Consider the following 112981-nt stretch of genomic DNA (forward strand, 5'->3'; position numbering starts at 1 on the left):
CCCGCCTGCGGCCGACCGCCGTTTTAACCCCACCCCCGCCGGCATCCCGGTCGAGCTGGTCTTCGACGCCGCCACCGTCACCGAGGTCGAGGGGCCCGCGACGGTGTCGCGCGACGGCGACCGGCTCGTGGTCACCGATCTCACGCCGGGCACCGGCTGCCTGCTGCGGATCCGCGACGCCTCCGGCGGCCGCGCGGCCGTCCTGGTGCTGGACGCCGCAAGCGCCTTGAGCGCGGCGGCGGGCCGGCTCTGGGGTGCGCGGCGGCTGGTGCTCAGCGAGCGGCCGGTGGTGATCGAGGACGACCGGCTGGTGGTGTACGGCGAGGGCTCCTCGGACGTGCGGGTCTTCCCCGCACCGGCCGGTGCTCCGCGGACCGACGGCGTGTTCGGGCTGCTGCCCGCTGCCGCCGCCGTCGAGGTGCCCGAGGTGAAGGTGGAGGAGGTCCGGCAGGCCGGTCCGGCCAGGGAGCCGGTGATCGACCCCGCGTCGGGGCGGGCCTCCGCGCCTGCCGACGCCGACTTCGAGCAGGCCGCCGTCTACCGTGTCACCGTCCCGGCCGAGGCGTTCGCGGGCGGGGACGAGGTGCTGCTGCGGCTCGACTGGACCGGCGACGTGGGGCGCGCCTACGTCGGCGGCCGTCTGGTGGCCGACCAGTTCTGGTACGGGCCCGCGTGGGAGATCGGGCTGCGCCGCTTCCGCGACGAGGTGCTGGAGCACGGCCTCGAGGTACGGCTGCTGCCGCTGCGCGCGGACGCCCCCGTGTTCGTCTCGCCGCAGGTGCGGCCTGCCGCGTATCCGGGCGGCTCCGTGCTGGAGCTGCGCTCGGTCACCCTCGTCCCCGTGCCCCGTACGGTGCTCTGCCAGGAGGAATCATGACGACGCTGGACGATGCGCTGGCCGCGCTGCCCGTCATCGCCATCATCAGGGCCGCCGAGGCGCGCCACCTCGACGCCGCGCTGGAGACGCTGGCCGGCGCCGGGGTGCGGGCGATGGAGGTCACCATGCCGACGCCCGGCGCGGAGGCGGCGATCCGGCGGGCGGCCGGGCTGCCGGGAGTGGCGGTCGGGGCGGGCACCGTCCTCGACGCGGACTCGGCGCGCCGCGCCGTGGACGCGGGCGCCGGCTACCTGATCACGCCCGCCGTGCTCCCCGAGGTGATCGCCGAAGGGCGGCGGCTCGGCGTGCCGGTCCTGCCGGGGGCGTTCACGCCGACGGAGATCGTCCAGGCGTGGTCGCAGGGCGCCGCCCTGGTCAAGGTCTTCCCGGCGGGTGCGGCGGGCGGCCCCGCCTACATCAAGGACGTCCGCGCCCCGCTCCCGCACATCCCCCTGGTCCCCACGGGCGGCATCGGCATCGACGACGTCCCCGCCTACCTGCGGGCCGGCGCCCGAGCCGTCGGCATGGGCTCCCCCCTGCTCGGTGACGCCTGCGCCGACGGCGACATGGCGGCCCTGACCTCCCGCGCCGAGCGCCTGATCGACGTGATCACACGCAACGGCTCGGACGGCTGAGCCGGTCACCTTGAACCGTGGACCTTCTTGGCGAGGTCGACGTCGGCGATCGAGCGCTCGATGAGGGCGCGCATCGCGGTCTCGGCCGCCTTGGCGCGCTGCTTGCGGACGGCGAGCAGGACCTCGGCGTGCTTGTCGGCGGACTCGCTGGTGAGCGTGGCGTGCACGAACTGGTCGCGCAGCCGCAGGCCCGCCTCGATGGCGGTGGCCATCTGGGCCATCAGCTCGTTGTGCGCGGCCCGCAGGAGGGCGTGGTGAAAGGCCAGGTCGGCCTCGACGTGATCGGCGGCCGGCCGGCCCGCCGCCGCTCGCATGGCCGCCAGCGCGTCCTCCAGGTCGGCGAGATCGCGGTCGGTGCGGCGCAGCGCCGCCATGCGGGCCACGGCGGGCTCGACGGTCAGCCGCACCTCGCCCAGCTCGTCGAGGAACGTCTCGTCCACGCGGTCGGCGAAGCGCCAGCGCAGCACGTCGGCGTCGAGCAGCGCCCACCGCTCGCGGGGCGCGACGAAGGTGCCGCGCCGTGGCCGGGCCCCCACCAGGCCCTTGGCGGCCAGGACGCGCAGCGCCTCGCGCACCGCCGTCCTGCTCACCGAGAACCGCTCCTGCAGCGCCACCACGTCGAGATCGTCGTCGGGGACGAGCTCGCCGTTGACGATGGCCGTGCCGAGACTGCTGACCACCCGGTCGTGCGCGCCGGACCTCCCGATCTCCGTCATGGCGGAATCATGCCACGCCCGCACTCCAGGCCACCGCCCCCCAAGATCGCCGATATCGCCTCTAAGCATACTAGTGTAAAAAGTAATCTTACTATTTATTGATTTCAGGGAAGTCTGAGTGCATCCTGCGAGACGAAGTTCCGCATCCGGGCGCCTACACCCCCAACGAAAGAGCCGACGATGAGTGAGTTGTCCACTTTGACCATCACGCTCTGGGACTTCTCCTGGTACGCCAGGACCGGCCAGGGCGAGCCGTTCGAGGACCTCGACCGCGCCTTCGACGAGGCGGTGGCGCGCGGGTACGACACCGTGCGGATCTGCGCGATGCCGTACCTGCTGTTCGGGTCGGGGCTGGACACCTCGGCGCTGACGTTCGCCCCGTTCGGCCGCGGCTACGGCCTCGGCACCCGCTGGTACGACGTGCGCGAGCCGTCCACCCTGGACGGCCGCGCCCACCTCCTGAGGTTGTTCGAGGCGGCCAGGCGGCACGGCTGCCGGGTGATCGTCTCCTCCTGGGAGTACCAGCAGAGCTCCAGTTTCCTGGCGGACCCCGCCTGGTACGAGGCGCTGCGCGCGGTGCCGGCCGAGCGGCGGGCGACCGCGCTGGCCGAGGCGCTCGCCGGCCTGGTGGACTTCGTGGCCGGGCACGGGCTGGCCGAGCAGATCGCGTTCGTCGAGCTGCACAACGAGATCCAGGCCACCTGGCTCACCGAGGTGCTCGCGCCGGGCGAGTCCCCGGTGCTCGGGCTGCGGCCGTACCTGGAGAAGGCCCTTGGCGTGTTCAAGTCCCGGCACCCCGACGTGCCGGCGACCGTGAACTACGCGCGCGTGCCGCACGGCGAGATGCGCGGCATACCCGCCAACGTGGACGTCGCCGTCTTCCACCCCTACGTCCACGGCGTGCTGGACGAGCTGATCGAGACGTTCGCGCTGCGCGACCCGAGCGTGCCGTTCCCGCAGGAGCGCGCCCGCCGCGAGCTGCTCCGCCCCGGCGCGCCCGACCTCGCGGACTGGCATCCGGAGGAGGAGTGGCGCGGCGCGGCCACGGTGGTGCCGCCGCGCGAGGTGTACCTGCACGACTGGTGCGACCCGGCCCTGTTCGACCGCTGGCTGTACGACCGGTACGCCACCTACCGTCACGGCATGGCCGAGAAGCTGCGCCTGTGGATGGAGGTGGCCGCCGACTGGGCCGCCGCCCGCGAGCTGCCGCTGGTCTTCGGCGAGGGCTGGATCGGCTACACCCCGCTGCGCGGCACGTTCGAGGAGGGCCCGGTGGGCTCGGAGATCTGCCTGGACGCGGTCCGCCACGCCCGCCGGCTCGGCGCGTGGGGCACGGTGGTCTGCTCGAACGCGGCCCCACAGCACCCGATGTGGGACGACGTGGAGCTGCAGGTCACCGCCAACCGCATCTTCACGGAGGGACGATGAGCAGGACCGCCCTGGTCACGGGCGCCGCGTCGGGCATCGGCGCGGCCACCGCGCGCCGCCTGGCCGCCGAGGGCGCGCGGGTGCTGGTGGCGGACGTCGCCGGCGAACGGGGCCGCGAGGTGGCCGCGTCGATCGGCGAGCGGGCCGCCTTCCTGCACCTGGACGTGGCCTCCGCCGCCGGCTGGGCGGCCGCCCTGGAGGAGGTGCGCGAGCGGTTCGGCCGCCTGGACGTGCTGCACGCCAACGGGCCTGGCCGGGTCGTGCCCGCCCGCCCGGCCCACGAGCTGCCCGAGGCGGACTGGGACCTGCAGATCGACGTCTCGCTCAAGGCGGCCTACCTGGCGGCGCGCACGTTCTGCCCGCTGCTGGCGGAGAGCGCGGGCGCACTGGTGATCACCTCGTCGGTGCACGCCCAGACCGGCATCCCCGGTTGCGCGCCGTACGCCGCCGCCAAGGGCGGGCTGCAGTCGCTGACCAGGCAGCTCGCCGTCGACTACGCGCCCCGCGTCCGCGTCAACGCCGTCGTGCCCGGCCCGATCATGAGCCCCGCCTGGGACGGCATCGACCAGGCGGGCCGCGACGCGACCATCGCCGAGACCCCGGCGGGCCGGTTCGGCACGCCGGACGAGGTGGCCGCGGCCGTCGCCTTCCTCGCCTCGCCCGACGCCTCGTTCATCACCGGAGCCTGCCTCAACGTCGACGGTGGCTGGAGCGTCTCCACCACCTCCTCCTAGAACGGAAACCTGCATGAAGATCGTCTCTCTGGACACCTTTCTCGTCACACCACGCTGGCTGTTCCTGCGGATCCGCACCGACGAGGGCATCACCGGCTGGGGCGAGCCGATCGTCGAGGGCCGGGCGGAGACCGTCCGCGCCGCCGTCGCCGAGCTGGCCGACCACCTCATCGGCCAGGACCCGCTGCGCATCGAGGACCACTGGCAGGTCCTCACCAAGGGCGGCTTCTACCGGGGCGGTCCCGTGCTGTCCAGCGCGGTCGCCGGCATCGACCAGGCGCTGTGGGACATCGCCGGCAAGTCCGCCGGGCTGCCCGTGCACCGGCTGCTGGGCGGTCCTGTGCGCGAGAAGGCCCGCATGTACGCCTGGATCGGCGGCGACCGGCCCGCCGAGGTCGCCGAGCAGGCCAAGGCGCAGATCGAGGCCGGGTTCACCGCCGTGAAGATGAACGGCTCGGGCGAGCTGACCGCCATCGACACCCCGGCCCGCACGATGGAGGTCGTGCAGCGGGTCGCCGCCGTGCGCGAGGCCATCGGCGACGACCACGACCTGGTGGTCGACCTGCACGGCCGGGCCAGCACGGCGATGGCCAGACGGCTGCTGCCGCTGCTGGAGCCGTACCTGCCGCTGTTCGTGGAGGAGGCGGTGCTGCCCGAGCACTCGCGCAACCTCGCCGCGCTCGCCGCGGGCACGTCGATCCCGCTCGCCACCGGCGAGCGGCTGTTCTCCCGGTGGGACTTCCGCGACGTCATCGGGCACGGCATCGCGGTCGCGCAGCCGGACGTGAGCCACGCCGGCGGCATCTCGGAGGTGCGCAGGATCGCCGCGATGGCCGAGACGTACGACGTGAGCATGGCCCCGCACTGCCCGCTGGGCCCGATCTCGCTGGCCTCCAGCCTGCAGCTGGCCTTCGCCGTGCCCAACTTCCTCATCCAGGAGCAGAGCGTCGGCATCCACTACAACCAGGGCAACGACGTCCTGGACTACCTCGTCGACCCGGCCCCGCTGACCTTCCCCGGCGGCTACGCGACCCGGACGGAACGGCCGGGCCTCGGCATCGAGATCGACGAGGCCGCGGTGAAACGGGCGGCGGAGCAGGGCCACCGCTGGCGCAGCCCGCTGTGGCGCCACCCCGACGGCTCCTTCGCCGAGTGGTGATCACCCGCCCTTGCCCGCGGAGCCGGCGCTGATCAGTCCGCTCTCGTAGGCGACCACGACGGCCTGGGCGCGGTCGCGCAGGCCGAGCTTGGTGAAGATGCGCGCGACGTGGGTCTTCACCGTGGTCTCGCTCAGCGTCAGCGCCTCGGCCAGCTCCGCGTTGGACAGCCCGCGCCCCACCAGCGTCAGCACCTCCAGCTCGCGCGCGGTCAGCACGGCCAGGTCGGCGGGCACGCTCGTGGCCGTGGCGCCGGCGGCCTGGTCCTGCGCGGCGAAGCGTTCGACGAGCCTGCGGGTGATCGACGGGGCCAGCAGGGCGTCGCCGGTGGTGACCAGCCGCACGGCGTTGGCCAGGTGCTCGGGCGTGACGTCCTTCAGCAGGAAGCCGCTCGCGCCGAGTGCCAGCGCGGCGTAGACGTACCGGTCGAGGTCGAACGTGGTCAGCATGAGCACCCGGCAGTCCGGGTCCTGCGCCAGCACCCGCCTGGCCGCCTCCAGCCCGTCGAGGTTCGGCATGCGGATGTCCATGAGCACCACGTCCGGCCGCAGCTCCCGCGCGGCCGTCACCGCCTCCACGCCGTCGGCCGCCTCCCCCACCACGTCGATGCCGCGGGTGGTGAGGATCAGCCGGAACCCGGTCCTGATGAGCGCCTGGTCGTCGACGATCAGCACGCTGGGCGAGGGCTCGGGGGTCATCGGCCGTCCTGTCGGAGTGCGGCGCCCGCACCGGGCGGGCCTGGCGGGTCGCCGGCCTGCGGCGCGTTCAGCGGGATGCGGGCGCGGATGCGGTAGCCGCCGCCGAGCCGGCGCCTGGCGTCGAGGTCACCGCCGTAGACGGCGACCCGTTCGCGCAGCCCCAGCAGGCCGCGCCCGGCCCCGTCGTCGCCCTTGCGCTGCCGGGCCTGCGGGGCGTCGCGGCCCCGCTCGGCCGGCTGGTCGGCGGTGAGCGCGCTGGGGCCGGTGTTGAGCACCTCCGCGCGGATCTGGTTGTCGGCGTAGCGGATCGTCACCTCGGCCTTCGTGTCCGGCTCGGCGTGCTTGAGCGCGTTCGTCAGCGCCTCCTGGATGATCCGGTAGACGGTCGCGTCGATGCCCGGCGGCAGCGGCCTCGGCTCGCCCAGGATGCGGGTCTCGACCGTGAGCCCGGCGAAGGCGAAGCGGTCGATCAGCGGGTTCAGCCCGCTCAGGCTCGGCGACGGCACCAGCGCGTCCTCCATGGGGTCCTCGACGCCGTCGGGCGAGGGGGCGAGCAGGCCGAGCAGGTGGCGCAGCTCCGACATCGCCGACCGGCCGGCGTTCTCGACCGCCTTCAGCGCCTCCGCGCACGCCTCCGGCTGCAGGGTCATCACCTCGCGTGCCGCGCCGGCCTGGACGACCATGAGGCTGACGTTGTGGCTGACGATGTCGTGCAGCTCCCTGGCGATCCTCGCCCGCTCGGCGTCGACCGCCGCCCTGGCGGCCCGGTCGCTCTCCCGCTCAAGTGACCTGCCCTGCTCCTCGATGGCCGCGCGGTGCCGCCGCCGCGCCCGTACGAGGGCGACGCTCAGCGCCAGCGTCACTACCAGCAGCACCACCACGACGACCACGGCGTACGCCCAGACTCCGCCCACCGTTCCACCCTGGCAAACGACGTGGAGATCAGCACTACATCCCCAGGATGACATCGGGATGGATCTACATCCGGGGAAGGATGACCGACCTCCCGCGCCGTTTGTAGCCTCCTTCTCATGACAGCCGGAACCGAGATCGTCGTACAACTTGATCAGGTACGCAAGCAATACGGCGAGACGGTGGCGCTCGGCGGCGTCTCGCTGGAGATCCGCGCCGGCGAGGCGGTCGCGGTGATGGGGCCGTCCGGCTGCGGGAAGTCGACCCTGCTGAACCTCATCTCCGGGCTCGACCGGCCCACCGCAGGGCGCGTCGTCGTCCACGGCGAGGACCTGACCGGGATGAACGAGACCGGGCTCGCGCTGTTCAGGCGGCGCCGCATCGGCATGATCTTCCAGTTCTTCAACCTGCTCGACGACCTGTCCGCGCTGGACAACGTGGCGCTGGCCGCGCAGCTCACCGGCACCCCTGCCGCCCAGGCGCGCAGGCGGGCGATGGAGCTGCTGGACGAGCTCGGCATCTCCGGCCGCGCCCGCATGTACCCGGCGGTGCTGAGCGGCGGTGAACGGCAGCGCGTCGCCGTCGCCCGCGCGCTGATGAACCGGCCCGCCGTGCTGCTGGCCGACGAGCCGACCGGCGCGCTCGACAGCCACTCCGGCGAGCAGGTCATGGACCTGCTGCTCGACCTGCACCAGATCGGGCAGACCCTGATGCTGGTCACCCACGACGAGCGGCTCGCCGAGCGGTGCGCCGGCCGGGTGATCGAGCTGGCCGACGGCCGGGTCACCGCGGAGCGCACGCTGGAGTGGACCCCATGAACGTGGTGATGCGCATCGCGCTGGCCGCGGTGCGGCGGCGCAGGATGCAGAGCATGATCCTGGCCGTGGTGGTCCTGTGCTCCACGGTCGCGATCGTCGTGGCGCTCGGCCTGCTGGAGGCCTCGTCGGGGCCGTTCGACCGCACCTTCGCCGAGCAGCGCGGCCCCCACGTCGTGATCACCTTCGACCGGGCCGAGGTCCCCGACGCGCGGCTCGCGGCGACGGCGTCCGAGCCGGGCGTCGAGGCGGCGGCGGGGCCGTACGGACAGAGTGTGCTCACCGTCGCCGACACCCGGCAGAGCCTGCCGCCGGGACCGCTCACGGTCGTCGGGCGGCCCGGCCCAGGCGGGCCGGTGGACCAGGTCGACCTGTGGGCGGGCCGCTGGGCCGCGAAGCCGGGCGAGATCGTGGTGGACCGGCCGGTCGAGCCGCTCTTCAGCGACATGGTCGGCGCCGCCGTCCAGACCGGGGAAGGGTTGAGCTTCACCATCGTGGGCCTGGCCTCCAGCGTCACCAGGACGGCCGAGGCCTGGGTCACCCCCGCGCAGATGCAGGCGATGAAGCCCACGACCGCCCAGATGCTCTACCGGTTCACCAGGGCCGAGACCGCGAACGACGTGCGCGCCGCCACCGCGGACGTCACCGCCGACCTGCCACCGGCCGGCGTGCTCAGCCGGCAGCCGTACCTCACCGTCAAGCAGGACGTCTCCAGAGCGGCCACCTCCTACCTGCCGTTCCTCGCCGGGTTCGGGCTGCTCGGGCTGCTGGTCGCGGTGCTCATCGTGGCCAACGTCATCAGCGGCGCCGTCGTCGCGGGGCAGCGGCACATCGGCGTGCTCAAGTCGCTCGGCTTCACCCCCGGCCAGGTCATGGGGGTCTATCTGGCCATGGTCCTGCTGCCCGGGTTCGCCGGGTGCCTCGTCGGCACCGGGCTCGGCGCGCTGATCTCGCAGCCGCTGCTCGATCGCGTGTTCGCCGGCATCGGCGCGTCCATCGGCCTGGGCGTCAGCGGGTGGGTCCACCTGGTCGCGCTGCTCGGCGTGCCGGCCGTCGTCGTGCTGGCCGCGCTCATCCCCGCCTCGCGCGCGCACCGGCTGTCGGCCGTCGAGGCCATCCGCTCCGGCAGCGCGCCCAGGGCGGGCCGCGGGCAGGCGATCCAGCGCGTGCTGTCCGGCACGCGGCTGCCTCGCAGCGTGAGCCTCGGGCTGGGGATGCCGTTCGCCCGGCCCGGCCGCTCGACGCTGACGCTCGCCGCCATCGTGCTCGGCGTGGCCGCGGTGACGCTCGCCACCGGCCTGTTCCAGACCATGACCGCGTACGGCGACACCGCGCAGCGCGTCGGCCACGTCCACTCCGTCATCTACGCCGGACGCCCCGACCAGGTCAGGCCCAAGCTCGACGACGCCGCCATCGAGGCGCTGCTGCGCTCCCAGCCCGGCGTCCGCTACGTCACCGCCGACGCCTGGATCGACGTGCAGCTGCCCGGCCACACCAGCCGCAACAAGGCGCAGTTCCTGCGCGGCGACGCCTCGACCCGCGGCGACGTGGTCGTGTCGGGCCGCTACTTCTCCGGCCCCAACGAGGTCGCGGCCCCCTCGGCGTTCCTGAAACGCTTCGGGCTGCGCGTCGGCGACCGGCTCACGATCGCGCTCGGCGCCGCCCGCACCCAGGCCACGATCGTCGGCGAGGTCATGGACGCCTCCAACGACCTCATCATGGTGAGCTGGCCCACGCTGACCGCGCTCGACCCCGGCGCCCGCGCCACCCAGTACGAGGTGCGGCTCACCCCCGGCACCGACGTCGACACCTTCAACGCCGCCGTCAAAGCCGCCGACCCCGGCCTCTATCCGCGGGCCAAGTCCCAGGTCGACCAGAACAGCGTGGCCATCATCGGCGCGGCCTCGCTCTTCACGCTGCTCCTCGGCACGGTCGCGGCCCTGGGCGTCTTCAACACCGTCGTGCTCAACACCCGCGAGCGCCGCCGCGACCTCGCCATGCTGAAGTCCATCGGCATGACGCCGCGCCAGGTGACGCTGATGATGATCACGTCCATGGCGGCGCTGGGCGCCATCGGGGGCCTGGCCGGCATCCCGATCGGCATGGCCTCGCACCGGGTCATCGTGCGGGCCATGCTCGACGCCGCCGGGCTCAGCGCGCCCGCGATCCTGCTCGACGTCTGGCAGGCCGCGGCCCTGGGTGCGCTGGTCGTGGCGGGCGTGGCCATCGCCGTGCTGGGCGCGGTCCTGCCCGCCCGCTCGGCGGCCACCCTGACGATCGCGGAAGCGCTGCGTACCGAATGAGCGGACGGAGGGACGCCTGACCGACGGACACCCCCCTGCACGGCGGCGCAGTCGCCGGCCCTCACCCGCCAGGAGGAACTGGTCGACGGCGTGCACGACTCCAGCCTCGACGCGCCGCGGACGGTGCTGACGATCACCGCTGCCATGATCGTCCACGCGTTACTCTGCCTCTGGCTCAAACGGAACGGAGACCGTGGATGCACAAGTTAGCCAGATCCCTGTCCTTGATCGGGGCCATCGTCGCGGCCACCCTCATCGCCACCGCAACGGCCGCGTCGGCCGCGCCCGCACGGGCCGACGGGCACCGCGTCACCGTCATGGTGCACGGGTTCGACCGCGAGGCGGACATCAGCTGCTCGGGGGCGTGGAACAGCGCCAGGAACCTGCTGAACGGCAACGGCTGGGGCGACGTCGTCACCTTCGGCTACTACAACAAGGCCACCAACTGCGACCTCAGGCTCAGAGGCACGACCGACACGCGCATCCAGGAGGTCGGCCGCCAGTTCGCGTGGACCGTCTACTACCTGTACTCCAGCAAGGACATCGCCATCGACGTGGTGACGCACTCCATGGGCGGCCTCGTCGCGAAGGCGGCCATCGAGGGCGTCAACAGGTACGGCGTGGGCAAGACGCCGCCCGACATCAGCGGGCTGAGCGTCGACCCGGACGACATCGGCGCCACCGACTGGCCTCGTGACTGGCCGCCTTTCCTCTACATCGAGGACATGGTCACCTTCGCCACCCCGCACCAGGGCATCGGCAGCACGGTGGTGACCGTGTGCGCCATCACCCACGAGCAGTGCAGCGACATGCGTCCCGGCAGCGGCTTCATCAGCTGGCTGGGCAAGCAGCCGCAGTCGCAGATGGGCACGGACTACACCTTCCTCGCCTCGCGGCATGACGACACGGTCAGCGTCGACTCGGCGACGAACAAGCGCACCGCCCACCACTGGGCCCTGTACGACGAGAACGCGAGCGGCGGCACGCTGAGCCACACCTCCATCCGCAACACCTCGACCGGCGACTGGCAGGTGGAGTACGGCGGGTCGGCGAGCGAGGAGGGCGAGAGCTCGACGTACGCGGCCCCGCTCGTCCGGATGATGGACGGCCTGTACGACCAGCAGGCGCAGTAGTCTCACGCCGCCGATGGCAGGGCCTCGCGCAGGAGCCGCCTGATCCTGTCGAGGTCCACGTCGGAGGCCAGCGTGGACTCGTCCGGCAGCTCGTCCACGAGGGGCTCCAGACCGAACAGCAGGCGCGGCAGCGTCGGATGCAGGACGAGGCCGAACAGCTCGTGTGACGCCGCCTCCGCCCCGCCGGGCGTCAGGTCCAGGGCGGTCGTCAGGTACGCCGCCAGGTCCGCGGCCGTGGTGCCGAAGAGGACGTCGTAGAGGCCGGCCGCCAGATCCGGGAGGCGGTCGGCCTCGGCGATGCCGAGCCTGATCATCCTGGCCGCAGCCGACCAGTGCAGGAGCTGGACGAACCGCCCGCAGTAGCGCACGACCGCCTCGCGCGGGTCGTCGGAGTAGGTGGCGGGGGTGCGGATCCGGCCGCCGAACGAGCCGCGGATGTGCTCCACGACCGCGTGGAACAGCACGTCCTTGGTCGGAAAGTGCGCGTACAGGGACCGCTTGGACGTGCCCGCCCGCGCGGCGACGGCGTCCATCGAGGTCCGCTCGAAGCCGTCCTCCAGGAACGCGAGCTTCGCCGTCTCCAGGATGTGCTCGCGCAACTCTTGCCCGCGTCGGGCCATGCCACCCTCACCTTAAAGTAGACGGTACAGTAGAGTTTACTTTGCTCTCCGCAATGGTTGGAGTCATCGTCCATGATTGTGATTACCGCCCCGACCGGGCAAATCAGCAGCAAGCTCGTCACCGCGCTCCTCCAGCAGAACGAGCCGATCCGCCTCATCGTCCGCGATCCCGGCAAGCTGGCTCCGGAGGTCCGCGAGCGCGCCGAGGTCGTCGCCGGGACGCACAAGGATCGCGACGTCTTGGACCAGGCGCTCAAGGGCGCCGACGCGCTGTTCTGGCTCATGCCGACGTTCCCGACCGCGAGCAGCCCGTACGAGGCATACGTCACCGCCTCCATCCCCGGCGCGGACACCGTCGTGCGCCACGCGGTGCCACGCGTCGTGATCGTCTCCGCGCTCGGGCGCGGCTCGCAGATGTACGCCGGCCACGTCTCCGCCTCGCACGCCATGGAGGACCTGTTCCGCAGCACCGGCGCGCACGTGCGCGCGCTGGCCCTGCCGACCTTCATGGACAACATGCTCAGGCAGACGGCCACGATCAAGAAGGGGCTCATCACCGGCACCCAGCCGGCCGGCTTCCGGATGCCGTGGATGGCGACGAAGGACATCGCGGCGCTCGCCGCCACCTACCTGCTCGACCGCACCTGGACCGGGCAGGCCTCGGTCGACGTCCTCGGCGGCGAGGACCTGTCGTACCAGGACATCGCCGGCATCCTGACCGACGTGCTCGGCACCTCCATCCGCTACGAGCGCGGCGACCGCGCCGACGTCGTGCGACTCCTCGTCAGCAGCGGCTTCTCCGAGGCGATGGCCCGCTCGATGATGGACATGGACCTCGCCGGCGAGCGCGGCATCAACAACGTCATCCCGCGCACCGCCGAGCTGACCACGCCCACCACCTTCCGCGAGTTCGCCGAGGAAGTCATCAAGCCGGCGGTGACCGGATGAGCGGCACCGCCTGGCACACGACTGGCCGAAAGGAAGGTTCATGACACTCATCTGTATCGAAGAACACGCGGTCGATCCGGCGATCGCCGCGGCGTCCGCCCCGGCGATCGCCCGCGAGGCGCCGTACATGCGCCGGCAGAGCCGCACCTCCTCCCCCGTGCGGCCGGGCCCCGGCCGGCGGCCCGCCGTCGAGATCGAGGAGGCGCTCCGCCTCGGCGCCGACCTTGGGGACGAGCGCGTCCGGCGGATGGACGAGCACGGCATCGACCTGCAGATCGTCTCCTGGACGAGCCCGGTCCAGCTGGCGCCTGAGGAGCAGGCGCTCGCCCTGTGCCGGGCGGCCAACGACCGGCTCGCGCAGGCCGTCGCCGCCCGCCCCGACCAGCTCCAGGGACTGGCGGCGCTGCCGTGGCAGCAGCCGGCCGCCGCCGTGGACGAACTCGACCGCGCCGTCACCGGCCTCGGCCTGCGCGGAGTCCTGATCATGGGGCGCCCCGGCGCCGGGTTCCTCGACGATCCGGTCTACCAGCCCGTCCTGGACAGGATCGCCGCGTTGCGGGTGCCGCTCTATGTGCACCCGTACTATCCGGTCCCGGAGGTCCAGCAGTCCTACTACGCCGGATTCAACGACAAGGTGAGCGCGGAGTTCTCGCTGGCCGCCTGGGGCTGGCATCACGAGGCGGGGATCCACGTCCTGCGGCTCATCCTCGCCGGCGTCTTCGAACGCCTTCCCGGGTTGCAGGTCATCAGCGGCCACTGGGGCGAGATGGTGCCCTTCTACCTCAGCCGCCTGGACGACGTGCTCTCCCCCGGCGACACCGGCCTGTCGCGGACGATCACCGAGACCTACCGCTCGCACGTCTGGGTCACGCCGAGCGGCATGTACCAGCGGCCCCAGTTCGACTTCGTGCGCGCCGTCGTGGGGCTGGACCGGCTGATCTGGTCGGTGGACTACCCCTTTCTGCGGCTCGACGGCACGCGTGAGTTCATCGACGGGCTCGGCCTCACCCCCGATGAGCGGGAGCAGATCACTCACCGCAACGCCGAGCGCCTGTTCGGCCTGAACGGCGCGTAGCAGAGATCAGCGCAACCGGGCCGCCAGCCCGTCGAGGACGACGCCGAGTTGTCGTTCGAAGCGCTGGTCACCGTCGTCGCGCAGATGCCCGGCGGCCTTGACCAGGTCGGCGCCCTCCCCCAGCCACGCGTCGCGCCCCTCCAGCGAGTAGCGCTCGGGATCGTCGCCGTCGGGCCGGTTGCGCTCCTGCTCCTCGATCACGAAGCCGACCACGAACGCGGTGATCACATCGACCGCGTCGTCCGCCTCGGCCAGCGAGAACCCCGCCCCGGTCAGGCTCTCCAGCCAGGGATCCTTCGCCTTGACGACCGAGGGGTCGGAGAACCGGGTGCCGCTGAAGATGCGCGCGCCGTCGCGGTGCTTGAGGTATTCGGAGCGCAGGACGCGCGCGTACGCGGCCATCGCGTCCCGCCACCCCGCGCCGGGATCGACCTCCGAGAGCGCCTGGATCACCCGGCGCATGACGAACGTGCTCATCTCGTCGAGCAGCTCCTGCTTGTTGCGGACGTGCCAGTAGAGCGCGGGCGCCCCCACGCCGAGCCTGGACGCCAGCGCACGGACCGTCAGCGCGTCCATGCCCTTGTCATTGAGCAGGTCGAGGGCCGCAGCCACGATCCGCTCCCGAGTGATGCCCTTCGCCACGGTTGACACCTTAACAAAGTTCAGGCACCGTTGACGGCGTCCGGAATTGAACTTAGTTCAGGAGGCGCTGTCATGCGTGCTGCCGTTGTCACCTCTCCCGACGCCACCCCCGTGTGCGCGGACTTCCCCGAGCCCCAGGCCCAGCCGGGCCGCGCGCCCGTCCGGCTCGTGGGCGCGGGCCTGCACCACGTCGTCCGCGGCATGGCCACCGGCCGCCACTACCGCGGCGGCAAGGCGTTCCCCCTCGTCCTGGGCATGGACGCCGTTGCCAGGACCGAGGACGGGCGGCTGGTCTACACGGGCCTCCCCCGTGGACCCTGGGGGACGATGGCCGAGTCGATGGTCACCCCGTTCGAGGTGGAGGTCCCCGAGCAGGCCGACCCGCTCGCCGTCGCCGCCGGCATGAACCCCGCGTCGGCCGGCTGGATGCCGCTGGCCGCGCACCGCAAGGAGACCGGCGGCCTCGGCACCGTGCTGGTGCTCGGGGCCACCGGCATGTCGGGCGGCCTTGCCGTACGGGCGGCGGCGGCGCTCGGGGCCAAGCAGGTCATCGCGGCAGGGCGCGACCGCGCGGCGCTGGAGCCGCTGGCCGGCGTCGGCGCGCTCACCCTCCCGCTCAGCCAGGGCGGGGCCGTGGACGCACTCACCCCCGTGCTCGCCGAGACGCAGCCCACGCTGATCCTCGACTTCGTGTGGGGCTGGGTGGCCGAGGCCGCCTTCGGCGCGCTGGCCGGCTTGCGCCCCGACGAGGACGGCGAGGGGATCTCGTACGTGCAGATCGGCTCGCTCGCCGGCAACGAGGCGGCCCTGCCCGCGGCGCTCCTGCGCAGCCGGCGCTTCCGGGTCACCGGCAGCGGGCTCGGCTCGGTCTCCAAGGCCGACATGATCACCGAGTTCCCCCAGATGATCACCCGGTTCGCCGACGGCACCTTCGACGCGCCGTACACCGCCTACCCGCTCAGCCGCGTCGGCGAGGCATGGGCGCACCAGGGCCGCACCCGCGCCGTCGTCGTCCCTGGCTGAGCCCGCACGGAGAGGAGATCCATCATGGCGAGACGCGCGTTGGTGGCCGGGCTCGGCATCGCCGGCATGGCGGCGGCGATCGGGCTGCGGCAGGCCGGCTGGCAGCCGGTCATCGTCGAACGGGCTCCGGAACGCCGCCGGGGCGGCTACTTCGTCGGCCTCATGCCGGAGGGTCGGCAGGCGGCGACGGACCTCGGCATCCGCGACCACCTGCACACCCGCAACCCGCCGGGCGGCGGGAAGGCGTGGTCACTGACCCGGCGCGGCGACCTCGAACCCGGCCTCGGCTTCCTGCACCAGCCGGGCGACCCGGCCGCGGTGGTCCGCGGGGACATCGAGGCCGCGCTCTGGCAGGGCGTGCAGGGGGACGTTCCCGTGCGGTTCGGCACGAGGCCGCTGACCATCGACGACACCGGCGCCGAGGTGCGCGTGCTCCTGGAGGACACCGCGACGGGCGAGATGCGCCGGGAGAGCTTCGACCTGGTGGTCGGCGCGGACGGGCTGCGCTCGGAGGTGCGCCGCATGGTCTTCGGGCCGCACGAGGACCACATGGTCGGGTGGAACGCCATGATCTGCGCGTTCCAGCTCAAGGAGCAGGTGCCGTCGTTCGAGGAGGCGGACAGCATCACGGTCGCCCGTGCGGGCCGGGCCGCGTGGGTGTTCGGGTTCGCCGACCGGCCGCCGACCGTGCTGCTGACGTACCGGACCTCGGACGTCGACGCCGAGTTCGCCGGGTCCAGGGTCGAGCGGCTGCGGGAGGTGTTCGCCGAAATGGACGACCCCGTGGTGCGGCACGCCCTGGACGCCCTGGAGGAGACGCCCGACTTCCTGTTCGACTCGGTGCATCAGGTGAAGATGCCCCGGTGGAGCCGCGGGCGGGTGATGCTGACCGGCGATGCGGCGTGGTGCCTGAACCTCTACTCGGGCATGGGGGCCACGTACGCGCTGCGGGGCGGGGCCGAGCTCGGCCGGGCGTTGCGGGAGCACCCTGACTCCCTCGACGCCGCGCTGACCGCCTGGGAGTCGGAGCTGCGGCCGTCCGTCGTCCGGCACCAGCACCTCGCCCGGGTGAAGGGGCAGCTGTTCGTGCCGTCGAACGTGCCCATCGAGGTCGTCCGCTCGGTGGCGGTGCGGCTGGCCTGCGCCATTCGCGAGCGCAAGCTCGCCAGGGCACGGGCGGCGGGGGAACGGGCGGCGTGACGGCCGCGCTGCTCGCCCGCGCGTTCCAGGCGGGCTTCCCGATCCTGAGCCGGCTGCTGCTGGAGTCGCCGAAGCTGCGCTTCGCCACGAAACCGCTCACCGTGCCGGCCAGGATCACGATCCCCACCCGGCACGGCGACGTGGGCGCCCTGCTGTACCGGCCGATCTCCGCCGACATCGAGGCGCAGCGGGCGGCCAGGCGGCGGCCACCCGTCCACCTGCTCCTGCACGGCGGCGCGTTCGCGGCCCGCCGTCCTGAGCAGGAGGACAACGTCGCCAGGTACCTGGCGAGCGAGGTGGGCTGCTACGTCGTCCTGCCCGACTACGACGTGGCCCCGCAGGTCCGGTTCCCGGTCGCCGAGCAGCAGTGTTACGACGTCTATGCGTGGATCCTCGGCCAGGCGGGCACGTGGGGGTGGGACGAGAGCCGGGTCTCGGCCGGCGGGGCGAGCGCGGGCGCGAAGCTCGCGCTGAGCGTGATCGTCCAGGCGTTGCGGGACGGCAGGCCCGCGCCGGTGGCCGCGAGCCTGGAGTACGGGATGTCGGACTTCACGCTGCCCGACGAGAGCCGTACGTCGCCGCTGCGGTTCCCGGTGATCGGCGGCTGGATGCTGCGGATGGTCCGCGCGACCTACCTCGCGGGCGCCGACCTGGCCGATCCCGTCGTGTCGCCGGCCGCGTACCCGAGGCTCGGTGACTTCCCGCCGCTGCTCGTCCTCACCGGCGGCCTGGACACCCTCAGGCACGACATGCGCGCGTTCGCCGAGCGGGCGCGGGCGCAGGGCGCGAAGGTCGAGCACCACGAGTTCGCCCGCTCCGATCACGGGTTCACCCACGTCAGACCGGTGGAGACGGCGCGTGCGGCCATCACCATGATCGGCCGGCACCTGCGTGCCGCCTATGACGCGCCCGAGCGCCACTTCCTCGAACGCCCCCGGAAACTCGGACGCCCCCGCGAACCGGGCCCGGCTTGAGCTTCTCCGCCGGGCATGCCTAGAATCAGGGCAGTCGTACAGGACGACTGCCCTGATTCGGAGGTGTCATGAGATCACCGGCGGCTGAGCGCGGGCGCGCCGTAAGGGAACGCCTGCTGAACGCGGCGGCCGAGCTCATCCCCGAACGCGGCTGGACGGCGGTCAGCACCCGGACACTCGCCGAGCGCGCCGGGGTGACGCCGAGCGTGGTGCACTACCACTTCCCCTCGCTGGCGAGCCTGCTGAACGAGGCCGCGACCAGCAGGATGAGCGCCATGCTCGCCGAGATGGACGAGCTGCTGGCCGGCGCCCCCGAGTCCGGCGCAGCGATCGGGACGATGCTCGCCTCGATCGACGCCTACAGCGGCACCGACCCCACCTCGCTGCTGTTCGTCGAGGCCTACCTGGCGAGCACCCGCGACGACGAGCTGCGCGAGCGGATCGCCGAGCTGATCGCCGGGTTCCGTGAGCGGTTCGGCGCGACGCTGGAGCGGCACGGGGTGCCCGCCCCGTACGCGACCGCCGCCGTGCTCGCGGCCTGCGTGGACGGCCTGCTGCTGCACCGCGGTCTCGGCCTGACCGCCGACGACACCTCGGCGGTGCTGCGCAGGCTGCTCACCGACCCTGCCGAGGAGGAATGACCGTGCGCACAGTGATCTGCGGAGCCGGCATCAGCGGGCTGGCCCTGGCCCATCGGCTGGCGGCCGAGGGCGGCGAGGTGGTGCTGGTCGAACGGGCTCCCGGGCGCCGCCCCCAGGGGTACATGATTGACTTCTTCGGTCCCGGGCTGGAGGCGGCCGAGGCCATGGGACTGCTGCCCGCGTTCGAGCGGGCGGCGTACCACTATCAGGGGCCTTCGACGCCCGCGTGAACCCGGAGGGATGCCCGTATGACCACGCAGCGACGCACGCAGGACGACGTGCTCGGCTACTTCGACACGCTGTCGAACTGGGGGCGCTGGGGCGAGGACGACCAGCTCGGCACCCTCAACCACATCACCGACGAGGTCCGCCTGGCGGCGGCGCGGGCCGTGCGGCACGGCAGGAGCGTGTCGTGCGCGTGGGAGGTCGCCGTGCCGCGCGACATGGAGCGCTCGACGATGGCCTGCCCGTGCGCGGCCGAGATGCCGGGCGCCGGGAACATGCCGTCGCCGACGTTCGCCAACGACCGGCGCTGGGGCTTCTCGACCGAGCGGCTGGGCCTCACCTTCCACGGCAACACCGTCACCCACCTCGACGCGCCGTGCCACATCATCTGGGACGGCAAGCTCTACAACGGGCGCTCGCACGAGCTGGTCGACGCCGCCACGGGGTCGGGGTGGGGCACGGTCACGGCCGCGGCGAACGGCATCGTCACCCGTGGCGTCCTGCTCGACGTCGCGGCCGTCCGCGAGGTGCCGTGGCTGGAGCCGGGTCAGGGCGTCTTCCCCGAGGACCTGGAGGCGGCCGAACGCCGCCAGGGCGTCCGGGTGCGCCCGGGCGATGCCGTGCTGCTGCGCACCGGCCAGGGCCGGGCCCGCCACGAGGGCGCGGCGGACAACGGCTGGACGCAGGCCGGCTGGCACGCCTCCTGCCTGCCGTGGCTCCACGAGCGCGGCGTCGCCCTGATCGGCGCCGACACGCCGCAGGAGGTCCAGCCGTCGGGCTACGACGACGTGCTGATGCCCGTCCACGCGGTGGCCCTCGTCGCGATGGGCCTGTGGCTCCTGGACAACTGCGACCTGGAGGCGTGCGCGGCCACGGCCGCCGAGCTGGGCCAGTGGGACTTCCACCTCGCCCTCACCCCTCTCCGCCTCGCCGGCACCTCCGGCAGCCCCGTCAACCCGATCGCCACCTTCTGATTCGTTTGTTCGGATCAACTCGAACAAAGCGATATCATCGACGCATGGGCGTCGATGAGTTCGTGGAGGACGCCGGCCTCTTCTACGAGCGGCTCGGGCTGAGCCGCACGTCAGGCCGGGTCATGGGCCTGCTGCTGACCGCCGACCCGGGCGGCGCCGACGCGCCGGAGCTGGCCGAGGCGCTGGGCGTGGCCAAGAGCAGCATGAGCGTGGCGCTGCGGCAGCTGGAGCAGGCGGGGCTGATCGAGCGGTTCCGGGTCAAGGGCGAGCGGCGCGACCGCCACCGCCTGGCGGAGGACGTCTTCGCCCGTGCCTTCCGCGCGAAGATGGCCGAGTTCGACGGCTTTCGCGCCCTGGCCGAGCAGGGGTTGCGCGCGGTGGGCGACGACCCGGTCCGACGGCGGCGGCTGGAGCTCATGCGCGACATGTACGCGTTCATGATGGACCGCTTCCCCCGGCTGCTCGACGAGTGGGACGAGCTCAAGGACCGCCGATGAGACCCTTACTGATCACCGTGGGCAGCCGTGGCGACGTGCAGCCGTACCTCGCGCTGGCCCTCGGGCTGCGGGCCGCCGGGCACCGGCCGCTGCTGGCGGCGCCGCGCCGTTTCGCGCCGCTCGCCGCCGCCCATGGCGTGGAGTTCGCGCCGCTGAACGACGAGATGCTGGGCTTGCAGGACACCGTCCGAGGGCAGGGCGTGCGCGCCGCCATCACCGCCGCCCGCTCGGTCAAGCCGATGCTGCGCCGGATGCTCGACGACCAGGCGGCCCTCACCACCGAATCAGCCGACATCGTCATTTATCACCCGAAGTCGCTGGGCGGCCCCTCGATCGCCGAGAAGCTCGGCGTCCCGGCCCTGGCCGGGCTGCTGGTGCCGCTCTACCTGCCCACCGCCGCCTTCCCCTCGCCGATCCTCCCCTTCCAGGTGCCGCGCGGCCTCAACCGGGCGAGCTGGCGGATCTCGGGGGCCGTCGAGGCGCCGTACCGGGGCACCGTACGCGGCTGGCGGGCGGACAGGCTCGGCCTGCGCGGCACGCCCAGGCCGGTGACGGCGCTGGTCGAGGCGGGCGACGTCCTGCACGCCTGGAGCCCGCACCTGCTGCCCGCCCCCGCCGACTGGCCCGCCGCCGCCCGTCTGACCGGCTTCTGGTCCCTGCCCACCGGCGGCTGGACGCCGCCCGAGCGGCTGGCCCGCTTCCTCGCCGACGGCGACCTGCCCGTCTACGTCGGCTTCGGCAGCTCCGCCGGCGGCGACCCCGGCAGGCTGACGGCCACGGTGCTGGAGGCCGTACGGCTGACCGGGCGCCGCGCCGTCCTGTCCACCGGCTGGGGCGCGCTGCGTCCCGAGGGCGAGCCGGAGGGCGTCCTGGTGATCGAGGAGGCGCCGCACGAGTGGTTGTTCCCGCGCGTGGCGGTCGCCGTCCACCACGGCGGCATCGGCACGGTGGCCGCCGCCCTGCGCGCCGGAGTCCCCCAGGTGGTGCGCCCGTTCCTGGGCGACCAGCCGTTCTGGGCCGACCGCCTGCACCGGCTCGGCGTCGCTCCCGCCCCCGTGACCGGCCGCCTCACCCCCGACCGCCTGGCCACCGCGATCGAGGCGGCGATCCCGCTCGCCCCGGCCGCCGGCGAGCTGGCCGCCCGCGTGACCGCCGAGGACGGCGTCGCGGCGGCCATCGCCCGCATCACCTCATGAGGCCGGCTCGTCGCGTCGTTCCTTCGAGCCGCGGATCCGCCGGGCGACGCCGTACCAGGCGGGCAGCTCGCGCTCGTCGTCGAACCAGCGGGCGACCACGATGTCGGTCGAGGAGTGCAGCAGGATCGAGGCCACGATGGTCACCGCCACGATCTGGAACACCTGCTGGGCGGCGCCGATCCCGGAGGCCAGGACGAGCAGGCCGTAGACGACCGAGGCGAAGCCCTTCGGGCCGAACCAGGCCACCGCGGCCTGCTCGCGGATCGACAGGCGGGCGCGCAGGAACGACACCCAGATGGCGATGGGCCTGGCCAGCACCAGCGCGCCGAGCGCGAACAGCCAGCCCTGCCAGCCCACGGCGAGCAGGGAGGGCGTGATGAGAGCGCCGAACACCAGCAGCGCCGCGAGCTTGAACAGCTCGGCGATCAGCTCGCCGAAGTGCTCGAACGACTCGCGCTGCCGTGGCCCGAAGGTGGCCACGGTGATGCCGGCGGAGAAGGCGGCCAGGAACAGGTTGCCGTGCGTGGCCTTGCCGATGGCGAGCACGAGCAGGCCGATGGCCAGGGCGTTGAGCGGCTCGTACTGGGTGGAGGCGGCGAACCAGCGGGTCTGCTCCAGCTTGATGGCCAGCCACGGCACCGCCACGCCGATCAGCACGCCGAGGCCGAGCTCGAGACCGAGCTCGCCCAGGTGCAGGTCGTGCGAGCCGGCGGCGATGGCCAGGAACACCAGCACGAACGGCAGCGCGAGCCCGTCGTTGACGCCCGACTCGACGTTGAGCAGCTGCCGCAGCCGGGGCGGCACCTTCTCGTTGCCGACCAGCGCGGCGGCGAAGACCGGGTCGGTGGGCGCCAGGATCGCTCCGACCAGCAGCGACTCGATCCAGCCCAGCCCGAGCAGGTAGTGCGCGCCGACCGCCGTGATGACCAGCGTGAGCGGCAGCCCCCAGCCCAGGGCCCGGCCGGGCAGCCGCCACGCGCTGCGCAGATCCTGCCAGCCCACGCGCATGCCGTCGGTGAAGAGCACCGCGAACAGCGCCAGCTCGGCCAGCGTGGCCACCAGCGGGTCGGCCGCCGTCAGCGAGACCACGCCCAGGACCCCGTCGCCGAGGACGAACCCGGCGACCAGGAACAGCGCCGCCGTGGACAGGATGGTGCGGTGGGCGAGGCTGGACAGCAGCACGGCCAGCAGGAGCAGGAGAGCGAACGCTGTCAGGAGCATGGGGGGCGGAGACCTCCGGTCGACATCCGAAGCTAGAGACTTCCGCCGACCAGACTTCCCGGCACACCGCGACCTACCGTAACAGCACCCGGTTCGCCGGTGTTCACCCGATCAGGTCACGCCGCCGCAGCGCGGCCAGGCCCACGCTCAGCAGGGCCGCGGCGACGCCGCTCAGCGCGGCCATGGTGACCGGCCCCGGGTCGGCGAGCGCCGAGTAGTGCACGTGCGCGAACGGGGACAGCCGGAAGACGCCGTCGCCGAGCACGCCGATCTCCCAGCCGAACTCCAGGAGCACGACCAGCGCGAAGGCCGCCCACGCGGCGACGGCTCCGGCCCGGCCGAGCAGCCCGTACGCGGCGGTCGCGAGAGCGGTGAGCACCCAGACGGCGGGCAGCAGCGCCATGGTCATGCCGAGCACGCCGGGCACGTCACCGGCGCCGATCCCGCACAGCACGCCGACGACGGCCAGCAGCGGCGCGGGCACGGCCAGGGCGATCAGCACGTGTCCCGAGGCCCATCGCAGCCGCCCGGTCGGCCCCGCCAGCAGGACTTCCGCGCTGCCGTCCGCCTCCTCCCGCCACAGCCTGGACAGCATCAGCAAGGAGCAGAGCGCGACGGCGTAGGCGCCGAAGACGTAGATCACCAGCCCGTAGAAGACCTCCGCGGCGCCGGCGGCGCCCATCCTGGACGCCCATATCGCCAGGCCAGGGCTCCGGCCGAACCGCTCGATCGCCTCCTGCCCGCCGAACCCCAGCACCAGCCCGAACAGCACGGCGGCGGCGAGCCAGGCGACCACCCCCGCGCGCTGCATCCGCCAGGCCAGGGCCGGCGGGGTGCGCAGCCAGGCCGCCGCCGTCGCCGGGCCCGCGCGATCGGGCAGCAGCCCGGCGCCGAGATCACGGCGCTCTTCCAGCCGGTACGCCAGCGCCACCAGCCCGGCGGCGACCAGGGTGGCCGCGGCGAACACCCACCAGCGCTCGCCGGCGTACGGTCGTGCCCGCAACAGCCAGCCGGTCGGCACCAGCCAGCCGAGCCACGCGGCGCCCGTCAGCTCGCTGATCCCGCGGACCAGGCACAGCGCGAAGAACAGGGTGAGCGTGCCCACCGCGGCCGGCCGGGCGCCGCGCGTCAGCTGCACGGCGACGGCGGCCATGCCCGTGGCCAGGGCGCCGCCGCAGCCCGCGACCAGGCCCCAGGCCAGCGATCCGGCCGCCGGCACGCCCGCCGCCGTCAGCAGCGCCGCCATCAGGACGGCGAGGACGGCGTTCGCGGCCAGGACGACGGTCAGCGCGGCGGTGAGCGGCGCGTGCCGGCCGACCGGCGCGGCTCCGAGGAGTTCGCGCCGCCCGGCCTGTTCGTCGGAGCGGGTGTGGCGGACCAGGAACAGCACACTGCCGAGCGCCGCGAAGATCATCGTGGCGGCGGCGCGCTGCTGGGCGGCGATGGCGCCGACGCCCAGCTCGTAGGCGGGGCCCTGCATGAGCAGCACGGCGGGGTTGGCGGCGATCTGCTCGGCGTACTGGCGGCGCGACTCCAGGGTGGGCAGCAGGGTCTCGATGGTGGCGACGGTCGCGTACGCGAAGCCGGCGACCATGAGCAGCCACAGCGGCAGCCGGACGCGGTCGCGGCGCAGGATCAGCCGGATCAGCGCGGTCGTCCCGGCCATGTCAGCCCGCCCTGCCGGACAGCGGCGTCTGGTAGTGGCGCAGGAACAGCTCCTCCAGGGTGGGCGGCCTGGCGGTCAGCTCGCGGACGTCGAGCTCCGCCAGCCGGGCCAGCACCCCGGGCAGCTCGCCGGTGTCCACCTGGCAGCGCACCTGTCCGCCCGCGTCCACGGCCAGGTCGTGCACGCCGGGCAGCGCCGCCAGCCCGCCGGGCGGGCCGGGCAGCCGGGCGGTGATCGCGGTGCGGGTCAGCCGGCGCAGGTCGGCGAGCGTGCCGGTCTCGACCGTGCGCCCGGCGCGGATGATCGTCACCCGGTCGCACAACGACTCGACCTCGGCCAGGAGGTGGCTGGACAGCAGGATCGTCCGGCCGCGCGCCCGCTCCTCCGCCACGCAGTCGCGGAAGACGGCCTCCATCAGCGGGTCCAGGCCGGAGGTCGGCTCGTCGAGCAGCAGCAGCTCGGCGTCGCAGGCGAAGGCGGCGATCAGTGCCACCTTCTGCCGATTGCCCTTGGAGTAGGCGCGGGTCTTCTTGCCGGGGTCGAGCTCGAAGCGCTCGATCAGCTCCGCCCGGCGGGCCGGGTCGACGCCGCCGCGCAGCCTGGCCAGCACGTCGATGACCTCTCCCCCGGTCAGGCCCGGCCACAGCCGCACGTCGCCGGGCACATAGCAGAGCCGGCGATGCAGCTCGACGGCCTGCCGCCACGGGTCGCCGCCCAGTAACCGGACGTGGCCGGCGTCGGCGCGCAGCAGGCCGAGCAGGATGCGCAGCGTGCTGGTCTTGCCCGCGCCGTTCGGGCCGAGGAAGGCGTGCACCTCCCCCTCGTGGACGGACAGCTCCAGGCCGTCCAGGGCCCGGCTCCTGCCGTACGTCTTGACCAGGCCGGTGATCTCGATCGGGTCAGTCATCGTCGTGCTCCCCGGTGATCCGGCGGCCGGCCGGCGAGCGGACGAAGTCGCCCATGGCGGCGTACACGTCGGCCATGGCGGCGCCGATGGCGGTGGCGTGCTCGCCCGACAGCACGTTCACGCCCATCCTGCGGCCGAGGTGGCCGTGCAGGACGATCGTGCCCGCGTGCATCGCGCTCATCACGGCGGCCGCGTCGCGGGCCTTGGCCGAGCCCGCGGGGAAGCGGTCCGGCCAGGTGCCGGTCAGGAACTCCTCGGTCACCCGGACCGCCCCCTCGAAGAAGGCGTCGGCGGCGGGGCTGCCGTCCACCAGGGCGCGGGCGAGGTAGCGGGCCATCGGCTCGCTCCCCTCGTACAGGGCGGCCAGTCCGCCCGGGTCCGGCTTGGCGACCTCGTCCTTCGAGCGTCCGACGAGCCGGTCGAGGACGTACGCGTCGCAGGCGTCGCGCAGCCCGTCCTTCGTGCCGTAGTGGTGCTGCACCAGGCCCACGGACACGCCCGCTGCCGCGGCGATGTCCTGCAGCCGGGCGGCCTTGACGCCGCGCTCGGCGAACTGCGCCAGCGCGGCGTCCCTGATCCTGGCGCGTGCCGTCAGGTCATCGAGCGGTCTCTCGCTGCCGTCCTTCATGCCGCGACCATACACAAATATGGTTTCCAGTATCTAGATATTGGCCGAGTTTTTCGCCGCTGATCGAATTCACCACGCCGGACCGCTCCTTGTTGGTACGTTCGTGGTCGGTGTGCCGGGAAGTCTGGTCGGCGATGCCGTAGTCGTCGATCATGAGAGGCCCCCTCGCATGCGCGCCCGCGATCTCACCGCGCCCTTTCCCACCGTCACGCTCGACACCTCCGTGCACGAGGCCGCGAAGCTGCTGGCCGAACAGAAGCTGCCCGGCCTCATCGTGCTCGACCAGCGGGGCCGGCCGCTGAGCATCCTGCCGGGCACCCAGGTGCTGCGGCTCGCGGTGCCCGCGTACTGCCAGGACGACCCGGCGCTGGCGCGGGTGGTGGACGAGGCGCACGCCGACCGGTTCCTGCGCTCCCTGACCGGCCGTACGGTCCGCGACGCCCTTCCCGAGCAGCCGCGCGAGCTGCCGATCACCGACCCGGGCGCGACCGTGCTGGAGATGGCGGCGCTGATGGCCCGTACGCACAGCCCGCTGGTGGCGGTGGTGGAGGACGGGCGGCTGATCGGCGCGGTGACGCTGCAGGCGCTCATGGACTGGGCCGTCGCGGACTGACGGTTTCCTGACGCGGAGAGCCATGGACAGCAGCGCTTTATTTTGTTTACGATACCGTTCCGTTAATTATTGAGGGAGTGGCGATGGACACCGACGTTCTCGTAGTGGGTGCCGGGCCGGTCGGCCTGGCCCTGGCATGTGCTCTCCTCCAGCACGGCGTCTCCGTCCGCGTGATCGACAGGGCCGCGGCCCCGGCCACCACCTCGCGGGCCAACTTCGTCCACGCGCGCGGCTCCGAGGTGCTCGACCGGCTCGATGCGCTCAGCGGCCTGCCCGAGGAGTCGGTCAGTGCGATGACGATCACCACCTACGCCGGCGACCGCGCCATCATGCGCGTCAGGTTCGGCGACCCCGGCATGAAGACCGCCGCTCCCCCGATGGTGATCTCCCAGGCCCGCGTCGAGGCGCGGCTGCGCGACCGCCTGGCGGAGCTGGGCGGCACACCGGAGTGGGGCTCCGCCCTGGTCGCCGCCGATCAGGACGCCGACGGCGTCACCGCCGTGCTGGGCGACGGGCGCACCGTGCGGGCGCGCTGGCTGGTCGGCTGCGACGGCAGCGGCAGCACCGTACGCAAGCTCGCCGGCATCGGCTTCCCCGGCGTCAAGCTGAGCGAACGCTTCCTGCTCGTCGACGCCCGCCTCGACACCACCCTCGACCGCTCGGGCACGAGCGGCTGGGTGCATCCGGAAGGCATGCTGGGCGCGATGCCCATGCCCGGCGGGCACTGGCGGCTGCTCGCCTACGACCCCGCCTTCCAGGACGACAAGCCGGGCGAGGAGCAGATCGCCGAGCGCATGCGCCGCATCCTGCCCGAGCGCACAGGACTGCGGGACATCCGCTTGCTCGACGCGTCGTGGGCGTCGTTGTTCCGGGTGCATCGACGGCTGGCCGACACCTACCGGCGCGGGCGCGTCCTGCTGGCCGGGGACGCGGCCCACGTGCACGCGCCGTTCGGCGGGCAGGGCATGCTCACCGGCGTCGGCGACGCCGAGAACCTCGCGTGGAAGCTGGCCCTCGTCGTGCGGGGCCGGGCCGGGGAGGGGCTGCTGGAGACGTACGAGGCCGAACGGCGCCCGCTGGCCACCCAGGTGCTGCGCGGCAGCAGCGCCACCACCAAGGTCAACATCGCCTCCGGGCCCTTCGGCCGCTTCCTGCGCGACCGGGTTCTCGTTCCCGTGTTCAACATCGCGTGGTTGCAGCGGCGGGTCACGTACACGACGTCCCAGCTGTGGGTCAGTTACCGGCGCGGGCCGCTCGGGGGCGGCGGGCGGCGGCCGCGTCCCGGCGACCGGATCCCCGACCTGGACTGCACGCGCCCCGACGGCACCCCCACCCGGCTGCACGCCGAACTGCGCGGCCGCTGGGCGGTGCTCGGCGACCGCGCCGCGTTCGACGCGGCCCGCCTGCGGCTCGGCGACCTCGTGGTCCACCTGCGGCCGACCGGCCCCGCGCCCACTATGCTCGTACGCCCGGACGCCCACCTCGCCTGCAAGGGCGGCCCCGCCGAGATCACCCGCCGGCTGGACGGAGCACTCGCTTGACCGCCGCCCGAGGACGCGGACGCCCCCGCGACCCCGAGACCGACGCCGCCATCCTGCGCGCCGCGCTGGAGCTGTTCATCGAGCGCGGGGTCGAGGGCACCAGCATCGAGCAGATCGCCAAGCGCGCGGGGGTGGGCAAGCTCACCGTCTACCGCCGCTGGACCACGAAGGAGGACCTGATCGCGCAGGCCGTCGAGCAGCTGGTCAGCGCCGACATGGTGCCCACCCCCGGCGAGGTGCGGGCGCTGGCGCCGCAGGACATCATCGAGGCCGGCCTGAAGACGGCGGCGGAGACGACCGCGAGCCCCGCCTTCCGCGCGCTGGCCGCCCGCATGATGGGCGCGGCCGTCAGCCACCCGCAGCTCATGGCCGTCTACTGGCGGCACCACGTCCTGCCCCGCCGCGAACTGGCCACCGCCATGCTCCGGCGCGCCCAGCAGGACGGCACGGTGGCCGAGGACGCCGACCTCGACGTGCTCATCGACATGATGGCCGGAGCCGTCACCTGGCGCGTCCTCCAGCCCGACCCACCGGACGCCGACGGCATGCTCGACTACCTCAAGAGCGTCTACCGGCAGATCGGGCTGTACCCCCGATGACTGAGCCGGAAAAGGTGGCAGAAACGTGACTTTTTCGGTGATGTCGATGGCGCGATGATGACGTGGTGGGGCCAGACGGGTGGCGGCGGTGGGTTTGGGCCGGGTGCATAACGGTCACACCTTTTGCCGTCGCGCTGCTGCTCGATCCCCAGGAGAACGGCTTGGTGGACCAGGCGGGCTGGGTGGCCAGCGCATTGGGCCCGACGGTCGCGATCCTCCTCCTCGTCCTCCAGAGCAGAGCCGCACAGCGTGAGCAGGGTCAGAGCCGGATCACGGACGAGACCGGACCCGTCGCACCCGCGGTACGCGTCGGTCCCGCCGCCATGCCTCCCGTCGAGACGGTGTCCACGACCTTCCGGCTGTGGGATCGCACGGGCGAGCGGACGACACTGCGCTGGAGGCTGCTCGACGGCTCGGGTGGCGTGGTCGTCGTCAGCGGCGAGCCTGGCATCGGCAAGTCGCGGCTGGTGAGCACGGTCCTGGACGATCTGCGCAAGCGGCGCTGGTCGCCGGTGCGCCCGCACATCATCTCCTACGAGGCCGCGCCCGACCGGCGATTACCTTTGAGCGCGCTGGTCGACGACATGGAACGGCTGCGCGGGGTCCAGCCGGTCGCGTGGGAAAAATACGAGCCGCATGCGCCGGCGCCCGATCAGTTCAGGGCGGCGCTGGAGGCGCTCGGCAAGAGATGCCTGGTGATCATGATCGAGAGCGCCGAACACCTGCTGGACGCCGGAATCGGGGAGATCGCCGATGAGGAGTTGAACGAGGCGTTCACGACTCTCGCCACCACGACCGGTCACCGGGCCTACGTGCTCCTGGTGACGCGGACGGCGCCGCGGGCCTCGGAACGCCACGTCTGGCCGGCGATGGCGACTTCCTTCGAAGTCGGCGCGCTGCCCGTCAAGGACTTCACCCGCTACTTACGCGAGCTGGACAAGGCCACCGGGCACGACCTGGCCAGGCCGCTGGCTGCCTACCACAAGCAGTTACGCGGCAATCCACGTCTTGCCGAGCTAGCGCACGCGATCTTCACCTCACAGTCGTTCGACCACCACAGGCTCGCCTCCATCGTGCTGGGCACCGGAGCCGACGGCCTGTCACGGGCCCTCACCGACGAGCTGGTCAAGGGGCTCGGCCTCGTCGCACGTCGCGTGCTGGAGGCTCTAGACGCTTTCGGCACGCCGATCGACGCCGCTGGGGTGTGCGCCGTCCTCAACGAGGAGCCCCCCGAGGGCCCTGTGAAGGACATGCTGGCGACGCTGGCAGGGAAGGGCGTCGTACGGACCACCCCTGACGGCCGGTACTACCTGCCGCCGTCCGAGGCCGACTGGCTCGGACGCGGCACGCGGCAGGAACGACTCACCGACGCGCAACGCAGCATGCTGCTGTACGAGAGCGCCAAGCGGCTGTTCCAGCGCCGGGTACGGCCCGCCGGGGGCATCGAGGACCTGCGCGCCGACTTCGCCGGCCTGCGTGCTCATCTCCGGACAGGGGTGACCTTCAACCACGCCTACGACCTGATCGACTCTCTCGACGCGGTTCTGGCTCCCTGGAACCGCGGTTACCTGCTCATCGAGCAGCGCGAGGCGCTCAGGGGGCGGCTCGACAATCCGTGGTGGGCACAGCAGAACGAGAACGCGCTCGGGTATCTCTATGCCGCGCAAGGGAGGTTCGCCGAGTCGATCGAGGCATACGGCAACGCGCTGCGTCGTGCCCGTCAACGGGATGACGTGCTCAATCGCATCAGGATCGAGGTGAACCTGGCCGGAGCCTACTGGTGGCACGGCGACGTCAAGGCGGCCTGCGCCAAGTACGGCGCGGCCAGGAAGGACTGCGACGAGAGCATCCGCAGCGATCCTGACAGGTACGACGCGCTCCGGGCGGTCCGGCTGGGCGCCCTTGAGGGGTTGGCCGACTGCCACCAGCACCACGGCCGCTACGACGAGGCGCTGAAGCTCGCCCAGCTGGCCATGGACGAGCCCGAAGATGAGGCGTATCCGGACACGGAGGAAGGCTGGGACGCCGCCGCCCGATGCGTCGGCATAGCGCTGAAGCTGGCCCGATGGCACATCGAACTCGATGAGGGCGAGGAGGTCGATGGCCTCCTGATCCGCGCGAAGGCGGAAATAGAGCGTCAGGAGAGGCGACCGCGCCAGGCGAGGCGCATCCGGGAGGATCTCTGGGCCTTCTACAACGCGCGAGTGGCCGGAAATCACCTCCTGCAGGGGCGCTTCCAGGCTGCCGTCCCGATGGCGAACCTGGCGGTGGAGGACTCGCTGAAGTTCGGCGATCCGGCGACCCTGCTCCTGGCTCAGACGAGCCTGTGCTACGCGTACCTGCTGGGTGACGACGTGGACGTGGTCGAAGCCACTCGGCAGATCGAGAGCGCTGCACGGTACCGGCGGCCGGGCGGCCCGTTCATCGTCCCCGCGCTCCAGGCGATGGTCGCGCCTGGCTCCGATGACGCTCGTGCTCGTTTCGAGCAGCTCCTTGAGGAGACCCGCCAGCGCATCGAGCACGATGACGACGACATCACAGCCTGGAACTACCGCGGGTTCGCCATGTGCGGTCTAGGTGACCGTTTCAGCGTGGAGGAGGCCCGCGAGACCTTCGGCACGGCACGCGAGAAGACGCGACGGTGCGCTCCGAACCGGGTGGGTCTCATCGTCCCCATGGTCGAGCTGCTCGATCGCCGGAGTGCGACGCCGGGCCGGTTGCAGCCGGTCATCCGGGACCTCCGCACCGCCCGCGCCCGCCCCGCCGGCGCGTGACCCATGGGCCGTTCTCAGCGGGACGGTCCCCGGGAGCCCGCGACGGTGTCCCCTTCCGGCTCCACGTCCGCGCGTAACCAGCCCTCCGCCTGCGCGCGGACGATCGCCTGGATGCGGGTCGAGACGCCCATCTCCTGGTAGAGCGTCTGCAACATCCGGAACATCGCGCGCTCCGAGTATCCCGACCGCCTGGCCAACTGGGCGACCGTCGATCCCGCGGCCAGCTGTCGTAGCCACGACAGTCGCCGCGCAGTGAGGAAGTCCGGAACCCCGTCGGCCGACCGCGGTCCTGAGGTGAGCGCGCTCGCCACAGCCGCAGGCATCACCGCCTGCCCATCGGCCGTCGCCTCGACAGTCCGGCGCAGGGCTCCCGGCGTCATCTCGCGCTCGAGCACCGATCGCGCGCCGGTACGCACCGCTCTGGCCCCGATCTCTCCTGGATCGTCCTCGCCGATGATCGCGATCACGGCGTGCGTTCCTCCCTCGTCGCATAGCCGTTCGAGGAGGTCCCAGTCAGGCTCTCGGACGAGCGTCAGCAGGACCAATTGCCGCCTGCCACGTCGCACCCATGCCAGCACGTCCGCGGGAGTCTCGACGTCGTGGCCCGCGGCGGACAACACAGTGGCGACCCCCTGCCGGAACATGGGCAGGGGGTCGACAACCGCGACGTGGACGGCCACCGCAGACAGGAGTCCCTTCTGGATCGCTAGAGCCTAAACACCACGGTCGCCGAGCGCCCACCCGGAGGTGCCGCTCCGGCGGATCCCTGCCGCTCACCGGACAGGTTCGTGCCCATAACCGTTCGTGGACCTGCGGTGCGGGCGCTTCCTAGCGTCGAGGAAGATTCCTGCCAAGGAGGTCTCATGGGCAATCCCGCCCGACCGGCGCATTACGTCCTGGTGACCAGCACCAAACCCAAGCAAGCGTGGGACGGCAAGCATGACCTGGTCGGTGAGCTCCCGCCGGAACTTCGGGCGGCCATCATCGGTGCCATCGACGACATGGTCAAGCTTGGGCGGATGTCGATGGACAAGGTCTCAGCGGAATTCGTGTACAAGAAACTTCGTAACGGGCAATTCTGGGGCCGTATCCGCCAGGCCAGCGAACCTCTTCTCCGCGACCTGATCGACACGATCATTAGACAAGAGAGCCGCCGGCGACCCCCGGAGCAGGCATAGCTCCCAGCCGTCAAAGCTCCCCATGCTCGTGGGAGCCGGCTCAGGGGATGGCGCGCATGATGGTGGTGGCGGCGTGGTGGAGCCAGGTCTCCTCCTCCTTCTCCGGGGAGGGGCGGGCGAGGGCGTCGAAGAGGACGCCGTCGAGCTGGGCCACCAGCATGCGGGCCGCGCGCCCCGCGTCCGGGACGCCGGCCGCGCGCAGGCCCTCCTCGGCCATCCGGACGAACCGCTCGCCGGCGGCGTTTAGCTCGGCGCGCAGCAGGGCGCCGTCCCCTGCGTCGAGGGAGAGCTGCATGCGGGCGCGGGTGCGGATCCTGGCCGGGCCGAGCCAGTGCTTGAGCAGGCCGGCCAGGGTGGCGGCGGCCTGGTCCCTGGTGCTCCACGCGCCGGGCGGGAGCCGGGTGACCGCGGGCTCGTCCAGCTCAAGCAGGCGTTCCAGGACGCCTTCGAGCAGCGACCGCCGCGTACGGAAGCAGCTGCTCGTGCTGCCCGCCGGCAGCCCGGCGCGCGCGTCGGCGGCCCGGTGCGTGAGGCCGCGCAGGCCCTGCTCGGCGATCACCTCGATGGCGGCGTCGGCCGCGCGCTGACGTCGCGTGCCCAGTCGCGTGCTCAGTCCCGTGCTCAGGCCCGTGCTCAGTCGCGTGCTCATGGGTGGCGCTCCACGGTGACGGGCACGCCGTTGAGCACGGCCGTGCCGCTGACCTGGTCGAGGCGGGCGGGGTCGGTGACGGCGTTGGCGCTGGGTCCTGGCAGCTCCCGGGCGACGGACAGCCGGACGCCGGGCAGGTCGTGGCCGTACCCGTGGGGCAGGCTGACCGTGCCGGGCATGACGTCGGCGCTCGCGCTCGCCTCCACGGTCAGCTCGCCCGCGGCCGAGCGGACGGTCACGAGGTCGCCGTCGCCCAGGTCGCGGGCCGCCATGTCGCCGGGGTGCATGAGCAGGTGGTGGCGGGGCCGTCCCTTCACAAGGCGGCGGGAGTTGTGCATCCAGGAATTGTTGGCGCGCAGGTGCCGGCGTCCGATCAGGAGCAGGGCGCCGGGGTCGGGCGGGCGCAGCAGCTCCGTCACGGCGTCCCTGGCGGCGGCCAGCAGGACGGGAGGGGCGGTGCGGACACGGCGGCGCGGGGTCTGGAGCCGCCGGGGCAGGCTGGGCCGCAGCTCGCCGAGGTCCGCTCCCTGCGGCAGGCGGCGCAGCCGGTCGAGCGTCAGCCGGTAGGGGCCGGTACGCAGGCCGAGGTCCACGATGCGGTCCGGCCGCAGCCGGAGCATGAGGGCCGCGCGCAAGGCGCCGCGCCTGATGCCGTACCGGCGTGCGAGTTCGCGGAAGATCTCCCAGTCGTGGCGGGCGCCGGGCGGCTTGGGCAGGACGGCGGGCACGTAGCGGGCGGTGTCGCGGACGGCGAGCAGGTGGAAGATCAGGTCGTAGTGATCGCGTTCGAGCGGCCCCGTCGGCGGGAGGATGACGTGGGCGTGGCGGGTGGTCTCGTTGACGTAGAAGTCGACGGAGACCATGAAGTCCAGCCCCGCCAGCGCCTCGTCGAGGGCGGGCCCGCCGGGCGTGGACAGCACGGGGTTGCCCGCCACCGTGACCAGCCCGCGCACCTGCCCGGCGCCGGGCGTCGAGATCTCCTCGGCGAGCGCCGCGACGGGCAGCTCGCCGCCGAACTCGGGCAGCCCGCGCACCCGGCTGCGCCACCTGCCCTGGCGTCCGGGGTCGATCTGCCGGGTGGCGATCGGGTCGACGGCGGGCCGGGCGAACATCGTCCCGCCCGGCCTGTCGAGGTTGCTGGTGACGATGTTGAGCAGCTGGATGCCCCACTGGCAGAGCGTGCCGAACCGCTGCGTGGACACGCCCGTCCTGCCGTAGCAGGCGGCGGCGGGCGCGGCGGCGAACTCGCGGGCCACCCGTCGCACCGTGCCGGGCGCGACGCCGGTGGCGGCCTCGACGCGTTCTGGAGTGAAGGGTTCGAGGGCGCGGCGGACCTCGCCGAGGCCGTCCACGTACGTGGCGGGCCTGGCCAGGCCCTCGTCGAGGATGACGCGTACCAGGCCCAGGATCAGCGCGGCGTCGGTGCCAGGCCGGATGAAGTGGTGCTCGCCGCCGAGCCTGGCGGTCTCCGTCCTGCGCGGGTCGAACAGCACCATCTTCCCGCCGCGCGCCAGCAGCGCCCTGATGCGGCGCGGCAGGCCGGGCGCCGTCATGAGGCTGCCGTTGGAGACGGCCGGGTTCGCGCCGAAGACCAGGAAGTACGCGGTGCGGTCGATGTCGGGGACGGGGACCAGCCACTGGTTGCCGTACAGGAGCCGGGCGACCACCTGGTGCGGCAGCTGGTCGACCGAGCTCGCCGAGAACCGGTTGCGGGTCCCGAGCAGGTTCGCGAACGCCGGCGCGTGGGTCATGGCGCCGAGGCTGTGGGTGACGGGGTTGCCGAGGTAGACCGCGACCGCGTCCGCGCCGTGCCGCCGCCCGATCCCCGCCAGCTCCCCCGCGACCAGGTCGAACGCCTCCTCCCAGCCGATCTCCCGCCAGCCGTCCCCGGTGCGCCGCACCGGTGTGCGCAGCCGGTCGGGGTCGTCGTGCAGGTCGGCCAGGGCGAGCGCCTTGGGGCAGAGGTGCCCTGCCGACAGCGGATCGTCCTCGTCGCCACGGATGTCGATGACCCGGTCGCCGGACGTGGTGACGCGCAGCGCGCACATCGCCTCGCACAGGGTGCAGCGGCCGGGCCGGGTGATCGCGTCCATGACTACAGTTGTAGCACCCTCCCGCTACAGCTGTAGCAACGGGTCAGCGCGGGCGGCTCAGGGCGGCTTCCGCCAGGTCCGTCCACTGCTCGGACGCGGAAGGCGGCACGACCACCCAGTCCTTCACCACCTTGCCCTGCCCCATCGGGTCGAACAGGGACGCACCGTCCAGCTCCAGCGCGGCGTCGTACTCCGGAGTGTCCCTGACCAGGCGGAACACCATCGCACCGTCGCGTTGCAGGTTCGCGAACACCTTCCCCGCCCGATCCTTGAGCGCGGGCCTGCCCATCATCGTGGAGATCCGTACGCCGAGGTCGGCCAGCTCGGCGCCGACCTGCTGGAAGTGTTCGTCCGGGGTCATCATGATCGATACCTTAAGGCGTCATCCGGGGCCGCAGATGCCCATGGCCCGGCCGGCCAGTGCGGCGTCCTCGGCCGCGTCGAGGAGCGCCATCGCGTAGTCGGCGCGGGTGAGCTGCGCCGCCCCGCCCGTGGCGTTGTCCTCGAAGTCGATGTGCACCCGTCCTGCGGGCGGCTTGTCGTTCAGCATGGTCGCGCGGGCGATGGTGTAGTCGAGCCCGCTGACCTGCAGCATGCCCTCCGCCCGCGCGAGGTCCACGTAGGCAGCGCGGAAGAACAGCCAGGCCAGGGTGACCGCGAGCCTGGGACGGGTGGCCGGCACCGACCTGCTGCTCGTCATCACCACCCGCCGCACGCCGGCATCGCGCATGGCGGTGATGAGCGTGCGCGCGATGCCGCTGCCGCCGACCGCGGAGATGACGGCGTCCTGCCCCTGGACGGCCGCGCGTACGGTCGCGAGGTCGTGCGCGTCGCCCGCGATCACGCCCGCGAGGCCGCCGCGGTCGGTGAGCAGCTCGGGGCGGCGGGCGAAGGCGGTGATCTCGTGGCCGCGCGCGGCGCCCTGGGCCAGGACGTGCTTTCCGGTACGGCCGGTCGCGCCGATGACGAGGATCTTCACGGTATGGCACCTTTCTCTATGGCGAGTTGCACTATAGCCATACGATCAGGTTATAGTGCAACTCGCAATAATGAAGAGAACACCAGCGAAGGGGCCTCGACCATGTCCGAGAACGCCGAGATCACCGCCCTGCTCACCCGCCTGGCCGACGCCTGGAACGCGGGCGACGCCACCGCCTACGCCGCCCTCTTCACCGAGGACGCCGACTACATCACCTTCGACGGCACCCACACCGAGGGCAGGCCGGACATCGAGGCCACGCACCGGTGGCTCTTCGACGGGCCGCTCAAGGGCTCCACCATGCCCGCCCCCGCCGGGCCCCGGTTCAAGCGGCTGGCAGACGGGGCCGTACTCGTGGTCTCCAAGGGCGGCACCGCCGTCGGCGGGCAGCTGCGCAGCTCGACCGTCTCCTTCACCGCCGTCCGCACCCCCGGAGGGTGGCGGTTCGCCTCCTTCCAGAACACCCGGGTGAGCGCGCCTTGACCTGGAGCGCACTTCAGCTCCTAGCCTCGAACTCACCGTGAGGCGCCGCGGGCATCCGACCGTCATCGACGACAGGAGAAGTCGCGTGAAGACCCTAGAGCTGGGGCGTACCGGCGAGCAGGTGAGCAGGCTCGCCCTGGGCTGCATGATCATGGGCACCGTCACGCCGGAGGACGAGTCCGTCACGATGCTCGACCGGTACGTGGCGGCCGGCGGCACCTTCCTCGACACCGCCGACTGCTACTGCTGGTGGGAGAACCGGGGCAGTCTCGGCGGCGAGAGCGAGGAGCTGATCGGCCGCTGGCTGCGCCGGTCGGGCAGGCGTGACGACGTGTTCCTGGCCACGAAGGGCAGCGCCGTCGTCCGCGACCTGGACGCCGTCTGGACCGGCGAAGGGCCCGACTGGGAGGCGGCCTACCGCACCTTCGTCGGCGCCGGGGCCGAGACGCTGCGCGACGCGATCGACGGCAGCCTGCGCCGGCTCGGCACCGACCACGTCGACCTGTACTACGTGCACGTCGACGACCGGGCCACGCCGCTCGAGGAGACGCTGGAGGCGCTGGCCGGCATCGTCCAGGCGGGCAAGGCCCGCTACATCGGCTGGTCCAACGTACGGACCTGGCGGCTGGAGCGGATCAGGCAGCTGTGCGCGCAGCACGGCTGGCCGGCGCCGGTCGCGCTCCAGCAGCAGCACTCCTACCTGCGCCGCCGGGCCGGGCTGCGGCACGCCTCGATCGTGGACGACGAGCAGCTCGACTACCTGGAGACGCACGACGACCTCACACTGGTCGCCTACTCCCCCATTCTCAAGGGCATCTACGACGACCCGGCCAAGCGGCGCGGCCACTGGGCGATGGACCCGTACGAGGGCCCGGACGCCGAGGCCAGGCTGGCCGCGGTCGCCGAGGTGGCCGCGGAGGCGGGGGTGACGCCGAACGCGCTGGTCCTCGCGTGGCTGATGCACCAGAGCGCGCCGAGCATCGTCCCGCTGATCGGGCCGCGCACCCTTCAGCAGTACGAGGCGGCGCTGCCGGCCCTGGACGTCAAGCTCACCGACGACCAGCTCGCCCGCCTCGCCGCCGCCGGCGCCTGATCACTTCGACGGCCCCTCCGGCCCTGAGCGGGGCCGGAGGGGCCGTCGCTGTCATGCCAGGCCGTCGAGGCGGCTGAAGGCGGACCCGTGGGATCAGGTCATGGCCGACCCGCGCCTGTGGCACTTCGCCTTCCATGCCACGCCGAGCACAACCGCGACCTGGGTGCCTGGGGGATGCCGCTGCTCTACCTGCGCGGCGCGTACGGCATCGGGAAGGCGACCCCGCACCTCGGCGCCTACCGCGACGGCCTCGCCGCCGCCGGGAACCGGGCCGTCGTCGCCGGGCTCGTCCCCACCCCCGTCCACTACCTCCCCGAGGAGAACCCGGCGGGCACCTGGCAGGCCGTCGGCGGCTTCGTGAAGACGGGGCCGGGCCAGGGCCCGGCCCCGCATGTCACTGGGCGCGGAACGTGCCCGCGGCTCTCAGGAGACCGGGGCGGGTCCTGGTCAGACGCGCAGGATCTTGGGGCCTGCCTCCCCGTAGCGCTGCGCCGCCGCCCTGGGCAGTTGCTTGCCGGTGATGACCCAGGTCACCTGGTCGAGCTCGCCGAACTTGGCGAAGCTGGCCACGCCGAACCTGGTGTGCTCGCACACCAGCACGCACTGGCGGGCCGCCTGCAGCGCCGCCGTCTTGGCCGCGGCCACCGTCGGGTCGGGAGTGGTCAGCCCGCGTTCGATCGACACGCCGTTGGTGCCCATGACCGCGAGGTCCACGTTCAGCTCGGCGAGCATCGCCGTCGCCCACTTGTCGACGGTGCCCATGGTCGCCGGGCGCAGCCGCCCGCCGACGATGATGACGTCGTGGTCGGAGTTGCGGCCGAGCTCGGCGGCGACGGTCACCGACCGGGTCACCACCGTCATCCTGTTCAGCCGGCGCATCGGCCCGATCAGGTCCTCCGGCAGGGCTCCCTCGTCGATGAAGACGGTCCCGACGTCGGCCATCATCGCGGTCGCCGCCTCGGCGATCGCCACCCGCTCCTGGGTCTTGGCCTTGTGCCGGTGCTCCAGCGGCGTCTCGTACCGGCCGATGTCGGTGGGGTAGAAGACGCCGTACGAGCGGACGATCAGCCGCTGCGCCTCCAGTGCCCGCAGGTCCCTGCGCAGGGTCGCGGGCGAGATCGCGAACATGTCGGCGATCTCGGAGACGACGGCACGGCCCTCGCTGCGGACGTAACCGAGGATGCGCTGCTGACGGTCGAAGGCACGACCTTGAAACACGCTCGACATCTGCTGACACCCTTGCACATGTGATGGAAACGTTCGCGCAATGGTCACAGATTCGGCACTAAATGACCAGAATCGAGCACTTAACCGCCAGTAAAGTCGGCACACGTTCGTTCCCGACGCGATGGGTGGTAGCCCGTGAGCAGTGGAGTCAGCGATCTCGAATCGGGATCGGCACTCTCCGTCAGCGCCCGCCGGCCTGACGACACCGGGCAGAAGGCGTCCGGCCAACAGGCTGCGGCACGCCGTCGCCGGCGTGGCTACCTGCTGTTCGCCGCCTTCGCGATGCCCAACCTGGTGCTGATCGCCGTCTTCGCGTACTGGCCGATCATCCAGAACATCTACCTCAGCTTCACCACCTGGGACTTCATCTCGCCGGCGGCCGAGTGGGCCGGGTTCCTCAACTACCAAGCCCTGTTCAGCAGCTGGTCATTCCCCGACGTGCTGCTCCGCACGCTGGTGTGGGTGGTCGTCGTCGTGGTCGTGACCCTGGTGCTCGGCCTGGCGCTGGCGATGTTGTTCGCGCAACGCATACGCGGCACCACCTCGGTGCAGACGCTCGCCTTCGCCCCCCACGTGCTGTCCGGGGCGGCGATCGCGACCATCTGGCTGTTCATCTTCGACCCCAACCACGGCCTGAGCCGGCTGGTGTTCGAGGCGTTCGGCGCCACCTCGCCGGCCTGGACCAACGACGGCTCGTGGGCGCTGTGGGCGCTGATCATCGTCTCCATCTGGAAGGGTCTCGGCTTCGTCGCGATCGTCTACCTGGTGGGCATCCAGCAGATCCCCTCGGAGGTGCTGGAGGCGGCCAGGATCGACGGCGCCGGCCGGTGGACGCAGTTCCGGCGCATGATCTTCCCGCTGCTCTCCCCCACCACGTTCTTCCTGGTCATCACCCAGACGATCTCGGCCTTCCAGGCGTTCGACGTGATCGCCATGATGACCAGCGGCGGGCCCGCCCGCTCCACGACCACGCTGAGCTGGTTCATCTACGACGAGGCGTTCACCCGCACCAACGTCGGTGTCTCCAGCGCGGCCTCCATGATCATGTTCGTGGTGCTGATGGCGATCACCGTCCTGCAGTTCCGATTCGTCGAGCGGAGGGTTCACTACTGATGACGGTCATGCCGACCGCGGCGGCCACCGAGCCCACCCGCCACAAGTCGCCGGCCACCCGGCGCACGCCCTGGTGGGGCGTGCTCGGCCTGGTGGCCACCGCGCTGATCTTCCTCGTCCCGATCTACCTGTTCGTCACCACGGCGTTCAAGACCAACGAGGACATCAACAGCTGGCCGATGCGGCTGATCCCGCAGTCGCTGACGCTGGAGAACTTCGTCACCGCCTGGGAGCTGGCCCCGTTCGGGCAGTTCCTGGTCAACTCGGTCGTGGTGGCCGCGGTCGGGACGGTGCTGAAGGTGGTGCTCGCGGTCTTCACCGCCTACGCCTTCGCGTTCCTGCCCTTCCCCGGCAAGCGCTGGCTGTTCGTCTTCATGCTCGGCGCGCTGATGGTGCCCGGGCACGTGACGCTGCTGGTGAACTACATCACCGTGGGCCAGCTGAACCTGCTGAACACCTACGCCGGCCTCATCCTGCCGGGTGTGGCCTCGGCGTTCGGCACGTTCCTGCTCCACCAGTTCTTCCGGTCGCTGCCGTACGAGGTGCTGGAGGCGGCGCAGATCGACGGCTCCGGGCACCTGCGGACGATCTGGTCGTTCATCCTGCCGATGTCCCGGCCCGCGATCATCACGGTCGGGCTCATCGCCCTGATCGACGAGTGGAACAACTTCGTCTGGCCGCTGATCGTCACCAACTCGGTCAACATGCGGACGCTGCCGATCGGCCTGCTCTACCTCAAGGAGAACGACGGCATCAACGACTGGGGCGCCCTGATGGCCGGGACCCTGTTCGTCGTCCTTCCGGTGACCATCGTCTTCCTGCTGGCGCAGCGCTACATCGTCGCCGGCCTGGCCGGGAGCGCGCTGCGCCGATGAGCATCACGTACTTGAGAAAGGAAGCAGCGTGACGGGACCGAGTTTCAGCCGACGCCGGCTCCTGTCCGCCGCCACCGCGGCCGCGGCCGGCCTGGCGCTGAGCGCCTGCGCCGGCCGCAAGGAGGGCGACTACGCCCAGGTGAGCGGGCAGGTGCCGGACAAGTTCGCCCGCCGCGAGCGGGTGGTGCTCTGGAGCGCGTTCACCGCGCACAACGCCGAGGTCCTGCAGACGATCATCGACGGGTTCAACGACTCGCAGCAGGACATCTACTGCGAGATCCAGCTGTTCCCCGGCTACCCGGCGCTCGACTCGAAGCTGGCCGCCAGCTTCGCGGTGGCGCAGGTGCCCGACATCGTCACGCTCAGCGACGTGAACTGGAACCGCTATTACCTCGCTGAGGCGCTGGAGCCGCTGAGCGGCTACTTCGACGCGGGCTTCCGCCCCGACGCCTACCACCCGACGTTCCTCGCCGAGGGCACGATCAGGAACGAGATCTTCTGGCTGCCCTGGGCCCGCTCGACGCCGCTGTTCTACTACAACAAGGAGATCTTCGCCGGCGCCGGCCTGCCCGACCGCGGCCCCAAGACCTTCACCGAGCTGCGCGAGTGGGGACAGCAGCTCAAGGGCTACAAGCACAAGGGCGCGCCGATCAGGATGCGCGCCTACACCGGCAAGGACGACTGGTACTTCCAGGGCTCGTCCTGGGCCTTCGGCGGCGCGTACTCCGACGGCATGACGCCGATGCTGGAGTCGGAGCAGACGGTCGCCGCACTGGAGTTCGACCGGGCGTTCATCCACGACGACAAGATGGCCTATCTGACCAGCGACGTGAACGCCGACTTCGCGGCCGGCGTGACCGCGACCATCTGCAACTCGACCGGCGCGCTCACATCGCTGCTCAAGGCGGCCACGTTCGAGATCGGCGCGGCCTTCCTGCCCGAGCAGGACCAGCCGGGCGTGCCGACGGGCGGCAGCGGGCTGGCGATCATGCGCAACGCGAACAAGGAACGCAAGCAGGCCACCTGGGAGCTGGTCAAGTACCTGGCCGCCACGGGTGCGCCCGAGTGGAGCCTCAACACCGGCTATCTCCCGGTGACGACCAGCTCGCTCGACTCGCCGAAGATCAAGGAGCGCAACGCCAAGTCGCCGCAGTACCAGGTGGCCCAGGACCAGCTGAGCCGGGCCCGCCAGGCGGACGTCATGCGCCGCTACGTCAACGAGACGATCTCCGAGATGCTGATCGTCCTGCAGAAGGTCTACTCCGCCAACGCCGACCCGGCCGAGACGCTGCGCGAGGCGATGCGCAACCTCGACCCCGCCGTCCAGCGGGTGATGCCGAAGTATCACCGGCTGGTGGCGCCCTGATTTCGGACCTCTCGTGCCGCCGCTCCGACGGCCGCCCCCACGGGACGTCACGGACAAAGAGAAGAAACGAGGAAGGAAGATCGTGGCATTTGCCATCGTCGGACACCGCGGCGCCATGGCCGAAGCACCCGAGAACACCATCGCGTCCTACCGGGTGGCCGAGGAGGTCGGGGTCGACGAGCTGGAGACCGATGTCCGGATCAGCGCGGACGGGCAGCTGTTCATGCTGCACGACGCGACGCTCGACCGGACCGCCGCCGGGCCCGACGGCAAGGACCTGGGGCCGGTCGCGGAGCTGACCTGGGCGCAGATCAGCGCGGTGGACGTGGGCGGGGGTGAGCGGGTGCCCACGCTGGAGCAGATGTATCAGGCGACGACCAGGTTCGTGCAGCTGGAGATCAAGGACCTGGCCGCCATCGACGGCCTGACCGACTTCTTCCCCAAGCATCCCGAGTACGCCGAGCGCACGATCCTCACCGGCTTCTCGGTCGAGGCGATGGCCACGGTGGCCGAGAGGCTGCCGGACATCCCGCGCGGCATCATCGTCTCGAAGTGGACCACCGCCGAGGCCCACCCCGGCGGCTACCGTCAGCTGCTCAAGGACACCGGCTCCAGCCGGATCCACAGCGGCGGCGAGGGGCTGACCGCCGACGTCGTCAGGCGGCTGCACGACGAGGGCTTCCCGGTGCACGGCTGGCCCACCCGCACCGAGGACGACCTGCGCCACTGGATCGAGCTCGGCGTGGACGGCACCACCGGCGACGACCCCCGCACGCTGCAGCGCTGGCTCGCCGAGGCACTGCGTTGACCGTGAGGACGGCCGGGATGGAAGCGGTGCTGTTCGACATGGACGGCACCCTCTTCGACAGCGAACCCCTCTGGGACGTCAGCCTCGCCGACCTGGCCGCCAGGCTCGGCGGCGAGCTGCGGCCCGAGATCCGCCGCCAGGTGGTCGGCAAGAACCTGCGCGACACCGCCCAGCTCCTCCACGACGACCTGGGCATCGCGGCGGACGCCGCGGAGTCGGCGGCGTGGCTGCTGGAACGTACCAGGCAGCTGTTCGCCCTCGGCGTGCCGTGGCGGCCGGCCGCGCAGGCCGTGGTCGAGTCCGTACGCCGGCGGGGCATCCCCACGGCGCTGGTGACGTCGAGCCACCGCGTCCTGGTGGACGAGGTGCTGGCCAAGCTCGATCCCGGCACGTTCGAGGTCGTGGTCTGCGGCGACGAGGTGAGCCGGCCGAAGCCGGACCCCGAGGCGTACCTGACGGCGGCGCGGCGGCTGGGCGTCGATCCGCGCGGCTGCGTGGCGCTGGAGGACTCGGTGCCCGGCGTCGCGTCCGCGCTGGCCGCGGGCTGCCTGGTGGTGGCCGTGCCCGAGGACGGCGCCGCGCTGGGCGACGGTCACGGAGCGGTGGTGGCCGAACTGGAGAGCGTCACCGTCGACGGGCTGACGTCGCTGCTGGCCGCCAGGGTGGGCTGAGCACGTTCACGGCGCCGCCCCCGGCCGGGGCGGCGCCGTAACGCTGCCGTGTGCGCGGGCGATTCTCAGATGGCCGATCGCGGTCATCGGGCGACGGGTCAAGCCATGAGAATCGTTACAGGCGCTCTGCTCGCCAGCAGCAGCCACGTGATCGCCGGCGCCACCTGCGTCACAGCTTGAGCAGCAGCTCGGTGAGCTCGGCCGGCATGGTGATCATGCAGTCGTGTCCCGTCGGCAGCTCCCACACCTGCGCGGAGGCCGGGACAGGCCGCCGCTCGATCCCCTCGGGCACGCCGGCCACGCAGTGGATGTGGGTCTGCGGGATGAGGCGCAGGGCCGGGTCGGTCAGCCGTACCGGCTGCACGAAGCAGCCCACCGGCTGGTCCGTCAGCATCTCCCGCAGCCACGCCGCGTCGGCCGGGTCGGTGACCCCGAACAGCCCCATGGGCGGCATCTCGGGCATCGGCGGCACCAGCCAGCCGGGCTCCGTCTCGGCCGCGCGGTCGATGAGCGCCTGCGTCATGGGCTGCACGTCCACCGCGCTCTCGCCGTCCTCGGGGACCATGGCGTCGAGGTAGACGAGCCGGCCGACGCGCTCGGGCACGCGGTCGGCGGCGGAGGTGATGACCAGCCCGGCGTAGCTGTGGCCCACCAGGATCACGTCTGTGAGGTCCTGCTCGGTGAGCAGGCTCACGATGTCATCGACGTGGGTGTCCAGCCCCACCTCCGGGCCGCGCAGGTGCGCTTTGTCGCCGAGACCGGTCAGCGACGGCGCGAACACCCGGTGCCCCGCCTCGGTCAGCAGCGGGACGACCCGCTCCCAGCACTGCCCGCCGTGCCAGGCTCCGTGGACCAGTACGTACGTCGACATGCTCGATGCTCCTCGCTCAGTCTGCGGTTCTCGTGCAGGACACGAGGTTGCCGGGCACGCGGTGACACGACCAGAGCCCCCGTCATCCTGGGGGCGGCAGGGCCAGGCACGGCCTTGGGGCAGCACGTACCGTGGGGGTCATGAACCTTCTGGGCGATTACGTACGCGCTCGCCGGGAGCTCGTCACCCCTGACCAGGCCGGCATCCCCGCCACCGGCGTGCGGCGGGTGCGCGGGCTGCGCCGGGAGGAGGTCGCGTTGCTCGCGGGCATCAGCACCGACTACTACCTGCGCCTCGAACAGGGCCGCGACCGCAACCCCTCGCCGCAGGTCCTCGAGTCGCTCGCCCGCGCGCTGCTGCTCGACGACGACGCCACGGCCTACCTGCTGCACCTCGGGGCGAAGCAGCCCGGGCGGCGACGGCGGCGCGCCCGCAAGGAGACCGTGCCGCCGGGGGCGGCCAAGCTGATCGGCACGATGCCGTTCCCCGCGTACGTGGAGGGCCGCTACTTCGACGTGCTGGCCGCCAACGCCCTCGCCACCGCCGTGTCACCGCGGCTCGTGGCGGGCCGCAACCGGCTGCGGGACATGTTCCTCGATCCCGCCGAGCAGGCCCTGCTCCCCCGGTGGGAGGACGGCGCGGCGGGCATGGTCGCCGGGTTCCGCAAGTCCGTGGGCACCGACACCGACGACCCCCGTTTCATCGAGCTGGTCGGCGAGCTGTCGCTGGCCAGCCCGCTCTTCGCCCGGCTGTGGGCCCGCCACGACGTCAACACGTGCGCGGGCACGCCCAAGAACCTCGACCATCCGCAGGTCGGCGAGCTGTTGCTGAACCGCGAGCGGCTGAGCCTCGCCGGCGCGCCGGGCCAGACGCTCGTCGTCATGCACCCCGACGCCGGCACCGACAGCGCGGAGAAGCTGTCCCTCCTCGCCTCCCTCTGAGCCGCCGCCTGGAGAGAGGCGGCCGGGCGGCGGCTCGCCTCCGCCGAGTCGGGTGTCAGGCGGACGCCGGTAGCTTCACCACGCGGAACTCGACCGGGCGGCGCAGCCGGAAGCCGAGGCGTTCGTACAGGCGGATCGCGCCGGTGTTGGTGTCGGCGGCGTGCAGGAACGGCTGCTCGCCGCGCTCCTTGACGCCCGCGACGATCGCGAGCACCAGCCGCCGCGCCAGCCCCTGACCCTGGTGGGCGGGGTCGGTGCAGACGGCGCTGATCTCGGTCCAGCCGGGCGGGCGGAACCGCTCTCCGGCCATCGCCACGAGGGCGCCGCCGCGGCGGATGCCGAGGTAGACGCCCAGCTCGACGGTGCGGGGCAGGAACGGTCCCGGCTGGGTGCGCGCGACGAGGTCGAGCATCTCCGGCACGTCCGCGGGCCCCAGGCGTACCACGGCGTCGTCGTGGGCTCCGGCGACGTGCTCGCCGGTGAGCTGGACGCCGGGGATGAGCATGGACTCGGCCACGTCGGCGGGCGGTGCGGGGGCAGGGCCGGTCATCACCACGGTGCCGTCCGCGCCGGCCAGCGCCGCCGCGTCCGCCCAGTCGGCGTGGCCCGGGTCGGGCGGCAGCGACACGAACGGGGAGACGTCGAGCGGGTAGCGCAGCACCCTGCCGCGCTGTTCCGTGAGGTGGGCGTGCGTTCCGAGCAGCGCGGCGCGTACCGGGTCGTCCAGGGGATCGGCCGGCGGGGAGGCGTGGAGCGCGTCGCAGGGAGAGGTGGGCGCGGTCATGCAGCGACCCTATCGGGCGTTATACGATCATGAATCGCCACATATGCCCCTGCGAGAGCGCATGAGCAGGACCCCTCCCCCGCCGCCCCGCTCGGCACATTCACGGCAAAGCCAGCAAGACCTACCCGTTTGATCGGATTTCTCATTACATTCGTTGTCATGCGTCACGCGACCGTATTCCCCCTCGCCATCGCCGGAGGTGTACTGCTCACGCTGATGACCCAGGCCAACGCGGTGCTCGCCGGTTACACCGACCCCCTGTACGCGTCCTGGGCCGCCCACGCGATCGGCGCCCTCGTGGCCGCGGCCCTGGTGCCGGTCTTCGCCCGCCGCGCACCGGCCCCGGGCCCCGACGACGGCCGCCCGCCCCTCTGGTACCACCTGGGCGGCGTCCCCGGCGCGCTCGTCGTCGTGCTGTCCGCCATCGCGGTCAACAGCGAACTGGCCCTGGCCGGCACGGTCGCGCTGATGCTCACCGGCCAGATGATCTTCGGCACGGTCTCCGACCACCTGGGCCTGCTCCACACGCCCCGCCGCCGCGTCACCGGCATGGACCTCGCGGTGGCCGGCTGCGTGCTCGCGGGCAGCGTCCTCATCGTGGCGGGGGCGTGAGCATGGTCTTCCTCGTCTCTCTGGCGCTGCTCAACGGCGTCCTCATCGCCACCAGCCGCACGGTCAACGGCCGGCTCGGCACCCACAAGGGCGCCTTCCGCGCGTCGGTGTGGAACCACGTGGTCGGCTTCGCCTTCCTCAGCGCGGTCCTGCTCGTCCTGCGCACCTGGCCCGTCGTCACGGACACGCCCGTCGCCGCGTACGCGGGCGGGGTGTTCGGCGCCCTGTTCGTCGCGGTCAACAGCTACGTCTTCCCCCGGCTCGGCGCGATGACCGCCTCCGTGCTGGTGATCAGCGGCCAGGTGCTGTCGGCCGTGGTCATCGACTGCGTCCAGCAGGGCGCGCTGCCCGCGCCGATCCGGCTGGCGGGCGTGGCGCTCGTCCTCCTGGGGCTCGCCCTGCCCCGGCTCCGCCGCACCCGGGCCGAGAAGGGCTGACCTACCACCGCGCGATCCTGCGATAACCGTGACCAAGAGCGTGCCCGTCGCTAAGCTTCATGCCGCACATCTTTACGTACGGCGACATATCCATTACTGAGAGCAATGGCGAGGCAGATGAGACTTGGAGACCGGCTGCGGTACCGGTTCGACCGGACCATGGACCGCGGCACCCCCGCGCTGATCGGCTGGCTGGGGCTCGCCTCGCTCCTGCTGATCGCCCTCGTCACCATCCTGGTGGTGTCGCTGACCGACTCCGACACCGAGGAGAACGGCGGCTGGGCCGGCGTGGCGTGGATGAGCCTGCTGCGCACGCTCGACCCCGGCACGATGGGCGGCGACCAGGGCAGCGCGGTCTTCCTCGCGCTCATGCTGCTCGTCACGATCGGCGGCATCTTCCTCGTCAGCGCCCTCATCGGCATCCTCACCACGGGCCTCGACAAGCAGATCGCCAAGCTCCGCAAGGGCAGGTCCAGGCTCATCGAACGGGGCCACACGATCGTGCTCGGCTGGTCCGACCAGGTGTTCACGGTCATCAGCGAGCTGGTCAAGGCCAACCAGAGCGAGCGCAGGTCGTGCGTGGTGGTGCTCGCCGACGAGGACAAGGTGGACATGGAGGAGGAGATCCGCGCGCGGCTGCCCGGCACCGGCAAGACCCGCGTCATCTGCCGCTCCGGCAACCCGCTCAACCGCGCCGACCTGGAGCTGGTGAGCCCCGACACAGCCAAGTCCATCATCGTGCTGCCGCGTTCCGGCGCCGACGCCGACATCGACGTCACCAAGACGCTCCTGCTGCTGAACAACCGCGCCTGGCGGCCGCGCCGGCCGCACGTCGTGGCGGCGGTGCAGGACGGCGAGAACCTCGCCGCGGCCAAGCTCGCCGGCGGCCCGTCCGCCCTGGTGGTCGACGCCGACGACATCGCCGTACGAATGGTCGTGCAGTCGCACCGGCAGGCCGGGCTCTCCACGGTCTGCACCGACCTGCTCGACTTCGCGGGCAACGAGCTCTATCTCCGTACGGATCCCGCCCTGGCCGGCGTCACCTTCGGGGCGGCGCTGCACATCTACGAGCTCGGCATCCCCATCGGCCTGCTGACCTCCGACGGCCGCACGCTCGTCAACCCCGACATGGACACCCCGATCAGAGCGGGCGACCAGCTGATCGTGCTGGCCGAGGACGACCTGCTGATCCGGCCCACCACGAAACGGGCGCCGATCGTCGACGAGGCCATCGTGGCGGCCTTCGACCAGCAGGCGAAGCCCGACCGTACGCTGCTGATCGGCTGGAACGCCCGCGGCAACAAGATCATCGACCTCCTCGACCGGCTGGTCGAGCCGGGCTCGGAGGTGCACGTCGCGGTGCCCGTACGTCCTGACGAGGCGCTCGACCGGCCGCGGACGAACCTGACCCTGCACCACAAGCCCTGCCGCACCACCAACCGGCCGTCGCTGGAGAGCCTCGACCTCGGCTCCTACCAGCACATCATCGTGCTGTCCCACGACGACGTGGAGCCCGGCCACGCCGACGACCGCACGCTGGTCACGCTGCTGCACCTGCGCGACATCGAGGAGCGGCTGGGCGACCCGTTCTCGATCGTCACGGAGATGAACGACGACGACAACCGCGAGGTCGCCCAGGTCACCAAGGCCGACGACTTCATCGTCAGCAGCCGCCTCATCAGCCTCCTGCTGACCCAGCTCAGCGAGAACCGCCACCTGCACGGCGTCTTCGCCACGCTCTTCGACCCGTCGGGCTCGGAGATCTACCTCAAGCCCGCCTCCTCCTACGTACGGCCGGGCGTCGCGGCGAACTTCGCCACCGTGCTCGAATCGGCGCGCCGGCGCGGCGAGACCGCCATCGGCTACCGCCTGCACGACCACAGCCAGGAGGCCCCGGCCTACGGCGTGCGGCTCAACCCGCCCAAGGACGCCGAACTGGTGCTAAAGGCGCACGACAGCGTCATCGTGCTGGCGGAGAGCTGAGATCCCGGTACGCCGCCGCGCCCGTCGTGGTCGTCGGCCCTGGCCACCAGGTCGGCGGCGAGCGTACGGGCGAACTCCGATCAAGCCAGTAGAAATTGTTGGCTCGGTCTCTTCGACCCCATCACGCCGACGCCCCCCGGTCGAGCCGCATGCACATGAGGGCGTTCTCATCCGGACCTCACCTAGGTCCAACCACCGGCGTTCATGGTGGAGCACAGTCGAGAGATGAGGAGCATGCGGTGGTGCGAGGACTGCGGTGGCGGCTGCCGGTGATCGCGATCGTTCTCGCCCTCGCCGACGCTCCTCTGCCGGCCATCTGGCCGGACGCCGGCTCGTCGTCCGCGACGGTCCTGCACGTCGCCGCGTACGACGACGATGACGACGACGGCAGCGACGATGATGACGACGACGGGGAGAACGCCGCACCACGAGCCCGCATCGGCCGCGAGCGCCCTCGTGGCGGCACGAGAACCGGCACGGGCAGAAGCCTGCGCGGTGCCCAGCAGCCACACAGAAGGACCGAAAACGACAAGCCACCCCCGAAGGCTCCCTCCCCCCAGACCTCCAAGCCCACAAAACCAGAACCCGACACCACAAAACCCGAACCCCGCACAACAGGGGCAACACCCGACCTCGCAAGACCAGAACCCGACCTCGCAAGACCAGAACCCGGCTTCGCAGAACCAGAGCCCAGCACCGCAAGACCGGAGCCCGGAGCGACCGGGCCAAGCCCCGGCGCGACAAACCTGGAGCCTGGCACCACTGACGCAGCCAGCGCAGCCCGTAACGGCAACCTCCCCCACGACTCGCAGAGCTCCGCCACCGACCACCCATCGACGGCCCTGATCGCACTGACGGCCATCGCGGGCACAGCCGGCATTCTGGGCGGAACCTACTGGCTGATGACCAGGCTGCCCACACACGCCGCTCCCCTGGGCCGCCCAGCTCTCACGGCTTCCCCGAACGCACCACCCGCCCGCATGCACCCGCCGTCACCAACCCAGGCCACAGACCAGGCCGCGGACCAGGCAGCAGACCGGGCCGCGTTCACAGCAGCGATGGCCACGTTCACCCGCGCCCGCCACCCCGACCCAGGCTGGCGCTGGCAACGAACGCGACACAGACAGTAAGCAGGCACCCGGAAGCCACACCGCCGCATCTCGCCAAGGGCCCAGAAGCCGCCCACCCCCCAGCCCCCACCAGACGACCGCAGACCGACCCACCCCCGCAGGACGACCGCACCCCGACCGGAGGCACGCGGGACGACCGCACACCGGACGACCGCACCCCGACCGGAGGCACGCGGGACGACCGCACACCGGACGACCGCACACCGGACGACCGCACCGAACGGATCATCCCGTGAGCGCTCTCAGGGGGTTAGGACAAGTTTGCCCTGGAGGTGGCCGGTGTCCAGGAGGCGGTGGGCGTCGGTGACGCGGTCGAAGGGGAAGGTTTCCTGGACGTGGACCCGGAGGCGACCTTGGGCGGCGAGGTCCGCCAGGCGGTGCAGGGCGATCGGGTCGGGTTCCACGGCGATGCCGCTGAAGCGCATCCCGGCCGCCTCGTAGGCCGTCGCGAGCACGGTGTCCTCCTCGGCGACCGCCGTCACGAGGTGGCCGCCGGGGCGCAGCACGCCGAGCGACCGCTCGACGGCGTCGCCGCCGATGGTGTCGAGCACCACGTCCACGTCGCGGACCTGCTCGGCGAAGTCGGTCGTCGTGTAGTCGATCACCTCGTCGGCACCGAGTTCCTCGGTGAACGTCCGCTTGCTCCCACTGGCGGTGGTGATCACGTACGCGCCGAGCGCCTTCGCGATCTGGATCGCGACGTGCCCGACGCCACCGCCGCCGCCGTGCACCAGGACGCGGTCGCCTGCGGTCACGCCGCCGACGTCCACGAGGCCCTGCCATGCCGTCAGCCCGACGACGGGCAGCGCCGCGGCCTCGACGTGCGAGAGCGCGGCCGGCTTGGGCGCCAGGTGCAGTGCGGGGGCGGCGACGAGCTCGGCGTACGCGTTCGCCGCCCGGGGGAAGAGCGGCATGCCGAACACCTCGTCGCCGGGCCTGAACCGCCAGCTGAGCGACTCCTCGACGACGCCGCTGACGTCCCAGCCGAGGACGAACGGCGGCGCGCCGAGCAGCGGGAACTCCCCTGCCCGCAGCCGCGCCTCCAGCGGGTTCAGCCCGACCGCCTCGACCCGGACCAGCACCTCGGTCGGCATCGCCCGAGGCGCGGGGGCCTCTTCGAGTGTGAGCACTTCAGGGCCGCCGAGCCGCCGCTGGGTGATGACGCGCATGATGACTCTCCTGCCTGTAGCCGTAGGTGGCGGAATCAACGCTAGGTATCCGATAGGAACCGCCAGGTACCTTTGGCTCCATGAGCGGTTCCTGCGATTTCTTCCTCGCCGACTGCCCGGGGCGGCTGGCGGTCGAGCTGATCGCCGACAAGTGGACGGTGGTGGTGCTCGCCGGTCTCAGCGCGGGCCCGGTGCGTCACGGCGAGCTGGTCGAGCTGATCGGCGGGATCTCCCGCAAGGTGCTCACCCAGACGCTGCGGCGCCTCGAGTCGCACGGGCTCGTACGGCGGCAGGCGTACGCGGAGGCGCCGCCCCGGGTCGAGTACGAGCTGACGCCGCTCGGGGCGACGCTGATCGAGCCGATCCACGTGCTGACGGAGTGGGCGCGCGAGCACGGCGACGCGGTCCTCGACGCCGTCTCCGCCCAGCCGGTCGCCCGCCACGGCTGAGGTTCGGGCTCCCGGCCGGATCGCAATAATTTCTATATCCCGGAAGAAGCGACGAAGCGCTTCGTCAAGGTTTACAGTGCGTCCCGACCGAGGGGGCGCCATGGAGTTCGGAATACTTGGTCCGCTGGCGGTGTGGCGCGACGGTGCGCGGCTCGATGTGGGCACGCCCAAGTCACGGGTGCTGCTGGCGGTGCTGCTGTGTCATGCCAATCACCCGGTGTCGCAGGATCAGCTCGTCATGGCGCTGTGGGGCAACACCCCGCCGAAGAGCGCCACCAAGAACGTGCAGACGTACATCCACCGGCTCAGGCGGCGGCTGGGCGCGCCGGACCTCGTCGTCCGCCAGGACGCCGGCTACCTGCTGCCGGTGGCCATGGAGGAGCTGGACGCGACGCGGTTCGAGGAGCTGGCCGGCGCGGGGCAGGCGGCGGAGGCCGCGGGCGACCTGACGGAGGCCAGCCGGCTGCTGCGGGAGGCGCTCGACCTGTGGCGCGGGCCCGCGTTCGCGGGGCTGGTGGACGTGCCGATGCTGGCCGCTGAAGCCACCCGGCTGGAGGAGGTCCGCCTGTCGGTGCTGCAGTCGCGGATCGCGGTGGACCTGCAGCTGGGCCGGCACGCGGGATTGCTGGGCGAGCTGACCGCGCTCACCGCCGCGTACCCGCTGCAGGAGCGGTTACGAGCGCAGCTGATGCTGGCGCTGTACCGGTGCGGCCGGCGGGCCGACGCGCTCGCCGAGTACGCCCGCGCCCGCGCGATCCTGGTCGAGGAGACCGGCCTCGACCCGGCCGAGGAGCTGCAGGACCTGCATCACCGGATCCTCACCCAGGACCCCTCGCTCGACCTGGAGCCGCGCGGCACGACGCCGCCCGCCGAGCCGGCCGAGGAGCCCGCCGAAGCGCCCGCCCAGGTCACGGTGACGGCGACGCAGGCGGCTCCCACCCCGGCCGAGCTGCCGCCGGACATCGCGGACTTCACGGGCAGGGACGACGAGGTGCTGCACCTGACCGACGTCCTCACCAGGCCGCGGCCCGGCACCGTCGCGATCGCCAGCATCGCGGGCATCGGCGGCCTGGGGAAGACGACGCTGGCCGTGCACGTCGCGCACCGCGTCGCCGAGCGCTTCCCCGACGGCCAGCTCTACGCCGACCTGCGCGGCTCCTCCGCCGACCCGGCCCGCCCCGAGGACGTGCTCAGCCGCTTCCTGTTCGCGCTCGGCGTCAGCACCCACGGCATCCCCGAGTCCCTGGAAGAACGCGTGGCGCTCTTCCGTAGCTGCATGGCGGGCCGCAGGATGCTCATCCTGCTCGACAACGTCGCGGGCGAGAAGCAGGTGCGGCCGCTCCTGCCGGGGGCGCCTGGCACGGCGGTGCTGCTCACCGGACGGGTCCGGCTGGTCGGTCTGGAGGGCGCGAGCCTGCTGGAGCTGGACGTGCTGCCCGCGAGCCAGGCCATCGACCTGCTCAAGCGCATCGTCGGCGACGACCGTGTCAAGGACGACATGGACGCGGCTCTGGAGATCATGCGGCTGTGCGGGCGGGTTCCGCTGGCGGTCCGCATCTCGGCGGCCAGGCTGCTCAGCAGGAGGCACTGGAGCCTGTCGCACCTCGCCGGCGTGCTCGGCGAGGAGCGCCACCGGCTCGACGAGCTGGTGGCGGGCGACCTCGACGTGCGCGCGGGGTTCGAGCTGAGTTACCGGATGCTGCCCGCCGGCGCGCAGCGGGCCTTCCGCCTGGCCGGGCTGCTCGACGCGCCCGACTTCACCTCGTGGGCGGTGGCTGCGCTGCTCGACGTCTCGGTACGCCAGGCCGAGCGCGAGCTGGAGACCCTGGTCGACACGCATCTGCTGGCGCAGACCGGCCCCGACGAGACCGGCCGGCTCAGGTACCGCTTCCACGACCTCATCAGGCTGTACGCCCGCGAACGCGCCCACCGTGAGGACCCCGAGCCCGAGCGTCAGGCCGCGCTGCAGCGGGCCCTGGGCGCGTGGCTGGCGCTGGCGGAGGTCGCGGCGGAGCGCGTGCCGGGCTCCTGCTACGCCGCCATCCACAGCGAGGCGCCCCGCTGGCGGCTGCCCGCGCGGATCTCGGGCCCGCTGGTGGCCGACCACATGGCCTGGTTCGGCGCGGAGCACGCCGCGCTGATGGCGGGGGTCGCGCAGGCGTGCGAGGCGCGGCTGACCGAGCTGGCGTGGGACCTCGCGGGCTCGACCGAGAAGTACCTCAACGCGCGCGGCCTGTACGACGGCTGGCAGCGGATGCACGACCAGGCGCTCGCGCTCTGCCGCGAGACCGGCGACAGGCGCGGCGAGGGCGTGCTGATGCGCGGCCTGCTGGAGGTCACCACCTGGAACTCGCCGCCCGGCCAGGGGCCCGCGATGATCAGGATGCGGACCGGCGCCACCCGGCTCCTCGACCTGTGGACCGAGCTGGACAACCCGATCGGGATCTCCGACGCGCTGGCCAGCCTGGCCTGGAGCATGACCGCCGACGGGAACGGCAGCGCGCAGGCGCTCGCTTTGGCCGAGCGGGCCCTGCGGACGGCCGTCGAGGCGGACTACCTCGGCGGCCAGGCGCGGGCGCTGCACGTGATGGCGATCATCCACGGCGAGGACGACCCGCAGGCGGCGCACTCCGTCCTGGAGCGGGCGACGAAGGTCGCCGAGGCCCTCGGCAACCCGCACTACAGGACGACCATCATGCAGTTCCTGGGGGCGGCGAAGGCGTTCTGCGGCGACTTCGCCGGCGGGCAGGAGCTGCTGGAGAGGTCGCGGGAGATGGCCCGGCGGGCGAACTACCGCTACCAGGAGACGTTCTCGCTGCTGTATCTGTCCAAGCTGTACGCGGCCATCGGCGACGAGCGGGCCAGGGCCACCGCGGAGCTGACGCTGGCCTACAGCGAGGAGGGCAACTACGGCCACTACGTCGCCGACTCGCTCGCCATACTCGGCCGGCTGGACCTGGCCGAGGGGAACGTGGCCGGCGCCATCTCCACCCTCGAACGCTCGGTCGCGATGTGGCGCACGCGCGGCTGGGTGCCGTACCTGGCGCACGCGCTGAAGGACCTCGGCGACGCGCACGGCGCGGCGGGCGACCACGGCACGGCCAGAGCCGTCTGGGAGGAGGCGAGGAGCCTGTTCGAGGGGATCGCGCACGAGAAGGGCGTGCGGACGCTGGACGCCCGCCTCACCCGCACCCCGGCCAAGACCGACTGACGGCCGATGCCCGCTCCGGCAGGTTCCCGCGCCCACGCCGGTCAGTGGCCCGCGCCCACCTCCGCGCCCGCCTCCGCGCCCACCTCCGCGCCCACCTCGGCTAGTGGCCGGCGGCCGTCCCCGCGCCCACCACGGCGACGGGGCAGGGGGCGTGCTGGAGGAGGTGGCGGGCGAGGCCGTCGTGGGCGGCGGTGGCGCGGCGGACGACCATGAGCGTGGCCGGTGCGTGGCCGGCGGGTTCGATCCGTACGCCGGGATGTCTCGCCGACCATTCCGTGAGGTCGCTCTGGGCGGCCAGCCCGACCTGGCGCAGGAGCGCCTCCTGGCCGGCGAACTCCAGGACGGCGGCGCCCGGCTCGGGGTCGGCCACGACGACGGGCCCTGGGCTGGGCGCGAGGGGCAGCGGCCCAGGGCCGCGGACGACGATGACGGGGCAGGCGGCGTACAGGGCGGTGCGGTCGGCGACCGAGCCCACGACCGCCCGCGGCAAAGCACCGAGTCCCCGCGAGCCGACCACGACGAGCTCGGCGTCGCGGGAGAGCTCGATCAGGCGTTCGGCGGCCGGCCCTTCGTACAGGTCGGTCTCGGCCTTGACGTCGGCGCTGGTGTGCCGGGCGCAGTCGGCGCCGTGCCACACCACGTGCTCGGCCGCCTTGCGCAGGTGGGACTTGGCCTCCTCGTCCGCCTCGCCGTACGGCCACTGCCAGGCGTGCGCGACCAGCAGCGGCAGGTTGCGCAGCTCGGCCTCGTCGAGCGCCCAGTCGAGGGCCTGCATGGAGAAGTCGGAGCCGTCGTAGCCGAGCACGATGTGTCCGCCCATCACGCACCTCCCCCGGTCACAGCAGCGGCGGGACGCCGATGAGGTCGTCGTCGTCGTAGGTCACGTCGCAGGCCACGTCCACCACGCCCTCGACCGCGCGGACGGCCTCGGTCAGCGCGATGGCCTGCGACCTGCGGCGCACCCGCCCGCCGATCCGCACCACGCCCGCGTCCACCTCGACGGTGAACGAGCCGTCATCCGGCAGCACGGCGCGTACCTCACTCTCCAGGTCGGCGGCCGGCCGGGTGAAGACCCGCAGCACGTCGCGCTGGTGCAGGGTGCCGACGACCCGGCCGGTCTCCGAGTCGACCACCGGGAGCTGCTTGACGCGCTTGGCGTGCATGAGCCGCGCCGCGCCGCGTACAGGGGTCTCGGGGGTGACGGTGATCGCCGGCGAGGTCATCAGCTCGCCCGCGGTAACCCCTGCGGCCTTGTCGTGCTCGTGCCGCTGCCTGCGCGACTCGAAGATCGACACGCCGTGCCGTACCGGATCGACCTCCTTGAGCAGCAGGTCGTCCTCCGAGACCACGCCGATCGGCCGCCGCTCCGCGTCGATCACGGTCACCGCGCCGACCGCGTACCGTCTCATCGCGGCCACGATCTCCGCGAACGTCGCGTCCGGCAGGACGGCGATGGCCACCCGGCCCATGACGTCCTTGACGGGGATCGGCATGACGTCACCTCTCCTTCAGCGCTTCCCGCCGGGAAGGACGGGTTCAAGGTGGAACATTCCGGTCATGACCTCGCCCGGCCCGTCCTCCGGCCTGGCGCGCCCGGCCACGGCCGCCAGCACGTCCCTGGCCGTGACCAGCCCGATCAGCCCGTCGTCCGACAGTACGGGCACGGCGTCGCAGCAGGTGTCGAGCATCAGGGCGGCGATCCTGGGCAGCGGCGCGTCAGGGCGTACCCGGGGCAGCGGCACGCGCTGCAGCAACGACCGCACGGGACGGGTGGACTGCTCCTCCGGGCTGCCCGACCAGGAGGCGGCCAGGAGTTCGCGGGTCAGGATGCCGAGCACGTGCCGGTTCTCCACGACGGGCAGGTGGTGCACGTCGGCCCTGCGCATCAGCTCCCATGCCATCAGCGGCGACTCGTCCGGCGTGACGACCACCAGGACCCTGCTCATCACCTGCGACGCGGTCAGCGACTCTATGTTCATGACCCCCTCCTTCCTGCTCTCACCCTCCCCTGTCGCAGGCCCCGGCGCCCGGGTAGGAAGTCCCGCGGGCGACCGCCTTTGGTCCCATGCTCACGCCGGTGGGCGCACCACCGCCACGGTGCCGCGCGCGTGGTGCAGCACGCCTCTGCTGACCGAGCCGAGCAGCAGCGCGCCGATCGCGCCCCGGCCGTGGGAGCCGACGACCACGAGGTCGTACGGGGTGGCGGTGAGGGCGTCCACGGGGTGCGCGCACTGGATGTCCATGACGGTGGGCACCTCGGGGTGCTCCGCCTGCCACCGCTCGGTGCGGGCGCGGACCAGCTCCTGCTTGGCGGCGCGGACCTCGTCCACGTCGTAGGAGATCTCGGGCGCGAACGCGTGGACCGGCACCTCCCACGCGTGGACCAGGTGGAGCGTGGCACCGCGCAGGGCGGCCTGCTCGAAGGCGTACGCGATGGCCGGTTCGCAGCTCTCGGAGCCGTCGACGCCGACGGCGATCTCAGCCGTACGCTCGTCCGTACGATCATCTGGGCCGTCACGCACCACGACCACCGGGCACGACGCCTGCCCCGCCACCTTCATCGTCACCGACCCGAGCAGCGCCCTGGTGAAGCCGCCGAGCCCGCGGTCGCCGACGACCAGCTCGTCCGCGTCCCGCGCCTGGTCCATGAGCACGGCGGCGGGCGTCCCGTCGACGACCCGCGTGATGACGGGCACCTCGGGCTGCCGGGCGCGCGCGATGGCCTCGGCCGCCTCCAGCACCTCCGCCGCCGCGCGCCTCAGGGCCTCGTCCAGCTCGGGGACGTCGGCTCCCGCGATGACGTAGGGCCCGGGGACGGCCACCCCGATGATGGCGTAGGGCCCGCGGTCGAGCGCGTGCACGATACGCAGCTCGGCGCGCTTACGCAGGGCGTCGTCGGCGGCCCACTCGACCGCCGCGGCGGCGGGAGCGGAGCCGTCGGTGCCCACGATCACGAGACCGCTCATCCGGGTCCCCTCACCGGAGGCGTTCCCGGCAAACGCGGCTCGGGGCAAGCATGGCGCGGCCGAGCCTTTACCATCCCGTGAGGCTCGCGGCTCCGCCTCTGGGCAGCCGGACCGCGACGGGTACTCACCGGGAGGCAGGCGATGAGCGATGGCCGGGCCGTGCTGGTCGGCTACGACGACTCCCCCGCCAGCAGGCACGCCCTGACCTGGGCGGTCGAGGAGGCGCGGCTGCGCAACCGGCCCCTGCTCGTCTGCCACGCGCTGCACTGGCCGTACGCGCTCAGGCCCGTCTCCGACGAGGTCATGGCGCAGATCGAGCAGGTCGCCCGCGGCGTCGTGGAGGACGGCGCCCGCCGCGCCCGCGAGCTCGCCCCCGAGCTGGACGTCAGGCCGCTGGTGAAGCCGGGCACCCCCGCCGCGGTGCTGCTGGAGAGCGCGCACGAAGCGGAGATCACGGTGCTGGGGTCGCGCGGGCAGGGCGGGTTCGAGGGCCTGCCGGTGGGGTCGGCCGCCGTCCAGGTGGCGGCGCACTGCTCGCGGCCGGTCGTCGTCATCCCGTCCCAGTTCGAGGGCCGGTCAGGACAGGACGCGCGGATCGTGGTCGGCCTGGACGGCTCGCCCGCCGCCCTCGCGGCCGTCGAGTTCGCGCTGGACGAGGCCGCGCTGCGGCTCGGCAGCGTGACGGTGCTGTGCTGCTGGAACGACTGCGGTTCGGCGTCGTGGCCCGAGCCGCTGCCGTTCGTGGACTCCCGGGCGCTGCGGGCCGGCGCCGAGGCGCGCTTCCACCAGGTCACCGCGCATCTGGCGCGCAGGCGGCCCGACGTGCCGGTAGTGGCGCGGTTCGTCACGGGACGCCCCCAGCGCGCCCTGCTCGACGCGACCAAGGACGCGGCGCTGCTCGTGCTCGGCAACCGGGGCAACGAGTCCCCGCCCTACCTGCTGCTCGGGCAGGTCACCCAGAGCGCGCTGCTGCACGCCTGGTGCCCGGTCGCGGTCACCCCGGCGACCGTCATGCGACCGCGCATCCCGCCCGACTGACGTACTGAGCCCGGCTGACGTATTGAGGAGTGAGCACGTGAGCGGACCCATCGTGGTGGGCGTGGACGGCTCCACGCCTGCGCACACGGCCGTTGAGTGGGCGGCCGCCGACGCCCGGCGCAGGCGCCTGCCGCTGCGGCTCGTGCACGTGTGCGAGCAGAAGCGGGGCGCCGAGGGGCTCAAGTACTGCGCGGGCACGCTGGAGTCCGCCGCCGACCGGGCCCGGGCGGCGGGCGCCCTGGAGGTGGAGACCGAGCTGCTCGGGGGAAACGTGGTCGAGGCGCTGCTCGGGCAGGCGGTGACGAGTGACTGCGTGGTGCTGGGCAGCCGGGGCGTGGGCGGGTTCGCGGGGCTGGCGCTCGGCTCGGTGAGCCTCGCCATCGCGGGGCACGCCGAGGGGCCGGTCGTCGTCGTACGGGCGAGCGCCGCCGCGCGCGAGCACGGCAGGATCGTGGTGGGCGACGACGGCTCCGCGGCCGCCGACGGGGCCATGCGGTACGCCGTCGCGCAGGCCAGGGCCCGAGACGCCGGGATCCTCGCCGTGTACGCCTGGTCGCAGCCCATCCTGGCCACCTACGGCCCGCAGTTCGCCGACCTGTTCACCGACTCCTTCGAGGAGGACCGCGCCGCCGCGCAGGAGCGGCTCGCGTCCTGGGCGCGCGAGTACTCCGACGTGCGCTTCGACGGCTCGCAGGTGCATGCGCACCCGGTCGCCGCTCTCGCCGACGCCTCCGCCTCCGCCGAGCTGGTCGTGGTCGGCTCGCGGGGCCGCGGCGGCTTCACCTCCGCCGTCCTGGGCTCGGTCAGTCACGGCCTGCTCCACCACGCGGTGTGCCCTGTCGCGGTGGTACGCCCCCGCCAGGGCTGAGGCTGGGCTGCGGCGGGGGTCAAGGCTGGTCTGCGGCGCCCGGGCCGGGGACCACGGCCACCGGGCAGTGGGCCCGGTGCAGGACGCTGTGGCCGACCGAGCCGAGCCGGTTCGCGGGCAGCCCGCTGAGGCCCACCGAGCCGACCACCACGAGGTCGGCGGTGCGGGAGGCCGCCGACAGGGCCGCGATGGGGTGTTCGAAGCTCATCGACACCGACAGCTCGACGCCGGGGTGCGCCTCGCGCCATTCGGCGAGGCGGCGGGCGATGTCGTCGCCGTCGTCCACGATGAGCGGGCCGAAGCCGACGGGGTGCGGGGCGGCGGGCGGGCAGCGCAGGCCGTGCAGCGCGTGCAGGCGTCCCTGGCGGGCGACGGCCTGCTTGGCGGCGTACTCCAGGGCGCGCTCGGCCGCCGGCGACCCGTCGTACCCGACGACGACCTCGCCGGTGGGCGCGCGGGGCAGCCGCCTGACCACGACCACCGGGCACGCGGCGTGCGCGGCCAGGCCGAGCCCGACCGAGCCCAGCACCAGCCCGGCGAATCCGCCCAGCCCCCTGCTGCCCGCCACGACGGTGTCGGCCGTCTCCGACTCGGTCACCAGCCGTTCCGTCACCGCCCCCGTCACCAGCGCGGTCGAGATCGGCGTGTCCGGCGCCGTGTCGCGGGCGTGGGCGGCCGCGCCGGCCAGCATGCTCTCGCAGCGGGCGGTCAGGGTGTCGGTCTCGACGGAGGCGTCCATCGGGTGCTCGGCGCACCAGGGTTCGCGTACGTGCACGATCCGCAGGTGCAGCCCCCGGCGGGCGGCGTCGGCGGCCGCCCAGCCGAGCGCCGACCACGCCGGCCGCGAGTCGTCGAACCCGGCCACGATGGATGCGGGCATCATGCGCCTCCTCCCCGAGGCGGTGCGTGCGCGGCGTCCCTTGCGGAGGCCCCGGATCGTCCAGCACCGCCGCGCACGGGCCTTGTACCTGGCCATTTCCCCCGTATCGGGCGTCTACCCCTGACCGGCTCCGTTGCCGAGCGCGCGGCAGATGGTGGCCAGGCCGTACTCGAAGCCCTGCTCCACGTCGCCGCCGAGCCGGAAGTGCCCGCTCAGCTCCATGTTGATGAAGCCGGTGGCCCAGGCCGTCACCGTACGTGCGGCCTCCAGGGCGTGCTGCTCGCCGACGAGCTGCCCCGAGGCGCGCAGCACCGGTTCGGTCGTCCGGGCGAGCGACTCGGTCGAGGCGTCGAACATGAGCCTGAACCCCTCGGGAAAGGCATGGGCGAAGCGCCGGTAGCTGCGCATCAGCTCCTCCAGCGAGCCGTCGGTCGCCTCCGCCTGGGCTCTCAGGTCGTCGACGGTGGCCTCCGCGACGGCGGTCAGCAGCGCCGCGCGGTTGGCGACGTGCTTGTACAGGGACGGAGCGCGGACGCCGACCCGCTCGGCGACGTTCTGCATCGTCAGTCCCTGCCGGCCGACTTCCTCCAGCAACTCGCGTCCCGCGGCGACGATCTTGCTCAGCGAGGTCTTCTCGGGAGCCGGCACCCGTTCTTCCCTTCGTGAAAAGCTATTGACGTTAGCCATGATGGCTAACTACATTAGCCATTGAATCAGTTTCATACAGCCCCCGGAAGAGACCATGCGACTCGCACCTCATCTGCACCGCCTCGGCAACGACATCGTGGCCTGCTACCTCATCGACACCCCCGAGGGCATCACGCTGATCGATGCGGGCCTGCCGGGACACTGGCAGGACCTGCAGGACGAGTTGCGCGCCCTCGGCAAGACCGAGGCCGACATCCGCGGGCTCATCCTCACCCACGGCGACTCCGACCACCTCGGGTTCGCCGAGCGCCTGCGCAGCACCCATGGCGTGCCGGTGTTCGTGCACGCGGGTGACGCCGTGCGCGCCCGTACGGGAGAGAAGGGCAAGGTCGCGGTGGGTCCCATGCGGATCGGCCCCACGGCCGGGTTCTTCGCCTACTCCCTGCGCAAGAACGGCCTGCGCACCCGCTACGTCAAGGAGGTCACCGAGATCGCCGACGGGGACGTCCTCGACCTGCCCGGCAGCCCGGTCATCGTGGGCATGCCGGGGCACTCGCCGGGGAGCGTGGCGGTGCACGTCCCGATCGCCGACGCGGTCTGCGTCGGCGACGCGCTGACGACCCGCCACGTCCTGACCGGCCGCGTCGGCCCCCAGCCGGCCCCCTTCACCGACGATCCGGCCGAGGCCCTCGCCTCGCTCGACCGCATCGCCGGCTTGCGGGCGTCCTGGGTCCTGCCCGGCCACGGCGCCCCGTGGCACGCCTCGCCCGCCGAGGTCGCCGACGCCATCAGAAAGGCCTGATGACCTGGGCGGGCGGCCCGGGGCTCGGCCCGCCCGCCGCTCAGCCGGCGATCAGGGGCGGGCCGTCCTGGGCCTCCGGCTCCGGGCGGGGAGCGGTGAGGAGCTGGGCCAGGTGGGCGGCGATCGCGGTGATGGTGGGCTGCTGCCACAGCAGGGTCGCCGGGAGGCGGCAGCCGAAGCGCCGTTCCAGGCGGCGGCGGACCATGACGGTCATCACCGAGTCCAGCCCCTGCTCCACGAGCGGACGCCGGAGCGCCAGATCGTCGGGGTCCAGCCGCATCACGGCCGCGATCTCCGCGCGGACCTCGGGCTGCACACGCTCGCGCAGGTCCTCGGGTGACAGGCCGGTGAACGACTCGGCGGGGCCGCGCAGGTCGTCCTCCGCCGGGGCGGGCGCGTCGATCATCGGGTAGCGCAGGCCCGTGAGGTGGCCGAGCACGCGGCCGTCCACGTCGGCGATCAGCGTCCGTACGGTGTCCTCCGCCTCGGGGTCCATCGCCGCGTCGATGATCACCGTGGCCGGCGGCGTGCCGGTCAGGACCACCTCGTCGATCCGCACGACCATCCGCAGCACCGGATCTCCGGGGAACACGCAGGGCGCGACGGACATCGCCGCGTCCAGCGCCGCCGACCAGTTCCCCTGCTCCCCATGGACGGTGGCGCGGAGGGCGCCCTCGGCGCCGAGGAGGGCCCCGATCCTCCAGTCGAAGCCCGTGGACGGGACTCCGACGGAGGCCAGGCGCTGGTGGACGTAGCCAGGGTCGAGGGGGCGCAGGTCGCCGGCGTCCGGGAGGACGTCGGGCTTGACCTGGCGGGCGGCCGACACCTCGGCGGCGGCGTGCACGAGCCAGGCCGGGTCGGGCTCGCCGGGGGCCGCCGGGGTGCGGGCGGCGAGGCGGACGGCCGGGGGTTCGTGGACGACCTGGATCTCCCGGCGTTCCGCGGTCATCAGGGGATGCAGCATCTCCACGCCGGTCAGCGTGACGTCCTCGTCCGATCCCTGGGCGGCCGCTCGCAGGAACGTGTTGACCAGGACGGCGGCCGGCACGATCTCGACGCCGTTGAGCGCGTGGCTGCCCGGGTAGGGGCGGCCGGCGTCCTGGAGGCTGGTGCGCCACACGCGGACGTCGCTGCCGGCGACGCTGGTCACCGCGCCCAGCAGGGTGTGGGAGTCAGCGTCGTGGCCCGGGTGGTCGTTCGAGGTGGACGGGTCGCGCCAGTGGCGGCGGTGCTGCCAGGCGTACGGGGGCAGCGTGGTCAGGCCGCCGGACGGCTGGAGGCGCCGCCAGTCCACCTCGACGCCGTGGCAGTGGGCGGTGCCGACCGCGATCTCGAAGGTGGACAGCTCGGGCTGGTTGCGGCGCAGGGTGGTGCCGGCGAAGACGTCCTCGTAGCCGTGCTCCGACAGCGTCTCGGTGACCGAGTGCGTGACCACGGGGTGCGGTGAGATCTCCAGGAACACGCGGTGGCCGTCCTCGGCGGCGGCCGCCGTCGCCGCGGCCAGCCGTACGGGGTCGCGCAGGTTGGCCGCCCAGTACGCGCTGTCCAGCACCGGTGTGGACCGGGGGTCGGGCAGCGTGGTGGTGTACATGGGGATGCGCGGCGCGCCGAACGCGAGCCCGGCGGTGGCGGCGGCCAGCTCGACGGCCAGCGGCTCCATCTGCGGGCTGTGGAAGGCGACGTCGGAGGCGACCCGCCGGACGATGATGCCCTCGGCGGGCCACTCGTCCAGCACGGCCTCGACGGCGGCCGGGTCGCCGGACAGCACGGTCGATCCGGGCGCCGACGCGATGGCCGCCACCAGGTCGGTACGCCCGGCCAGCCGCTCCGACGCCTCCTCGAACGACAGCCCGACCATGGCCATGGCCCCCTTGCCCGCGGCCTGGCGCAGCAGGCGGGAGCGGCGGCAGATGAGGCGGGCGCCGTCGGCGACGCTCATGGCGCCGGCGGTCACCGCGGCGGCGATCTCGCCGACCGAGTGCCCGATAACGGCCACGGGTTCGACGCCGTAGGCGTTCCAGAGCCGGGCGAGGCCGAGCTGCATGACGAAGATCATGGTCTGGACGCGGTCGATGGCGTCGAGGTCGCCGTCGGTCAGGACCCGGCGGGGCGAGAACCCGATCTCCTCGGCGAAGATCGGCTCGACCTCGTCGACCAGCGCGGCGAACTCCGGCACGGCCAGCAGCTCACGCCCCATCCCGCGCCACTGGCACCCCTGCCCGGCGAACACCCACACGGGCCCGGGCCCGAGGTCAGGCAGCACGTCCCCGGTGATGACGGTCTCGGCGGGCACGTCGTCGGCGAGCCGCCGCAGAGCGGCGACGAGGTCGTCCCGCCCGGCGGCGGTCACGACCGCACGGCGGGCCAGGTGGGTACGGCGCAGCGCCAGCGTGTGCCCGACCGACGCCGGACCGGATCCGGCCTCGAACGACGCCGGCCCAGCCCCGCCGGACGCCGAGCCGGGCCCGGACGACGCCGGACCGGGGCCGGTCTCGATGTGGTCGGCGAGGCGGGCCGCGTACCCGCGGAGGGCCTGGGTGGAGGCGGCGGACAGGGGGAAGAGGCGCTCGCCCGCATCCCCTTCCTCGGGTCGCTCTTCGACGGGAGGCGCCTGTTCGAGGAGGATGTGGGCCACCGTGCCGCCGTAGCCGAAGCTGGAGACGCCCGCCCTGCGGGGGTGGTCGCGGGTCGGCCAGGCGGTGGGCTCGGTCACCACGCGCAGGCCCGAGCTCTCCCAGGGGATGGCCGGGTTCAGGGTGGTCAGGACGGTCGGCGGGATCTCGGCGCGGTGCAGGGCGAGCACGGCCTTGATGACGCCGGCGATGCCGGCCGCGCCTTCGAGATGGCCGATGTTCGACTTGACCGAGCCGATGAGGCACGGGTCGCCGGCGGGACGGGCGGCGCCGTAGACGGCCGACAGCGCGGCGGCCTCCAGCGGGTCGCCGAGCCGGGTGCCGGTGCCGTGGGCCTCGACGTAGTCGACGGTGGACGGCTCGACCCCGGCCTGGCGGCAGGCGCGGGCCATCACGTGCTCCTGGGCCTCGCCGCAGGGCGCCATGATGCCGTTGGTGTGGCCGTCCTGGTTGACGGCGCTGCCGATGACGAGCGCGAGGACGCGGTCGCCGTCGCGCCGCGCGTCGGACAGCCGCTTGAGCACGACGACGCCGCAGCCCTCGCCGCGCCCGTAGCCGTCGGCGGCGGCGTCGAAGGACTTGGAGCGCCCGTCGGGCGCGAGGGCGCCCGCGGTGCCGAGGGTGAGGGTCTGGCCGGGCGTGGCGAGCAGGTTGACGCCGCCGGCCAGGGCGACGTCGCTCTCGCCGAGCCGCAGGCTCTGCGCGGCGAGGTGGAGGGCGACCAGCGACGCCGAGCAGGCGGTGTCGATCGCCATGCTGGGGCCGCGCAGGTCGAGGGAGTAGGAGACGCGGTTGGCGACGGCGCAGGTGGCGGCGCCGATCCCGGTCCACGCCTCGATCTGGGGCAGGTCTTCGAGCAGCCGGCCGCCGTAGTCGGCGGTGCAGACGCCGACGAACACGCCGGCGTCGGTGCCGGCCAGCGTGTGCGGCGGCACGCCCGCGTGCTCCAGGGCCTCCCACGCGGTCTCCATGAGCAGGCGCTGCTGCGGATCCATCAACTCGGCCTCGCGCGGCGACAAGCCGAAGAACTCGGCGTCGAAGCCGTCGATGTCGCGCAGGAAGCTGCCATGACGTACGGCGTCGCGCAGCGCGGCGGCGTCCTCGGGGCTGCGCCGCTCGTACGGGCGCCACCGGTCGTCGGGCAGCGGCGCGGTGGTGTTACGCCCGGCGCGCAGCAGGTCCCAGAACTCGTCCGGTGCGTGCACGTCGCCGGGCAGGCGGCAGCCGATGCCGATCACCGCCACGGGTTCTGGACGGTCTGCGCGGGGGCTGTCGGCCATGCGCGTCGGTTTCCCTTCGGTGTTCAGAGCCATTGAGGGGTGTCGATGATCTCGATGACGGCGCCGGAGACGGTCACGCCGGGCCCGGTGCCCAGCATGAGCAGGTGGTCGCCTGGGCCGAGCCGGCCGGTGAGGAGCAGGTGGTCGAGGGACAGGACCTGGTCGGCGGCGCCGCAGTGGCCGATGGTGCGGCCGTAGTCCCAGGTGGAGCGGGACATGGGCAGGTCGAGCAGGACCATGCAGCGCTGCTCGACGATCTCCCGCGAGTAGTTCATGAACGCGACCCTGGTGAGGTCGGCGGCCTGGATGCCGCTCTCGGCCAGCAGTCGTTCGACGACCTCTTCGAGGGCCCGCTGGATGGAGAACAGCGCGGCGGTGGCCTCGCCGGTGGGCATGACCTGGCGGCGGAACTGGTCGTTGCGGGCGGCGAAGCTCATCTTCCTGCCGACGGTGACGCCGGGCGGGAAGAGGGGTTCGCTGCCCCGGTGCAGTTCCTCGGCCTCGGTCACGGTCGTCGTGCAGACGGACGCCAGGCGGGCGAAGCCGGGCTCCCTGGTCAGGACGAGTGCGGCGGCGGCGTCGCCGCCGATGTAGCCGGGGCCCATGCGCCAGCGGTCCATGAGCGGGGTGCCGTAGTTGTCGGCCGCCACCAGCAGGGCAGCGGTCTGGGCGGGGTCGGCGTGCAGGTGGCCGGCCGCGAGCTGGAGGGCGATGAACATGCCGTTGCAGCCCTGCCGGATCTCGGTGGCCAGGGCGTCGCCGCCGACGAGGTGGCGTTGCAGGTAGGAGTGCGGTGGCCAGCCGTCGGGGCCCTGGTGCCAGGTGGAGGCGTACAGGAGGAGGCCGAGGTCGCCGGGCGCGCGGCCGCTGCGCTTGAGCGCGCTGCGCGCCGCGTGCAGGGCCATCTCCGGCGCCGGCGTGTCGCCGGCCACGGCCGCGCCGCCGAGCTGGTGCAGGTCGGCCTCCTCGGCCGGGTACCAGCCCTTGGCGACGGCCTTCTCGACGCTGACGACGGTGCGCGGGAGGTAGGTTCCCACGCCGCCGATGTAGGTGTCCGCGTACCGCATGCCTGCTCCCCGCTAGACGGATTCGAGTTCGGTGACCATCGCGGCGATGGTGGCGACGTCGCGGAAGTTCTCGGGGTCGAGCTTGGCGGCGGGGACGGGGACGCCGAGGTCCTTGCGGAGGTGGTTGAGCAGCCGCGCGGTGCGCAGGGAGTCGAGCAGGCCGGAGGCGAGCAGCGGGGTGGTCGCGTCGATGGTGAGGTCGTCGCCGTCCTGGACGAGGTTGTCCTGGATGAAGGCGATCAGCTTCTCGGTGAGGTTCTCGGTGAGCTCGGTCATGCGCGGGTTTCCTTCGTGACGGGGCGGGGGGAAAGGACGCGGAAGGCCGCCGCGGCGACGGAGGTGCCGGAGCCGAACCCGACCATGAGCAGGTGGTCGCCGGCCTTGAGCCCGCCGGTCGCGAGCAGGTGCTCGAAGGCGATGAACTGGTCGACCGCGCCGCAGTGGCCGACACGCCGCCCGTAGTCCCAGGTCGTCTGGTCCTCCTCGATGCCCAGCCAGGACATCTGCCCGTCGAGGTCCTCGCGCCTGCCGTGCGGGAAGGCCACCCGCGTGATGTCGCCGAGCTCGATGCCGGCCTCGTCGAGGGTCTGCTCGACCTGCTGCATCATCGTCTTCTGGATGGTCAGGTGGATGCCGGTGCCCTGCTTCTCGAGCAGCTTCTGGCGGAACTCCTCGTGCCGGTCGGAGAAGCTGAGCCCGCGCCCGACGGTGGCGTCCGGGGGGAACAGCGGGTAGGCGCCGTCGTTGACCGCGTCGGCCTCGGGGATCACGGCGACGTTGACCGACAGGAGCTCGGCCATGCCGTACTCCTTGCCGAGGATCATCGCGGCGGCGGCGTCGCCGATGAGCGCGCCGGGGGTCATCCGCCAGCGGTCCACGAGCGGGGTGCCGTGGTTGTCGGCGGAGACGACCATCGCCGTCTCGCGCGCGTCGTCGGCGCGCAGGTAGCTCGCGGCCAGCTCCAGCGAGCTGATCATGCCGACGCAGCCGCTCCTGATCTCGAAGGCGGGCACGTGGCCGCCGAGCAGGTGCTGCTGCAGGTAGTGCTGGGGCTGCCAGCCGTTCGGGCCCTGGTGCCAGACCGACGGGTAGAGCAGCAGGTCGAGGTCGCGGGGCGCGGACTCGTCCCAGCGGTCGTAGGCGTCGAGGACGGCGAGCCGCGCCATCTCGGGCGCCGGCATGTCTCCTGCCACGGCCGCGCCGAGCTGCCGGTAGCGCTCCGCCTCCTCCGCCGGGTACCAGCCCTGGCGGACCGCGTGCTCGACGCTCACGCTCTCCGGCACGTGGACGCCGAGGCTTCTGACGAACATATTCGAGGTACGCACACGTCCCCTTTACTCATCGACGATCCCGGACAACGGCCTTCGGGCACGGGAAGGCGGCCGCTGCTGAATGGCGCGGGGTCCGGGGATATCAAGGGCCCGCCCGGTGGGTGATTGACCGTGAAATGGGATGGCGGGCCGTTTTCACGGCAAGGATAGGGGCGGCCCGCCGGGCGAGGCAATGGCGGTGTCCAGTATTTGGTCGGCGACATATCGTGACCGGCGCCGGACGGAACGTATTGCATTACCGGCGCTTTTCCACGGCGTTTCGCCGAATGCAATTCGGAATGCGTGCGGCGCCGGGCCCGCGCCTTTCCGCGCGAGCCCGGCGCGGCGGTCTCAGCCGAGCACCCTGGTGCAGGTGACGCCGTTCATCTTGAACTGGGCGGGCGGGTTGTTCGAGCCGGTGGCGGTGGCCGAGAAGCCGAAGCTCTGGCTGGAGCCGGGGCCGATGTAGGTGTTGTGTCCCGCGTCGCGGGCGGTCACCTGGGCGCCGGTCTGGGTGACGGTGGCGTTCCATGCGGTGCTGATCGCCTGGTTGCCCGGCCAGGTCCAGGTGATGGTCCAGCCGGTGACGGGGGTGGTGCCGGTGTTCCTGACGGTCACGCTGCCGTTGAAGGCGCCGTTCCACGCGCCGGTCGCGTAGGTGACCTCGCAGGAGGTGCCCAGTTGCAGGCCGCCGCGCAGGAACGTGGTGAAGTTGCCCCACGTGGCGTTGAGCGTGCCGACGCGGACGGTCTCGCCGCAGTTGGCGGTGGTGCGGACGGTCTCGGCGCCGTACTGGGCGGGGTCCATGATCTGGTCCATCATGTGGTCGGCCTCGGGCACCGAGACGAAGGTGGCGCGCCCGCACTGTGCCTTGATGCGGCTGAAGAGCAGCTCGCTCTGCCCGTGCGGCACCAGGAAGTCGGCCTGGCCGTGCAGGAACAGCAGCGGCGGGTCGTTGGCGTCGACGTACGTCATGGGGTTGGCCTGCGCGACCGTCCCCGGGCACGTCTGGATCGCGCAGCCGACCAGCAGCGACTCGGGAGAGGCCGGCGAGTTGTGGTCGAGGCCGCCGCCCGGCAGGTTCTGGGCGTTCATCTGCAGGAAGTCGGTGGGGCTGTAGAAGGCGAGCCCGGTCTGCACGGCGCTGGAGACACCGGTGACGCCGATGTTGCCTTCGAGCGCGGCGACGCCGCCGGAGAAGACCGCCATCTCGGTCAGCCAGCCGCCGGACGAGTCGCCCGCGATCGCGAAGCGGTTGGGGTCGATCCCGTACGTGGCCGCGTTGGCGCGCAGCCACCTGATGGCCGCCTTGATGTCGTGCACCTGGGCGGGGAAGATCGACTGGGTGCTGTTGCGGACGCTGACGCCGGCCACGGCGAAGCCGAGCGGGTTGAAGATGGCGGCGATCGCGTCGGCGCCCGCCTTGCCGTCGTCGCTGCTCCAGGCCGAGCCGGTGTGCCAGATGAGCAGCGGCCTCGGCGCGGTGCCGGTGTCGGGGATGTAGAGGTCGAGCAGGTGTCCTCGGCTGCCGGCGGGCTGCGCGGGTGCGTACGCGATATCGGTGACGACCTGCGCTGCGTGCGCCGGCCGGGGTAAGGCTGCTGAGAGACCGACGGCTGCCAGCAGGGCCATCGCCATGCAGACGATCGTGGCCGTGCGGGGTCGAGCGTGCATGGTGCGGCTCCGGATGATCGGCTCACTCGATATGGGCGGCGCCGACCATATGACACCGGAGCGAGAATGGTCAAAGTTTTCCCGCCCGCCCCCAATGCAACGATAAACCTGCATAAATCGTACTTAAGCACCAAGATCAGCACGGGAGCGCACAGGCGGTCGGATACCCGCCCCCGAGGCGTTCGGCGGCTGTTTTCCTACATCCCGAAACAGTGACGCTGACATTACCAGCGGTGATCATGCCGGAAAAGGGCTGGGAAAGGCTGCTGTTGAATCGTGCCTGACAATTCTCACGGTGCTCGGTAAGTGATATTGTCCGGCGTCATGATCCCCCCCAGTCCCAGGAGGACGAATGCGTAAGGCCCGCGCAGTTGTCAGCACCACCATCATGGCGCTCGCACTGTCGCTGACGATCGGCGCCACTCCGGCACAGGCCACCACCCAGCTCGTCGGCGTCTTCAAGAACCAGTCGGACTGCGAGCGGGTCGGCCGCCAGGGCGTCGCCCAGGGCTGGTGGCACGCCTACAAGTGCGAGTGGGAGAGCCGCTACCGCTACTACTTCCTCTATACCTGACGCACGCGACCGCCCCGGCCCGTGGGGACGGACCGGGGCGGCAGGGACGGCAGGGCGGATGCCGTTCAGGGCGTGGGGATGCGCAGCCGTGCGCCCTCGTCTCCCGGCGCGGTGCCGAGCGCGCCGGGCCGGTGACGGGCCAGCAGGTCGAGGCCGAGGCGGGCGCGGCGCACCCGTTCGCGGGAGAGCGCCACGGTGGTGGGCAGCAGGTGGGTGCCCGCCGGGTAGACGTCGGGCGCGTTGCGCAGGCCGAACTTGACGTGCACCGGCGCGGCGACCTCGACGAGGGTGGGCAGTTCGTAGTGGCGGACGAAGCCGCCGACGTTGTCGGGCGCCTCCACGTACACGTCGAGCGGGATGTCCACGGCGGCGCGGATCGCGGCGACCTGCGCGAGCGTCAGGTCGGTGGGCAGGTTGAGGCTGTCGGCGCCGAGGTCCTCCAGCACGCGCGCGGACTCGGGGTTGGCGGCGGGCAGCATGACCGAGACCTTGGCCTGCATGTCGGGCGGCAGGTGCCCGGCGGCCCTGAGCCTGCCGAAGATCGACAGCACGCCGAGGTCGGCGATGAGCACGCTGCGGAAGCCGTGCTCGGCGGCCCGCAGGATCTCGTCGAGCACCGCCGCGACCTGGTCCTGGCCGCGCGCGGCCGGCGCGAGGATGGAGCCGGCGGGGCTGCGGGCCATCGCGGAGGCGTCCCAGCCCGCGCAGGGCCGGGCGAAGAGACTGACCTCGACGCCGGCTGAGGCGGCCAGTGCGGCCATCTCCCCCAGCTCGGCATCGGTGAGCAGGCCGACGCCGGTGCCCTGGGAGACGCGGGTGACCGGCACGTCGAGCGTGCGCGCGGCCTCCAGCACGGCCGCCAGGCACTCGGGACCCTCGACGCTGGGGATCTCCACGCGGTACTGCGCGCCGTCGGGGAACCGGCGTGACGAGGCGGGCAGGTCGTGCCGGTCGCCGTCCGGCAGCCCGAGCGCGGCCAGCAGCTCGGCGGGGCGCGGCAGGTTCGCGCTCATGACCGCACCGCCTCGACGTTGGCGCCGTCGCGGCGTTCCCAGCCGTCGCGTACGAGGTTGAAGTGCGCGTTCGTCCGGGGATGCGCGGCGCACGCCTCCTTGTCGAGGGCGACGCCGAGCCCCGGCGCGGTGGGCAGGGCGAAGGAGCCGTCGGCCGCGTCCACCTCGGGCGCGCCCCTCACGAGGTCCTTCACCCACGGGTCGGCGAAGTCGTTGGAGTGCTCCAGGATCTTGTGGTTAGACGAGGCCACGGCGAGGTGCACATTGGCCGCCGTCCCGACCGGGCCGCAGACGTCGTGCGGCGGGACCGGCTCCTCGATCCAGGCCGGATCGTACTCCTCGATGGCGCGGGCCACGCGGGCGGCCATCGCGGCGATCGTGTCGGGGTCGCGCTCGCCCTGGTACCAGCCGTTGGCGTAGGCGGGGGTGCGCTGCCTGAAGCGCCCGCCGAGCAGCTGGTGGACGGGCACGCCGAGGCTCTTGCCCATGAGGTCGTGGCAGGCCATGTCGATGGCGGCCAGGGCGGTCTGGGTGACCTCGCCGGCCCGGCCGTACTCCTCCCAGGAGAACCGCCACGCCAGATGCTGCACGTCGAACGGGTCGCTGCCGATGACGTAGCGGCGCGACATCTCCTCGACGCAGGCCAGCAGGGTGTCGGTCTTGTTCAGCATGCGCGCCTCGCCGAGGCCGCGCAGCCCGTCGTCGGTGGTGAGCTCGACGAACGTCAGCTCCCGCCACGGAGTGCCGACGACGATGGTCTCGACTTCGGTGATCTTCACTGTGTCTCCAAGGGATGAGCAGGGGGCTGCTCGGGGCAAGGTCAGCCCTGGCCGTCGGCGGTGGGCAGGGCGAGGAAGGCGCGCAGGTCCATGCGGGTCTGGACGAGGTGCTCGCGCATGGCCTCGGCGGCGGCGCGGGCGTCGCGCTCGCGTACGGCGGCCAGGATGCGGGCGTGCTCGTCCATGATGTCGTCCATCGAGCGCCCCCTGGCGAGGTGACCGCGCAGGCTGCGCAGCCGGCTCTCGTGCATGGGCTCGTCCATCGCCTCGATGAGGAAGCTGATCATCTGGTTGCCGCTCGCGGCGGCGAGCACGGCGTGGAAGCGCACGTCGGCCTGGTTGAACGACTCCTCGTCGGTGGCCTGCCGCATGGTGTCGTAGGCCAGCTCGAGCGAGGACAGCGCGGTGCGGGTGGCCTGCCGGGCGGCGAGCGTGGTGGCGTACACCTCCAGCGCCAGGCGTACCTCGACGAGTTCGAGCAGGTTACGCGGGTCGCGGCGCAGGGAGGCGGCGAAGAAGCCGCTCAGCGGGGCCGCGTTGGGGTGGGCGACCACGGGACGCCGGCCGCGGCGCACTTGGAGCAGGCCGCGGGCCTCCAGCGTGCGTACGCCCTCGCGTACGGTGAGCCGGCTGACGCCCATCGCGGTGGCCAGCTCGCCCTCCGACGGGAGGAACTGGCCTGGCTGCAGGTCCCCGTCGAAGATCAGCTCCTCCAGGTGCCGCACCACGCCCGCGGTGCGCGACTCGCCGTTCAGCTCAGTGTCATTGGCCATCGTTTCCCCTGCCGAGTCCGGCATGTCGGGCCCCGGGCCGTCCGGCTCCCTGCCACTGCTCGACCTACTCACGACCAGGACTTTCGCACATATCTGATAAGTTCACAACGCACTGCTGACACTACAAGCCGATAAAGCACTGGCTTTGCCGAGATGTCGCACGTCACAGCCGCGCTGGAGGCGGCTAGGTGCGCTCAGGCCCCTTGCATAGTTATCTGATAAGTGCCACTGCCTGCTGGCCGCCGACGTCACCTACACCCCCGACTTCACCTCGAAGGGCCTGTACCGGGACATCACCGCCAGGATCGCCACGCTGTCCTTCGCCGATCAGCTCACCCCGTCGCACGTGCAGCTCGGCACCCGCGACGGGCGCGAGTACACCGTGCCGCACACCATCGGCACGTCCGCGATCTTCCAGAACGACGTGCTGCTGAAGCGGGCCGGCATCGACCCCGCGGCCCCGCTCACCAGCCTGGAGCAGCTCGCGGAGAACGCCCGCAAGGTCGCCGCGCTCGGCGACGGCGCCATCGGCATCTCCTCCTCCTGCCGCGCGCCCGACGCCGCCTGGGACTTTTTCGCCTGGTCCCTCGGCGACGAGGCGCAGGTCGAGGTGTACGCCAAGAGCGGCCGGCTCAGGCTCCGCGGCGACCTGGCGGAGAACAAGTACGCCGCCGCCGACCCGCGCGGTCCGGGACGCAGTTCACCCTGCCGATCGCGCTGGTGAGCCTGCGCAGCGGCGAGTTCGGCGCGATCGACCTCGGCGCGCTGCAGGCCGGCATCGTCGTCGCGGCGCTGCCCTGCATGGTGCTGTTCCTGCTGCTGCAGCCGCATTACGTACGTGGCCTCATGTCCGGCTCGGTACGCGGCTGACCATCACCTGTTCGAAGGAGAGTTACGCACGATGCCCGCCGGCCGCGCCTACACCGAGACCTGTGCCGGGGTGGCGTCGGTGACGGTCGCCTGGCGGCTGCTGCTCGCGACCGGCGAGTCCCGCTACGCCGACGTCGTCGAGCGCACCCTGTACAACATCGTCGCGACCGCGCCCTCCGACGACGGCAAGGCGTTCCACTACGTCGACACGCTGCACCGCCGCAGCCTCAGCGTGGAGCCTGACCCCGGCCGGCCGAGCCTGCGCCGCACCGACGGCATGCGCGCCGCTTCGTGCCCTACCACCGCTGGGGCAACAGGGGCCCGTCCGCGATGCGCGTCTGGACGCCCGCCGTCTAGGACGCGTCCCGCCGGCTGAGCGACAGGCCGTGCTCGTCGGCGAACGCCCGGCGGCACAGCCCATTGCAGAAGCCGTACCGGACGCCCTCGTGCACCAGGGTGAGCGCCGGGTCGTCTAGCGTCACGGCCATGCCGCAGACCGGATCGATCGTCTCCGTCTTCTCGGCGTCCTTGTCCCGGTACGGGCGGGAGACCAGCTCCATGAGGTCCATGCTGCTCATCTCCCTGCCGAAGATGCCGATACCGCCCTCGGTGACGCCCTCCAGCAGGACGACCGCGTGCGGCTCGCGCTCCAAGCGCCCAGGGTCGCGGCCGGCGGCCCGTTCCGTCTCGGCCAGCACTCCGGTGACGATGCGCGGGATGGGCTCGCACATGTCCTTGCGCCACGACGCGGGGACGGTGACGCGGACGAGGTAGCGCGGCGGGTCGGCGGGGGCCTGCCGGTCGCCGAGCACCCAGGTGGCGGGCTCGTGCACCAGGACCTGGGTGATCGTGCGCTGGGCGTCGATCACCTCCTTGGCGTGGCTGCCGTCGTCCTCGACCATGAGCGTGTCGATGAGGCGGCGGCCCAGCTCCTGCTGCTCCTGCTCGCTCAGGGCTCCTTTGGGTACGTACACGTCGATCAGCAACATCCCGCGAGTCTCCCCTTCGTCTGGTGGCTCCGTCACTTCCCACCATGCCCCCTAGGGGTATCAGGGAACATCCTCCTGAAGGAGGAGTGCCGCGTACCGCAGGGGTTGTAGCGGGTCAGCGGTCGGCGAGATCCCGTACGCCGGTGGGCCCGGAACGGATCACCCAGAACCCGTCGCCGCCGCCGATCACGTCGGAGCGGGCCCGGAGACGCTCGACGTCCACGTCGTCCGACAGCCGCACCGCGCGCAGGTCGGAGGTCGTGAAGTCGTCGAGGAACAGGCACACCGTGTCCTGGCTCAGCGCGACCTCGCGGCTCAGCCGGTCCCTGACGGCGGCGAGCACCCAGGCGAGGGCGTGCGCGACGAGCGTGCGGGTGCCTTCGTGCAGGCCGTGCAGCTCGTCGATCAGCGCGTCGGGCCACAGGCCAAGCCGTCCTGCGTCATTCTGGCCCGGGGCGAGCATCACGATCCTCCTCCGCGCGGGCGAGGTGGGCGATGGTGGCGCGGCGCGGCCTCCTCCGGGCGCAACCGCAGGTCACTTGACGGCGGCCAGATTGACGATCACATACTTGTCGCCACGCCTGAACACGACGAGATCGTCCCCCGGAGCCGCGCGGTACCGGATGCTGGTGTCCACACCTTTGACGACGACCGTGGCCTTGGTCGTGACGTCGTGGACCAGGGCGCGGCCGGGCGGGTACGCCACGGCGAACCGGTCACGCAGCAACGGCTGAGGAGGCATCCCCGTCGCATCCACCGCGCCCTGCGCACGGCCGTCGCGCCCCTGCACCCGCGCCGGGAACGAGCCGTCCGCCCGCACGATGCAGCGGGTGACGCCGCAGGCCACGGCGGAACCCGGGCCGGGCGCTCGGCGGGTCTCCCCCGTCTCGACGTTCTTGACCGACTGGTACGGCGTCTGCCTGGGATCGAAGGGACCGGGCGAGCCCGGTGACCAGCCCGGCACGTGAGGGCGGCGGCAGGACGGCCGACGCCACCCGCCGCACCTTGCCCCCACCCACCGGCACGGCCCAGAAATCGGCGGTCCGCTTCTTGCCGCCACGCGCCGTCCACCAGGCGATCCGGCCGTGGCCCGCGGTGAAGCCGGCCGGGAAGAGCGTGGTGCCCTTGGGCAGCGGGACGTCGGCGAGCTTCACCGTCTTGCCGCTGCGAAGGTGGCGGACGTACAGGCTCTTCCCGGCGGTCAGGAGCAGCCTGGTGGCATCCAGCATGAGCCGCGGCCGCACCTGCCCACCACCGGGCAGGCGCCGCGGCACCTCATGCACGGCCTTCTCCAGGGGTTCGGCGGCCCGAGTGGAAGCGTCAGTCGAGGAGTTCGACGTAGCCGTCGGTGCCGTGGACGCGGATGCGCTGGCCGTCGCGGATCAGGTGGGTGGCGCGGTTGACCGCCACGACGGCGGGCAGGCCGTACTCGCGGGCGATGACCGCCCCGTGCGTCATGAGGCCGCCCACCTCCGTCACCAGTCCGGCGACCGCGACGAACAGCGGGGTCCAGCTGGGGTCGGTGTAGGCGGTGACCAGGATGTCGCCCTTGTCGAGCCTCGCCTGGGCCATGTCGGTGACGACGCGGGCCCGGCCCTCGACGGTGCCTGCTGAGACGGGCATGCCGGGCAGTGCGCCGGGCGGGAGGTCGGCGCGGCGGTACTGGCCGGTGAGCGCCTCGCCGTCGGACGTCATGACGCGGGGCGGGGTGAGCGTCTGGTGGGTGCGGAACGCCTCGCGCCGCTCGCGGATGAGCGCGGCGTCCGCTTTGCCGGTGCGGGCGGCGTCCCGCAGCTCGTCGAAGCGCAGGAAGTACAGGTCGGACGGCTCGCGCAGCACGCCGGCCGCGACGAGCCTGCCCGCCTCGCCGAGCAGCGCCTGCTTGTAGACGAAGTAGCGGCTGATCATGCCGAACTTGGGGTATTCGCGGTAGCCGGTGAAGGTGCGGACGCGGTCGATCATCCGCTTGGCCTCCCCGGCCTTGTGCTCGCCGTCCGGCAGGGCGCGCAGGCGGGTCAGGACGTCCTGCTCCTTGCGCCGCGCCTCCTCCAGGCCGCGCTCGAAGTGCTGCTTTCCCGCTCCGGGCGGGAAGCCGGCGACGTTGCCGAGGAGGGTGGGCAGCAGTTCGACGGGGTTCTCGCTCCAGCGGGTCCTGGTGATGTCGATCTCGCCGGCGCAGCGCATGCCGTACGTGTCGAGGTAGGCGACGATGGCGTCGCGGGCCTCGGGGCCGCCGGGCAGGCCGGCCAGCTCGCCGAGGAAGGCGGCGCCCTCGGGGCGCTCGTCGGCGACGCGGTCGAGGAACGCGACGACCTCGGCGTGCGGGCGGACGACGTCGGCGACGTCGAGCAGGGCGAGCCCCATCTCGGCGGTGACGTTGTGCGGGACGGACTGGGAGAGCACGTTGGCCGCGTTCTTCTCGCCGAGCCACTCTTCGAGGTGCTCGTTGAGCCAGACGGCGGCGTTCATGCCGGCCATGATCACCTGCGTGCCGCGCGGGTCGAACAGCAGCCGCCGCAGCTCGCCGAAGTCGTCATGGATGAAGTCGAGCAGCTCGGGTCCGGTCAGGCCGGCGATCTCGCGCCGCAGGGCGGCCACCGAGTCCGCGTTGCGCCTGATCAGCTCGGTGACGATGGCCGGGTCGGTCTCGATGGCGTCGCCGGGGTCGCCGAGAGTGGGCGGCAGGTCGGTGCCGGGGGCGTCCTCCGACAGCGGGATGAAACCGCGGTCGAGCACGGTCTGGACGGCGTCCAGGAACAGCGGGTCCGACTTGCCCAGCATCTCCAGGAACGGGGTGCGGGCGGCGGTCGCCAGGAGGGGAGTGGCGTCGACGAACAGCCGCCCGCCCGCCTCCTGCATCGGCCGCGGCGTGGTGAGCTGCCACACCGACAGGCCGAGCGGGCGCATGGCGTCGGTCATCATCTGCTGGTGGCCGACGGAGAGGTAGAGGTGCGGGCCCTGGTCGCCGGCGTCGGGAATGGGGAAGAGGGTGGTGATGGCCCGGCTCTGCACGATGTGGAAGCCGTCGCCGGTCAGGCACCACTCGATGTCCTGAGGGCGGCCGAAGTGCGCCTCGATGCGCCGGCCGAGGCGTACGAGCTCGACGGCCTGCTCGTCGGTGAGCGCCGGAGCGGTCTGGCGCTCGGGCTCGACCGGTACGTCCCGCGTGCCGCCGTCCCGCGCCGCCAGCACGGCGTGGGCCTTGGTGGCGACCTGTACGGTCAGCACGCGGTCGTCGCGGACGGTGTAGGCGTCGGCGGGGACCTGGCCGGAGACGAGCGCGTCGGCGAGCCCCCACACGGCCTCCACCGTGGCGACCTTCCTGTTGGAGGTGACGGGGTCGGCGGTGAACAGCACACCGGCCGCCTCCGGGGCCACCATGCGCTGCACGACCACGGCCATCTGCACCCTGCGGTGGTCGAAGCCGTTGCGGGCGCGGTAGGTGACCGCACGCTCGGTGAACAGGGAGGCCCAGCAGCGCCGTACGTGCCGCAGGACCTCCTGGGGGCCCGTGACGTTGAGGTAGGAGTCCTGCTGGCCGGCGAAGGACGCCGTCGGCAGGTCCTCGGCGGTGGCGCTGGAGCGTACCGCGCAGGGGGTCTGCTCGCCGAGCCGGGCGAGCGCGGCGGTGATCTCGGCGGCGAGGTCCTCGGGGATCGTGACGTCCTCGACGGCCCGGCGCACGGCGGCGCTCAGCTCGGCGATGGCCGCGCGGTCGTCGGGGTCGGCGGCGGCCAGCAGGTCGAGGTGCGGTTCGATGGCGGCGGCCACGACCCGCCGGTACGCGTCGGTGGTGACGCAGAAGCCGTCCGGCACGCGTACGCCGTCGACGCGGGAGAGCTCGGCCAGGTGGGCTCCCTTCCCGCCGGTGTGGGCGGCGTCGGTAGCGTCGGCCTGGTCGAAAGCCAGCACAAAAGGCACGTCCGTTGCTCCAGAGTGTCGTCGGGCGATGGGCAACGGGCAGTATGAACCATTTCCCGGTTTCTCATGAGGCGCGCTCATCTGCTATAAAGTGAAACTGGCCGGAGGTTTCCGCCGCTTCCCCATCACTGCTGTCGAGCGCCGTACGTCTCCAGCAGCGCGGCCACCTCGTCGGCCTCCGGCGCATCCGTCGCACGTAAAATCTCCAGCGCCTCGCGCCACGCGTCCACGGCGGCGTCCAGGTCCCCGGTGTCGCGGTGCACGTCGCCCAGCGCGCGCAGCGCCAGCCCCTGCCGGCGCGGCGCGGGGATCGCCTGGCAGATGCCGATGACCTCGCGCAGCGTGGCGGCGGCCTCGTTCGTACGGCCCTGCCTGCGCCACAGCTGCGCCGTGGTGAACAGCACGCGGGCCTGGCCCACGTGGTCGTCGGTGTCGCGGTAGATCGCGAGGCTGCGCAGCAGCAGCCGCTCGGCGCCCGCGACGTCGTCCCGTGCCAGCCTGGCCTCGGCCAGGCCCAGCGCCGCGTACGCGATGCCGCTCGGGAAGCCGAGCGCGTCCAGACCGTCGAGCGCCTGGCGGAAGCTGCTCTCGGCGGCGGCCAGATCGCCGCGGGCCAGCTCGATCTCCCCCAGCACGATCCTGGTGAACTCCCGTGAGCGCACGTCCCCGGTGTCGTCGGCGAGCCTGATCGCCCGCCGGATGAACGGCTCGGCCAGCTCCAGCCGGTTCTGGTTGAAGTGGATGCGGCCGATGCCGCGCACGACGGTGATCTCCGTGCTGCGGTCGCCGGCCCGCGCGAGACCGTCGGCCGCCGCCTCGTAGTGGGCCAGCGCGTCGGCGTTGCGGCCCTGGAGGCGGGCCAGCTCGGCCAGGGTGACCAGGGCCAGCGCGTGCCCGTACCGGTCGTCGGCCTTCTCGAACAGGGCCAGGGCCTCCTCCAGGGCGGCCGCGCAGCCGGTCAGGTCGTCCTGGGCGAAGTGCAGGCGGGCCAGGCCGTGCAGCATGGCTGCCTGGCCGCGGACGTCGCCCGACAGGCGGGCGGCGTGCAGGGCGGTCTCGTGGGTGGCGAGCCACTCGTCGTGCAGGCCGCGGGTCTCGAACAGGCTCATGGCGCTGGTGGCCCAGTCCCAGCACAGCTCGCCGAAGCCGAGTGCGGCGCACTGGCGGACGCCGGCGACGGCGTTGGCCCGCTCGGCCTCGATCCAGGCGAGCGGGTCGCGTACGAGGTGGCCGGGGGTGTCCGGCCGCCAGACGATGCCGCCGCCGTGCACGACCCGGTAGTCGCCGCCGCACAGCAGGACGTGCGCGTGGCGGGTCAGGGCGAGCCAGCCGCTGAACACGCGGCGCAGCGCCGCCGCCCGCTCGTGCTCATCCTCCTCCGCCTCGGTGCGTTCGCGCGCGTACGCCCTGGTCAGGTCGTGGAAGCGGAACCGGACGGCCCCGTCGGCGCCCTGGCCGGCCACTTCGAGCAGCCGGACGTCGGCGAGCTGCTCGATCAGCTGCTCGGCGGCGTCCTCGGAGACGTCGAGCAGCGCGGCCCCGGCCCAGACGGGGAAGTCGGGCGCCTCCAGCAGGCCGAGCCGGCAGAACATGCGCTGCGCCTGCGGCGGCAGGCCCTGGTAGCCGACGCCGATGCTGGCCCTGACCTCGTCGGAGCCGTGGGCGAGCTGGCTGAGCCGGCCGCGGACGTCGCTCATGCGCGAGACCAGGTGGCCGAGGCTCCAGTAGGGGCGGGCGGCGAGCTTGGCGCCCGCGATGCGCACGGCCAGCGGCAGGCCGCCGCACAGGCGTACCAGGTCGCGGGCCTCGTCGGGCGCCTCCGCTGTCTTGTCGGCGCCGATGATGTTGCCGAGCAGCTCGACCGCGTCCTCGACGGGCAGGACGCCGAGATCGACGCGCTGCGCGGCGGGCAGCGTGGCCAGCCGGTGCCTGCTGGTGATCAGGACGGCGCAGCCGCGCGTGCCCGGCATCAGCGGGCGCAGCTGGGCCTCGCCGGCCGCGTTGTCGAGCACCACGAGGTGGCGCGAGTCGGCGATCCGCTCGCGGTAGAGCTCGGCGCGCTGGTCGAGGTCGGCGGGCAGCGCCGAGCTGTCCATGCCGAGCGCGCGCAGGAACCTGGCCAGCGCCTCGGCGGGGTCGAGCGGGTGCCGCTCGCAGCCGCGCAGGTCGATGTAGAGCTGGCCGTCGGGGAACTCGCCCCGCAGCCGGTGCGCCACGTGCACGGCCAGCGTGGTCTTGCCCACACCGCCCGGCCCCGAGATGGCGCTGACCGGCAGCGCGGAGGAGTCGTCGCGCGCCGACAGCAGGGCGGCCGTCACCGCGGCCGCCTCGGCGTGCCGGCCGACGAAGTCGGCGTGGCCGGGCGGGAGCTGGCAGACCGGCCTGCGCTGCTCGGGGCCGGCCGCCGGCAGCGCGTCATCCAGGATGACGGCGTGCAGCCGCCGCAGCTCCTCGCCCGGCTCGATGCCCAGCTCACCGACCAGCCGCTCGCGCGCCTGCCGGTACGCCTCCAGCGCCCGGTGCCGCTGCCCGGCCCGCGCGTAGCCGAGCATGAGCAGCCGCCACGCGCGCTCGCTCAGCGGCTGCTCGGCGAGGAACGGCCGCAGCTCGCCGATCACCTCGGTGTGCAGGCCGATGCCGAGCATCGCCTCGGCGCGGTCGAGCCGTGTCTCGCCCAGCCGCTCGTCCAGCTCCGCCACCCGCGACAGCGCCCAGTCGTGCAGCTGCACGCCCTCGGCCGGCCGGCCCCGCCACACCTCCAGCGCCCGCTCGAACCGGCGCACCGCGGCGGCCAGGTCGCCCTGCTCCACCTCGGCCCGCGCCCGCCGCGTCTCCTGCTCGAAGACGAGCAGGTCGAGCTCCTCGGGAGCGACCTCCAGCAGATATCCGGGACCCACCGTGGACAGGCTGATGTCGGTGCCGAACGTCTTGCGGATGCGCGCGACGTGCGTCTGCAGGTTGGGCACCGCGGAGGCGGGCGGCGTCTCCCACAGCGCGTCGATCAGCCGCCTGCGCGAGACCGGCACGTTGGCGTTGAGGAGCAGCGCGGTCAGCAGCGCGCACTCCTTGCCCTTGAGCGCGACCTCCCGCCCGTCCGCCCGGCACGCGTGGACGGGACCGAGGATGCCGAACGTCGCTCCCGCCATGACCTCCCCTGGATCGAGCTCCGGGTCACCAGTAAGCGGGCAAACGGTCATGCCGTCAAGGTGCCGGTCATGATCACCCGCAGGTGTCACGATAGGGCAGATCGGGCAGATAACGCGGCCATCGCTCCCGATCCAGGCCGCCGCCGGTCACCAGGCACGCCGTCTCGTCCAGGTGACGGCGCAGCTCGTACGTCGGCCGCAGGTCCCACAGGACGAAATCTCCCCGGTGACCAGCCGTGGCGAGGATGTCGCCGTCGGCGGAGAAGGCCATCGGCCAGACCGTGTCCAGATTGTCGGCGAGCGCGGTGCTCAGCTGGCGGGGCAGGATGCGGTTGCCGAGGTCCCACAGGTAGGCGTTGCCGTCGATGCCGCCGGTCACCATGATGCCGGGGACGGGCGCGAACGCGACGGCGACCGCCTGGAGGGTGCCGTGCGGGACGAGCGGGTCGCCGAGAGGGCGGGCGCGTGCGGGGTCCGAGAGGTCCCACAGGATGACCGCGCCATTGCGGTCACTCGTGACCAGCAGATCCGCCGTGGGTGACAGCGCGGCGGTGGACACCTCGGCCTCGTGGCCGACGAGCCCAGGGCCGAGCCTGCGGGGGTGGCGGATGTCGGTGATGTCCCACAGCCTGGCGCCGGTCGGGTCGCCGGGGCCGTCCTCAGGTGGCCTGACCTCCGGTGAGTCGCCGCCGCTCGTGGGGGTGAGCAGGGGCTCGGCGACGGCGGTCGGTGTCGCGTACGTGCCGGACCCGATGACGAGGGCCAGCACGCGGCCGTCGCGCACCCGCCAGGTGCCGAGCGTGCGCTCGCCGCTCAGCACGTGCCCGATGAAGCGGGGCCGCGCGGGGTCGCGCACGTCCCAGACCATCGTGGAGTCGTCGCCGCCCACGGTCAGCGTGCCGGCGTCGGCCGCGAACACCAGCGACCGGACGATGCCGGTGGGGCCGCTGAGCGGCGACCCCCAGCGGCGCGGGCGCCGGCGGTCGGTCAGATCCCACAGCAGGACGGTCTCCTTACCGTCGCCGGTGGCCAGCGTGCGGCCGTCGGGGGTGAACGCGACGGCGTTCACCCCTTCGCCGGTGTGCCCGGTGAGCGTGCCCACGTGGTGCGGGTTCGCCTGGTCGGTGGCGTCCCACAGCTCGACGGCGCTGTCCCGGCCGCCGGTCGCGACCATCGTGCCGTCGTCGCTGAGGTCCATCGCGTAGATCTCGGTGTACTCGCCGTCCTGGTGGCCGACGGCGGGCGGGCCGAACGCGCGGGGCCGGCCGGCCCTTCCCAGGTTCCACAGCGTGACGCGGCCTTCCGAGCTGCCGGCGGCGAGTACGCGGCCGTCCGGGGAGAACGCGATCGCGCGGTCCATCTGGCCCGCGGTCAGCCGTTCGATCAGCTGCGGTGCGCTCGGGTCCGAGGTGTCCCACACCAGCAGTCCGCTGTCGCGGCTCCCTGTCGTGGCCAGCAGGTCGTCGCCGGGTGAGAACAGCACGTCGGCGAGGATGGACGTGGAGAGGGGCCCGGGGAGCGGGCGCGGGCGGGCCGGGCGGCCGACGTCCCACAGATGGGTGCCGCGCAGTGACCCGCCGACCGCCAGCATCCTGCCGTCGGCGGAGAACGCGAGCGACTCCACGATGTCGTCGGGCTTGACCACGATCTGGGCGAGCGGCCGCGGCGCCGACCGCTCGCGCACGTCCCAGAGCAGCGCGGGCGCCTTCCTCTCGTACGCGGCCATGGCCATCGTCGTGCCGTCGGGCGAGAAGGCGAGCGCTCTGACGGGCCCGGCGATGGCGGGGAACGGGCGGCCGGCGCGCTTGATGCGGGCGGGGTCGCGCACGTCCCACAGCTGCAGGCGCGGCTGCTTGTCGCTGGACGTGGCGAGGACGGAGCCGTCCGGCGACAGCCACCCCTCCGCCGTGTCGCCCTTCTCGTACGTCGTCCGCCGCCCCGCGACGGCGGGCCTGGCGGGGTCGGCCAGATCCCAGATCACGATCTGCGCCTCGGAGCCGATCGTGACCAGCCGCCGCTCGTCTCGGGTGAACCGCACCGTGGCGGGTGACTCGAATCCTTTGAACGCCGCGCCGGCCTGGCGGGGACGCAGCGGGTCGCGGACGTCCCACAGCATGATCGCACCGGTGGAGAACCCGGCGGCCAGGTAGCGCCCGCTCGGCGCGTAGGCGATCGAGGTGACCGGCTGGCGCACCCCGGCCAGCTGCCCGGCGTACGGGGTCGTGGTGAGCACGTTCTGCAGCGCGGCGTACGTCTCGGCGTCCGGGTGGATGCGGTGGGCGGCGACGCCGAGCATCAGCGCGGTCCTCGGGTCGGTGGACAGCGCCGACTCGGCCTTGGCGATCAGCCGCCTGGCGGTGGCGACGCGCTGCTGCTCCGAGGCGGCCGCCGCCTGCTCGCGGGCCGCGCTGCCCTGCACGAGCGCGACGCCGCCGAAGGCGACGGCGACGGCGAGCAGCGCCGACAGCGCCACGGCCGTGAGCCTGCGCCGCCGCCGGCTCAGGCTCCGCGCGCGCACGCTCTCCTCCAGGAACTCCGCTGCCGGGCCGGTGACGGTGCCGGGCTCCCACCGGGGCCTGGCGTGCAGGACGGCGTCCAGCCGCTCGCCCCGGTACAGGTACGAGGCGTCGCGGCGGTTGCGCCGCCACTCCTCCGCCTCGTCCAGGAGCTGGCTGCGCAGCGCGTGGCCGGTCAGGTCGGCCTCCATCCAGCCGCGCAGGCGGGGCCAGTGCTGGAGGAGCGCTTCGTGGGCGATCTGCACCGACCCGGTGTCGGCGACGAGCAGCCGGCGCCGGGCGAACACCTCCAGGACGTCGTCCACGGGCCCCAGCTCGGCGCGTGGCCGTGCCCTGCGGACCAGCCTGCTTTCGGCGGACACCGCGGCCAGCTGCTGGAACACCTGGCGGGCCCGCTCGCGCCCGGCTGGGTCGAGCCCGTCGTACGCGGCCTCCGCGCTCGCCGTGACCGCGTGCGTGACCCCGCCGGTACGCGCGTAGCCGCGGTGGGTGAGCAGGTCGTCCTCGCGATGCTCCCAGACGGTCAGCATGGCCTGCGACAGCAGCGGCAGCACGCCCGCGTCGAAACCGCCCGACGAGGAGCGCAGGTCGGCGAGGACGGTGTCGGCCAGTCCGGCTTCGAGCCGTAGTCCCGCGGCCGCGGCCGGCACGGTGATGGCGGCGCGCAGCTCCTGCTCGTTCATCGCGCCCAGCACGAACGGGCCCTCCTGGAGCGCGTCCACCAGGTCGGGATGGTCGGCGCAGCGGTCGATCACGTCGCCGCGCACCGCGATCACGACGAGCGCGGCGGGCGCTCCCGCCGGTCCCGACGGGACGGTGGCGGCGGCGTGCAGGGCGGCGACGAACGCGGCCCGCTCCCCCTCCGGGGCGTCGAAGACCTCCTCGAACTGGTCCACGACCAGGATCAGGCGGCCGTCCTGTCCAGGCGTGCCGGGCGCCGCGCGCCGCCTGGCGTCGGTGTCCACCGCCTGCCTGACCAGCAACGACGCCTCGGCGGGCGCACGCGTGAGCGCGGCGAGCACGGTGCCGGCGTCCAGCCCGGCCAGGCCCGCCAGCAGCGTGGCGAGCACCGTCAGCGGCTCGCGGCCCGGCCGGTCCAGGACGTGGCGTGGCCAGTGGCGGGCCGCCTCCGACAGGTCGCCGCGCGCTATCGCGGGCAGCAGGCCGGCGCGCAGCAGCGAGGACTTGCCCGCCCCCGACGCGCCGGTCAGCACCAGCAGTCCGGTGCCGCCCAGGCGTTCCGACAGGGTACTGACGAGCTCGGCCGTCACGACCTCGCGGCCGGAGAAGACGTCCGCGTCGGCCTCGCCGTACCCGCTCAGCCCCTTGTACGGGCTGCCGTCCGACCAGCGCGGCCCCGTGACGGCGGCCGCGGAGCCCCTGGTCCGCCGTTCGATGAGCGACACCTGTTCGAGCAGCAGCCGGGTGTCGGTCGCCTGGCGGTACTGCAGCCCGACCGCGACCTGCAGCTGCGCCCGCGACTGGTCGACGCCTTCCGTGATGCGCCGCAGCCGGCCTTCGACGTCGGACAGCACGAAGGAGAACTCGGCGAACTCCCCGCCGAGCCTGGCCAGCCCGTCCGTCAGCGCGGCCTGCAGCTCGCGGTCGCCGGTCCGCACGGCCTCCTCGATCGCGGCTCCGGCCAGCTCGAACGTGCGCAGCACGGCGGCGATCTCGGCACGCAGCGCTCGGGCGTGCTCCCCGCCGCCTTCGAGCGCCGCGCTGATCCGGCGTTCGAGCTCGGCCCGTACCTCCTCCTCCCGGAGGTCGCGGCCTTTGAGCGCGTCGATGCCGGACTTCACCAGGTCGGTCAGCAGGTTCCCGCCCACGGCCGCGAACGCCCCGATGCCGGCCGCCACCGGCCCCGCCCCGGTCAGGAGCGCGGCGAAGGCGCCGGACGAGAGCACGGCGAGGAGCACGGCCGGGGTCCAGGTGCGCACGCGTGAGCGGGCCGTCCTGACCGACCGGGCGGCGCCACCACGGAGCAACCCGGAGGGGTCGTCCGGCAACTCGTCGCTCACGACCTCACTATGCGCGCCGACGCCCCCGCGGACAACGCCCGGTGAGGCCGACGATCATCGTGCGGTCGCGCGGTCGCTATGATTCCGCCGCGGACAGGCGTGGGCGGACATAAACCTCTTTGTCGCCTACGATGCCCGCAGAGCTTGATTACTTAATTACATCCTGGAGGACCTCGTGATCGTCGAGTACGTCCGTTACCGCGTCCCTCCGGAGGCGGCCGGGGAGTTCGAGGCCGCCTACCGCCGTGCCGTCGTCCCGCTCGGCGAGGCGCCCCAGTGCCTCGGCTACGAGCTGTCGCGCTGTGTGGACGAGCCCGCCTGCTACGTCCTGCGCATCGACTGGTCCTCGGCCGAGGAGCACCTGAACGGCTTCAGGAACAGCGCGCACTTCGCCGCGTTCTTCGCCGAGATCAAGCCGTACGTCTCCGCGGTCGAGGAGATGCGGCACTACGAGCAGCTCATCACCAAGACCGAGCCGACGCTCTACGAGTGGGCGGGCGGGGCGGCGGCGTTCGAGCGGCTCACCGAGGTCTTCTACGGCCACGTGCTCGCCGACGACCTGATCGGGCCCCTGTTCGCGGGCATGAGCCCCGACCATCCCCGGCACGTGGCGATCTGGCTGTCGGAGGTCTTCGGCGGCCCCGACCGCTACACCCGCGAGCTGGGCGGCTACCCCCGCATGCTGGCCCACCACCTCAACCGGCACCTGAGCGAGGAGCAGCGCCGGCGGTGGGTGTCGCTGCTCATGGACGCCGCCGAGGAGGCCGGGCTGCCCGGCGACCCGGAGTTCCGTGCCGCCTTCGCCGGCTACATCGAGTGGGGCACCCGCATCGCGGTCCAGAACTCGCAGCCCGGTGCCACCCCGCCGGCCGAGGCGCCGGTGCCCCGCTGGGGCTGGGGCGTCGCCCCGCCGTACCAGCCCTGACATCGATCGAAAGGCCCCCCATGCGACTGCCCAGCTGGTTCGCCGAGCGGCCCGCCGCCGCTGCCGAGCCCGACCTACGCGTCTCCACCCTGGAGCTCTTCTTCGACCTGGTCTTCGTCTTCACCATCACCCAGCTCACCGCGCTGCTGGTGGCCGGCATGGAGACGCCGCCGCCCGGGCATCCGGCCGTGGGCATCGGGGAGAGCGCGCTGCAGGTGCTGCTCGTCTTCGGCGTGATGTGGTGGATGTACGCGGGGTACGTCTGGCTGCTCAACTCCGTGCCACCGGTACGGCCCGCCCGCCGGATCCTGGTCCTGCTCGGGATGGCCGGCTTCCTCGTCATGGCGCTGGCCATCCCGAGCACGTTCGCGGGCGGCGGGGTCGCCTTCGCCGTCGGCTACCTGCTGCTGATCCTGGTGCACAGCGCCCTGTACGCGCAGGCCACCCGGGCGATCGTGCGGGTGGTGCCGTTCAACCTGGCCGCGACCGCGCTCATCGGCGTCGCCGGGTTCCTCGAGACGCCCTACTCCTACCTGCCGTGGATCGCCGCGCTCGTCCTGCTGTGGGGCAGCCCGTACTTCATCGGCCAGCAGGGCTTCGCGCTGGGCGCCGCGCACGTGGTCGAGCGGCACGGGCTGCTGGTCATCGTGGTGCTCGGCGAGTCGATGCTGGCGCTCGGCATCGGCGCCAAGGACCTGCCGGTCGACCTGGGTCTCGGCGTCGCGGGGGTGCTCGCCCTGAGCCTGGCGGCGTGCCTGTGGTGGGCGTACTTCGCCGGCGAGGACGAGCGGGCCGCCGAGCACACGCTGGCCGCGACCGAGCCGGTACGGCGGACCAGGATGATCCTCGGCGCCTACTTCTACGGGCACGTCCCGATGCTGCTCGGCGTGGTGGCGGTGTCGGGCGGCATCAAGAAGGTCATCGGGCACCCCCTCGATCCGCTCAAGCCGTCGGCGGCGATCGTCCTGGCCACGGGCGTCACCCTTTACCTGGCGGGCGACTTCTGGTTCCGGCGGATGCTCCGGCTGCCCTGGGCGCGCGTCAAGGGCGTGGTCGCGGTCGCCGCGCCGGCCGCCGCCCTGGCCGGCCTGTGGGCGGGGCTGGCGGAGCTGGCGATCCTGGTCGTGCTGCTCGTGGCGATGCTGCTCGCCCTGCACCACCGCGCCCCGGCCGGCTGAGGAGCCCGAACCCCGCAAACGCCCGCCCGAGCTCGCGGCCGGAACCGGACGGCGGGAAGCCCCCGCCCCGAACGGGCGTCGGGGGCGGAACCGGGACGCGGGAAGCCCCCGCCTCGAACGGGTGTCCGGCCGGAGCGGGGGCTCTGTCGTGTCCTTTCTCTAGGAGGGCGTCGCCGGCGGCCGGAAGACCTGCCACACGCGATAAACCACCGTCCACCCCTTCCAGCCCGGGCGCGGGGTGTCCGACTGGTACGCCTTCGACGCAGGACTCCAGCCGGTGCCCTGGTCGGCGATGCCGTCCGCCTCCCTGGGCGTCGCCCTGGTGTGCGAACCGGTGGGCCGCACCCTGCCGAGCTGCTCGTCGATCGAGCGCTTCTGCGCCTCGCTCAGCCCGCGTGGCTGGGACGAGCTCGTCGGCGACCGCTGGGCCTTGGGCGGCGACTGCCGCTGCACGGCCTTGCGGCTGGTGGGCCGGGTGGCGGGACGGTGCCGGACCGTGGCCTTGGGCTTGCTGGCTCGCCGGGTGACCGCCCTGCGTGCGGCGGCCGCGCGCCGCCGGGCCGCCGCGGCCCGCCGTGCCGCTGCCGCCGCCCGTCGCCGGGCCGCCGCCGCGGCCGCCCGCTGCCTGGCCAGCGCCGCCTTCTTCCTTGCCATGGCCGCCGCCCGCTTCTTGGCGGCCTCAGCGGCCCTCTTCCTGGCCTCGGCCGCCGCCCGTTTCCTGGCGGCTTCCGCGGCCCGCCGCTTGGCAGCCTCCAGGGCACGCTTTCTGGCCAGGGCCGCGGCCCTGCGCCGGGCGGCGGCGAGCGCCGCCCGCCTGGCCGCCGCCGCTGCCGCCCGCCGCGCCGCGGCCTGCGCCAGCTTCCTGGCGATGGCCCGCGCCGCGATCCGCGCCGCGATGCCGACCACGAACCAGACGAGCTGGCCGTCGGGGTCGCTCATCGTGACGGGGCTGTTGTTGGCGTAGGCGTAGGCGTTGAGCTGCTGCGGCTCTCCCTCGTCGATGATCGGGTCCACCGAGAGGAAGCGGCCGTTGGCCGGGTCGTACTCGCGGGCTCCGAGGTGCACGAGCCCGGTCGTGGCGTCCTTGGTGCCGCCGACGAAGCCGCGCTGTCCCGGCCACCACGGCGGTGGTGACCCGCGATCCTCACCGAACGGGGTCTGCCGGCGGATCGCCACGTCCCCGGTGCCGGCGTTCACCATGGCCTGCGCAGTGCCCTGGTGGTCGTTGGCCATGAAATAGACCTGGTTGTCCGGCGTGCGGACCGCGATGGCCTCGCCGCCGATGGTGTAGTACCTGGTCTGCTCGACGGTGTTCTTGGCGTAGTCGAGCCGCAGCTCCATGTCGTCGATGAAGAGGGTGGCGTCGGTGGCCGTCTTGCGCAGCAGCCGGTCGCCGTCGGCGTCGTAGACGAACGACGTCGTCTTGCCGCCCTCGGTCACCGACTCCAGGTTGCCTTCGGCGTCCCAGATCAGGCTCTGGTCGGCGTTGCCGACCTTGCGCCTGGTGGTGTTGCCGGCGGCGTCGTAGGTGAACAGGTCGGCGCCGACGCTCTGCAGCGCGTGCGGCTGCTTGCCGCCGGCCGACGGGTAGGTGTAGGTGCGCACCTGCTCGGCCGCGCCGCCCCAGGCGTGCTTGGTCTCCTTCGTCCTGTTGCCCGTGACGTCGTAGGCGTAGCTGACCGCGTACGGGGCCACGCCGCCGATCTTGCCCGACTGCGGGGCGCCGCTCGCGCAGTCGTCGGTGGCCGTCCACGCCGAGGTGAGGCGGCGCAGATGGTCGTGGGTGAAGCACTGCGTGTCCTGGGCGGCCCGGTCGGCGATCTTGGAGATGTTGCCGGCCGCGTCGTAGGTGTAGGACAGGTCGAGGTCGCTGGCGGGCGCGCCGGCCCGGTCCAGCCGCATGCTCGTGAGCCTGCGGGTGGCCTCGTCGTGGGTGTAGGTCAGCCAGGTCTTCTTGCTGCCCTCGCCCAGCTCGTACTGCAAGGTCTCACCGAGCTTGCTGTAGCGGGCCGCGCTCACGTACGCCGACAGGCCGCTGACCTTGACCGGCTGGCTGAGCCCGTCGTAGCTGTAGACGACCGACTCCTCGGCCAGGCCGCCGCCCGCCGGGAAGCTGATCGACTGCACCTGGTCGTCGGCCGTGTAGCGGGTGTTGAGCTGGTAGGAACCCGCGAGCTTGCCCTCCCGTGCCGGGATGGTCACGGTCTGGCGGAGCGTGCGGTAGTCGGCGTCGATCGCGTTGATCTCGGCGGTGTACGCCTGGCCGTCCACGTACCTGATGGCCGCGTGCATGTGGCCCTTGGCCAGCCCGTCGTACTTCCACTCGGCCAGCAGCGTGCCGGTGGCCGAGCCCTCGCGCAGCTGCGTCTTGCGGCCGAGCGCGTCGTAGCCGTACCAGAGGGTTTTGCCGCGGGCGTCGGTGGTGGTGACGACCTCGTCCGCGTCGTTGTACGTGGTGGTCGTGACGCCCTTGTCGGGGTCCTCCGTCCTGATCTCGCGGCCGCGCAGGTCGTAGTGGTGCCGCCAGACGTTGCCCGCCGGGTCGGTCACCGTCGCCAGCCGGCCGGCGCGGTCGTAGGTGTACTTGGTGGTCTCGTACTCGCCGGTCGGGGTCGAGCCCTTGTACTGGCGCAGCTCGATGAGCCGGTCGTGCGCGTCGCCGATCCTGGTGGTGGCGGTGTCGCCGGGCAGCGGCGTGATGTGCAGCCGGTCGCCCTCCTCCTTGACCGAGACGCGGTACTTCTCCGCTCCCTTGGACTTGAAGACCTCGGCGGTCACCTCGCCCGCGCCGTCGTAGACGGACACGACCTGGGTGGGCACCGCGGCGTCGGCCACCCCGAACAGGTCGGTGGACGGCGTGCCGGTGGTGAAGTAGCCGGTGTTGGCCTTGTACTCCTCGCCCTGGGAGTTGTAGAGGGTGTCGGTGATCGTGCGCCCGTTGCGCAGCGCGGGGTCCTGCGCCGTCTCGTCGACGGGCGCGGGTTCCTGGGTCTGGCGCTCGCGCATCAGGCCGTCGAACAGCTCGTGGCTGGCCGTGTAGGTGCCGTCGGCGTTGAGCGTCTTGGTGGTGACGACGCTGGGACCGTCGTTGCGCACCAGGTAGGTGTACTCGGTGCTGGGCGACTGGCCCGCGGCCTTGCTGCGGTCCGGCTGCCAGACCTTGGTCAGCCGGCCGAGCGCGTCGTACTCCATGTCCACACGCTTGCCCGCGGCGTCGATCTCGGCGGTCGGCTCGCCCCAGGCGGGTTCGAGCAGGGTGCGCTCGGTGTGGCCGAGCTGGTTGGTCTCGGTGGTCTCCGTCGGCAGGGCGCCGGAGGCCGGGCTGTAGGCGGTGACGGACTTGGTGCCGACCGGGTCGGTCTCGGTGAGCTCGCGGCCGTAGGCGTCGTACGTCCGCGCGGTGCCGGTGATCGTCTGCCCGTCGGGCGAGACCAGCTCCTGCACCGTGGTGACGTCGCCCTTGGTCGGGGCCTGGCCGTGCGACTGGCCGTCGTACTGGATCTTCTCGTCGGACAGGACCTCCTCGGCGGCCAGCTTGGCCGTGCCGGTGTCGCAGGTCGTCGCGACCTTCTGCACCCGGCTCGGGAAGTCGAGCATCCAGCTCGCGTCGTTGCGGGCGTAGGTGTAGCGGATGCACTGATCGTCGTCCGCGGTGGCCAGGTCGCCCTTCTCCTCGACCTGCAGCAGCAGGCCCTTGGTGTCGTACGTGCGGCCCTCGCCGGTCCGCCGCCACTTGTCGCCGGCCAGCGCGGTGCGGGTGACCATGGACTCGGGCTGCACCACGTGCGCGGCCTTGGTGACGCCGCCCTGCGTGGACTCGGCCGTCTTGGCCGACCAGGCGTCCTGGACGGTCGCGGTCAGCAGCGCGCCGCCGTCACCGTCGAAGAGGATCTCCTCCCGCTCGAACCCGGCGAGCTGGTCGAGGTCGTCCTTCTTGACGCCCTCGGAGTCCTCCACCTGGACGCTGCGCTTGGAGCCGTCGGCCAGCTTGTCGCCGTGCATGCCGCGGAAGTAGCGGAACTCCGTCATGGTGCGCTTGCCGTCCTGCCCGTCGCCCTGGCGGACGCGGACCCGGCCGTAGCCGCGGTAGTCGGCCCACGTGCGGTGCGCGGGCTTGACCAGGATGTTGTCGGCGTAGTGCCAGGCGGCGCCGCCGAGGTACTCGTAGTCGGTGACCACGCTCGGCGAGCCGGCCACCCGGTCCACCTCGACGGTCTGGGTCACCAGGTACTTGTGGAACCAGTCGGTGACCTCGGCCTCGTCCGGCGGGGCCCAGCGCTGCGGGAAGCAGCGCCTTGAGTTCTTGTCGGCCGCGGGCACGTCGCCGGGCTTGCAGTCGGCGGCCGAGTAGTTGATGCGCAGCTCGCCGCCGTACTCGTTGTTGATGGCCTGGACCCGCCACTTGACCAGCGGCGCCCTGCCCTCGTCCGAATCGACCCTGTTGGGCAGCTGCACGCCGGTGAACGTCACCGGCGGCAACGTGATCGTGCCGCCCACGTGGCCGGTCTGCCGGATCGAGGCCAGCCACAGCGCCGGGCTCATGCCGTCGCCCGAGGCGGGGAACTGGTGCGTCAGCGCCCACGAGTCCACCGGGGTGAACTGGCCGGCGGAGTTGCGCACCTGCGTGGTGACCTTGGCCAGCCGCTTGCGGGTGAAGAACGTCGGCGCCAGGCGGTCGGTGCACTTCACCCCGCTGTTGCAGATCTGGTCGAACGGCACGTCCGGCCAGTGGCTCGCGGTCTCCTTCTTGAGCTGGTCGGGCGCGCAGGTCACCGAGCCGCTCGGCAGGCAGCGCTCGGCCACCTCGAACACCACGCGGGCGGCCGGCTGCTTGGTGAACAGCTCGGTGCCCAGGTAGCCGTAGTCGATGCGGGTGAGGTACGCGCCGCGCACGTACTGGGTGCCCTGCTCCGGCTTCATGCTGCGGCCGTAGTAGTTGGTCTCCCGCTCGTACCAGTACGTGGTGGCGTTGCCGTGCGTGTCCACCTCGTAGTCGAGGTTCCACCGGTAGCCCTGCTGGCACCAGGCGTTGGCCGGGGTGCCGCTGTAGCAGGGCTCGCCGCTGTTGTTGCCGAACACCGGCACGGTCTGCACCGACTTGGTCTCCGGCTTGCCGCCGGCCCAGCCGGGCAGCCGGTTCAGGCCGAAGGTGTACTGGGTGCCGTCGGGCGTGGTGACCCGCCAGTACTCGCCGTTGTTGTCGCCGTTGGTGGCGCCGGTGAGCAGCTCGATCCTGGTGCCGTCGTCGCGCTTGGGCCGCCACTGCTTGGTGGAAGCGTCCTTGACCAGCTCGACCGACGAGTCGCCGAGCGACAGGATGGCGTTCTCCTGGTCCCAGCACAGGTCGCCGGTCTTCTTGCCGTCGAGCATGCAGGACTTGTAGCGGCGCTCGATGAAGCCGCCGGGGTTGAGCTCGAAGCCCTCACCGGCCCAGGACGTCTGGTTGTTGGTGGAGACCGTACGCCCGTCCACGCTCTGCGAGGAGTAGCCGAGCGAGATCTCCGGCTCCTCGCCGCCCAGCGAGGGCGGCAACCGCAGGTCGTAGCTCCAGCTGAAGTCGCCCGACTGGGTGCCGACGCTCCAGTCGGAGGCCGCCGACAGGGAGGTCGCGGCGTGGTCGCCGGACGGTCCTGACGGCGCCGCGGTCAGCGCGTACAGGGCGTTGGTCTCGACCTCCGCGGTGACCGTGCCGGCCGTCGCGTCGTTCTCGCTCTTGACGGGCTGCGGCGCGGCGCAGCCGTCGGCTCCGGTGAGCGCGCACTCCTCCAGCTTCACCATGCGCAGCCGGGAGCCGTAGTCGCCGCCGAAGGCGTGGCGGAAGCCGGAGTAGTCGACCTCCACGCGGGTCTTCTGCGCCGCCTTGGCCGTGATGCCCTGTCCTGGTGTGACGCGCATGGCCAGGCCGAGCAGGTCGGTGTCGAGCAGCTCGACGGTGATGGGGGCCGTGTCCGCCGCCTGCGCGGCCTTCGCGGACTTGTCGGTGCTGGGGGCCAGCCGTACGGGGAAGCCGCCCGCGGTGGTCCTGGCCGTGGCGCCGCTTGTGTCGCCGCTTGTGGCGCTGGTTGTGGCGCCGGTCGTGGTTCCGCCCAGCTCCGCCTTCTGCGGCTTGGGCCAGCTGACGGCCGGAGCCGCCTTCCACGCCTGCTTGGCGGCGGGATCGGGCAGCGGGGCCGTGACCGGGACCTTGCCGCCGGTCACCGGCTTCTCCCGCTGGACGGCGGGCGCCGTGCGGGGCGCCGCCTGGGCGGGCACGGCGTAGGCCATGTCCACCAGCAGGACGACGGTGAGGAGGGGGGCCAGCCTGCGGGGCCAGCGGGAGGGCGGCTTGGCCTCCGCGGTCGCGAACCTGTTCCACGACGGGTCCGCGCTCTCCGGGGTGTCCGGTGGTCTCTGGCGCAGGCCGTTCCATCGGGAGGCGGGCAGGGATAACTCGTCCGGCAGATCCATGAGGGCTCTCCAGGGCTACGTGACGGCCGCTGGGCGAGTGTGCGGTGCCCGGCGGACCGTGCGGAGGTGCGAGACCCTCGCGGGTCTCGCCGGGTGTGAGGAGACGATCACGATGGTGATCGCATCGTCACCTGCGGCAAGCCGTAGGTCCAGAGTTTTGCTCCTTCTGCTCACAGATTTTTTCATCCACCCTGACTCCACTGAAAATTTTCACCGTCATGCCGTCGCCGCACCTCCCGCCGGAGGCGGCTCCGGCGGGCCGGCCCCCGCGCCCCTCGGCTCGGCGAGTGGCGCGGGTTTTCGCCTCTTGACACAAGATCACCCCACTTGCATACTCCGATCAACGCGCCTCGGTCAGCTTTTTTCCGCACGTATTCACGGGCCCGTGGACATCCTTTTCAGTCGCATCACCGGAAATCAGGCGCAGCTCCTCCGACACCCAAGGGGTGACCATTCAACATGCCTTCGGGAGCGTTAGGACGTATCACGAGACGGGGCACCGCGGTGGCGGCCGCCCTCGTTCTGGCAATGGCCGCGAGCGCCACTCCGGCGCTCGCGCACTGGAACGGCACCGGCCAGGACATCGCCAGCATCCACATTTATCCGTACAGCTACAACAGCACCTGGCAGACGCCGCTGAACAGGGCATTGAGCAACTGGAACGCCACGTCGAGCCCGGCCAACTTCTACAAGAGCAGCAATTCGGGATCGACTCTGACGGTGAAGTCGTACAGCAACACGTGGTACGGCTACTACACGCGGTGCGGCGGCTCGTGCATGTACGTCAAGCTCAATTCGAGGACCATCAACAGGGACGCGTCCAATTGGGCGAACTTCGTCACCAGCGTCTTCGTCCACGAACTCGGGCACGCGCTGAACCTGGCGCACAACTCCGTGACGTCCATCATGAATCACAGCCGCAATCGCAACGGGATGATCAAACCGCAGCCACACGATGTCTCCGACGTCAACGCCTATTACTGAAGGAGGCCGCCGCATGCTCAGGCGTCTCGGCGCGCTCGTCCTGACTGCGCTGTTCGTGTCCGCGTGCTCCATGCACGAGGAGGCCGTGCTCTACCGTGCCGACTACCCCCAGTACGAAAGCGCCGACGCGCTCTTCGACCGGGCGAACCTGGTGGTCGAGGCACGCATCGTCGGGGAGCCGCGCTACCTGCAGGAGGTGGCCGCACCCGACCCGACCACGACGGATCCGCGGCTCAACCCGGAGGCCGGCGCCCCCGCCAAGCTGACGGGCGACGAGCCCGAGCCGCCGGCGACCGTCATCACCGTCTACACCGCCCAGGTGCTGCAGGTCCACAAGGGCGAGGCCAAGGTGGGGCAGTCCATCGAGGTCAAGGAGCTCGGCGGCGTCTTCGACGGGGTGACGTACAAGGAGGAGAGCACGACCGCGCTGCAGCGTGACAGCGGCTACGTGTTGTTCCTGGAGACCTACCCCGACTCCCCCGCCGCGCTGCTCAACCCGGTCCAGGGGAAGTATCCGCTCGACGGAGCGAAGAACCCGTCGCCGCTGCCGGAGAACACCATCAAGCTGACCCGCAGTGACCTGGAGAAGCTCTCCTGATCCACCGCTGCCGACGGGCTCGTCCTGAAGGACGGGCCCGTTTCGTGTTGTCAGGGGACTTGCGCCGCCGCCGGTATTCAGCGTTACTATGTACCAGTACCCAGTACCTAACACTGCTAAGTAGCTGAAGGGCGTCCATGAGCAGGCAGGCGACGGAAATGCTGAAGGGCACGCTCGAGGGCATCGTGCTCGCGATCCTGTCCAGCCGTTCCGCGTACGGCTACGAGATCACCGCGTGGCTGCGCGAGCAGGGATTCTCCGACATCGCCGAGGGCACCGTCTACGCGCTGCTGGTCAGGATCGAGCAGCGCGGCCTCGTGGACGTGGAGAAGGTGCCGTCGGAGAAGGGCCCGCCACGCAAGGTCTACTCCCTCAACGCGCGGGGACGCGACCACCTGGACGAGTTCTGGAGGACCTGGAGCTTCCTCGCCGAACGTCTCGAACAGCTCCGCGAAGGAGGCCACCCATCATGACCGCCGAAGACGAGCCCAGGAAGGGCCTGCGACGCTACGTCGAAATCGTCACCGGCCCGCTCGAGCACAAGAAGCGCTACCGCGACTACAAGGCGCGCGTCGAACGGCTGCCCGCCAGCCACGGCACGGCCGTCGAGGCGCTGCAGCGCTACATGATCTACTTCGGCCCCGGCACCGGCGAGAGCCTGCTGGCGATGCTGGAGGACCTCGCCGACCTCTTCGAGCAGAGCGCGGCCAGCGGGACGTCGGTGCGCGAGATCGTCGGAGACGACCCCGTCGAGTTCGCCGAGACGTTCCTGCGCAACTACCCCGAGGGCCAGTGGCTGGGCCGCGAGCGCACGCGGCTGACCACCTCCATCGACCGCGTCGCGGACGACAGGCCCGACGCAGAAGGGACCTGACATGACAGCCCACCCGACGCCGGCGGCGCCGCCGTCACCGGATTCGACGTCGTCACCCAGGCCGCCGACGTGCGCGCCTCGATCAGCCTCACCGGCCAGTTCGCCGCCGTGGACGAGATTCTCACCGGGCGGGAGAACCTCGTGATGGTCGCCAGGCTCCGCCACCTCGACGGGCCCGAGGCCATCGCCGACGACCTGCTCGACCGGTTCTCGCTCACCGAGGCAGGCGGCCGCCGGGTGGGCACCTGCTCCGGCGGCATGCGCCGGCGGCTCGACATCGCGATGAGCCTCATCGGCGCGCCGGTCATCTTCCTTGACGAGCCCACCACCGGGCTCGACCCGCAGGCCCGCATCGAGGTGTGGCGAGCGGTCAAGGAGCTGGCCGGCCGGGGCACGACGGTGCTGCTCACCACGCAGTATCTGGACGAGGCCGAGCAACTCGCCGACCGCATCCCATCCTGCACGAGGGCCGGATCCTCGTGAACGACACCCTCGACGGGCTCAGGCGGCTGCTCCCGCCCGCCGAGGTCGAGTACGTCGAGAAGCAGCCGACGCGCGAAGACGTCTTCCTCACCCTCGTCGGCGCCGACTCCAAGGACGCGAGATGACCCGCCGCTTCCTCTCCGACACCACCGTCATGCTGGGCCGCTCGCTGCGGCACATCTCCCGCAGCCCCGACACCGTCATCACCACGACGATCATGCCGATCGGGATGATGCTGCTGTTCGTGTACGTCTTCGGCGGCGCGATCGACACCGGCCAGGTCGCCTACGTCGGCTACCTCCTGCCCGGCATCCTGCTCATCACGGTCGCCTCCGGCATCGCCTACACCGCGTTCCGGCTCTTCCTCGACATGCAGAGCGGCATCTTCGAGCGCTTCCAGTCGATGCCGCTGGCCCGTTCGTCGGTGTTGTGGGCACACGTGCTGACCTCGCTGGTCGCGAACCTCATCTCGCTCGCGCTGACCTGGCTCGCGGTCATCCCCGGGCTCACCGCCAAGAGCGCCGACGGGGCCGGCGCGTTCTCCTACCCGCTCATCTTCCTGCCGTTCATCAGCTCGGCCTTCGTGCCCACCGCCACGATGCCGGGCCCGCTGCGCGCCTTCGCCGAGCACCAGCCGGTGACGGCCATCGTCAACGCCATCCGCGGCCTGTTCGCCGGGCACCCGGCCGCCGCCGACGTCTGGACCGCCGTCGCCTGGTGCGCCGGCCTGCTCGTCGTCGTCTACGTCCTCGCCATGGCCACCTACCGCCGCAAGATCACCTGACCCGGCGGCCCCCGATGGAACATGATCGTTACACCGGGGGTCGCCGACCGTGCCTACTCTTGGCTCAGCGTCACCACGAGCTCGGTCACTTTCCCTTGCCTCAAGGAGTCAGGCCATGAGACCAGGTGGTACGGCATTACATGTGTTGGCAGGCGTGGCCTTGGCACTCGCCCTCACCGCGTGCGGCGGCGGCTCGGGCGACGAGGGCGGCCCGCCGCAGAAGAAGACCAGCCTGCTGGTCGGGCAATATCCGGGCGCCGACTCCGCGCCGCTGTTCATCGCCATGGAGCGCGGCTTCTTCAAGGAAGAGGGCCTCGACGTCAGGCAGGAGCCCATCCAGGCGCCGCAGGCGGTGCTCCCGAAGCTGTCCAACGGCCAGATGGACGTCGTCCTCGGCAGCTACGCCACCATCCTGACCATCCAGGAGCAGGGCACCGAGAAGTTCGTCTACATCGCCGACTCCTATCAAGGCGCGCCAGGCGCGTTCGGCGTCATGGTGGCCAAGGACTCCCCCATCAAGCAGGTCGCCGACCTCAAGGGCAAGAAGATCGGGGTCAACGTGATCGGCGGGCTCGGCACACTCACCATGAGCCCGCATCTGAAGCAGGCCGGCCTCACCCCTGACGACGTCCAGTACGTGGTGATCCCGACGACGGAGTGGCTGTCCGCGCTCGACAAGGGCAGCGTGGACGCGGTCTGGATGACCGACCCGTACCTCAGCCAGGCAGAACGGCAGCTCGGCGCGACCACGCTGCTCGACACCATGTCGGGCCCGACCGCCAACCTGCCGATCACCGGCTGGGCCGCCACCGGGAAGTGGGCCAAGGACAACCCCGAGACGCTGGCCGCCTTCCAGCGCGCCATGGCCAAGGCCCAGCAGATCGCGGCCACGGACAAGAGCGCGGTGACGGCGATCCTGCCGACGTACACGAAGATCCCGGCCGAGACGGCCGCGACGATCAACCTGGGCGCCTACCCGACCACGCTGGACGCGCGCAACATCCAGCGGGTGGCCGACCTGATGCTGGAGGCGGGGCTGCTCAAGCAGAAGATGGACGTCAGCTCCATGATCTACTCGGCGCCCAAGGGATGACGGCGGCGCCTGCCGCGGGCCGCCGTGCCCGCGCCAGGTACGCCCGCAACGTGGCGGGCGTGGCGGCCTTCCTGCTCGCCTGGCAGGCGCTCGGCATGTCCGGCCTGGTGAGCTGGCTGCCGCCGGCCGCGGGCACGCTGGGCAGGACGGCCGAGCTGGCCGCCGACCCCGAGTTCCTCGCCGGGCTCGGCGGCACGCTCACCGCGGCGGCGCTCGGGCTGCCGCTCGCGGTGCTGATCGCCGTCCCCGCCGGGCTGCTGCTGGGGACGGTGCCGGCGCTGGAGGAGATGACGCGGGTGTTCGTGGAGTTCCTGCGGCCCATCCCGTCGGTGGCGCTGATCCCGCTCGCGCTGTTCTTCATCCAGCCGGAGCTGAACGCCGAGATCGCGCTGGTGGCGTTCGCCGCGGCCTGGCCGATCCTCATCAACACCCTCTACGGCGTGCGCGACGCCGACCCGCTGGCCAAGGACACGCTGCGGTCGTTCGGGTTCGGCCGCGGCGCGGTGGTGGTGTGGGTGCTGCTGCCCAGCGCGGCGCCGTTCGTGGCCACCGGGGTCCGTCTGGCCGCCTCGGTCGCGCTCATCCTGGCCATCAGCGTGGAGTACGTCGTGGGCGGCTCGACCGGCATCGGCGGCTTCCTCATCCAGGCGAGCACCGGCATCGGCATGGACGCGCTGACCGACGTCATCGCGGTGCTGATCTGGTCGGGCGCGATCGGGCTCGCCGCCAACGCGCTGCTGGCCAGGGCCGAGCGGCGGCTGTTCAGGTGGCGGCAGACATGATCGTCACCCTGGTCAGGCGGCTCTGGCTGGTGCCCGTCGTGCTGGCCGGCTGGCAGGCGCTGGCGGCCTGGCTGGCCACCCCGTACCTGCCCGGTCCCGTGCTGGTGGTGTCGCGGGCGTACGAGATGTGGTTCTCGGGTCCCTACGTGCTCACCGACGAGGCGGTCGGCCACTTCCTGCCCAGCCTGGTCAGGGTGGTCGGGTCGTGGGCCATCGCGGTGGCGGCCGGGGTCGGGCTGGGGGTGGCGATCGGCAGGATCGCCTGGCTGGCCGACTGCCTGGAGCCGCTCATCGCGTTCGGGCGGGCGGTGCCGCCGCCGGTGATGCTGCCCGTCTTCCTGGTGTTGTTCCCGATCGGTCCGCAGGTGCAGGTCGCCACCATCGTCTTCGGCATCGTCTGGCCGATCCTGCTCAACGCCATCGACGGCGCCCGCCACGTGGACCCGCTCAAGATCGACACGGCGATCGTCTTCGGCCTGCCCGCCCACCTGCGGCTGTGGCGGGTCATCCTGCCGGCGGCGGCGCCGCAGATCTTCGCGGGGCTGCGGCTGAGCGTCTCGCTGGCGCTCATCCTCATGGTCATCTCCGAGCTGAAGGCCAGCACGGAAGGCATCGGCTACCTGCTCAACCTGGCCTCGGGCAACGCCGACATGCCCGCCATCTGGGCGGCCGTGCTGCTGCTCGGCGTGCTCGGCTTCGCGTTCAACTCCCTGTTCCTGACGGTGGAGCGCAAGGTGCTGGCCTGGCACCACGACGCCCGCCGTCCCGCCTGAGGAGGGCTCCCCCCACCATGACCGACCTGCTGCTGAAGAACGTCAGGATCGTCACGCCGGACCGAGACGACCCGGTCGAAGCCGACATCGCGCTGGCGGGCGGCCGCATCGAGCGGGTCGGGCTCGGGCTGTCCGGCGCCGCCGAGGTGATCGACGGGGGCGGCCGGCTCGCCTTCCCCGGCGTCGTGGACGCCCACCAGCACTGGGGCATCTACAACCCGCTGCCGGCCGACGCCGCGTCGGAGAGCAGGGCGAGCGCGCAGGGCGGGGTGACGACCGCGCTGACGTACATGCGGACCGGGCAGTACTACCTCAACAGGGGCGGCCCGTACGCGGATTTCTTCCCCGAGGTGCTGGCCCAGGCCGAGGGCAGGGCGTACGTCGACTACGGCTTCCACCTCGCGCCCATGTCGGCCGCGCACATCGCCGAGCTGCCCGAGCTGGTCGAGCGGTTCGGGGTGCCGTCGTTCAAGATCTTCATGTTCTACGGCGGGCACGGGCTGCACGGCCGCTCCGACGACCAGCGCTCCTTTCTCATGCTTCCCGAGGGCGAGCGTTACGACCACGCCCACTTCGAGTTCGTGATGCGCGGCGTCGAGGCGCTCCGGCGCGCGCGGCCCGACCTGGCCGGGGAGATCTCGCTGTCGCTGCACTGCGAGACGGCCGAGATCATGACCGCCTACACCCGGCTGGTGGAGGAGGCGGGCGAGCTGCGCGGGCTGGCCGCCTACAGCGCCTCCCGGCCGCCGCACTCCGAGGGGCTCGCGGTGTTCGTGGCCGCGTACCTGGCGCACGAGACCGGCCTGGCCACCGTGAACCTGCTGCACCTGTCGTCCGCCAAGGCCATGGACGCCGCCGTACGGATGGCCGCCACGTTCCCCGAGATCGACTTCCGCCGCGAGGTGACGATCGGGCACCTGCTGGCCGACGTCTCCACCGCCGCCGGGATCGGCGGCAAGGTGAACCCGCCGATCAGGCCGCGCACGGACGTCGAGGCGCTGTGGGGGCACGTGCTCGGCGGCACCGTGGACTGGGTGGTCAGCGACCACGCCTGCTGCAGGGACGAGGCCAAGTTCGGCGAACCGCGCGACGACGTGTTCCTGGCCAAGGCCGGGTTCGGCGGCGCCGAGTACCTGCTGCCCGGCCTGATCAGCGAGGGCCGCCGCCGTGGCCTGCCCTACGGCAGGATCGCCGCGCTCACCTCGTGGAACCCCGCCAGGCGGTTCGGGCTGCGCGGCAAGGGCACGATCGCGCCCGGCTACGACGCGGACCTGTGCCTGGTGGATCCCGAGCACGCCTGGACGGTGCGGGCGCAGGAGTCGGAGTCGGCGCAGGAGTACACGCCGTTCGAGGGCTTCCCCATGACGGCCAAGGTCACCGACACCTTCGTCCGGGGGCACCGGGTGCTGGAGTCGGGCAAGATCGTCGGCCCGCCGGTGGGCCGCTACCTGCGGCGGCCGGGCCGCTGAGTCCGTCAGGCGATGAGCAGGCGCAGGCCGAGGTCGGCCGCGTCGAGGCCGAGGAGATCGCGGTTGCGCTCGGCCCAGCGGCCCGAGCCGAGGTCGGCGCGCAGGTCGTGCACGGCCCGCCGCTCGGCGTCCGGCCCGACCTTGGTCCAGACGGACATGCCGCGGCGCACCCGCTCGTCCAGGTACGCCTCGGGCCGCCGCCAGAACGCCTCGAAGAAGCCGTCGGCGCAGTCCCACGGGATGAGCACCGGCTCCACCCTGGCCCCGATGGCCTCGGCCAGCTCGGGCAGCGAGGGGCGGCCGGTCAGCAGATCGGCCACCTCGGGCAGGTAGTCGCGGGTGAGCCAGAACCGGTCGAGCCACCCGGCGCGGCTGGTGTCGTGGGTGAACACCACCACGCGCCGCGCCACCCTGCGCAGCTCGCGCAGCCCGGCGATGGGGTCGGGCCAGTGGTGCAGGGACGACACCGACATCGCGGCGTCGAAGGAGCCGTCGTCGAAGGGCAGGTGCTCGGCGGTGCCGATGAGGCAGGGGGCCGCGCCGGGGGCGCGCTGGGAGCGCATGAGCGCCGACGGTTCGACCGCGAGGACGTGGCGGCCGGCCGGTTCGTAGGAGCCGGTGCCCGCGCCGACGTTCAGCACGGTCCTGGCGTCGCCGAGCGCCGCCTCGATCTGGGCCGCGATGTGCGGCTCCGTGCGCCGGGTGACGATGTAGCCGGCTCCGATGGTGTCGTACAGCTGCGCTTGGGACATGTCCCCATCCCAGCATCCCGGGCGGCGTACGGGAAGGAGGCGGGAAGGACGAAGCGCGGGAAGGAGGAAGCGCGGGCGCCGCTGCGGAGCGCCCGCGCTTTTTTCCGGAGCGACGGCCACGGCCAGGGCGAGTCCGGCACCGCCTGGCCGGTCGACGGCAGGTCGCCGGGGAAGAGGCCGGCGCGGCCGGCCGTGGAGGGGGTGGGGGCGGCCAGCCGCGCCTTGAGGGAGAGCACAGGAGGTGGCGTCGCCCTCAGGGGATGGGGGACGCCGTCAGCGTGGGGTCGTCGAGGTGTCCTTTCCCGAGGTCCTGGATGGCGTGCGCCAGCCTAGGAACCGCCGCCACATCGGCACCACAATTCCGCTACACAGGCCGTCAGGCGGTCGCCGTCACGGCCTCGACGTGCAGCAGCGCCGACTGCTCAGGGAACAGGGGCGGCGCGGCGACGCCCGCGGCGGCCAGGGCGGAGCCGGGCAGCTCCAGCTCGCCGGACACCCACACGGGCGCGGCACCCCTGGAGGCGACCGGCGTGAGCGGGCGGACGCGGTAGACGGTCTCCGGGTCGAGCCCGGGCAGCCGGACGGGGCCGGGCGGCCAGGTGGCGGGGCGGCCGAGCACGGCGATCTCGTAGACGGCCTCCGAGGCGTCGGGCGCGACGACGCCGTGGGCGCGCACGCTCTCGGGCGTGTCGTCAACGCGGACCATCGTGCCGGTGTGCAGCAGCTCGCGGTGGCGCTTGTGCAGGGCGACCCAGCCGGCCAGGTCGTCGAGCTCGGCGTCGGTCAGGGAGGTGAGGTCCCATTCGATGCCGTAGTGGCCGAAGAACGCGGTGGCGGCGCGGAAGCCCAGCTCGTGGCGGCGGCCGGTGGTGTGGGAGCGCTCGGCGCCGATGTGGCTGCCGATCAGCTCGGGCGGCAGGAGCTGGGCGGTCCAGCGCAGGATGTCCTGCCGCTCGACGGGGTCGATGCAGTCGCTGGCCCAGACTCGGTCGGTGTGCTGCAGGATGCCGAGGTCCACGCGGGCGCCGCCGGACGAGCACGCCTCGATCTCCAGCCGGGGATGAGCGGCGCGCAGCTCGTCGAGCAGCCGGTAGACGGCCTCGGTCTGGGCGTGCGCGGCGGGCCGGCCGCCGTGGGCGGCGGAGCCGGGGTCCACGAGGTCGCGGTTGTGGTCCCATTTGAGGAAGTCGAGGTCGTACTCGCCGACGATGGCGAGCAGCCGTTCCTTGACGTACGCGTACGCTGCCGGGTTCGTGAGGTCGAGCACCTGCTGGCGGCGGGCCGGCGGGGGCAGCCGGTCGCCGGCCTTCAGGATCCACTCCGGGTGCGCGCGGGCCAGCTCGGAGTCCGGGTTGACCATCTCGGGCTCGACCCACAGGCCGAACTCCATGCCGAGCTTCCTGACCCGCTCGGCCAGCGGGTGCAGCCCGTCGGGCCAGACGGCGGGGTCCACGTACCAGTCGCCGAGCCCGGCGCCGTCGTGGCGGCGGCCGAGGAACCAGCCGTCGTCCAGCACGAACCGCTCGACGCCGACCCGCGCGGCCCGGTCGGCGAGGTCGAGCAGCCGGTCGAGGTCGTGGTCGAAGTAGACGGCCTCCCACGTGTTGAGCACCACGGGGCGGGGGCGCACGGGGTGGCCGGGGCGGGCGCGCAGGTGCTCGTGGAAGCGGTGGGCGGCCTCGTCCAGGCCGCGCCCGTAGGTGGCGTACACCCACGGCGTGCGGTACGTCTCCCCCGCCGCCAGCACGACCTCGCCGGGCAGCAGCAGCTCACCGCCGCCGAGCATGGTGCGGCCGATGGCGGTGCGCTCGGCGTAGTGGCGGTGGTTGCCGCTGTGGCCGACGTGCACGCCCCACGCCTCGCCGCGCCGGAACCCGAGCCCGGCGGTGGCCGCGAACAGCACGGTCGCGGCGTCGGCGCCGGTACGGCCGCGCCGGTTCTCCCGCAGGTGGGTGCCCACGGTGAGCGGGCGGCGCTGCGGCACGCGTTCCTTGGACCACCGGCCCGCCTGGTCGAGCAGCTCGACGGCGTTGCCGTGGACGGGGAAGACGAGGTTGAGCGCGTCGAGCGTGTAGGGCAGGTCATGCCCGTTGCGCAGCTCGGCGCGGGCGCGCAGCAGCCCCGACGGGTCCAGCTCGACGGTGACGGTGAGGCCGAGCCTGGCGTACGGGTCCGTGGCGGCGGCGACGACGCGCTGCCCGTGCTGCTCGCACGTCACGTCGGTGAAGGCGGGCGACCAGCCGCCGCCCCCGTCGTGGTGGCCGGACAGACCGGGCATCCCCATCCACCCGGTACGCGCCTCCGGCACGATCGCGGTGCGGATCGGCACCTCGACGGTCTGGTCGGAGCGTGGCCGCAGCTCGGCGGCCAGGTGCTCCAGGGCGCCCGCGCCCAGCGGCCCCAGGTCGGGCCCCCAGTGCAGGATCGCCGGCAGCGCGTCGGGCGGGCATTCGAGCACCACCGACACGCCGGCGGCTCGGAGATGGTGGAGATGCATGCGGTTGCTTTCCGTTTCTGGATGGTGTGGCGCCGTCAGCCCTTGAGCCCGCCGCTGAGCAGGTCGAGCCGCCAGAAGCGCTGCAGGAAGAGCAGCAGCGCGATGAGCGGGATGACGGAGACGGCGGCGCCGACGATGGCGATGCCGTACAGGGCGGGCTCGGACGAGCCCTGGGCGAGCAGGGTGTAGAGGCCGACGGTGATCGGGAACTTCGACTCGTCGGAGAGCATGATGTACGGCAGCAGGAAGTTGTTCCACGTGCTGACGAAGTGCAGCATGAAGATCGTCACCATGCCGGGCACCATCATGGGCAGCCCGATCGTGCCGAGGATGCGATATTCACTGGCCCCGTCGATCCTGGCGGCCTCCAGGGTCGCGTCGGGCACCGACGCGATGGCGTAGACGCGGGCCAGGTAGATGCTGAACGGCGAGATGAGACTGGGCAGCAGGACCGACCAGTAGCTGCCGACCAGCCCGGTCTGCGCCATGAGCAGATACTGCGGGATGGCCAGCGTCATACCGGGCACCAGCACGCCGCCGAGGATGGCGTAGAAGAGCACGTTACGGCCGCGGAAGTCGTACTTGGCCATGCCGTAGCCGGCGAGCGCGGAGATGAGCGTCGAGGCGGCCGAGCCGACGCCGGCGTACAGGGCGCTGTTGCCCGCCCAGGTGACGAAGCGGCCGTCACCGTAGGTGAACAGGTCGCGCAGGTTGTCCAGCAGGCCCGTGCCGGGGGCGAAGGTGAAGGTCGAGAACAGCTCACCGCTGGACTTCGTGGCGGCCACGACCACCCAGGCGACCGGCACCAGGCAGTAGAAGGCGCCGACGAGCAGCACGATCGTGGGCAGGATCTTCGCACGCTGGTGCGGCAACGGCCCGCCCGCCGCCTTCGCCGTGCGCCGGTTCCCCGCCGCGCGGGTGGCGACGGCGCTCACGACATGCCTCCGAAGGCGCGCTTCTGGGTGACCTTCAGCAGCACGACGGAGACGGCGAGCGTGCCGACGGCCAGGATGACCGAGGCGGCCGAGGCGAGCGGCAGGTCGTCGCGGACGAAGGCGCTGGTGTAGATGTGCATGAGCGGCACCCAGCCTTGCGAGATCTCGGTGGTCATCGGTTTGAGCGTGGTCGGCTCGCCGTACACCTGGAGGGTGCCGATGAGCGAGAACAGGCCGGTGAGCACGAGCGCGGGCGCCACCAGCGGGATCTTCACGTGCCAGGCGATGCGCCACTCCGACGCGCCGTCGATGCGGGCGGCGTCGGACAGCTCGGCGGGGATGCCGCGCAGCGACGTGAAGATGATGATCATGTTGAAGCCGACGCCGCCCCAGATGGCGATGTTGGCCAGCGAGGGGAAGATGCCGCCCGCGCCGAGGAACGGGATCTCGCCCAGCCCGAGCCGCTCGGTCAGGTAGCTGAACGGGCTGGTCGAGGGCAGGTACATGAAGCCCCACAGCAGCGACGCGGTCACCCCGGGGATCGCGTACGGCAGGAAGATCGCCGTACGCGAGAAGCGGCGGGCCCGCGAGCCGGCGTGGTCGAGCAGCAGCGCGAACAGCAGCGCCAGCCCCAGCGTCAGCGGCACGCTGATCAGCCCGTAGAGCGCGAGCCTGCCGAAACCGGTCCAGAACTGCGGGTCGGTCAGCGTGGTGGCGTAGTTCTCGAGGCCGACGAAGACCTCCTGGCGGGTGCCGAAGATGCCGCCGCCGGTCAGCCGCAGCCCGCGCAGGCTGAGGTAGAGCGCGTAGCCGATGGGGATCGCCAGGAACGCCACGAACAGCAGCACGGCGGGCGCGACGAACACGTACGGCGCCCGCGTACTCCTCCTGGCCCGTGCCGGAGCGCTCACGGGCCGGCGACCTTGAAGCCCGTGGACTTCATGTCGTCCACCACGACCTGCTGGGTCTTCTTCAGCGCGTCCACCAGCGGCGTCTTGTCACGGACGGCGGCCGCCATGGCGTCCTGGAAAGCGCTCTCGGCGGTCTTGACGTTCGGCCCCCAGCTGATGTGCGGGATCGTGCGCTGGGCGGCCTTGGTGGCGACCTCCCAGTAGTCCTTCTGCCCGGCGACCAGCGCGGGCGGGTCGCTCTGCGCGGTCGCCTGCTGGCCCGCGATGGCCGCGGGGTACTCGCCCGCGGTGATCTGGATGTCGTACGCGGTCTTGTCGGTGTTCATCCAGGCGGCGAACGTGGCGGCGGCCTGCTGGTGCTTGGAGTTCTTGCTGACGGCGATGGCGCTGCCGCCCTGGAAGGCCACCCGGTCGTCGCCCTCGGTCCACTGCGGCAGCGGCGCGATCGCCCAGTCGCCCGCCTGCTTCTCCGCGATGCCGTACAGCACGCCGGGGGCCCACAGGGCGCTCGGCCAGCTCAGGATGTCGCCCTTGTTGAGCTGGTTGTTCCACTCGGGGGTGAGCAGCGGCTGGGCCTTGACGAGGTCCTTGTCGATGAGGTCCTGCCAGAAGGCGGCGACCTGGGTGGAGGGTCCGTCGGCGATGCCGACCGTCCAGGTGTCGCCGTCGATCTTCCACCACGATGAGCCGGCCTGCTGGGCGAGCCCGGCGAAGTTGCCGAACTCGGCGGGGGCGAAGGTGGCGAGGTAGGCGTCCTTGTCCTTCTTGCGCACCTCGGCGGCGACAGTGGCGAAGTCCTTCCAGGTCTTCGGCGGCTCGATCTTCAGCTCGTCGAAGCGCTTCTTGTTGTAGACCATGACCATCGGGCCGATGTCCTGCGGCACGCCGTAGACGGCGCCGTCGAAGCTGGTCAGCGACCACACCTCGGGCGTGAAGGCGTCCTTGATGCCGCCGGTGTGCGTGGAGATGTCGGCCAGCGCCCCGGCCACGATCATGGCGGGCAGTGTCTGGTACTCCAGGCAGGCGGCGTCGGGCGCGTTGCCGGCCCGGCTGGCCGTGAGGAGTTTGGTGGCGGTGTCCATGCCGCCGCCGGCGTCGGTGTGCCGCACCTGGATGTCCGGGTGGGCCTTGTTGAACGCCGCGACCTTCTCCTTCTTCCCGGCGCCCCAGCACCAGAACTGCAGCGTGACCGGCCCCGTCTCGGCCGCCTGTGTGGCGGTGCCGCCGCTCTCTCCGGTGCCGGACGAGCAGGCGGCCAGCATGACGGCCAGGCCGAGTGCGGCCACCGAACGGGAGACCCCTCTGATACGCATCCGCGTCTCCTTCCAGGCAAAGCGCCAACTTGGCTTTGCAGGAAAGCCAACTTAGAGAACAAGTGAGGCGCATGTCACTACTTCTGCACAAAGTCGCAGGAACACGAGTGAGCCTGACCAGGTGTTAGCTTTGTTGCGAAAAGCAATGAGAGGGAGGCTGGCGTGATGGCCGTCCGGCCCCGAAGATGGGGCGGCATGTGGGACACGTTGCCCGACGCCGCGCGCTCCATCGTCAAGGAGCTGATCATCCACGGCCCGCAGTCCAGGACCGCGCTGGCCAAGACCCTGCACCTGTCCACCGGCAGCCTGACCAGGCTCACCAAGCCGCTGGTCGACGCCGGTCTCCTCGTCGAGCGCGAGGTGGTGCACGACCCGGTGAACGGCCGCCCGACCCGTCCGCTCGACGTCGCCGCCGCCGAGCACCGCTTCCTCGGGCTCAAGCTCACCGCCGACCGCGTGCACGCGGTGGTCACCGACCTGCGGGCCGAGGTGCTCGCCGCCCGCGACGAGCCGATCGCCGACCACGACCCCGACGCCGTGTGCCGGCAGGCCAGGCGGCTGCTCGACGAGCTGTCCGGCGGCGCGGGCGCGCTCGTCGGCGCCGGCGTGACGCTCGGCGGCAACGCCCGCGCCGCCACCCACGTCGGCGGCGAGCAGCTGGTGGACGCGCCCTTCCTGGGCTGGCGGCAGGTGGAGCTGCGGCCGCTCATGGAGCGGGCGCTGGGCGTGCCGTGCGTGGTGACCAATGACGTGGCGGCGCTGGCCCACCAGCACCACTGGTTCGGCCCAGGCCGGGGGCTGCGCGACTTCGCGCTGGTGACGATCGGCGCCGGCATCGGGTACGCGCTCATCACCCACGACCACCTGATGCCGGCGGCGGAGGCGGACCTCGGCATGTTCGGTCACCTGGTGCTCGACCCCGGAGGGCCGCCCTGCCCCGAGGGGCATCGCGGGTGCGCGGCGGCGTACCTGTCGAGCCGGTCGATCGAGATGGCCGCGGCGCTGGCGCTGCGGCGGGAGGCCGGCTACGACGAGGTCATGCGGCTGGCCGCCGAGGGCGACCGTGCCTGCCGCGTGCTCGTCCGCGAGTCAGGCCGCGCACTCGGCAGGCTCATCGGCATCGTCGCGACGATCTCCCTCGTCAAGACCGTGATCCTGGCGGGCGAGGGCGTCGAGCTGGCCCGCGTCGCCAAGGACGACCTCGACGCGGCGCTCACCGAGCACCGGCGCGGGCTGCCCGGCTCGGTGGAGGTGGTGATCGAGTCGGACGACTTCCGCGAGTGGGCGCGCGGCGGCGCGGTCGTCGCCATCCAGAGCTTCATCACCGGAAGCGACTGACCGGGGGTCCCGCGCGGCCGGTTCCGGGCCCCCGTTACCGTCTTGGAACAGCCCCTTGACCGGGTGCGCGCCAGAAGGAGTCCGCTTGAAGATCACCGACGTCGAAGTCCTCGTCACCAGCCCGGGACGCAACTTCGTGACGATCCGCATCCGCACCGACGAAGGCGTGTACGGCATCGGCGACGCCACGCTCAACGGCCGCGAGCTGGCCGTCGCCTCCTACCTGCGCGACCACGTCGCCCCCTGCCTGATCGGCCGCAACCCGTTCCAGATCGAGGACATCTGGCAGTACCTGTACCGGGGCGCCTACTGGCGGCGCGGCCCCGTCACGATGACCGCGATCGGCGCGGTGGACATGGCGCTGTGGGACATCAAGGGCAAAGCGCTCAACGTGCCGGTCTACGAGCTGCTCGGCGGCGCGAGCCGCAACGGCGTCATGGTGTACGGCCACGCCAACGGCCAGAGCGTCGGCGAGGCGGTGGAGGCCGTCGGGCGCTACCTCGACATGGGTTACAAGGCCGTGCGCGTGCAGGCCGGGGTGCCGGGGCTCAAGGGCACGTACGGGGTGGGCAGGGGCGAGCTGTTCTACGAGCCCGCCGGCGAGGGGCTGCCCGCCGAGGACGCGTGGAGCACGGAGAAGTACCTGGCCACCGTGCCGGAGCTGTTCGCCAGGGTGCGCGAGGAGTACGGCAGGGACGTCCACCTGCTGCACGACGCCCACCACCGGCTGACCCCGATCGAGGCCGGGCGGCTGGGGCGGGAGCTGGAGCCGTACGCGCTGTTCTGGCTGGAGGACGCGGTGCCGGCCGAGCAGCAGGAGGCGTTCAGGATCGTCCGGCAGCACACCACGACGCCGCTGGCCGTCGGGGAGATCTTCAGCACCATCCACGACGCGACCCTGCTGCTGCGCGAGAACCTCATCGACTACCTGCGCATGACCGTGGTGCACGGGGGCGGCATCACCCACCTGCGCACTGCGGCGGCGTACGCGGCCGTCCACCACGTGCGCACCGGCTGCCACGGCGCCACCGACCTGTCGCCCGTCACCATGGCCGCCGCGCTGCACTTCGACCTGTCGATCCCGAACTTCGGCATCCAGGAGTACATGCGGCACACGGCCGAGACCGACGAGGTGTTCCCGCACGCCTACACCTTCGCCGACGGCTACCTGCATCCCGGCGACGCGCCAGGGCTGGGCGTGGACTACCGGGACGAGGTGGCGGAGCGGTTCCCGTACCGGCGGGCGTACCTGCCGGTCAGCCGGCTGGAGGACGGCACGATGTTCAACTGGTAGCTCCCGTTCCTCCGTTTCCGACCGCCCCCTCCCGAGAGGTCCACGATGACGCTTCACCCCTACAAGTCCGAAGTGCTGGAGCTGTCCGTCGAGGCGGGTGAGCGGTGGTGGGGCGGCTCGGTGGACGAAGGGCTGTCGATGCCGTTCGGCGCTCGGCCGTTCGCCCGTGACCTCGCCGCGCCCAGGGAGCCTCTCGGGCCGTCCAACCAGAGCGCCCCCGTGCTGCTGTCCACGCGGGGGCGGGTGGTGTGGTCGGAGCGGCCGTTCGCGTTCTCCTTCGAGGACGATG

At 72.3% G+C, this 112981-nt stretch carries 103 protein-coding genes and 3 pseudogenes (1 of these 106 cut by a window edge); 60 read left to right on the forward strand and 46 right to left on the reverse strand.

Annotated elements, in window-relative coordinates; translation table 11 throughout:
• Window positions 1–877: pseudogene (locus tag AB0K18_RS36900) on the forward strand (glycosyl hydrolase family 35); the annotation flags it as partial.
• Window positions 874–1512, forward strand: coding sequence for a bifunctional 4-hydroxy-2-oxoglutarate aldolase/2-dehydro-3-deoxy-phosphogluconate aldolase (locus AB0K18_RS36905; protein WP_364924180.1), 639 nt, complete (start codon window positions 874–876; stop codon window positions 1510–1512). The pseudogene AB0K18_RS36900 and the gene AB0K18_RS36905, both read left to right, overlap by 4 nt.
• Window positions 1513–1517: 5 nt before the next feature.
• Here AB0K18_RS36905 and AB0K18_RS36910 read toward each other — a convergent pair whose 3' ends face one another.
• On the reverse strand, window positions 1518–2228 hold the full coding sequence (locus tag AB0K18_RS36910) for a FadR/GntR family transcriptional regulator (protein ID WP_364924183.1): 711 nt from the start codon (window positions 2226–2228) through the stop codon (window positions 1518–1520).
• Between the two features lie 180 nt (window positions 2229–2408).
• On the opposite strand from AB0K18_RS36910, the gene AB0K18_RS36915 reads away from it, so the two are divergent.
• From AB0K18_RS36915 to dgoD, 3 genes are read left to right on the forward strand one after another with little or no spacing between them, the layout of a single operon-like run.
• Window positions 2409–3656, forward strand: coding sequence for a cellulase-like family protein (locus tag AB0K18_RS36915; RefSeq protein WP_364924186.1), 1248 nt, complete (start codon window positions 2409–2411; stop codon window positions 3654–3656).
• Window positions 3653–4390 carry an SDR family oxidoreductase gene (locus AB0K18_RS36920; RefSeq protein ID WP_364924188.1) on the forward strand — a complete coding sequence of 246 codons (738 nt, stop codon included), beginning with the start codon at window positions 3653–3655 and terminating at the stop codon, window positions 4388–4390. The genes AB0K18_RS36915 and AB0K18_RS36920 overlap by 4 nt, the downstream gene beginning before the upstream one ends.
• A 13-nt stretch (window positions 4391–4403) precedes the next feature.
• Entirely contained in the window at window positions 4404–5549 is a 1146-nt protein-coding gene (dgoD, locus tag AB0K18_RS36925; protein WP_364924191.1) for a galactonate dehydratase, read from the forward strand.
• On the opposite strand, the gene AB0K18_RS36930 is transcribed toward dgoD, so the two are convergent.
• Both AB0K18_RS36930 and AB0K18_RS36935 read right to left on the reverse strand, forming a co-directional pair.
• Window positions 5550–6245, reverse strand: a complete 696-nt coding sequence (locus tag AB0K18_RS36930) for a response regulator transcription factor (protein WP_364924194.1) — start codon at window positions 6243–6245, stop codon at window positions 5550–5552.
• Window positions 6242–7159 carry a histidine kinase gene (locus tag AB0K18_RS36935; protein ID WP_364924197.1) on the reverse strand — a complete coding sequence of 306 codons (918 nt, stop codon included), beginning with the start codon at window positions 7157–7159 and terminating at the stop codon, window positions 6242–6244. The genes AB0K18_RS36930 and AB0K18_RS36935 overlap by 4 nt, the downstream gene beginning before the upstream one ends.
• 117 nt (window positions 7160–7276) lie before the next feature.
• Between AB0K18_RS36935 and AB0K18_RS36940 the strand changes: the two genes are divergently transcribed.
• The 3 genes from AB0K18_RS36940 (at window position 7277) to AB0K18_RS36950 (ending at window position 11408) form a co-directional block, all read left to right on the forward strand.
• Window positions 7277–7975 (forward strand): ABC transporter ATP-binding protein, encoded by a 699-nt coding sequence (locus AB0K18_RS36940; protein WP_364924199.1) that lies wholly within the window; start codon window positions 7277–7279, stop codon window positions 7973–7975.
• Window positions 7972–10275 carry an ABC transporter permease gene (locus AB0K18_RS36945; RefSeq protein WP_364924202.1) on the forward strand — a complete coding sequence of 768 codons (2304 nt, stop codon included), beginning with the start codon at window positions 7972–7974 and terminating at the stop codon, window positions 10273–10275. Before AB0K18_RS36940 ends, AB0K18_RS36945 begins: the two co-directional genes overlap by 4 nt.
• A gap of 197 nt (window positions 10276–10472) precedes the next feature.
• On the forward strand, window positions 10473–11408 hold the full coding sequence (locus AB0K18_RS36950) for a hypothetical protein (protein WP_364924205.1): 936 nt from the start codon (window positions 10473–10475) through the stop codon (window positions 11406–11408).
• Between the two features lie 2 nt (window positions 11409–11410).
• Here AB0K18_RS36950 and AB0K18_RS36955 read toward each other — a convergent pair whose 3' ends face one another.
• Window positions 11411–12028: a TetR/AcrR family transcriptional regulator gene (locus AB0K18_RS36955; protein WP_364924207.1), complete on the reverse strand. Its 618-nt coding sequence runs from the start codon at window positions 12026–12028 to the stop codon at window positions 11411–11413.
• A gap of 72 nt (window positions 12029–12100) precedes the next feature.
• Here AB0K18_RS36955 and AB0K18_RS36960 point away from each other — a divergent pair, with 72 nt between their 5' ends.
• Window positions 12101–12976, forward strand: a complete 876-nt coding sequence (locus AB0K18_RS36960; RefSeq protein ID WP_364924210.1) for an NAD(P)H-binding protein — start codon at window positions 12101–12103, stop codon at window positions 12974–12976.
• A 40-nt stretch (window positions 12977–13016) separates the two neighbouring features.
• Window positions 13017–14051, forward strand: coding sequence for an amidohydrolase family protein (locus tag AB0K18_RS36965; protein ID WP_364924212.1), 1035 nt, complete (start codon window positions 13017–13019; stop codon window positions 14049–14051).
• A 6-nt stretch (window positions 14052–14057) separates the two neighbouring features.
• On the opposite strand, the gene AB0K18_RS36970 is transcribed toward AB0K18_RS36965, so the two are convergent.
• On the reverse strand, window positions 14058–14693 hold the full coding sequence (locus tag AB0K18_RS36970) for a TetR/AcrR family transcriptional regulator C-terminal domain-containing protein (RefSeq protein ID WP_364924215.1): 636 nt from the start codon (window positions 14691–14693) through the stop codon (window positions 14058–14060).
• Between the two features lie 72 nt (window positions 14694–14765).
• On the opposite strand from AB0K18_RS36970, the gene AB0K18_RS36975 reads away from it, so the two are divergent.
• From AB0K18_RS36975 to AB0K18_RS37010, 8 genes and pseudogenes are all read left to right on the forward strand, one after another.
• Window positions 14766–15716, forward strand: a complete 951-nt coding sequence (locus AB0K18_RS36975; protein WP_364924218.1) for a hypothetical protein — start codon at window positions 14766–14768, stop codon at window positions 15714–15716.
• Window positions 15717–15740: 24 nt separating this feature from the next.
• On the forward strand, window positions 15741–16916 hold the full coding sequence (locus tag AB0K18_RS36980) for an FAD-dependent monooxygenase (RefSeq protein ID WP_364924221.1): 1176 nt from the start codon (window positions 15741–15743) through the stop codon (window positions 16914–16916).
• Window positions 16913–17890, forward strand: a complete 978-nt coding sequence (locus tag AB0K18_RS36985; RefSeq protein WP_364924223.1) for an alpha/beta hydrolase — start codon at window positions 16913–16915, stop codon at window positions 17888–17890. Before AB0K18_RS36980 ends, AB0K18_RS36985 begins: the two co-directional genes overlap by 4 nt.
• Before the next feature lie 68 nt (window positions 17891–17958).
• Window positions 17959–18531: a TetR/AcrR family transcriptional regulator gene (locus tag AB0K18_RS36990; protein ID WP_364924226.1), complete on the forward strand. Its 573-nt coding sequence runs from the start codon at window positions 17959–17961 to the stop codon at window positions 18529–18531.
• A 2-nt stretch (window positions 18532–18533) separates the two neighbouring features.
• A pseudogene (locus AB0K18_RS36995) lies at window positions 18534–18710 on the forward strand (FAD-dependent oxidoreductase); the annotation flags it as partial.
• A gap of 69 nt (window positions 18711–18779) precedes the next feature.
• On the forward strand, window positions 18780–19730 hold the full coding sequence (locus tag AB0K18_RS37000; RefSeq protein WP_364924229.1) for a cyclase family protein: 951 nt from the start codon (window positions 18780–18782) through the stop codon (window positions 19728–19730).
• A 44-nt stretch (window positions 19731–19774) separates the two neighbouring features.
• On the forward strand, window positions 19775–20227 hold the full coding sequence (locus AB0K18_RS37005; protein ID WP_364924232.1) for a MarR family transcriptional regulator: 453 nt from the start codon (window positions 19775–19777) through the stop codon (window positions 20225–20227).
• The gene (locus tag AB0K18_RS37010; RefSeq protein WP_364924234.1) at window positions 20224–21423 is read left to right on the forward strand and encodes a glycosyltransferase; all 1200 of its coding nucleotides are present in this window, start codon (window positions 20224–20226) and stop codon (window positions 21421–21423) included. Before AB0K18_RS37005 ends, AB0K18_RS37010 begins: the two co-directional genes overlap by 4 nt.
• Here the strand turns inward: AB0K18_RS37010 and AB0K18_RS37015 are convergent.
• The 5 genes from AB0K18_RS37015 to AB0K18_RS37035 all read right to left on the reverse strand — a co-directional run bounded on the left by AB0K18_RS37015 (window position 21418) and on the right by AB0K18_RS37035 (window position 25999).
• Window positions 21418–22644, reverse strand: a complete 1227-nt coding sequence (locus tag AB0K18_RS37015) for a cation:proton antiporter (protein WP_364924237.1) — start codon at window positions 22642–22644, stop codon at window positions 21418–21420. The two genes, AB0K18_RS37010 and AB0K18_RS37015, sit on opposite strands and share 6 nt — an antisense overlap.
• A gap of 103 nt (window positions 22645–22747) precedes the next feature.
• Window positions 22748–24310 (reverse strand): hypothetical protein, encoded by a 1563-nt coding sequence (locus AB0K18_RS37020; protein ID WP_364924240.1) that lies wholly within the window; start codon window positions 24308–24310, stop codon window positions 22748–22750.
• 1 nt (window position 24311) lies between these two features.
• Window positions 24312–25217 (reverse strand): ABC transporter ATP-binding protein, encoded by a 906-nt coding sequence (locus tag AB0K18_RS37025; RefSeq protein WP_364924243.1) that lies wholly within the window; start codon window positions 25215–25217, stop codon window positions 24312–24314.
• Window positions 25210–25845: a TetR/AcrR family transcriptional regulator gene (locus tag AB0K18_RS37030; protein WP_364924246.1), complete on the reverse strand. Its 636-nt coding sequence runs from the start codon at window positions 25843–25845 to the stop codon at window positions 25210–25212. The genes AB0K18_RS37025 and AB0K18_RS37030 overlap by 8 nt, the downstream gene beginning before the upstream one ends.
• The gene (locus tag AB0K18_RS37035) at window positions 25814–25999 is read right to left on the reverse strand and encodes a hypothetical protein (RefSeq protein ID WP_364924248.1); all 186 of its coding nucleotides are present in this window, start codon (window positions 25997–25999) and stop codon (window positions 25814–25816) included. The genes AB0K18_RS37030 and AB0K18_RS37035 overlap by 32 nt, the downstream gene beginning before the upstream one ends.
• 15 nt (window positions 26000–26014) lie before the next feature.
• Between AB0K18_RS37035 and AB0K18_RS37040 the strand changes: the two genes are divergently transcribed.
• The 4 genes from AB0K18_RS37040 (at window position 26015) to AB0K18_RS37055 (ending at window position 31372) form a co-directional block, all read left to right on the forward strand.
• A complete protein-coding gene (locus AB0K18_RS37040; RefSeq protein WP_364924250.1) occupies window positions 26015–26458 on the forward strand; it encodes a CBS domain-containing protein in 444 nt (147 codons plus the stop codon).
• 83 nt (window positions 26459–26541) lie between these two features.
• On the forward strand, window positions 26542–27999 hold the full coding sequence (locus tag AB0K18_RS37045; RefSeq protein WP_364924253.1) for an FAD-dependent oxidoreductase: 1458 nt from the start codon (window positions 26542–26544) through the stop codon (window positions 27997–27999).
• Window positions 27996–28598 (forward strand): TetR/AcrR family transcriptional regulator, encoded by a 603-nt coding sequence (locus AB0K18_RS37050; protein ID WP_364924256.1) that lies wholly within the window; start codon window positions 27996–27998, stop codon window positions 28596–28598. The genes AB0K18_RS37045 and AB0K18_RS37050 overlap by 4 nt, the downstream gene beginning before the upstream one ends.
• A gap of 164 nt (window positions 28599–28762) precedes the next feature.
• Window positions 28763–31372 (forward strand): tetratricopeptide repeat protein, encoded by a 2610-nt coding sequence (locus AB0K18_RS37055; protein ID WP_364924567.1) that lies wholly within the window; start codon window positions 28763–28765, stop codon window positions 31370–31372.
• A gap of 14 nt (window positions 31373–31386) precedes the next feature.
• Here AB0K18_RS37055 and AB0K18_RS37060 read toward each other — a convergent pair whose 3' ends face one another.
• Window positions 31387–32052 (reverse strand): hypothetical protein, encoded by a 666-nt coding sequence (locus AB0K18_RS37060; RefSeq protein ID WP_364924259.1) that lies wholly within the window; start codon window positions 32050–32052, stop codon window positions 31387–31389.
• Between the two features lie 183 nt (window positions 32053–32235).
• Here AB0K18_RS37060 and AB0K18_RS37065 point away from each other — a divergent pair, with 183 nt between their 5' ends.
• Window positions 32236–32550, forward strand: coding sequence for a hypothetical protein (locus AB0K18_RS37065; RefSeq protein ID WP_364924262.1), 315 nt, complete (start codon window positions 32236–32238; stop codon window positions 32548–32550).
• A gap of 40 nt (window positions 32551–32590) precedes the next feature.
• Here AB0K18_RS37065 and AB0K18_RS37070 read toward each other — a convergent pair whose 3' ends face one another.
• The 4 genes from AB0K18_RS37070 to AB0K18_RS37085 are packed head-to-tail and all read right to left on the reverse strand — an operon-like array spanning window position 32591 to window position 36271.
• Window positions 32591–33199, reverse strand: a complete 609-nt coding sequence (locus AB0K18_RS37070) for a hypothetical protein (RefSeq protein ID WP_364924264.1) — start codon at window positions 33197–33199, stop codon at window positions 32591–32593.
• Window positions 33196–35292 (reverse strand): molybdopterin-dependent oxidoreductase, encoded by a 2097-nt coding sequence (locus AB0K18_RS37075; RefSeq protein ID WP_364924266.1) that lies wholly within the window; start codon window positions 35290–35292, stop codon window positions 33196–33198. Before AB0K18_RS37075 ends, AB0K18_RS37070 begins: the two co-directional genes overlap by 4 nt.
• Before the next feature lie 43 nt (window positions 35293–35335).
• Complete coding sequence (locus tag AB0K18_RS37080; RefSeq protein WP_364924268.1) at window positions 35336–35656, reverse strand: hypothetical protein; 321 nt, start codon at window positions 35654–35656, stop codon at window positions 35336–35338.
• Between the two features lie 18 nt (window positions 35657–35674).
• Complete coding sequence (locus tag AB0K18_RS37085; RefSeq protein ID WP_364924271.1) at window positions 35675–36271, reverse strand: NAD(P)-binding oxidoreductase; 597 nt, start codon at window positions 36269–36271, stop codon at window positions 35675–35677.
• A gap of 102 nt (window positions 36272–36373) precedes the next feature.
• Between AB0K18_RS37085 and AB0K18_RS37090 the strand changes: the two genes are divergently transcribed.
• Together AB0K18_RS37090 and AB0K18_RS37095 are read left to right on the forward strand one after the other, a co-directional pair.
• The gene (locus AB0K18_RS37090; RefSeq protein ID WP_364924274.1) at window positions 36374–36754 is read left to right on the forward strand and encodes an SgcJ/EcaC family oxidoreductase; all 381 of its coding nucleotides are present in this window, start codon (window positions 36374–36376) and stop codon (window positions 36752–36754) included.
• A gap of 85 nt (window positions 36755–36839) precedes the next feature.
• On the forward strand, window positions 36840–37847 hold the full coding sequence (locus AB0K18_RS37095) for an aldo/keto reductase (RefSeq protein ID WP_364924277.1): 1008 nt from the start codon (window positions 36840–36842) through the stop codon (window positions 37845–37847).
• A 447-nt stretch (window positions 37848–38294) separates the two neighbouring features.
• Here the strand turns inward: AB0K18_RS37095 and AB0K18_RS37100 are convergent, their stop codons facing one another.
• Window positions 38295–39074: a DeoR/GlpR family DNA-binding transcription regulator gene (locus AB0K18_RS37100; RefSeq protein WP_364924280.1), complete on the reverse strand. Its 780-nt coding sequence runs from the start codon at window positions 39072–39074 to the stop codon at window positions 38295–38297.
• 135 nt (window positions 39075–39209) lie between these two features.
• Here AB0K18_RS37100 and AB0K18_RS37105 point away from each other — a divergent pair, with 135 nt between their 5' ends.
• The 5 genes from AB0K18_RS37105 (at window position 39210) to AB0K18_RS37125 (ending at window position 43907) form a co-directional block, all read left to right on the forward strand.
• A complete protein-coding gene (locus AB0K18_RS37105) occupies window positions 39210–40187 on the forward strand; it encodes a sugar ABC transporter permease (RefSeq protein ID WP_364924283.1) in 978 nt (325 codons plus the stop codon).
• Window positions 40187–41062, forward strand: a complete 876-nt coding sequence (locus AB0K18_RS37110; protein ID WP_364924286.1) for a carbohydrate ABC transporter permease — start codon at window positions 40187–40189, stop codon at window positions 41060–41062. The genes AB0K18_RS37105 and AB0K18_RS37110 overlap by 1 nt, the downstream gene beginning before the upstream one ends.
• A 28-nt stretch (window positions 41063–41090) precedes the next feature.
• Window positions 41091–42428 (forward strand): ABC transporter substrate-binding protein, encoded by a 1338-nt coding sequence (locus AB0K18_RS37115; protein WP_364924289.1) that lies wholly within the window; start codon window positions 41091–41093, stop codon window positions 42426–42428.
• A gap of 82 nt (window positions 42429–42510) precedes the next feature.
• Complete coding sequence (locus tag AB0K18_RS37120; RefSeq protein WP_364924291.1) at window positions 42511–43236, forward strand: glycerophosphodiester phosphodiesterase family protein; 726 nt, start codon at window positions 42511–42513, stop codon at window positions 43234–43236.
• 17 nt (window positions 43237–43253) lie between these two features.
• Window positions 43254–43907: an HAD family phosphatase gene (locus AB0K18_RS37125; RefSeq protein ID WP_364924294.1), complete on the forward strand. Its 654-nt coding sequence runs from the start codon at window positions 43254–43256 to the stop codon at window positions 43905–43907.
• A gap of 169 nt (window positions 43908–44076) precedes the next feature.
• Here AB0K18_RS37125 and AB0K18_RS37130 read toward each other — a convergent pair whose 3' ends face one another.
• Entirely contained in the window at window positions 44077–44778 is a 702-nt protein-coding gene (locus tag AB0K18_RS37130; RefSeq protein ID WP_364924297.1) for an alpha/beta hydrolase, read from the reverse strand.
• Between the two features lie 140 nt (window positions 44779–44918).
• On the opposite strand from AB0K18_RS37130, the gene AB0K18_RS37135 reads away from it, so the two are divergent.
• The gene (locus AB0K18_RS37135; protein WP_364924299.1) at window positions 44919–45719 is read left to right on the forward strand and encodes a helix-turn-helix transcriptional regulator; all 801 of its coding nucleotides are present in this window, start codon (window positions 44919–44921) and stop codon (window positions 45717–45719) included.
• 55 nt (window positions 45720–45774) lie between these two features.
• Here AB0K18_RS37135 and AB0K18_RS37140 read toward each other — a convergent pair whose 3' ends face one another.
• On the reverse strand, window positions 45775–46503 hold the full coding sequence (locus AB0K18_RS37140) for a GNAT family N-acetyltransferase (protein WP_364924302.1): 729 nt from the start codon (window positions 46501–46503) through the stop codon (window positions 45775–45777).
• A gap of 159 nt (window positions 46504–46662) precedes the next feature.
• On the opposite strand from AB0K18_RS37140, the gene AB0K18_RS37145 reads away from it, so the two are divergent.
• The 3 genes from AB0K18_RS37145 to AB0K18_RS37155 all read left to right on the forward strand — a co-directional run bounded on the left by AB0K18_RS37145 (window position 46663) and on the right by AB0K18_RS37155 (window position 49535).
• On the forward strand, window positions 46663–47115 hold the full coding sequence (locus tag AB0K18_RS37145) for a DMT family transporter (RefSeq protein WP_364924305.1): 453 nt from the start codon (window positions 46663–46665) through the stop codon (window positions 47113–47115).
• Between the two features lie 2 nt (window positions 47116–47117).
• The gene (locus AB0K18_RS37150; RefSeq protein ID WP_364924569.1) at window positions 47118–47552 is read left to right on the forward strand and encodes a DMT family transporter; all 435 of its coding nucleotides are present in this window, start codon (window positions 47118–47120) and stop codon (window positions 47550–47552) included.
• 117 nt (window positions 47553–47669) lie between these two features.
• Window positions 47670–49535 carry a potassium transporter TrkA gene (locus AB0K18_RS37155; RefSeq protein WP_364924308.1) on the forward strand — a complete coding sequence of 622 codons (1866 nt, stop codon included), beginning with the start codon at window positions 47670–47672 and terminating at the stop codon, window positions 49533–49535.
• 182 nt (window positions 49536–49717) lie between these two features.
• On the opposite strand, the gene AB0K18_RS37160 is transcribed toward AB0K18_RS37155, so the two are convergent.
• Both AB0K18_RS37160 and AB0K18_RS37165 read right to left on the reverse strand, forming a co-directional pair.
• Window positions 49718–50047 carry a hypothetical protein gene (locus tag AB0K18_RS37160; RefSeq protein WP_364924310.1) on the reverse strand — a complete coding sequence of 110 codons (330 nt, stop codon included), beginning with the start codon at window positions 50045–50047 and terminating at the stop codon, window positions 49718–49720.
• A gap of 860 nt (window positions 50048–50907) precedes the next feature.
• A complete protein-coding gene (locus AB0K18_RS37165; protein WP_364924313.1) occupies window positions 50908–51834 on the reverse strand; it encodes an NADP-dependent oxidoreductase in 927 nt (308 codons plus the stop codon).
• Between the two features lie 80 nt (window positions 51835–51914).
• Between AB0K18_RS37165 and AB0K18_RS37170 the strand changes: the two genes are divergently transcribed.
• Both AB0K18_RS37170 and AB0K18_RS37175 read left to right on the forward strand, forming a co-directional pair.
• Complete coding sequence (locus AB0K18_RS37170; protein WP_364924317.1) at window positions 51915–52283, forward strand: helix-turn-helix domain-containing protein; 369 nt, start codon at window positions 51915–51917, stop codon at window positions 52281–52283.
• 100 nt (window positions 52284–52383) lie between these two features.
• Window positions 52384–55494: a BTAD domain-containing putative transcriptional regulator gene (locus AB0K18_RS37175; protein WP_364924320.1), complete on the forward strand. Its 3111-nt coding sequence runs from the start codon at window positions 52384–52386 to the stop codon at window positions 55492–55494.
• Between the two features lie 100 nt (window positions 55495–55594).
• On the opposite strand, the gene AB0K18_RS37180 is transcribed toward AB0K18_RS37175, so the two are convergent.
• The 4 genes from AB0K18_RS37180 to AB0K18_RS37195 form a co-directional block, all read right to left on the reverse strand.
• The gene (locus AB0K18_RS37180) at window positions 55595–56314 is read right to left on the reverse strand and encodes a universal stress protein (protein WP_364924323.1); all 720 of its coding nucleotides are present in this window, start codon (window positions 56312–56314) and stop codon (window positions 55595–55597) included.
• 16 nt (window positions 56315–56330) lie between these two features.
• Entirely contained in the window at window positions 56331–56987 is a 657-nt protein-coding gene (locus tag AB0K18_RS37185; RefSeq protein WP_364924326.1) for a CBS domain-containing protein, read from the reverse strand.
• 15 nt (window positions 56988–57002) lie between these two features.
• A complete protein-coding gene (locus AB0K18_RS37190) occupies window positions 57003–57473 on the reverse strand; it encodes a CBS domain-containing protein (protein WP_364924329.1) in 471 nt (156 codons plus the stop codon).
• Window positions 57474–57563: 90 nt separating this feature from the next.
• A complete protein-coding gene (locus AB0K18_RS37195; RefSeq protein WP_364924331.1) occupies window positions 57564–58460 on the reverse strand; it encodes a universal stress protein in 897 nt (298 codons plus the stop codon).
• A 141-nt stretch (window positions 58461–58601) separates the two neighbouring features.
• Here AB0K18_RS37195 and AB0K18_RS37200 point away from each other — a divergent pair, with 141 nt between their 5' ends.
• Together AB0K18_RS37200 and AB0K18_RS37205 are read left to right on the forward strand one after the other, a co-directional pair.
• Window positions 58602–59498: a universal stress protein gene (locus AB0K18_RS37200; protein ID WP_364924334.1), complete on the forward strand. Its 897-nt coding sequence runs from the start codon at window positions 58602–58604 to the stop codon at window positions 59496–59498.
• A gap of 37 nt (window positions 59499–59535) precedes the next feature.
• Window positions 59536–60366: a universal stress protein gene (locus AB0K18_RS37205; RefSeq protein ID WP_364924337.1), complete on the forward strand. Its 831-nt coding sequence runs from the start codon at window positions 59536–59538 to the stop codon at window positions 60364–60366.
• A gap of 19 nt (window positions 60367–60385) precedes the next feature.
• Here the strand turns inward: AB0K18_RS37205 and AB0K18_RS37210 are convergent, their stop codons facing one another.
• Window positions 60386–61249 (reverse strand): universal stress protein, encoded by an 864-nt coding sequence (locus AB0K18_RS37210; RefSeq protein ID WP_364924340.1) that lies wholly within the window; start codon window positions 61247–61249, stop codon window positions 60386–60388.
• 111 nt (window positions 61250–61360) lie between these two features.
• Window positions 61361–61894: a WHG domain-containing protein gene (locus AB0K18_RS37215; RefSeq protein WP_364924342.1), complete on the reverse strand. Its 534-nt coding sequence runs from the start codon at window positions 61892–61894 to the stop codon at window positions 61361–61363.
• A 94-nt stretch (window positions 61895–61988) separates the two neighbouring features.
• Between AB0K18_RS37215 and AB0K18_RS37220 the strand changes: the two genes are divergently transcribed.
• Window positions 61989–62696, forward strand: a complete 708-nt coding sequence (locus AB0K18_RS37220) for an MBL fold metallo-hydrolase (RefSeq protein ID WP_364924345.1) — start codon at window positions 61989–61991, stop codon at window positions 62694–62696.
• A 40-nt stretch (window positions 62697–62736) separates the two neighbouring features.
• On the opposite strand, the gene AB0K18_RS37225 is transcribed toward AB0K18_RS37220, so the two are convergent.
• The 5 genes from AB0K18_RS37225 to AB0K18_RS37245 all read right to left on the reverse strand — a co-directional run bounded on the left by AB0K18_RS37225 (window position 62737) and on the right by AB0K18_RS37245 (window position 70660).
• Complete coding sequence (locus AB0K18_RS37225) at window positions 62737–66609, reverse strand: beta-ketoacyl synthase N-terminal-like domain-containing protein (RefSeq protein ID WP_364924348.1); 3873 nt, start codon at window positions 66607–66609, stop codon at window positions 62737–62739.
• Window positions 66610–66632: 23 nt separating this feature from the next.
• Window positions 66633–67676, reverse strand: a complete 1044-nt coding sequence (locus AB0K18_RS37230) for a ketoacyl-ACP synthase III family protein (protein ID WP_364924350.1) — start codon at window positions 67674–67676, stop codon at window positions 66633–66635.
• A gap of 12 nt (window positions 67677–67688) precedes the next feature.
• On the reverse strand, window positions 67689–67952 hold the full coding sequence (locus AB0K18_RS37235) for a phosphopantetheine-binding protein (protein ID WP_364924352.1): 264 nt from the start codon (window positions 67950–67952) through the stop codon (window positions 67689–67691).
• On the reverse strand, window positions 67949–69001 hold the full coding sequence (locus tag AB0K18_RS37240) for a ketoacyl-ACP synthase III family protein (RefSeq protein ID WP_364924355.1): 1053 nt from the start codon (window positions 68999–69001) through the stop codon (window positions 67949–67951). Before AB0K18_RS37240 ends, AB0K18_RS37235 begins: the two co-directional genes overlap by 4 nt.
• Before the next feature lie 336 nt (window positions 69002–69337).
• Window positions 69338–70660: a cellulose binding domain-containing protein gene (locus tag AB0K18_RS37245; RefSeq protein ID WP_364924358.1), complete on the reverse strand. Its 1323-nt coding sequence runs from the start codon at window positions 70658–70660 to the stop codon at window positions 69338–69340.
• A gap of 352 nt (window positions 70661–71012) precedes the next feature.
• On the opposite strand from AB0K18_RS37245, the gene AB0K18_RS37250 reads away from it, so the two are divergent.
• Window positions 71013–71234 carry a hypothetical protein gene (locus AB0K18_RS37250; protein WP_355426658.1) on the forward strand — a complete coding sequence of 74 codons (222 nt, stop codon included), beginning with the start codon at window positions 71013–71015 and terminating at the stop codon, window positions 71232–71234.
• Between the two features lie 65 nt (window positions 71235–71299).
• Here AB0K18_RS37250 and AB0K18_RS37255 read toward each other — a convergent pair whose 3' ends face one another.
• The 3 genes from AB0K18_RS37255 to AB0K18_RS37265 are packed head-to-tail and all read right to left on the reverse strand — an operon-like array spanning window position 71300 to window position 73799.
• On the reverse strand, window positions 71300–72247 hold the full coding sequence (locus AB0K18_RS37255) for a U32 family peptidase (RefSeq protein ID WP_364924361.1): 948 nt from the start codon (window positions 72245–72247) through the stop codon (window positions 71300–71302).
• Window positions 72244–73026, reverse strand: a complete 783-nt coding sequence (locus AB0K18_RS37260) for an enolase C-terminal domain-like protein (RefSeq protein ID WP_364924363.1) — start codon at window positions 73024–73026, stop codon at window positions 72244–72246. The genes AB0K18_RS37255 and AB0K18_RS37260 overlap by 4 nt, the downstream gene beginning before the upstream one ends.
• 41 nt (window positions 73027–73067) lie before the next feature.
• Complete coding sequence (locus AB0K18_RS37265; RefSeq protein WP_364924366.1) at window positions 73068–73799, reverse strand: FCD domain-containing protein; 732 nt, start codon at window positions 73797–73799, stop codon at window positions 73068–73070.
• A gap of 346 nt (window positions 73800–74145) precedes the next feature.
• Here AB0K18_RS37265 and AB0K18_RS37270 point away from each other — a divergent pair, with 346 nt between their 5' ends.
• The 4 genes and pseudogenes from AB0K18_RS37270 to AB0K18_RS37285 all read left to right on the forward strand — a co-directional run bounded on the left by AB0K18_RS37270 (window position 74146) and on the right by AB0K18_RS37285 (window position 75026).
• Window positions 74146–74523, forward strand: coding sequence for a hypothetical protein (locus AB0K18_RS37270; RefSeq protein WP_364924369.1), 378 nt, complete (start codon window positions 74146–74148; stop codon window positions 74521–74523).
• A complete protein-coding gene (locus AB0K18_RS37275; RefSeq protein ID WP_364924372.1) occupies window positions 74520–74669 on the forward strand; it encodes a hypothetical protein in 150 nt (49 codons plus the stop codon). The genes AB0K18_RS37270 and AB0K18_RS37275 overlap by 4 nt, the downstream gene beginning before the upstream one ends.
• Before the next feature lie 31 nt (window positions 74670–74700).
• A pseudogene (locus tag AB0K18_RS37280) lies at window positions 74701–74886 on the forward strand (beta-L-arabinofuranosidase domain-containing protein); the annotation flags it as partial.
• Window positions 74887–74960: 74 nt separating this feature from the next.
• The gene (locus tag AB0K18_RS37285; protein WP_364924571.1) at window positions 74961–75026 is read left to right on the forward strand and encodes a hypothetical protein; all 66 of its coding nucleotides are present in this window, start codon (window positions 74961–74963) and stop codon (window positions 75024–75026) included.
• Here AB0K18_RS37285 and AB0K18_RS37290 read toward each other — a convergent pair.
• The 6 genes from AB0K18_RS37290 to AB0K18_RS37315 all read right to left on the reverse strand — a co-directional run bounded on the left by AB0K18_RS37290 (window position 75023) and on the right by AB0K18_RS37315 (window position 87262).
• Window positions 75023–75658 (reverse strand): hypothetical protein, encoded by a 636-nt coding sequence (locus AB0K18_RS37290; RefSeq protein WP_364924375.1) that lies wholly within the window; start codon window positions 75656–75658, stop codon window positions 75023–75025. The two genes, AB0K18_RS37285 and AB0K18_RS37290, sit on opposite strands and share 4 nt — an antisense overlap.
• A 115-nt stretch (window positions 75659–75773) precedes the next feature.
• The gene (locus tag AB0K18_RS37295; protein ID WP_364924378.1) at window positions 75774–76124 is read right to left on the reverse strand and encodes a hypothetical protein; all 351 of its coding nucleotides are present in this window, start codon (window positions 76122–76124) and stop codon (window positions 75774–75776) included.
• 69 nt (window positions 76125–76193) lie between these two features.
• A complete protein-coding gene (locus AB0K18_RS37300) occupies window positions 76194–76622 on the reverse strand; it encodes a hypothetical protein (protein WP_364924381.1) in 429 nt (142 codons plus the stop codon).
• Between the two features lie 356 nt (window positions 76623–76978).
• Window positions 76979–79579, reverse strand: a complete 2601-nt coding sequence (gene rph / locus AB0K18_RS37305) for a rifamycin-inactivating phosphotransferase (protein ID WP_364924384.1) — start codon at window positions 79577–79579, stop codon at window positions 76979–76981.
• A 125-nt stretch (window positions 79580–79704) separates the two neighbouring features.
• Complete coding sequence (locus AB0K18_RS37310; RefSeq protein WP_364924387.1) at window positions 79705–82776, reverse strand: BTAD domain-containing putative transcriptional regulator; 3072 nt, start codon at window positions 82774–82776, stop codon at window positions 79705–79707.
• Window positions 82777–82798: 22 nt separating this feature from the next.
• Window positions 82799–87262, reverse strand: coding sequence for a hypothetical protein (locus tag AB0K18_RS37315; RefSeq protein WP_364924390.1), 4464 nt, complete (start codon window positions 87260–87262; stop codon window positions 82799–82801).
• 175 nt (window positions 87263–87437) lie between these two features.
• Between AB0K18_RS37315 and AB0K18_RS37320 the strand changes: the two genes are divergently transcribed.
• Both AB0K18_RS37320 and AB0K18_RS37325 read left to right on the forward strand, forming a co-directional pair.
• Window positions 87438–88187, forward strand: coding sequence for an antibiotic biosynthesis monooxygenase (locus AB0K18_RS37320; RefSeq protein WP_364924393.1), 750 nt, complete (start codon window positions 87438–87440; stop codon window positions 88185–88187).
• 20 nt (window positions 88188–88207) lie between these two features.
• Window positions 88208–89365 (forward strand): low temperature requirement protein A, encoded by a 1158-nt coding sequence (locus AB0K18_RS37325; protein ID WP_364924395.1) that lies wholly within the window; start codon window positions 88208–88210, stop codon window positions 89363–89365.
• 159 nt (window positions 89366–89524) lie between these two features.
• On the opposite strand, the gene AB0K18_RS37330 is transcribed toward AB0K18_RS37325, so the two are convergent.
• Window positions 89525–95812 carry an RHS repeat-associated core domain-containing protein gene (locus AB0K18_RS37330; protein WP_364924397.1) on the reverse strand — a complete coding sequence of 2096 codons (6288 nt, stop codon included), beginning with the start codon at window positions 95810–95812 and terminating at the stop codon, window positions 89525–89527.
• A 504-nt stretch (window positions 95813–96316) separates the two neighbouring features.
• Between AB0K18_RS37330 and AB0K18_RS37335 the strand changes: the two genes are divergently transcribed.
• The 11 genes from AB0K18_RS37335 to AB0K18_RS37385 all read left to right on the forward strand — a co-directional run bounded on the left by AB0K18_RS37335 (window position 96317) and on the right by AB0K18_RS37385 (window position 103652).
• Window positions 96317–96796 carry a matrixin family metalloprotease gene (locus tag AB0K18_RS37335; protein WP_364924401.1) on the forward strand — a complete coding sequence of 160 codons (480 nt, stop codon included), beginning with the start codon at window positions 96317–96319 and terminating at the stop codon, window positions 96794–96796.
• Between the two features lie 13 nt (window positions 96797–96809).
• Window positions 96810–97394, forward strand: coding sequence for a hypothetical protein (locus AB0K18_RS37340; protein ID WP_364924403.1), 585 nt, complete (start codon window positions 96810–96812; stop codon window positions 97392–97394).
• A gap of 137 nt (window positions 97395–97531) precedes the next feature.
• Window positions 97532–97867 carry a PadR family transcriptional regulator gene (locus AB0K18_RS37345; protein ID WP_364924406.1) on the forward strand — a complete coding sequence of 112 codons (336 nt, stop codon included), beginning with the start codon at window positions 97532–97534 and terminating at the stop codon, window positions 97865–97867.
• Complete coding sequence (locus AB0K18_RS37350) at window positions 97864–98268, forward strand: DUF1048 domain-containing protein (protein ID WP_364924409.1); 405 nt, start codon at window positions 97864–97866, stop codon at window positions 98266–98268. The genes AB0K18_RS37345 and AB0K18_RS37350 overlap by 4 nt, the downstream gene beginning before the upstream one ends.
• Window positions 98269–98337: 69 nt before the next feature.
• Window positions 98338–98751, forward strand: a complete 414-nt coding sequence (locus tag AB0K18_RS37355; RefSeq protein WP_364924411.1) for an ATP-binding cassette domain-containing protein — start codon at window positions 98338–98340, stop codon at window positions 98749–98751.
• Window positions 98748–98876, forward strand: coding sequence for a hypothetical protein (locus AB0K18_RS37360; RefSeq protein ID WP_364924414.1), 129 nt, complete (start codon window positions 98748–98750; stop codon window positions 98874–98876). Before AB0K18_RS37355 ends, AB0K18_RS37360 begins: the two co-directional genes overlap by 4 nt.
• Window positions 98873–99535: an ABC transporter permease gene (locus AB0K18_RS37365; RefSeq protein ID WP_364924417.1), complete on the forward strand. Its 663-nt coding sequence runs from the start codon at window positions 98873–98875 to the stop codon at window positions 99533–99535. The genes AB0K18_RS37360 and AB0K18_RS37365 overlap by 4 nt, the downstream gene beginning before the upstream one ends.
• A gap of 154 nt (window positions 99536–99689) precedes the next feature.
• The gene (locus AB0K18_RS37370) at window positions 99690–100628 is read left to right on the forward strand and encodes an ABC transporter substrate-binding protein (protein WP_364924420.1); all 939 of its coding nucleotides are present in this window, start codon (window positions 99690–99692) and stop codon (window positions 100626–100628) included.
• Window positions 100625–101410: an ABC transporter permease subunit gene (locus tag AB0K18_RS37375; protein WP_364924423.1), complete on the forward strand. Its 786-nt coding sequence runs from the start codon at window positions 100625–100627 to the stop codon at window positions 101408–101410. Before AB0K18_RS37370 ends, AB0K18_RS37375 begins: the two co-directional genes overlap by 4 nt.
• Window positions 101407–102183, forward strand: a complete 777-nt coding sequence (locus AB0K18_RS37380) for an ABC transporter permease (RefSeq protein WP_364924425.1) — start codon at window positions 101407–101409, stop codon at window positions 102181–102183. The genes AB0K18_RS37375 and AB0K18_RS37380 overlap by 4 nt, the downstream gene beginning before the upstream one ends.
• Before the next feature lie 17 nt (window positions 102184–102200).
• Entirely contained in the window at window positions 102201–103652 is a 1452-nt protein-coding gene (locus AB0K18_RS37385; protein WP_364924427.1) for a dihydroorotase family protein, read from the forward strand.
• Window positions 103653–103657: 5 nt separating this feature from the next.
• On the opposite strand, the gene AB0K18_RS37390 is transcribed toward AB0K18_RS37385, so the two are convergent.
• From AB0K18_RS37390 to AB0K18_RS37410, 5 genes are all read right to left on the reverse strand, one after another.
• Window positions 103658–104404, reverse strand: a complete 747-nt coding sequence (locus AB0K18_RS37390; RefSeq protein WP_364924428.1) for a class I SAM-dependent methyltransferase — start codon at window positions 104402–104404, stop codon at window positions 103658–103660.
• 376 nt (window positions 104405–104780) lie between these two features.
• Entirely contained in the window at window positions 104781–106901 is a 2121-nt protein-coding gene (locus AB0K18_RS37395; RefSeq protein ID WP_364924431.1) for an alpha-galactosidase, read from the reverse strand.
• Between the two features lie 35 nt (window positions 106902–106936).
• Complete coding sequence (locus tag AB0K18_RS37400; RefSeq protein ID WP_364924434.1) at window positions 106937–107836, reverse strand: carbohydrate ABC transporter permease; 900 nt, start codon at window positions 107834–107836, stop codon at window positions 106937–106939.
• Entirely contained in the window at window positions 107833–108747 is a 915-nt protein-coding gene (locus AB0K18_RS37405; protein ID WP_364924437.1) for a sugar ABC transporter permease, read from the reverse strand. Before AB0K18_RS37405 ends, AB0K18_RS37400 begins: the two co-directional genes overlap by 4 nt.
• Window positions 108744–110060: a sugar ABC transporter substrate-binding protein gene (locus tag AB0K18_RS37410; RefSeq protein WP_364924440.1), complete on the reverse strand. Its 1317-nt coding sequence runs from the start codon at window positions 110058–110060 to the stop codon at window positions 108744–108746. Before AB0K18_RS37410 ends, AB0K18_RS37405 begins: the two co-directional genes overlap by 4 nt.
• Window positions 110061–110255: 195 nt before the next feature.
• Between AB0K18_RS37410 and AB0K18_RS37415 the strand changes: the two genes are divergently transcribed.
• From AB0K18_RS37415 to AB0K18_RS37425, 3 genes are all read left to right on the forward strand, one after another.
• Window positions 110256–111398, forward strand: coding sequence for an ROK family transcriptional regulator (locus AB0K18_RS37415; protein WP_364924443.1), 1143 nt, complete (start codon window positions 110256–110258; stop codon window positions 111396–111398).
• 85 nt (window positions 111399–111483) lie between these two features.
• A complete protein-coding gene (manD, locus tag AB0K18_RS37420) occupies window positions 111484–112692 on the forward strand; it encodes a D-mannonate dehydratase ManD (protein ID WP_364924446.1) in 1209 nt (402 codons plus the stop codon).
• Between the two features lie 45 nt (window positions 112693–112737).
• A protein-coding gene (locus AB0K18_RS37425; protein WP_364924449.1) for a glycoside hydrolase family 31 protein crosses the window boundary here: on the forward strand, window positions 112738–112981 show its start. 1307 nt of this gene lie beyond the right edge of the window; only the first 244 of its 1551 coding nucleotides appear in the window; its start codon is at window positions 112738–112740; the stop codon falls past the right edge of the window.

The sequence above is a fragment of the Nonomuraea sp. NPDC049421 genome, assembly GCF_040677005.1.
Lineage (GTDB): Bacteria > Actinomycetota > Actinomycetes > Streptosporangiales > Streptosporangiaceae > Nonomuraea > Nonomuraea salmonea.

Bases quoted from the DNA above. Each gene is read 5' to 3' on its own strand.
- AB0K18_RS36905 (WP_364924180.1), top strand. From the start codon at position 874: ATGACGACGCTGGACGATGCGCTGGCCGCGCTGCCCGTCATCGCCATC.
- AB0K18_RS36910 (WP_364924183.1), bottom strand. From the start codon at position 2,228: ATGACGGAGATCGGGAGGTCCGGCGCGCACGACCGGGTGGTCAGCAGT.
- AB0K18_RS36915 (WP_364924186.1), top strand. From the start codon at position 2,409: ATGAGTGAGTTGTCCACTTTGACCATCACGCTCTGGGACTTCTCCTGG.
- AB0K18_RS36920 (WP_364924188.1), top strand. From the start codon at position 3,653: ATGAGCAGGACCGCCCTGGTCACGGGCGCCGCGTCGGGCATCGGCGCG.
- dgoD (WP_364924191.1), top strand. From the start codon at position 4,404: ATGAAGATCGTCTCTCTGGACACCTTTCTCGTCACACCACGCTGGCTG.
- AB0K18_RS36930 (WP_364924194.1), bottom strand. From the start codon at position 6,245: ATGACCCCCGAGCCCTCGCCCAGCGTGCTGATCGTCGACGACCAGGCG.
- AB0K18_RS36940 (WP_364924199.1), top strand. From the start codon at position 7,277: ATGACAGCCGGAACCGAGATCGTCGTACAACTTGATCAGGTACGCAAG.
- AB0K18_RS36945 (WP_364924202.1), top strand. From the start codon at position 7,972: ATGAACGTGGTGATGCGCATCGCGCTGGCCGCGGTGCGGCGGCGCAGG.
- AB0K18_RS36950 (WP_364924205.1), top strand. From the start codon at position 10,473: ATGCACAAGTTAGCCAGATCCCTGTCCTTGATCGGGGCCATCGTCGCG.
- AB0K18_RS36955 (WP_364924207.1), bottom strand. From the start codon at position 12,028: ATGGCCCGACGCGGGCAAGAGTTGCGCGAGCACATCCTGGAGACGGCG.
- AB0K18_RS36960 (WP_364924210.1), top strand. From the start codon at position 12,101: ATGATTGTGATTACCGCCCCGACCGGGCAAATCAGCAGCAAGCTCGTC.
- AB0K18_RS36965 (WP_364924212.1), top strand. From the start codon at position 13,017: ATGACACTCATCTGTATCGAAGAACACGCGGTCGATCCGGCGATCGCC.
- AB0K18_RS36975 (WP_364924218.1), top strand. From the start codon at position 14,766: ATGCGTGCTGCCGTTGTCACCTCTCCCGACGCCACCCCCGTGTGCGCG.
- AB0K18_RS36980 (WP_364924221.1), top strand. From the start codon at position 15,741: ATGGCGAGACGCGCGTTGGTGGCCGGGCTCGGCATCGCCGGCATGGCG.
- AB0K18_RS36990 (WP_364924226.1), top strand. From the start codon at position 17,959: ATGAGATCACCGGCGGCTGAGCGCGGGCGCGCCGTAAGGGAACGCCTG.
- AB0K18_RS37000 (WP_364924229.1), top strand. From the start codon at position 18,780: ATGACCACGCAGCGACGCACGCAGGACGACGTGCTCGGCTACTTCGAC.
- AB0K18_RS37005 (WP_364924232.1), top strand. From the start codon at position 19,775: ATGGGCGTCGATGAGTTCGTGGAGGACGCCGGCCTCTTCTACGAGCGG.
- AB0K18_RS37010 (WP_364924234.1), top strand. From the start codon at position 20,224: ATGAGACCCTTACTGATCACCGTGGGCAGCCGTGGCGACGTGCAGCCG.
- AB0K18_RS37015 (WP_364924237.1), bottom strand. From the start codon at position 22,644: ATGCTCCTGACAGCGTTCGCTCTCCTGCTCCTGCTGGCCGTGCTGCTG.
- AB0K18_RS37020 (WP_364924240.1), bottom strand. From the start codon at position 24,310: ATGGCCGGGACGACCGCGCTGATCCGGCTGATCCTGCGCCGCGACCGC.
- AB0K18_RS37025 (WP_364924243.1), bottom strand. From the start codon at position 25,217: ATGACTGACCCGATCGAGATCACCGGCCTGGTCAAGACGTACGGCAGG.
- AB0K18_RS37030 (WP_364924246.1), bottom strand. From the start codon at position 25,845: ATGAAGGACGGCAGCGAGAGACCGCTCGATGACCTGACGGCACGCGCC.
- AB0K18_RS37035 (WP_364924248.1), bottom strand. From the start codon at position 25,999: ATGATCGACGACTACGGCATCGCCGACCAGACTTCCCGGCACACCGAC.
- AB0K18_RS37040 (WP_364924250.1), top strand. From the start codon at position 26,015: ATGCGCGCCCGCGATCTCACCGCGCCCTTTCCCACCGTCACGCTCGAC.
- AB0K18_RS37045 (WP_364924253.1), top strand. From the start codon at position 26,542: ATGGACACCGACGTTCTCGTAGTGGGTGCCGGGCCGGTCGGCCTGGCC.
- AB0K18_RS37065 (WP_364924262.1), top strand. From the start codon at position 32,236: ATGGGCAATCCCGCCCGACCGGCGCATTACGTCCTGGTGACCAGCACC.
- AB0K18_RS37070 (WP_364924264.1), bottom strand. From the start codon at position 33,199: ATGAGCACGCGACTGAGCACGGGCCTGAGCACGGGACTGAGCACGCGA.
- AB0K18_RS37075 (WP_364924266.1), bottom strand. From the start codon at position 35,292: ATGGACGCGATCACCCGGCCCGGCCGCTGCACCCTGTGCGAGGCGATG.
- AB0K18_RS37080 (WP_364924268.1), bottom strand. From the start codon at position 35,656: ATGATGACCCCGGACGAACACTTCCAGCAGGTCGGCGCCGAGCTGGCC.
- AB0K18_RS37090 (WP_364924274.1), top strand. From the start codon at position 36,374: ATGTCCGAGAACGCCGAGATCACCGCCCTGCTCACCCGCCTGGCCGAC.
- AB0K18_RS37100 (WP_364924280.1), bottom strand. From the start codon at position 39,074: ATGTCGAGCGTGTTTCAAGGTCGTGCCTTCGACCGTCAGCAGCGCATC.
- AB0K18_RS37110 (WP_364924286.1), top strand. From the start codon at position 40,187: ATGACGGTCATGCCGACCGCGGCGGCCACCGAGCCCACCCGCCACAAG.
- AB0K18_RS37125 (WP_364924294.1), top strand. From the start codon at position 43,254: ATGGAAGCGGTGCTGTTCGACATGGACGGCACCCTCTTCGACAGCGAA.
- AB0K18_RS37130 (WP_364924297.1), bottom strand. From the start codon at position 44,778: ATGTCGACGTACGTACTGGTCCACGGAGCCTGGCACGGCGGGCAGTGC.
- AB0K18_RS37135 (WP_364924299.1), top strand. From the start codon at position 44,919: ATGAACCTTCTGGGCGATTACGTACGCGCTCGCCGGGAGCTCGTCACC.
- AB0K18_RS37140 (WP_364924302.1), bottom strand. From the start codon at position 46,503: ATGACCGCGCCCACCTCTCCCTGCGACGCGCTCCACGCCTCCCCGCCG.
- AB0K18_RS37145 (WP_364924305.1), top strand. From the start codon at position 46,663: ATGCGTCACGCGACCGTATTCCCCCTCGCCATCGCCGGAGGTGTACTG.
- AB0K18_RS37150 (WP_364924569.1), top strand. From the start codon at position 47,118: ATGGTCTTCCTCGTCTCTCTGGCGCTGCTCAACGGCGTCCTCATCGCC.
- AB0K18_RS37155 (WP_364924308.1), top strand. From the start codon at position 47,670: ATGAGACTTGGAGACCGGCTGCGGTACCGGTTCGACCGGACCATGGAC.
- AB0K18_RS37165 (WP_364924313.1), bottom strand. From the start codon at position 51,834: ATGCGCGTCATCACCCAGCGGCGGCTCGGCGGCCCTGAAGTGCTCACA.
- AB0K18_RS37170 (WP_364924317.1), top strand. From the start codon at position 51,915: ATGAGCGGTTCCTGCGATTTCTTCCTCGCCGACTGCCCGGGGCGGCTG.
- AB0K18_RS37175 (WP_364924320.1), top strand. From the start codon at position 52,384: ATGGAGTTCGGAATACTTGGTCCGCTGGCGGTGTGGCGCGACGGTGCG.
- AB0K18_RS37180 (WP_364924323.1), bottom strand. From the start codon at position 56,314: ATGGGCGGACACATCGTGCTCGGCTACGACGGCTCCGACTTCTCCATG.
- AB0K18_RS37185 (WP_364924326.1), bottom strand. From the start codon at position 56,987: ATGCCGATCCCCGTCAAGGACGTCATGGGCCGGGTGGCCATCGCCGTC.
- AB0K18_RS37190 (WP_364924329.1), bottom strand. From the start codon at position 57,473: ATGAACATAGAGTCGCTGACCGCGTCGCAGGTGATGAGCAGGGTCCTG.
- AB0K18_RS37195 (WP_364924331.1), bottom strand. From the start codon at position 58,460: ATGAGCGGTCTCGTGATCGTGGGCACCGACGGCTCCGCTCCCGCCGCC.
- AB0K18_RS37200 (WP_364924334.1), top strand. From the start codon at position 58,602: ATGAGCGATGGCCGGGCCGTGCTGGTCGGCTACGACGACTCCCCCGCC.
- AB0K18_RS37210 (WP_364924340.1), bottom strand. From the start codon at position 61,249: ATGATGCCCGCATCCATCGTGGCCGGGTTCGACGACTCGCGGCCGGCG.
- AB0K18_RS37220 (WP_364924345.1), top strand. From the start codon at position 61,989: ATGCGACTCGCACCTCATCTGCACCGCCTCGGCAACGACATCGTGGCC.
- AB0K18_RS37225 (WP_364924348.1), bottom strand. From the start codon at position 66,609: ATGGCCGACAGCCCCCGCGCAGACCGTCCAGAACCCGTGGCGGTGATC.
- AB0K18_RS37230 (WP_364924350.1), bottom strand. From the start codon at position 67,676: ATGCGGTACGCGGACACCTACATCGGCGGCGTGGGAACCTACCTCCCG.
- AB0K18_RS37235 (WP_364924352.1), bottom strand. From the start codon at position 67,952: ATGACCGAGCTCACCGAGAACCTCACCGAGAAGCTGATCGCCTTCATC.
- AB0K18_RS37245 (WP_364924358.1), bottom strand. From the start codon at position 70,660: ATGCACGCTCGACCCCGCACGGCCACGATCGTCTGCATGGCGATGGCC.
- AB0K18_RS37250 (WP_355426658.1), top strand. From the start codon at position 71,013: ATGCGTAAGGCCCGCGCAGTTGTCAGCACCACCATCATGGCGCTCGCA.
- AB0K18_RS37255 (WP_364924361.1), bottom strand. From the start codon at position 72,247: ATGAGCGCGAACCTGCCGCGCCCCGCCGAGCTGCTGGCCGCGCTCGGG.
- AB0K18_RS37265 (WP_364924366.1), bottom strand. From the start codon at position 73,799: ATGGCCAATGACACTGAGCTGAACGGCGAGTCGCGCACCGCGGGCGTG.
- AB0K18_RS37290 (WP_364924375.1), bottom strand. From the start codon at position 75,658: ATGTTGCTGATCGACGTGTACGTACCCAAAGGAGCCCTGAGCGAGCAG.
- AB0K18_RS37310 (WP_364924387.1), bottom strand. From the start codon at position 82,776: ATGACCGTTTGCCCGCTTACTGGTGACCCGGAGCTCGATCCAGGGGAG.
- AB0K18_RS37325 (WP_364924395.1), top strand. From the start codon at position 88,208: ATGCGACTGCCCAGCTGGTTCGCCGAGCGGCCCGCCGCCGCTGCCGAG.
- AB0K18_RS37330 (WP_364924397.1), bottom strand. From the start codon at position 95,812: ATGGATCTGCCGGACGAGTTATCCCTGCCCGCCTCCCGATGGAACGGC.
- AB0K18_RS37340 (WP_364924403.1), top strand. From the start codon at position 96,810: ATGCTCAGGCGTCTCGGCGCGCTCGTCCTGACTGCGCTGTTCGTGTCC.
- AB0K18_RS37345 (WP_364924406.1), top strand. From the start codon at position 97,532: ATGAGCAGGCAGGCGACGGAAATGCTGAAGGGCACGCTCGAGGGCATC.
- AB0K18_RS37350 (WP_364924409.1), top strand. From the start codon at position 97,864: ATGACCGCCGAAGACGAGCCCAGGAAGGGCCTGCGACGCTACGTCGAA.
- AB0K18_RS37365 (WP_364924417.1), top strand. From the start codon at position 98,873: ATGACCCGCCGCTTCCTCTCCGACACCACCGTCATGCTGGGCCGCTCG.
- AB0K18_RS37375 (WP_364924423.1), top strand. From the start codon at position 100,625: ATGACGGCGGCGCCTGCCGCGGGCCGCCGTGCCCGCGCCAGGTACGCC.
- AB0K18_RS37380 (WP_364924425.1), top strand. From the start codon at position 101,407: ATGATCGTCACCCTGGTCAGGCGGCTCTGGCTGGTGCCCGTCGTGCTG.
- AB0K18_RS37385 (WP_364924427.1), top strand. From the start codon at position 102,201: ATGACCGACCTGCTGCTGAAGAACGTCAGGATCGTCACGCCGGACCGA.
- AB0K18_RS37390 (WP_364924428.1), bottom strand. From the start codon at position 104,404: ATGTCCCAAGCGCAGCTGTACGACACCATCGGAGCCGGCTACATCGTC.
- AB0K18_RS37395 (WP_364924431.1), bottom strand. From the start codon at position 106,901: ATGCATCTCCACCATCTCCGAGCCGCCGGCGTGTCGGTGGTGCTCGAA.
- AB0K18_RS37410 (WP_364924440.1), bottom strand. From the start codon at position 110,060: ATGCGTATCAGAGGGGTCTCCCGTTCGGTGGCCGCACTCGGCCTGGCC.
- AB0K18_RS37415 (WP_364924443.1), top strand. From the start codon at position 110,256: ATGTGGGACACGTTGCCCGACGCCGCGCGCTCCATCGTCAAGGAGCTG.